This is a genomic window from Enterobacter hormaechei subsp. xiangfangensis, from assembly GCF_001729785.1.
In the GTDB taxonomy this organism is placed as follows: Bacteria; Pseudomonadota; Gammaproteobacteria; order Enterobacterales; family Enterobacteriaceae; genus Enterobacter; species Enterobacter hormaechei_C.
This window is the reverse complement of record NZ_CP017183.1, coordinates 456,578-571,246: the sequence shown is the minus strand read 5'-3', so window position 1 is coordinate 571,246 and position 114,669 is coordinate 456,578. Positions and strand designations below refer to the sequence as shown.

The window sequence follows — 114,669 nt, the reverse complement described above, 5'->3', positions numbered from 1 at the left end:
CGCCTGCGGGGCGATCTTGCGCAGCTGCTGCATCAGGGCGATTTCACGGCGCGAGAACGGAATGCCGTTCTCCTCGAACACGTCGTGGAACCAGAGGCGGCAGTAGTCCGTGGACTCCTTCATCACCACCGGCCACGGCAGCCACGTCTGGGTTTTGCCACGCACCAGCCCCCACTGGTATGGCGCGACCTTCGCCGCGTACATCAGCGGAAGCTGCTCTTCGATGGTGCTGCCCACGTGGCGCGCCAGCCATTCGGTGCAGAACAGCGGGCGACCGAGCTGTTGCAGCTGCTGAATAATCGCCGTCATGCGGCCAGTATGGGTGTAAGCGTGGAAGCTCACCACGTCCGAGAGTGCCAGTGCGGTCTGGTCCAGCGGATGCCGGAAGAACGTCTCGCCCTCCTCTTCCGGTGGCAGACGCCACGCGCAGACGGTGAGCGGCTGGGTTGGGTCTTCTTCACGCACCCACTGGAACGCCAGCTTCATCAACTCGTGCGCGCAGGTCTCCAGCTTCGCGTCGTACTGCACCTCCTGCGTGCCCGTCGCGAAAATGCCGCGGTTGCCCGGCTCGTTGTAGAGATCCCACAGCAGCACGCGCTTATCGTCGCGGAACTGGCGGACGACGTCGCGGATATAGCGCTCAATCTGCGGCCAGCAGTCGGGATCGCACACCTTGCCGCGCCCCGGGCTCGCCGCCGCCTGACTGTTGTGCTTGCCCGGTACCGGCGGCTTTTGCGGGCCGAGGTACGGCTCGTCGCCGGAGAAGCCGCAGTCGTCCATCAGGGTCAGCATGGTGCTGAAGCCGCGACCGTCGGCAATCGTCAAAAAGCTGTCGATGCGCGCCATCAGCCCGTCGCGGTCGTGCTCCCAGACGATAAACGGCAGATTAATGCGCAGGGTGTTATAGCCCGCCTCCGCCGCCCAGCCCAGCTCACGCTCGATGGTTGCGGCATCGAAGGTCTCTTCCTGCCAGATATCGGTCCAGTTCACCGCCGTCGACGGCAGATAGTTAAACCCGCACAGCCAGCCCTTCTGCTGATACCACGCCTGTGCCTGCTCCCTGCTCCACTGCTCTTTCATTACGCGTCCTCTTACTGATAATATTTAGCTAATAAATATTAGTTGCAGGATAAATGCGCAAATCACGGCGTTTAGAAAAGCGATGTCCCTCACAAAGTTCACGCTTCGATGATTGAGAAACGTGATCGACGGCGCGGAAGCGTGCGGTTAGGGTATGATGCGAATTCGCGAAAGGGAGAGGACGGATGAAGCGAAAAACGAAAGTGACGATGAACGATATTGCGCGGGCGGCAGGGGTGTCGCAGGCGACGGTATCGCTGGTGCTTAACCAGTCCCGCAACATCAAGCTCAGCGACGACACCCGCCAGCGGGTCATCGGCGTCGCTACCGAGCTCGGCTACGACCGCCTCCCCGCCGTTCACGCCCCGCGCAACCAGGAAGAGATCGCCCTGCTGGTCAGTTCCATGCAGAGCTTTGACCCGTTTATCGACGCCATCAGCCAGGCGCGGGAAGCGGCGTGGCGCAACGAGACTCTGCTCACCGTCTACGACTACGGCGACGACATCGAGCTGGCGCTGAACATCATCCGCCAGCTGGAGAAGCGCAACTGCATCGGGATTGTCCTCGCCTCACCGGTCACCACGCTGGTCGACATGACGGCCTTCCAGGACTGCACCCGCATCCCGCTGGTGCTGCTCAACCAGCGCGACCCCGGCTCGCCGCTGCTGCCGTCGTTTATCCCGGACGACTACGCCAACGCCTTCCAGGTGACGAAACACCTCATCGCCTGCGGGGCCACGCGCATCGCCCACATCACCGGCGAGAGCTGGATGGAAGCCTCGCGCCAGCGTCTGGCGGGCTACCAGGCCGCGCTGCAGCAGGCCGGACTCGCGTGCGACGACGGTCTGGTGCGCCAGACCAACTGGCAGTTCAGCGAGTCCTTTACCGCCACCACCTCCCTGCTGGAACTGGCCGAGCGCCCGGACGCCATCTTCTGCGCCAGCGACTGGCTGGCGATTGGCTGCTATCAGGCGCTGGCGGTGAACGGCGTGCGCATCCCGCAGGACATGCTGCTGGCGGGCTACGACGACCAGAAGATTTCCGAGCAGCTCACCCCGCCGCTGACCAGTATCCAGCTGCCCTACAGCGAGCTGGGACGGCTGGCGGTGGAGTACCTGTGCAATCAGGAAGATGCCGCCACGCACGTGACGCTGGCGGGCAGGCTGAAGGTACGCGCCTCAAGCCTCGTCTGAGGCAAACACCATGCCCGAATAGGGCTTCTCGCGACACGCCGCCAGCCGCGCGGCGAGGCTGCCCACGTGCAGCTCCAGCTTGTGCCCGTCCGGGTCGAGAAAATAGAACGACGCCCCCTCGCTTTTGTTCTGCTTCCAGACGGTGACGCCCGCCTGCTCCAGCCTGTGCGAGAACGGTTCAAAATCTTCTTCCGCCACGGTAAATGCGTAGTGGGTGTAGTCGCTCTCCTGCGGCGGCACGTACCGGCGCGCCTCGTCGTACGACAGGCAGACCCACAGTTCGCCGCAGGTGAGATAGGCCCCGGTATTCCAGCGGGCGTGCAGCTCTAGCCCCAGCAGTTCGTGCCAGAAGGTGACGCTTTTTTGCAGGTCGCTGACCGCGAGGGTCAGATGGTTGAGTGATTGCAGCATGACGTGCCCTTTTGTTTTTCGCGCCGGACGTGATACGGTAAAGAGATGAACATAAACCACGCCGTGCTCACCGTAAACCGCTGGTGGCTGCCTTCTTAAAGGCGGCACGGAGTAGTTTTCCCCATTTTCAGATAGCCGCCGAAAGGCGGCTTTCACACATCTAAGACCCCTTTCGGCAATTGCACATTAAGGAGTCTTTATGAACGCACCCACCATCCTCACCGGCGATCGTCCAACCGGCCCGCTGCACCTTGGCCATTTCGTCGGATCGCTGCGCCAGCGCGTGGCGCTCCAGCACACGCACAACCAGTTTGTGCTGATTGCCGACCTGCAGGGCCTGACCGACAACGGCAGCAACCCGCAAAAAATTCGCGACAACATCCCCGAAGTGCTGGCCGACTACCTCGCCGCCGGCATCGACCCGAACCTGACTACCATCTGCCTGCAGTCCGCCCTGCCCGCCCTCGCCGAGCTGACGATGCTGTACATGAACATCGTCACCGTCGCCCGCGTGGAGCGTAACCCGACGGTGAAAAACGAGATTGCGCAGAAGGGCTTTGCCCGCTCGCTGCCGGTCGGGTTTATGGCCTACCCCATCAGCCAGGCGGCGGACATCACCGCGTTCAAGGCCGAGTGCGTGCCGGTCGGCGACGACCAGCTGCCTATGATTGAGCAGACCAACGAGATTGTGCACAAGATGAACAACCTGCTGCCCGCCCCGGTACTGCGCCACTGCAAGGCGATGCTGAGCGACACCAGCCGCCTGCCCGGCATCGACGGCAGCGCCAAGATGTCGAAATCGCTGGGCAACACGCTGCACCTTTCGGCCAGCGAAGAGACCATTCATCGCGCGGTAAGCGCCATGTACACCGACCCGAACCACCTGAAGGTGAGCGACCCGGGGGAGATTGAGGGGAACGTGGTGTTTACGTATCTCGATGCGTTTCATCCGGACAAGGCCAAAGTGGCGGCAATGAAGGCGCACTATCAGGCGGGTGGGCTGGGAGACCGGGCGTGTAAGAACGAACTGGAGGGTTGTTTGCAGGAGCTGATTGCGCCGATGCGGGAGCGGAGGGCGATGTATATGCGGGATAAGGGGGAGCTGATGGCGATGCTGAAGCGCGGGACCGAACGGGCGCAAGGGGTGACGCTGGAGACGCTGAGGGAGGTGAAGGTTGGGCTGGGGGTGCCGGTGTTTAGTTAAAGCAGGTTTAGCGGTGGAGTGCGGGGGATTAGCATGAAGCCGCTAACTTGATTATTGCGGAAATAAGCAAGGCGCAAAAATTCTTAAATACATTATTAGCCATTGTTGTTTGTCATTCTGTTAAGAGCGCTATATTCATAGACTTTTTATTTTTTAACCGTCTCGGCAAATGCTATGGGCAAGTTTATTATTTACATGCTGAATATATTATTCTGTGGTTATGTACTGGCTACATGCCTCATTTCTTTGGTTAGTTTTGATAACTGGGAGGACCGTACAATCGCAATAACAATCATATTAGGAAGTGCACAACTTATTGCGACATTACTTAATCGGGCACTGCCTCATAAGTTACATATTTTAGGGAGGATAGCTGAACTGATAGAAGGTCCGCTATTAGTGATTGGCGCAATTGTGTGTCTGGATGTGTTTGAACCCTGGCCTATGAAGATTATTGGCATGTTTGCGTGGGTTATTTTTATGATGTTTCGGCCATCATTTACGAAAAGGAATAAAGAATGATATTCTCTGCCCGCACAAACGAAACGCTGGCGGGCAAGTTCAAGATAGAATCAAGCAGCGGAACCTGATGTTGGACGTTCGTTCCACGCGTCGTGCGCTAACAAGTTACCGTCCTTGTACAAATGGGTAATCTTCTCATAATTAAACGCCACTTCCTCCATATGCCCCGTCCCCGGACAGCCTCGGGTGTCGTACATTACTGGACTCACAGAAATGACCTTAACGTTCTCGAGCGTGATTCGGTAATACTCCTCCTCTTGCCCGGAATAGTTAATATGGTAAAACCTGAATTCTGCCGTTTTAAGGGTCTGACCCGTTGCTGCCGCTTTGAACAGATAGGGCGAAGAGCTATCCAGTTCCTTGGTAAACTGAAACGGCGAATGTTGGCGAGTGCCGGTGACCTTGCCCGTTGCCGAGTCTGTTGGTAGGCTAAGGTTATGTTGTAATCCTCTTAGCTCAATACTTCCTTCCCTTTGTGCAACGTCACAAGAACCACAAATCATTGTGCCGCCGTCATTAGTTAAAAAAAGATGTACAGGTACGGCCATTCTATTGCTCCTTGCATTTTAGTCGTATAACCATTTACCCGCTTTTGCGGATTCGATAAGCATTCCAATAGTGAAATCTGGAACCATCACCACTGGGAATTTTTTGAATGGATTCCATGAAAAAGGCTCATCAGGATAGTAGGTGTTTATGTTAAAATTCCCTCTATCAACATTAAATTCTTTAAAAAACTCGTCCATCAAATCTTCTGCTTCAGTGACATCAAGCTGCATGTCAGTATCCAAATCAGTTTTTGCATTCAGTAATTTTTGCTTCTCTTCGTTATTCATTAGATAAACGCCGTTATAGCGTCTGACTAAGGCGTAGATGCGCTGCTCAATATTCTCTACCATAGTTTGTCGCTGCCCCGCGCAATTCGATTATAATCACGTATTGCAGCATAGGTGATTAGTGATACATCAGCGACTAATATCACTATGCCTATTAACGGTATTGTCCTGCCAACAAACGCACTCACTTTCGATACCATTCGACACTTTACTGTCCACGGAGTGTACCCACCAACCCAGGTAGGCAGCTTAATGCCATAAGGAAATTTCGCCTGTTTGAAATAGTTCCTCATGGCTTTCGAGGCTCGGGACGTTCCTTCCGTAGCTCCCGCGGGTTTCTTTCTAGTCGTTTGATTATTAGCACCACTGTATAACGCAGCAATTCCTGCCACATCGTCAATACCAAAATGATCGGCAATTGATTCACAGTAGATCATAAAAAAAAGTCCTGCCGCGGTAAGATTGGTTCTGCCAGCATAAAAATACGTTTCATTTAGTTCTTCTGTTGTGTCCATAGTTCATTCCATTGAGTTGCTCCAGTAAGAATCATAAATGCTGGACAATAACTAAATTGAGATCTCCAGCATACTTCTGTAAAACCTTCTAATATAATCACAATGATCAAAACACAGCTATAACATTCAGTTCAATTATATTATTGAAAAAATAGACTACGCCTTCCACTAATTTAAACACCCTCGATTTAGGATCAAGGGTGTTCCAATTCGATATTATTTTGCCTGTCCTATATTGCGCTTAACTACCGGGATATCTCCAGTATCATTCAGCGCTCCCGGAAACGTCTTCAACCACTGCGCGACTTTTTGCTTATTTATATTCACCACACTCATACCTTTCAGGCATCCCCATAATTCTCTTGTATGTTGTGGCGTAATCACAATGCAGTCTTTCATGGCGCGGATTTTCACCGGCATGCCGTCGATAAAGCCCGCACGTTTTAACCAGTCGCCGCCCAAAAGAAGGTATTTCATATCGATGCGTGCATAGAGTTCGCAGCAGGCGGCACTGTCCTGCGGCGTTTCCGCGCGGAGATGAATGGGTGCCGCGTTGGGTTGGTTGCCGTGAAGACGGCGGGCGCTGTTTTTGCGTACCAGCTCGCGGTTTTCAATCACGCCGGTGAAAGCGTCTGATTCTGTTTTGCAAATAGTAAACTCTGGCTTAAAATTCGTCGCAGCCATTTTCAACTCCTGTCTAGTTGGTTGTGGTTAGCGGTATGGGGGTGTTGCAGCACCTTCATATCGCGAATTCTTCGTTAAATATTCCTCGATACTACTTTTGCCGTTCGGCGTAATCTCTGGTGCCCATTATACAGGGCTGAATATAAATACAGCGGTTTGGTGTGGGGTAAATTTAGAATTTGCGAGGGGGATTCAGGAAATAAGGTTCTGTGGGGTAAGGTCATGTTTTTGTTGGTTACAGGTTGATTGGTCTGAGTTTTGCGAGCATCATCGCAATTATTTACCCTCTTCCGTAACGCGATGGCTTCCAGCAAAACTCTCGAACAGGCAATTGCCGACATCACCATCTGGCGCAAAGGCGAACAGCGTGCGCCGCATAAGCCTTTATTGCTTCTGTACGTGCTGGCGAGCTATCAGCAGGGGCATGCACGACTGTTTGATTACGGTACTGAGGTCCACGAACAGTTGCTTAGCCTGCTAGAACGCTTTGGCCCACAGAGGAAGGCGCATTACCCAAATATGCCCTTCTGGAGGCTCAAAGGGGACGGCTTTTGGGATCTGAAGAATACTGAGTTTTGTTTGACCACTGGCAGTAAGCAGCCGCCCGTTAAAGAACTTGTGGAACATAACGTCGCAGGCGGGTTTGATGAAGAACACTTTGCGCTGCTGAATAAGAACAAAAACCTGATAGGCTCGCTGGCGCAGCAGATCCTTGAAGCGCATTTTCCCGAAAGCATTCAGGAAGAGATCGCGGATGAGATGGGTTTTGATATTCAGCAGATCCGTAAGGTTCGCGATCCGCTGTTCCGCCAGCAGGTGCTGCGTGCCTATAACTATGAGTGCGCAATCTGCGGGTTTAACATGCGGCATGATAACGCCTCTGTTGGACTTGAAGCCGCGCATATCAAGTGGAAGCAGTTTGGCGGACCGTGTGAGATCCAGAACGGACTGGCACTGTGTGCGATTCATCATAAGGCGTTTGATAAGGGATCGATTGGGCTGGATGAGAGTATGCGGGTGCTGGTTTCCGAGGCGGTGAATGGGGGCGGGATTGTTGGGCGGCTGTTCTGGGATTTTGCCGGGAAGCAGATTGCGTTGCCGATGGTGAAAGGGAACTATCCAAAGGAGGGATATGTAGAGTGGCATCGTAGGGAGGTGTTTAGATGATGAGTGCGAAGGCCGGACTCGAATTTCACACCCAATAGACTGATATCAATGTAGTTTATAATTAGGAATAAGTAATTATACCCGCACTTGTACCCACAAATTAAATCCGTACAAAAAGTAGACATTGAAAGTGGGTATAAAGCCATATCAGTAGACCACCAATATGGCTGTCGAAGCAAGATTCAGGCAGGCAGGAACGTTTTCTTCAGAGGCAACACCTCCCTCAGGGCAAAGTCAGCTGTCGGTGTAAAACGAACACTCACTGTTACTATGCTAGTTCCCATGGCAAATCTCTGCGTCTATTAACAGGTTTCAGAGTGCCCCCGTTTCTCAATTGTTGAGCGGCCCAACGAATGTCATATTGCCACGTATACAATATATCGCCGGAATCCCTAAGCTCAGCCTCGTAGCTGTCCCATACATACTTTGAGACTTCACGTGGCCAAGCACTACCGCCCCGTTTCTGAAGACACTCGATGATCCATTGTTTCATGCTTTCCCTAGTTACCGTCATATACCCTAGCCTTCACTCGTTGTTCGATATATCACAATACTAGCATTGACTGCTTCTGGCACAAGATGGACAGAATCTAGGCGCTTGTTGTCTGCTATGAGCGATGAACGGACATCGAAGCTTCGGTACTGATGATGGATTTTGGTTGCTTAAAGCATTACAGGTGCCAGTGTGGAAGTGACATACATAAAAGTGGATGCAGTCAGAATAGATATTTGCACAGTAGGTTTCTTTGAGGACTAGATCAATCAAAAAGATTTAGATAAAATTGCAGTGTTAAATTAAGAAACCAAGGACGATTAAGCTTTAAATGCGTTAGTTGCGTTGTGTGATTATAGAAAATTAGCGCTTTTTGAATGCTTGGAGAGTGAAATGTTAGAACCACCAAAGAATTATAATGAAATGTTGCCTATGCTCCATAAGGCAACTTTTATTACTACATTTATATTTTATCTATCATTAGTTGTTTATGGCTACATGCCATTAGTTGGCATTAATGCCAAGTACATCCCCCCAATTAAAGACTACGAAGAGTTTATTAAGTGGATATTAACATTTGGTATATTACCAATTGCATTTTCAATTTTCTGGTCAGTTATTAGCGGAGCTTTAGATCTACATAATAACGTGGCAAAAATCATTGGGGTAAGAAAGGCATGGGATAACTTCTTAATTATTAAACCACTAGCGAAAATCGCAGGCGTTACGAGAAAGCTAACCAGTGATGAATCTTACAAGGTAATGAGTAAACTGTATTACCCAGAAGTTAAAGAGTTAAAAGATAAACATTACGTTGAGCTTTTCTGGAACAAGGTTTATTACTTTTGGGTTTTCTTTGAACATACAGTAATTGCATTTATTACTGTTTTAGTAATAAGTTTAGCTAAATTAACTAATCTATTCTCCGTTACTGGTTCTTTAAATAACCTTTGGTTGTGGATTATTTCTCTTGTTGTCTTCAATTTTCTGATTTTTATAGCCTCTGTTAAACCAAGAACTGAAAGTCAAGTAAGACAAATACCTGATGATAAAATAAAGGAATTCTTTAATAATAACAACATTTGTTAAATGGAGTTAGTTTTGAATTACAAGATAAATGGAATAATCATACGTTCAGAAAATGCAGCCAAACCGCATACCATGCCATCTAGCTATCTCTGCGATCATATTAAAAACTCTATTAAAAAAGGTAGCGCACTTGATTTTGGATGTGGAAAGCTTAGATATTCAGGACAATTAGTAAATAAATTTGAAACTGTGACATTTTTAGATTCCAGAAAACAGCTAGAAAGAGTGCAAATTATCAGAGGTGTACAAACCACAATTCCAGATTATGTGGCTAATAACTATAGAAATGCTAATGTTGTTTCTTTTGAAAGTATAGATAAAATAACGAATCTTTATGATTTCATACTTTGCGCAAACGTGCTTTCCGCTATTCCATGTAAATCCACAATTTACAAAATCATTAGTGCGATTAGAGAATTATTAAAGAGTGATGGTGAAGCAATGATTGTCAATCAATACAAAAGCTCTTATTTCAAGAAGTATGAGAGTGGAATTAAGCATTTGCATGGGTATATATACCAAAACTCTCGCAATGCTTCCTATTATGGTTTGCTGGATGAGAATACTGTAAGTGAAATTTGCTTAGATAACAAATTGGCAATAATAAAGTCATGGAGTAAAGCAGGCAGTTCATATGTGGTTGTTGGTAAAAAATAAGCATATTTAGTCTATTTCAAAAAAATCTTAGAAGGTGCTTTTTACTTATTAGTTCGCTGGGGCGAGTCAATATGACCCGCCCCTCAGTTTTGCATATTTACAGATTTTGGTCAAAGCTTTGGCGGAGTTTAGTACGAATTTTTCCTGAGCTTTTCCTATTCTAAATAGTGAGACTCGCTTATGTTAACAGCTCCTTGTACATAGATGCCTTCTCCAACAGGGCTGCTATGAGCGAAGAGATAATGTCGATAAACAATAAAAAGGCTCCAAATAAATATTATTCAATGAAGCCTGCTAATCAATATCTGTAATTACTAAGTCGCCACTTATAAATCAACAATATTTAGTGCTATGTCAATGTTATTTAGACTTGCAATCTCTGATGAATCGTTTGCTATTTTAGCTTTTAATTTATCAATGGCAATCATATCTTCATAGCTGATACAAACCATATCACCTTGGTTAACTTTTGATTTATTCACTATAGCTTGAATGACAGACAGATCATCCATTACACCTCTCAGGAATTTAACCATACTTTGATCATTGAAGTCAGATATCGATTTTGAACGTTGCTTACGTTGGATTGTTCCTTTTGTAATTAATTCATTAATTTCCTTTAAACCGATAAGCATATCAGATATGCTGCCTTCGCAACTCATGCGGTGTTTAATTGCATTGCGATTAATAACATTGAGTATTATTTCGAGTGAATCTTTATCACTCCATGGGTGTAATGACGCATAATCCTGATGACGACGAATGGCATCAAGCATATCATGGATCATATTTTCATCTGCTTTATCGCAAAGTTCATTTACGAAATAGCCGGGATCGATTATTTTACAATAATTTGGAGCTGAATATTTTGAGGTTTTACAAAAACCAAAAATATATAAAAGAGAGTATTTGTCTTTTAGACTCACTCCTAATTCATTTGTCTTTTCAAAGGCTGCGATGGTTTTTTTAATTTTTGCCGGACTTGCATTCGTAGTAACTTGAACCGCTACCATTTTTTGATTGTCAGCTAAATCAATGGCGGGAAAGTTGACTTTAATCTGATTCATATTTTCCAGCTCTCCCATTTTCAGCGCACGAAACATGAAGATGGTCAATGACTCAATCATTCTTTCCATGTCATGAAATCCAGCCTGTTTGCGTTGCGCGATATAAAGCTGAAGTAGTGCAATGTCACTCTGTAAGTTTCTAATAAGTGGGTCAATCATAGCTAATGATCCTTTTCAATTAAGCAGGAGGGTGTTTGAGCTTGTTTATTTGACTGTTAGTTTAATTTCTTGTTTTTATATTAACAAGCTTTACAATTAGATCAAGATTTCTCAAAACCTAATCTCCCCGTGAAAATCCACTAACTATACTGAATGCATTCCGTTGTTAAACATGTCCGCTTCACGTCCTGAGACATTCGACAAGCTTTTTATGACATCAATAAGGGCGAATTTCGCGCTTCCAGTGCCAGCAAATATTTTGCTTCGTCATAACGGGTTCTGGTCTTCCAGCAGCGGTAAATAATCCTTATCCATTTGAATGCCAGAGCCCGGATCGCTGATTGATGAGGTTTTCCTTTTTCTCGCAGCCCTGATAATACAACTTGGCCCAGTATGATGAGTTAACCGTCTTGGCAGCCCATTCGACAAAGGTTTGCCTGACGAACTTGGCACACTGCCATCGCCAGTGAACCCAGGATTTCTGGCCACTTCGTTCAGTCACCGGTGCAATACCTGCGTAGTTTTGAATTTCCTCAGTGCTGTTGAAGCGGTCGCGGTTATCACCCAGTGCGGCAAGCATACGTGGGCCCATACACGGCCTCATGCCCGGCAGTGATTTGAACAGATCTGCATCCGTAAGCGTATCGAATAGCGATTCGATTCGTTCGTCGTAGGTTCTGATAGATTCACCTACAAGTTTGATTTGCGATTCAAGAGCTGTTGCCATTAGCGCATTCGCCTTGATGACACTTTTATCAGTGGTTAGGGGAATAGCGTTCGCAATGCTTGTAACTCGCTGTTCTGTATACGCTACAGCGGGACCACCTATTGCCTTCATAAAATGACGGACGGTATCACTCCTGGCACGTTTGAGCTGTTGCAGGCTTGGCCAGCGGATTATGAGCTCACAGAACAATAAACTGTCCCGATGCGAGAACCATTCCAGGGGTTGAGGATAATACTGCTTAAGCGTGTTAATGAGCCGATTAACAAAGAGGCGTTTGTCTTCTACCAGCAGTCTACGCTGCTCGACTAGTTGAAGAAGTAAACGGATATCAGCATTGTCGGGGTCGATGGGTTTTATCTTTTGGGGATAGCGAAGCATCAGATCTAATGCCAACCCGGCATCCTGCGGATCGTCCTTCGCACCACTTGGCCAGAAGGTCTGCCGATAGCGGGCCAATGATAACGCGTGTACAGGAAAGACAGTAATAAAGGGGGACTTCTGGAGAGCGTACACTAACGGGCTTTTCTTCAGTTCAAGGGCGATAGCGATCCTGCCTTTGACCTTTTGATGCAAGTCATTGAGCTAGGTATCAAGCGCTTCCGGCGTATGGTTAATCACATGGAATGCGCGCTCACCGTTTTTAAACTGAACGCAGACATCGTGCTTTTTATCCGCCCAGTCCAGACCAACATGAGCAGCAAACTGATCTATAGCAGTCATCACCAACTCCTTTTAACCGGGGATTGGTATGCATTCCACGCTCTTCGAAGAAACATAGTCAGCAGTTTATCTGCATGCCCTGAGTATTCGTTAGCGAACGTGGAGCACTTACTGGCTCGAAAGCAAAGCGGCAATCATCAAATCACATGATTCTGGCACAATATTCGTAACCAGTAAGCGCATACCCTGAATCACTTAAAAGTGTAACCCTCAGGGTTCGAATGACTATATCTGGCACAAAGCGGACTCTAAGTCACCGTTTAAATTCATTTTGATAAAGACTATGCCGATAGCAAATGAGTAAGTAACATTTGCCAGATTGCGACAGGTGTCGGGCATGACTTCGCTGCACGCAGAATTGTTGCAGGTAGAAACTTCATTATGGCTCTCTTGAAAGAAATTAAAGTTGAGTGGGATAAACAGCAATGTATATGTAGCTACAACTACCAAGCGTATCGGCTTCGCAGGTGAGTCCGTTGTGATAAAGCGTGACGCACTGCTGATAGCGGGGATTGGGCTTGCCGCTAAAAAGCATCAACTCCAGTTGTTTGAGCATCAACGGAAATGCCTGGTTAAGGCGCAATGCATCGTTGTTACTGAAAGCACCGTTAAACCCGGCCCGGTCAGCGAGAAAATGCAGCCGGTTCCCCTCCTGTACCAGACGGGCACCAAAACAAGGTGTAATAGAGCGTTTAAGTCCCCACTGCGGGCAGACGGGATTCTCCGGCTTGCTACCGGATTCTGAGTGATTGTTCATTATTGTTCCTGATTAAAGGGAAGGATTAATTGAGAGTGACGCTGCGAAGAATGACATAGGGACCATTGCGATCCTGACGGTGCTCAGCAAACACGGCCAAAACGCCGCGTATGTCCTGAACTTCCCGGCCAGCATAATGGCAGATACTGCCAGACCATTTATATTTGCCGGTACAGAAGCGAAACAGTCGGGAGCTCGGATGTTGCCGGTACAGAGCCATGGCCTGGCGCTTACTGATGATTTTCATATCCAGCCTCGTTCTGCAAACGACACAATGTCATCCTGACCGACAACCAGGTGATCGAGCGTTTTTACATCAACCAGTCCCAGCACCTCCTTCAGCTTGTCAGTCATCTGGCGATCTGCTTTGCTAGGCTCCGGATCGCCGGATGGATGGTTATGTGCGAGCACGACAGCTCCGGCATTGAAGCGAAGCGCTGACTTCACTACCTCACGGGGATGGACCTGCACATGATTAACTGAACCGGCAAACAGTATTTCGCTTTCCAGTAAACAGTGTTGGTTATCGAGATACAGCACAATAAACACTTCCCGTTCTTGTCCTGCCAGCTGTAGCCGAAGCCAGTCACGGGCACCAGTGCTTGAAGTAAAGGCTATGCCGGGCTGGCGCAGATATTTATCCAGTAGGTTGATAGCGCGGCGAATAGTCCGTTGGGCGTAGGGTGTCAGTCCGGAAGTCGTAGGGAGTAAACAGCCATGCTGAGCCATGACCGACACAGGAAAGAGTTCAGGCTGCGATAACAGTGGGGGTATTGCGGTACTCATGCTCGGCTTTCCTCAGTCAATGAGATGTATAATGGCTGTGCACTCTGGATGGTTCAGCGCGAAGTCACGTAAGCGATAATAGTGCTCAGTCATCGCGTCACATTCGGTACGGCAAGCGTGGTGGCTGTATGCCATCAGGCAGGTGACTATCCCTGCAGCTTCACCAGTAAGTTCCGCGCCGTTGCCATTCATACTGTTGAACAATGTCCACTTCTCATCCTGCTCTGACTCAGGGGCCATAAAAGCGCCGCCGTTGCTGAGCGTCGAAAAGCGCCAGATACCACCGTGATAATCGGTACACAGGCGGTCCATCCAGGCAAAAATCCTAGGCTCAAGGGTTATCCATTGCGGGATGGAGCCAAAGTGCTGTGGCCAGAAGCCGATGCGTAACTCATCAGGTACCACTGAGGCAGTAATTGCTGTCTGCTCATCGAACTGAAGGTTTTGTGTATCCATTAAACTATCTCCTTATGCTGCTACCGTTGTTTAACGCCCAAAAAACTCAAGCATATTCTCTGCCATTACCCACAGGGCACGATTGAGCTTCACGTCGCCATCAATACCGGTAACGGCACGGGTGCGACTGCTTTTCCCCTGTGCGGTTCGTCCTGACAATCCCCCTTTCATCAGATTCTCCTGCACGCGCTGGTAGACGGTCCACAGGTCATCGCTGCAATCCTCCCGGCGACGTGAGGTCAGCAACTGCGATACCGTGACCGGCTGGTGGTCCTCACCAAAGCGATATTTCAGCGCGGCATTCGCCAGAGCGTGCTGTGCTGGTGGCGGAAGTAAAAGTGACGCCATGGCATCACGCTTTTCATCCACCCGGTCAAATACCCCGAGAACTTCGTAAGCCCCTTCAATTACCTTCTCAACGACATTACCTTTATGTGGTACCCGCACCTCTCCGAATGACTGACCGCAGACCAGACCGTTAGTACAGACGCCACGAAACAGCCCCGGCAGCATATGGTAGCTTGATGAGCCGTCATGGCTGTTGAGTAAAATGATTTCCGGTACCTGATGACCGTTTAGCTGCCCGGCGCGACGCAGGCGAAGCATGTGTTTGGTGTGCTCCCGTTTGCTCTGGTCCCGAACTTTTGTCTGGCAGGCAAAGAACGGCTGAAAACCCTCGCGCTGCAGGCTTTCGAGGATGGTGATGGTCGGAATGTAGGTGTAACGGTCTGAACGCGATTCATGTTTGTCACTCCCGAATACACTGGGAACATGACTCATCAGCTCTTCATGGGTCAGAGGACGGTCACGGCGTATCTGGTTTATACGGCCAAATCGGCTGGCTAATCTCATGAGTAATTCCTTTAAAAGAGGCAAAAGAAAACGCCCTGCTCGTTTGAGCAGGGCGTTCAGATAGAAAAGAAAGGTGGAAAAGCTCGAGGTGTCAGCTGTCAAAATCAAACTGCCATGCGCCTTCGCTTGTCTGGACCACCACTTCCAGTACATTGCAGGGAACCATCAGCCCCTTGCCGGTAAATTCATGGGATACAGCACCGCCAAATCCCAGACGTACCGGTTTCCACGGGCTGGCGAATTCTGCATCTTGGCAGTTTCCCCGGTTGACAATGAGTTGTTTAATCACAATCGAATCGACTTTTGATGTAATCCGAATCGATGAGTAGTGGCTGTAGCTTCCGGGACTAACACTGACGCTGACCGGTGAAGAAGCGGCCAGCGAAGAAAATGACAGCAGACAGAGTGCTGCGACTGTGATGATTTCCTTCATTAAATTTCCTTTAACCTGTAAGAGTGAGGCACAACTACAGTGCAAATCTGGGCACGCAGCCGTTGTCACCGAACGCAGGAAGAACTGCAGCAGCCCCCGCTAAAGTGAAAGTGGCAGGTTTTACCCCGCTACCTGCAACCACAACACGTTTGCCGGTGCGTAATTTGTTCCATGCCCACATCACATTGTCAGATCCCACATGAGACTCGCTTTCGCTGATATTCACTTCTTCAGCGTTATCAATTCTCATGGTAAGCGTCTGACCACTGTCCATCCTGACCCGATGGCCATTCACGTCAGTGAAGATAATGGTCGCTGGCTGTGAGCCGGAACTGTCGCAGGCCAGGTAAAGTTGTGATTGCCCTTTACCGAGGATGGTTTACTCAGAAGTTCCCTGCGCATAGCCACTTACCCAGCTATCACGGTTGCCAAACGCATGCGAGACAGAAGGCGTCAGCACTGAAGCCAGTAAAAATGAAATAATCAGTTTATTTTTCATTGGAGTGTCCTTTCAGAAGCCAGCCATATTGCCCAGGGTGGTGATAATGAACAGCAGGCAGGCCATAAAGATAATGAGGGTGATGTACCAGCGGGTGAACTTACCGAACAGACGCAGAAATGTTTTCATGTGCGGTCCTTTGCAATAAGCCAGTACAGCAGCCCCGCCAGTATCGGGTCGATTATCAGACCGAGAATGAACCAGCCCCAGAACGAGCGTCCGTTAGCGGAAGCCACGATACCCAGCAACAGGGCCAGAGCGCCCCATAACAGAATTAACGGCATATACTTTCCTTAATGCGTGACAATCCCTGCGATACATCGCATTGATTTTGATGGTTAAAATTAACAAATCACATAATGCCCTGTGGATTATGTGGCTACCGGATTAATCATGTACAACGATGAATATCGATCGGCTCGATCGAGAAAATCGATCGTGATGAAACAAAGAAACTTATCGAAAACGGCAAGGCCGCTCATTGAAAGCGAAGTGACTAGCCGAAGAAAAATCCCCACAGGGAGCGTGCCGCGCGGGCGACAGCGTGTGTTGCAGCCTGCAGTGCAATGCGAGCCACCTGTGGTAGCGGGGCCAGGTCAATAACCTTATCGATAACGTCCACCACGGCATCGCCAAAGCTGCTGCTGGCGGTGCTGATGATACTGGTAGTGCGATACCCGTTCTGCAGGTGCGGCACAAGTGGACTGCGGGCCTGCTTTGGGAGCAGGGTAATCATGGCCTCCACCAGACGCGACAGACGATAGCGCCCCCGGACCGAAACCGGCAGAATATCCTGCTCAGCGATACCTAACTGCCGGGCCACCGCCTGCTGTTTCTGCGCAATACGCTCAGCCTGTAACGCCGAGGGCTGGGCAGACGGCCAGTTCCACTGCTCGGCGGGGTCGGTTTTGTCCACCTGGTTGAGCACCCATAACACCGGCGGCTGCGGTCCGCTGTACTGCGCGAATACGTCCTGATAAAACTGCTCTTCCACCGCATAGGCGCGGTCATCGGCCTTGAGTACCCACAGCACCATATCGAGTTGTGGCATGAGGTCACGATACAGTTCACGGTATTCACCATCACGGGTAATACTCTCGCCCACACCGGGTAAATCAACCAGCGTCAGGAAGTGATTACCGAAACGTAGCCGTACGCGCTGTGGCTGGCGGGTACAGGCCTCCACTGCATTGACTGCACAGACTTCACTGCGGAACAGCGCGTTACACAGCGAGGATTTACCGACACCAGTTTTACCCATGATGCCAATCACCGGTTCATAAGTGACCAGACGGTTAAGTTCCTGGATTAGATGCTCGCGCAGCGCGTGCGGATAACGCCGAAGATGGCGGCGGATAAGGGCATAGCCTGAAGGATGTTTCATATCGGCCTCTGAATGAAAAAAAGCCATCCGGTGAGGATGGCCTGCTGGAGTTAAACGGGAGGGAATTCAGTAAGGTGATATATAATTCAAAAACGATTAAACGGGTATTTTGTACATCCTGTCGTTATTTTTTCAGCTGCCCGTAATGCAGTAACACCCAGTGACTGATTAGTTTGTGTACACTGACTCCTCTGATCATGGCAATTTCCTCCAGTCGGGTCCTGATCTCCGGTTCGAGGAGTAACGTGACCGTTTTTTTATGCTGATTTTTACACTGATATTTTTTTATCGCATAAATACGGCGCATTTTATGGAGTACCAGTTCCCGGTTTTCTTTATCAGAAAAATAATACATACAGGGGATTGCCAGCTGGCAGGCGGTAGCGGAATAAACGTTATAATCAAACGATGTACGTAACATATCACCTGCATATTCTGTCACAGCACGAATACCGGCGTCATTGATATCCTGTTCCCTGAACAGAAACCGAAACAGCTGGCGTAACTGTGTTTTTTCCCTCATCCATTCCCGACGCAACTTATTACATAAGCGTATTTTTTGTTTCAGAGAAACGTCGGAGGTGTCAAAAAGATTCTGCAGGGCCAGAAGACGATCTTCAGGTGTGTCCGGAAAAGGTATATTCAGCTCATACACGGAAGTCCACCGGTTAATGTCCGTATCATCATCATGATTATTCTCACCCTCCTCAAGAAAATGAAACCAGACAAACATCCCCGCTAAAGGGTCTTCCGCTATCCAGTTGAAATAGTCGTCATCAATGGCATTACGGGCCCAGGCATCTTTTTGTTGCAGGATAACGGTCTGTATCTCACCAGCAGATAAGGGGCCAGTCTGCCCTTTCATGACCGGACTGTCGTCATCGTGCAGGGCTGACTCGTAGAGGAAGGCATGGATTTTGTCATTAAGCTCAGTCAGCGTGGCACCGGATACAGCAACACGCTGACGGTATCCGTGGAGGTGAAAAAGGGCCTCACGCCGCGAGCGGGCCTGTAGTCGGGGAAGAGAAAACGTATCCATAAAGGGTCCCAGCATCATTTTATCCAGTGAATTTTCCAAGTATTTTTGCAGTATCTTCGGTGAGTTTCTGTGATTACTCTTTGAGTTTTACATGATAAAAATAGTTAAAAACATAATAAATTCAGTTGAATGATGCCTTATTCTGGCGACAATATCCGGCCTGAGCAATGCTCTGATGACATGACTGAATGGATCGACAGGATATCAACGCAGACATGTGCGAAACAGAACGCTGTCACTGTATAAACGTTTTTCTGAGGCCAGCACTGTACACATAAAATGTGACCAGTGTGAAAACCAGCCACCAGGGAGTATGAATGATGAGGGTAACTCTCTGCTGAGGTTAAGATGAGCTCACACAGTGGTGACATCCACTACATAGCGGGAAGATGTTCCTGCCAGAGCGTCTGTACGGCAGCCTACGGGAATGCGAGGCGATTTTAGCCAGATGTATCTGGATTAAAATGAAAAGTCGAAAAATATCGTATATTTTCATAAAAATATTACAACAAAGAAATATGATAATAGGCAGTCTAAAACCTTCGGAGTAAATTCATTTAGGTTATTAGTGTTATTTTATAAAGAAGCTTACGATCCCCCACCCATTAGACACCTCCAACGACACATCTATCTTTAAATTTTATCCGCTATCCGTATACACTCAGCGTGATTTATCTCATCTCCCGCCTGAGCCTGATGCACTCATCCTAAACACAGATCCCGAATATTAGCCTGAGGATGATATGAAAAAATATCCCCTCGCGCTGACAATTCTCGGCTAACGGTACCAGTTACTTTGTTCAGCATTAGCCTGCCCGACTACCCGCTCATAACCATACAGTAAAAAATAACACGCCGCTGTAATCCCATGACCACTATTCATCACGGGATAAAATCATGCTTCACCATACCAACAGAAATCACCAACCAGATAATTCTCTACAAAACGTTTTATTCAGTCATCAGAACCAGCTCTTTGAATGCTACTCAAAACTCTTAATGCTGCGGGTGGATTTTGCCTATCGCCAGAATAGTGATTCATTTAACGCCGCTGACGTGAATCAACTGGTCGCCGATATGACCTGGCTGACGGTACAGAGTTCGGCATTATCAGGGTTGGTGGGATATGCCTGGGTACTGGAATACGGAGAAGACCACCGTTACCACATCCATGCTGCTTTTTATCTCAATGGTCAGCGTCACAGGAAGGTCTGGTGCTTCTGGGAAGCCATTCAGTCGCTGTGGGGGGACATCACGGATGGAGAAGGCTATGCGCACCGCTGTGAGCCTAAAGGACATTACAGGATTCGGGGAGAGCGCGTAGTTAGCTTTTCCGACAGCAGAGGACGGGAGGGCATGCAGTACATCCTGAGCTACCTGGGTAAGCAGTCGCAGCGAACAGTACACCGGATTTACAGAGTTAGTACTGTCCCGGCACCGGCAGTGAGTGGCAGGCGACGTAAGTACAGCTGAACCCGCCGATAAAAAAATACGCCACGGGCACATCGTTTGAAGAAGTCTGCACCATTCGAATCCCTGACTTCTTCTCCCTTACCACCAACGGAGAAAAAACGATGACTACAGATTACAGTGTTCTTAAAGACCAACTGGTAACGATGGCGTTTATCACCCAGCTCACCGGCTTAACCGACAAATGGTTCTATAAGCTCATACAGGACGGTGAATTCCCTAAACCCATTAAGCTGGGCAGAAGCTCCCGCTGGCTTGAAAGCGAAGTGGAAGCCTGGCTACAGCAACGCATCGCGCAGTCGCGTCAGTAATCTATCGAACGCAATCACATCTCCCACCTAATTTAACTCCACCAGTCGTATGGCCTCCGCTGCTGCCCTTCCCGGGACGGCTTAGCCCTGAGCGTCATCCGGCAAAGGACCAATACTATGTACGCAAAATCTTTTATCGCCACTGATGGTAATCAGCGCCTCACGGGCGCGGTCACTGCACAGCTTAACCCTTACAACCGCTACTCCTGCCACCTTTGCGGCAGCGCTCTGATATTCCACCCGGAATGGGGTAATAACCGTCCGTGGTTTGAACACACATGGGAAGACCTGACCGAGAACGGACGTCACCACTGCCCGTATGTGAACCCGGAGCCGAAAGAAGCGCGGCGGATACGCATGCTGCGTCGCTATGTGCCGGATGTCTTACCGCTTGTGCGCGAGGCCGAATGGCACTGTTCTGGCTGCGACTGCGATTATCACGGTGAGCGCTATTGTCTGACCTGCCGTACCGGTGACCACAGTACCGAACGTTACGCAGAATGAGCCTGCGTTATCTGCCACTTGCTATCAGGATCCCATGACAGGATTTACACCATGCAATTTAGAACCATTCGTACCGCCCTTGACCACGAGGGCGAAGTCACTTACATCCGGGACCTGACTCCACGTTCAAGGGGGCTCTGGTTCTGCCGTTCCTGCAACAATCCCCTGCATCTGCACTGGACGCATGACAACGGCGGTTATTTCGAACATGACCTGGAAGACGCTGACGAACGCTGATTAAGGCATTGTGCGTACCGGATCATTGCCCGGGATAAACCGGTATCCGCTTTTGACCAGGCCGTGAATGCACTGATGGAACGTGATGATGTGTCAATAACAGCACCTTCAGACAGAGATTACTTCTGCATACTCTGCCAGCGTGAATATTATGGTATCCGCTGCTGCCCGGCGTGCGGGCAGCATATCTACAGCACGGAAATGAAAGACCTGGATACCCTGACGATACCAGTTAAATTTGCGAAATAAGGGGGGTGTTCTCGCCGTAGGTTATGCTGAGAGAAAGCCTGACATACGGGCATTTCTACAACAGGCGATGGCGCATTATCCACGACTGGCAGAACTCAGCTTTACAATACTGTAATCGCACAGTGTCGCATAACTACACCTTTTATCGATCGGCACCAACGATCAATATCTGAAAACTGATCTATCAAAACGATTATCTTTCATGCCCCCTGCCTGGTTACCCTTGTCTTACATTGCACGCAGAAAAACCTTTTATTACGGTTAGTTATCTAGCCGAGGCTTGCTGCGTCCATTTTCCTGGTAACCCAAATCATGAGGTCACAAAGGCGCGGAAAGATGAAGAAATGTGCACGTTGCAACAAAAAAAGAAGCGTCCTTGAGCGGTGGCTCTCACTCGATAAAGAATTCTGCGACGAGTGCTTATTTGATATCGCCCAAGAAATCAGGGAAAGGCGGATTATCCCAATCAGACAACTCAAAGATAGCAACGAAGAGAAGTCGTAACTCGATATGAAGAATAAAATCGATGTCAGCGTCATCATCCCTGCTTACAACGCCGCAACGACTATTGGTTGTCTGATCAATAAAATCCTCAGTGAAACCCGCGTGGCTATTGAGCTTATCGTTATCGATGATGGTTCTACTGATGAAACAGGCAATGTTCTTCGTCAAATCCACGATGACCGACTCATTCTCATCGAACAGGCCAATCAGGGTGTCTACGCGGCCCGCAATGCGGCACTAGACATTCATCGGGGAGAGTGGGTGATTTTCCTCGATGCAGATGATGATATTGCCGACGGAATCATTGAAAAACGATGGAAAGTAGCTATTACGTCGCAAGCCGACGTCGTGATCTTTAATGGCTGGCATTCTGACGCTGATCAACAACGAAGAGCAGTCCACCGAAAGCAGCCCTATGCGACAACTCTATCAGGCCATGAGTGGATCAGATACTGCGTTACCCGCCGTGAATGGCCGCATTACCTGTGGCTGCAAATGGTAAGATCATCCTATATCAAACAGCATTCACTGCACTTCCAGCCCGGCAAGAGCCATAAAGACATTCTGTGGACGGTACACCTCGCCGCTTGCAACGGTTTTTTCTGCGTGTCGGACATTAAGGATTATATCTACATCAGCAATACAGCCTCTATCACACACCGGTCAGATTATTACGATGTTCGTGTAATGAGCTATATCGACGTGATCGCGGAAATCATCCGGTTAGCGATACAAGAGAAAAACAAAAAAATAAAGGTGTTTTTGCTCAGACATGCGCTGGTGGAAGCACGTCATTTTTTGGGATTATATCGCAATCGCGTCGGAAATAAATCTGGAGTAAAAACTTGCTTCAAAGCTCACATCTCGTTCGCCAGTTTAGTCAGGGGCATCAGTAGTTTTAGCGATGTGTTTTTCTTTATCAAGCTGGTGGGTAAGCTGTTCTGATGGATTGCAACATTGTCACCTAGAACCACTCAAAACGCTATCTCTTCAAGACTGCAGATTTATCCGCAGTCTTGAATAACTTTAAATAGAGACAGAGATATCGACTATATTCTCAACTTCAGTATAGATATTTACAGACTCGTCTGGTACTTCAATGCTAATCAACAATGAGTACTTTACGGTATTTTGCCAGCGATCTTCACCTGAGCGATACTTCCACCACCCACTTACCGGGAATACAGCAATGGTATGCATGTCGAGAAGTTCAGCTACCGAACCATTCCACCGGTCTGAGTGCACGGAACCTCTTGTTCTTAATTGTGGGCCAAGGAACCATCCCTCATTATCACCCTCCGGACCAGTATAATCGTCTGTTATCGCTAATCCATTAACCATAGATCGAAAGTTTTCCAAGGTCTGCCCTGGACGTATGGTGGTAAATCGCAGCCCATGAGATTGGTAGCTGTATCTTGACCGATACCCACGACGGCCTGGATTAGGTTCGATGAAGTATGAAAGCGTAACTCGCATTTTCACCGGAGTTTCCGGTGAAAGTAATTGTAAAGCAGTTACAGGCCATGGCAATTGATGCAGATTCATCATGTTGTTTTTTGGATCAGCCGATGCAGCCGCATTGCTTTCTTTGATGAACGGCTGTAGCTCGCTTTCAGCTATCAATGTCAGAGCGTGATCAGCGCTATATCTTGCCCGATTAATATCAGGAACACCGTGGCCTACAGTACGCAGAAGGCAATCTTTTGCCACACTCGGAGAATGCTGACTGCATAGCTGTCCAAAACGCATCATCATCCGGGGTGTCCATTCTGCTGAATGAACAATCAAGCCTCGAATAGTCTCAGGCCATAGCTCCGGGTATTGTGTGCGCAGAAGAGCTGCATCTCTGGTTATCAGCGCACATGCAGAACTTGTGTCCCCATGACTTTCAAAAGCAGAACCTGCCGTTTTACCCGATGTTGTAAGCAAAGATACATCAGAGCAGTTATCAACCGCAGTCCTGTCGGGAGAAATAACATGATTTCCACCCTCGGCAACGACATCAGGTTTATGAGGAGCCTGTTTTCGCCATGACCAGTTCACAGAAGATCGGCTTGATGGAGAAACATCTCCAGGCATTGCAAATGCTGTCCAGCCATCAAAAGCTGGGTCATCAATTGTAGACAACTCTGTATAAGCACCAACGGTAAGCGCATTCCAGGATTGCGCAGGATCTTCGATGGGCGAAAGGGCAACCTGATCCCAGTAATCTGAGTCATGTCTGACATCACGGTTGTTACCTGCGGAGATAACGAATAACCTACTGATATCTTCGTCAACACCACATGTAAAACGATCGATTTCTGCAGACCAAGAAGATGGCATCCCGCTGACAGAACTTTCAGGTGAAGTAATCGCTAGGCTAAAAACCCGGTTATACTCTGGCCGTTCAGTTTCATGTTTGTAAGCTGTGCTCACAGTAATATCGCCGTAGAGCTCAGGAGGATTTACTCCTGTAGGAGGGATGATTCTCCCTGATTCGATAACGAATGGCGTATGTACAGATGAGCGACTCTGGCTGACATCAAGCAGATTGCCAAAGGCAATCAGACCTGCCTGCATAGAACCATGCTGGACTTCAATGCCGCCTTGAATAGAGTAATGCGGCCACTCAGGGTGCCAGCATTCTGAGTAGCTGCCAGCGGTGACATGCTGCAGAAGCCGATGATGATAATTGATCCCAGTATCAAGTATTGTAACCGCGCAATTAGCATCGGTATTAGGCACGAAACGTTGGGAAATATCATCGACCCACTGAGCTTGATCGAAAGGGGAAGAGTAGACAATAGGGAACGGGGTATCTTTTGCTCTCCTGAGCTCTTCGAGATTCGCTATTAGTTCAGGGGCACGTTCAAGCTGGTTAAGGGAACATTTGATTAATAGAACAACAGATTTAAAGAAATTTAGAGAAGAGCTTCCCAGCTCAGCATCAAGTCTTTCTGCTAACTGTCTGCCAATCAGAAGAGGATCGCTGTTTCGCTCCTTCTTGAGCCAAAGCTCCCACCAAACCTGTCTCTGAGGATCATCAGGGAAAAGGCCAGGTTCATCGGTCCAGAAAGAACGAATCCGTGCAAACCTTACTTCAGCAATACTAGCAATCAAAGCATGATTTGCAGGGTAATATGTATCTTCACTTTCTTTATAGCGGTCTTTGTCAGGGTCCAAATACTGATTTACTTTTCGTAGAAAGGCCCAACGCCTGGCTTCGGGGATAAACAGGGTTGCGACTTCACGGTTCCCCTCTGTCTTAAGAAGGCAAAGTTTGAAATCAGTATTATCCAGCTTTTCCAGGGGAAGCTTGATGCGTTCCTGACCAATGACCTCAATATAAATACCAATGTCATCTGTTACAGGTATCTCCCGATTGGCAGCTATACCATCATACCGGTCTAATATACCCTGATATTGCAGCCTCAGTCCTTCGCCATGAGTCTGTCTGTCCCGGGGAGCGACTTGAGTACTTCTTGCTGTATTTCTTGACCTAAATCTTTCACTCGTAACAAACTGCCTGACATTCAAATGCATCCTGTCATTTGCCATTATGTCCTCTGCTATGTTATTCCCGGTTTGCGCCACCCCCTTTATGTCTTCTGGCGAGGGCTTTGACGATCACCGACGTTTCAAGTTTTCCGTCAAAATATATAACGGCATCTTTTGCAGCATCATCACAGGAACGCGTAATTTCGGCAGAACTCAGGCCCAAAGCCTCCGTTGTGATTGCTTCCCAGTCAAGATGGTTAATATCGAACAAGGAAAGTCGATTTTTCATCAACATGACAATCTGTGCTTCTTGTGGCCTCTCGAACTGGATAATATCGTCGAAACGGCGATAAAGAGCCTGGTCAAGTAGTTCCGGGTGGTTTGTTGCTGCAACGATTACGCTTTCTGAATAATCCTGCTCTACAAATATCAGAAAGGAATTCAATACCCTTCTGATTTCGCCCACATCATTTGATGCACCACGTTGTGTGCCAATCGCGTCAAATTCATCGAACAGATATACCGCCCGGGTCTGTCTTATATGATCAAAGATAAGACGTAATTTTGCCGCAGTTTCTCCCATATAACGTGTAATAAGGCTATCCAGGACTATGGTATAAAGCGGCAAACGAAGTTCAGTAGCCAGCATGAGAGCTGACATTGTTTTACCTGTTCCGGGTGGTCCGGTAAAGAGGAGTTTACGCCGTGGCACTAATCCGAAGCGTTTCAACTTATCTGACTGTCGTTGCTCAGTAACGACTTTCTCCAGTCGCTCTTTGACATCAGAAGATAACACCAGCTCCTCAACATGCACATCGCTGGGCGTCAGTTCCAGCAAGCCCTGAAGTTCGCTTTTTGGCTGATGTACAAATTGAAGTGTTTTTGCTGTCGTCAAGTGACTCGTTTTTTCATCGTTTTTTTGTGACTTTTCAACGATTTGCTTAATGTCATTGGCGAGTTTACTGTGACCCTGACGTGCTTCTTTAGCTGCTACCTGGAGAGCAATAGAGTAAAAGCGCGCTTCATCACCTTCAGCGTGGCTCTTTAAAAGCGCTTTAAACTGTTCTGCAGTTGCCATTATCAACTCTCCTTTGGTGCGTTGATAGTATAAATATTAGTTCTTAAATGCACGATGAAATGTGGTCTAAAGCGCATGTTCTGGAACGATAACCCCAACATATTTGTAGATCGTCGTTCTGGAAACGCCGTACTTTTTTGCAACATCACTCACACTACTTTCAGGGCGGCTTAATAATTCTTTGATTTGAATAATATCTTTCTGACTCAATTTCTTTTTTCGCCCACCAAGGCGGCCTCTTACCCTGCTGGCCGTAAGTCCTTTCTGGTTTTTTTCTCGAACGAAGGCTTGCTGACACCCCATAAGTAAATGGCACATTCTGACCAGCGGTTCCCCTGATTCACTAGATGAGTCAAGGCTTTCACTGAGACTGATCAGGGATGCATCCCGCTCGGTGATGGAAGTTATGGCCTTAAGTACATCGACAAGGTTACGTCCCAACATTTCAAGGCTGGTTACAATCAGCACATCTCCGGGCTTAAGAAGATCCAGGCATAAACTGATGGGCTGAGGTTCGTTTTCTTTATCTTCGACGATCAAATTACAGCCTACGGATTCCAGGTTTTCGCGCTGATTTTCCGTATTAAATTTCCCCGCTAATGTTCTCAGATAGCCGATTTTTTGATTCATGAACAATAAATTAACATTGATTTATTTACGATTAAATTAACAAAAAAAAGAAGAGAAATCTATCCGGTTTGGTGTTTTTGACAAGTTAACTAGGTTGGTGGGAGTGGCGTTGATCCAACACGGCTTAATTTACGCAGTACACCTGAGCTGAATGAATGATGTAGGGTGGAATGACTGGAATGCTTCGTTCTGTACTCAAGCTGAATATCGGGACAGCAGTTTTTTTCACAGTTCGAACTGCTGCTCCCTGCCAACTTGCAGCAAGTAAGGATAAAGATTATGACGGGCGATCTCCTCAACATGCTTGAGTCCAGACAAGTTAACCAGGGAGGGTTAGTTGAGAATGTTAAGCCGCGGTGGCGTATTGCCGCTATTCCGATGCTTTCATCATCATCGTTAAAGGTACTAAATCATAGACGGAGACCATCAGGGAGGATGGTCGTAGCGTACTCGAATACAGCCTGAAACTCAGGCTGTACATGGATAAGACCATAATCACCCATGCTAATGACGGCTTTAACTTTCTGGGCCCTCGAATCATCCGTAAACGTATTCGCTATTGTGACATGCGGGGGATCTGGCCCGGGCAGATATCTTCGATTATATTGAAGTGTTGTACAAATGGGCCCAGCCTCACAGTCATCTCGATGACGTCAGCCCAGATGCCTTTGAACAGGCCACGTCGTGAGGACAGGAAATGTATACGGTTATAGTGACAGTCCACATCATGAATGACCAGTATCTCTCTTCGCCACAATCTTCCCTGTCGTATTGTCCATTCGATATTGCGAAATTGTACCGTCAAGAATGTACTTGATCACAGAGAGCACAGTCGCTAAAGGCGCATGAAACCATTCGCGGGGATGATAAGTTTGTCCATCTAAACCCCGTAATGTGATATTGAGCCGTTGCTTACCTAAAAAACCGTGAATAAGCGTTTCAAATTTGTGAGTGTTGATATTGAAGCATTGTGTAGTCATGACTATACGAACGGGTGCTTCAAGGAATGTTTTATCTTTTCCAGCGTGTTTGATGCGCTCTTCGATAGTTCCTTCAGTAAAGCCAATTTTATACAAATCAGGTTTAAAACGTTGAAGAGCTGGCTGGTCGCTATGCGTGGCGAGGACATAGACATATCCTGTCGGAACCGGAGCTTCATCAGGACGTATTGACTGTCCATTCAAAACAACTTTACGACCTTCTGTATCTCGTACCAGACCATGCGTAAGCGAGAGGAAAAGCATATTCATCTCAGTTCCGTTTTCAAACACCAAATGCAAACGGGCATTCCAAGGTCCATATTCCTCCAATCGCTCACCAACTTTATCTACATAGCCCATAACCCCATTGAGAATAAAAAAATCACCTTCATGAATTTTTAACTCATGGCGGAAGCGAACAAATGAAAACGCCCCCGTTTTCAGACCATTTTGGACTGTCTCAAACAGTGGAGTAAATCGATAAAAATCAGGGCACGGCTGTCGTTTGGCAATTTCGTCCGGCTGTGTTTTCTTTTCAACCGGAACATGTTTTAACGTGAAAATATCGGGCTCAGCAAATGAGAGCAATCCATCATCGTCATCAGCAAAGATATCGTCCAAAGAGGTGACCAACTCCGATCTATCAACCTCGACGGGAGGAACTGAGAATGATACAGATGATTCAAGAGTATTCTCGTTATTTTCACCTGCTAGTAAGCCATGAATATCAAATGGCTGCAACATCTCGCGATATTGCTTGTTATCCTTGAGAGCCCTCAAACGCTGTGCTAGCAACGTTTCCTTAAATTCCTCCGAATCGGGTAGAGGTGGACGCCCATGAACCACATAAAATGCATTAATCTCTTCTAATCTGCTTACAGGCAGATTACCTGTAGGGGAATATATTTTTAGTGGTTCAACTACGAGTAAACCAAGAGCGTCTGGTTCAGAAAAAATATCATCAATTGTCACTTTTTGACGAGCTCGAAGAGGTGAAAGTCTGAGCATAAGTTACGGTTCCTGTCGCACAGTACGCTGTTGTTTCATTTTTCGGATGTAAGCTAACGCCTCTGCATAACGAACCTCTATTGCGTCACTAGCATTCAGCGATGGCTCCCTATTATGCTCACTGGCAAACGCTTTAATTCTTGGCCAGAGCATCACAGCTTCTTCCTCAGATACCTGCGCCTGATTCGCTCTGACTGCTTCCTGAATAGTTTTTAGCATCGTCGCGGTGACAGATTTTGATAAAATCTCGTAAGCACCGTGAAAAGGATTCACCACATCAATCAGGTCGATATTCAAATTCTCAATATTGATGAATTTATCACCCATTTTTATGAACTGATTGTTGATATTTAATGAGTCGTTCGAATTGCCGGTACGCTGACCTGGGGTGTTATCGATAATAGCATCCATCGGTAAATCGGCTTCATCAACTAACCCACCACATTGGCCTACAAAAAGACTCTGCAAAATACCGCTGCGAACCTGTTCTAGTTCGTATTCCGTCAGGTCAGGGTGAAGCGTTTGTATCACCGATGGTAACACTACCTGAGTAATTATCTCAGGCGGTGTTGACTCGGTAATAGCCTCTTTAACCACCTGCTCATTCGCCATTAGCGCCGCCAGGATCTCGTTTTTACCGCCGTTAAGGATTGTTAGAACCTTGTCTGATACCGGTAATGCATGATCATCAACCAGAACCGTATTGGCAGGTAACGGTTCACCAGTCCATTGAGATCGTGGTTTAAATTGAATATTTGGAGCCATGATTTGCTCCATCAACAACGAGGTGGTGATGGCTTTAAGCATGTTGTTTACTGATACTTTAACGTCATCATCTTGAGCATCAGGCTGAGCAATAAGGTTGGTAAATTGTGCGTGAGTTTTGCCTTCACAATCCCGTGTCGCACGCCCAATTATTTGCACAATCTCCGTCATCGAGCTACGATAACCAATGGTCAGTACATGTTCACAGAAAGGCCAGTCAAACCCCTCTTTCGCCATACCTAACGCAATAATGATATCCATATCCTCAGCAGAGTGGATATTCCGCAGATACGCCTGTACTTTCGGTCTTTCCGCCGGGTTATCATCTACCAGATTCGCTACGCGCAACAATTTGCCATCGCTTTTGCGTTTCACTCGATAGATTCCGGTATCTGGCTCTTGCAGTTGCACCTCACCCAACGCATCCAGGATGGCATCAACCTCGGCATGTTTATCTTTCGTTGATTCGCCGGAATTAACATTGGGAATATGGATGATGGTTTTCTTACTGGCATCCAGCACTGAAGGTAGTGCCTTGATGTATGGCCCCTGATAAAAATGGTAGCCAATGCCTAAAGATTTTAAATACTGATATCCATTGAGCTGTTCGTAGTAGGTATAGGTCACTTTCGTGAACTGAGCTTCATCTTCGGGTTGCAGAATGGGTACGGTATCCCCTCGGAAGTAAGAACCTGTCATTGCAACAATATGTGCATTAGAACCTTTCATCAGGGCATCAATCAAATTGCCCAAACGGTTGTTTTCATCCGCTGAGACATGATGGAACTCATCAATTGCAACTAGGCAGTCATTAAACGATTCAACGTTCAGCTTATCGAAAGCAAAACGTAGGGTGGCATGAGTACAGACCAGTATGTCGTCAGGACTCGCCATAAATCGTTTAAAGGCTTCAACCTTTCCAGCCTCTCCACCGCCAATGCACAGATTATTTTCAGGTTTTACTTTCCAGTCAGCAAAGAAACCGTGCTTCGTAAGTTCAGTATCTTTAAAAGAACCTCCAATAGACATTTCAGGGACCGCGACAATGGCTTTGCGTATCCCCTGATTGACGAGTTTATCCAGGGCAAGGAACATTAATGCTCTTGATTTACCAGATGCTGGTGGAGCTTTGATAAGTAGATAAGGGCTGTTGCGCTGCTCAAAGGCTCGAGCCTGCATTTCCCGCATACCAAAATCGTTAAGACGCGCACTTTGCCCAGTCTGCCCGTACTTAACCTGTAAAATATTTTCCACAATGCAATCCTCTGTTGGCTCTGACTGGCAGAGCAAAACCTTATGCTTTAGTCAGCGCTTCATAGCGTTCTAACAGGCAGCTCAAACGCTCAGTGGAGTCCCTGAATGGTTTGTCACGGTAAAGACGATCTACAGCCTTATCCAAAGTTTGATGGGCTTCCAAAAGGTCTGCGGGCATCTTTAACGGATCATACAACTCAGCTAGAGTATTTTCAGGGTAGTTTTCCCGCGTCAGTAATACTGTTTTTGCCAATGCAATTAGCGAATTACGCTGTTCATTAGTCACGCTAGGCCAAGGGAAAGAGTTATAAACGACTGTTGCTGAATAGCGGTAGCGACTTTCAAGACGACCTGCTACCAGTCGCATCCAGTCGTTGTGCATTAGTGAGGTCAGGATAGCAAACTCGTACAAAGTGCCATTCGGGAGAATGTAATTCAGATTAGTTGAAATTACGCTGGCATCATAAAAGCCAATAGGAACATAGGTTCGTCGCTCTGATGAAACACTAGGTATCAGAATATAATCATTTGGGTTATTTAAATCTCTAAATTGATGAGGGCGCTCAGCCATTTTCTGAGCGCCTTTGTCTGGGCTTTTACGCCGTGCTTCCGCTACTTTTTGTACTCGATTTAAGACGAGCGGCATAGACTGAAGCTCTTTATTGGTAATATCTGCCAACCATAAACACCAGCGCTCTTTACCATTGAGAAATTCATCCGCTCCCATAACTCTTTTAATCCAAGGGGCAGCTTGAGGCTCCAGTTTTAGCAACATATCACGTTCACGACGATCCATTAGCAAATGACCACCATCGGTAGGTTTATTTCCAAACAATAGCTGGGGGACATTCTTTACCATCGGTTTTGTTTTCGCCGACACGGCTATGTTGCTGCCTTCAATCAGATAAGGGCTAATGTTGCTCACCAGTTTGCTGTGCCACTGCCCGTCCACTTGCTGGAAAAGTTGACGCGTTTTGCTTCGTCCTGATAGACCAACAATAACCACATGCACCGCTGCTTTATCACGAGCATTATTTGCCCATGCAAAGGTTGGGTAAGCAAAATGAATGCACAGACCCAGCTTGAATACAGAAGGCCATAGTGTTGCTACTTGCTCTCCCTGACACAACGAATTTGTAGCCACCAGTGCCAGCTCAGCACGGCTATTCTGGATATATTGCGCGCCCTTCCAAAACCAACAGGCAACAAAATCCAAACCACCTAATGACTTAAAACCGCTAAATACAGCCTGCATATCAACACGCTGTTCATCAGAGCGACCTAACGTCCCTAAAAACGGCGGGTTGCCAATCACATAAACTTCATCATCAGCCCCTTTTGGACATACTGCCTGCCAATCTTTTTGCAGGCTGTTACCGCTCCAAATTTTACCTGATGATCGCAACGGCAACGCTGGTGGTGCTGAACCAATATGCTCTTCCCACTGTTTATTTAATTGATGTTCTGCAAGCCATAGAGAAAGACGGGCTATCTCACAGGCAAAGTCATCGATCTCAATACCATAAAATTGGTCAAGATGAATCCTGCTCATAAAGAACGATTGCGGATCATTCTGCAATAGAGCCCGGATAACATCCATTTCCAGTAGACGCAATTCTTTATAAGCAACAATCAGAAAATTACCTGAACCACATGCAGGATCGAAAATCTTAATTTCCCCCAAACGGACCAGCAATCGATTAAGACCATTGGTACTTGTGCGCTGCTTTTCCAACTCGCTACGCAGTGGTTCAATGAACAGTGGTTGTATTACCTTCATTATGTTGCTGTAGGAGGTGTAATGCTGGCCTAAACGGCTACGCTGTCCAACATCTATCACAGCCTGAAACATACTCCCAAAAATATCAGGATTAATCGCACTCCAGTCCATTGCACTACATTCAAGTAAGAGACGACGACCTTTCAGACCTAATTCCGGAACTCGTTCATCGCTGGCAAATAAACCGCCATTAACATAGGGGAATGTAGTGAAGTGAATAGGAAGTGACCGCCGTAATGGACTATCAAGTTTGCTATTCATCACAGAAAAGAGGTTCATTAAGAACTGATCTAAATCACTGCCATCCTCAGATGTGTAACTCTTAACTGCGGAAGTAAACTGACCTTTTTCAAAGATGCCAGTATCTTCGGCAAAAAAGCAAAACAACAAACGAGTGAGGAAGACATTAAGCGCGTGGATATCTTCTGCTTTGCTTAAATCATTACGCGCCTTGATAAGATCAAACAATTTTCCCATCTTCTCAGCGGCTTTCACATCTGCCGGATTTTCGCTATTGAGAATGGCCTTCTCCAGCCCGACCAGCGGTAAGAAAAAACCGTAGTTGCGTGGTAATTCTTCAAACTCAATATCGAGACGCTCCTTCGTCAGTGTGTCCCAGGCTAAAAAGCGAACAAAATTTGTAGCAAGAACAAAGCGGATCTTATTTTTTGTAACAGCCACATCTGCAATACGTTGCTCAAAAGCAGATTCGAGATCATCTGTATCTGCCACTGGCTGGTAGTAGAGTTTATTCTTTAATGCAACGTGCCCTGGCTCTTTCGCAACATTACGCGCCCCACCTTGCCGAATCTGACTCAGGGTAGATTTAGGGAACTCAAAAGCAGTTAAAAAGCCGTAGATAAATTCGTCTTGCTCAGGGTTTTCAACCAGTTGTTCGAGATGTTCAAAAATTTTCGCCTGATTAACAGCCATTGTTATTCCTAAAAAATACAGTACCCGTAGAGGATGATGCACTCATTCTAACCGAAGAAAATTTTATCAAGTAGTTCCAATGCGTTACCTAGGTTGTATCAAAAAAATAGAAAACTTAATCCCTATGCCTGCCACCGCAAGGGGGCAGGCTTCGCTCAGAGTACTTAATCCTCAGCGGAAATTTATCCTAAAGACAGCCGTTACTACCGCGTAGACTCTACTTTCCCAAAATCAAACGGACTCATCCCCTTCTCCCGGTTTGCATCCAGATAATCCGCCCACCACTGCAACATCAACCTCCTCTCCCCCAGATGCTCCGCCTTATGGATGTAAGCTGCCCGAACAGAGCTACGCTCCTGATGGCTCATCTGCCGCTCTACGGCATCCCTCGACCATAGACCCGACTCAATCAATGAGCTACATGCCATAGTCCTGAAACCATGCCCACAAACTTCCGTTTTTGTGTCGTAGCCCATCACTCGAAGAGACTTGTTCACCGTATTCTCACTCATCGGCTTACGGGGATCGTGATCGCCTACGAAAATCAGCTCTCGATTCCCATTCATGCTTTTGATCTTTTCCAGAATAGCTAAGGCCTGACGCGATAAGGGAACAAGATGGGGCGTCCGCATCTTCGAACCTCGCTGAGAATGTTTAACACCTTCCAGCGGCTCACGCTCTCCCGGAATCGTCCACATGGCCGTTTCAAAATCCACTTCTGACCAGCGGGCAAAGCGCAGCTCGCTTGAACGAATGAAAACCAACAACGTGAGTTCGACGGCCAGTCGGGTTAATGGCCTGCCGGAATAGTGATCGATTCGATGAAGCAATTCAGGAATACGATTAAGTTCCAAGGCAGCACGATGCTGTCTTTTTGCCGTAGCAACCGCACCGGCAATCTCTTGAGCGGGGTTGTAATCGATTAAGCCGCTCTGAACGGCAAAGCGCATAATTGCGGTAGTACGCTGCTGTAAACGGGCGGCGACTTCGAGTCGCCCGGATGATTCCACAGCTTTGATGGGTACAAGAAGATCCCGAGTCTTCAGTTCCGCAATGTTCCGCTTACCGATAGCAGTAAAGAGATTATCTTCCAGGCTTTTCAATACACGAGCACTGTGCGATGCAGACCATTTCTGATTGCTGGCGTGCCAGTCTCTGGCAACAACTTCAAACGTTATAGCCTCTTGCTCCAGCTCTACCTTCACGGCTTTCTTGTTCTCACTGGGATCTACACCATTAGCTAACAGCTTACGGGCTTCATCCCGACGAGCCCTGGCATCCGCCAGCGAAACTTCGGGGTATTTTCCCAGCGCCAGCATCTTCTCTTTACCACCAAAGCGATAACGCAACCGCCAGTATTTGGAGCCGTTAGGGTGAACCAGCAAAACCATGCCGTCGCCGTCAGTAAGTTTATAGGCTTTTGCTTCAGGCTTAGCCGAACGAACTTTCACATCACTCAGAGCCATGATGAGTATCCTTTCAAGGGTTCTGTGTGGGTACAAACATTATCGAACCGGAATATACCCGCAGTTGTACCCGCATCAGTAAGTTGATGTAGATTGAATCAGGTTGACTTAGGTTGAGTGAAAAAGCGAGGAAAGCCTTGCGGATACTGGATTTCAGGCACAAAAAAAGACGTCCATTGACGTCTATTGATGTTCCGATGGTGCCGAAGGCCGGACTCGAACCGGCACGTATTTCTACGGTTGATTTTGAATCAACTGCGTCTACCGATTTCGCCACTTCGGCACTGAAGGGGATGCGGAAACGTTGTGGATTATACCTGTCGCGCGCCGCCATGCAAGCGACGACGCGCTAAACCCGCGCTAAGTGCCCAAAAAACCAGCGCTACCGTCATTCCAGCTCAGACACCGCAAGCCGAATCACCCTCGCCGCCTTCTGCTCCGGCAGCGCCAGCACCTTGGCCCACATCTCCTGCACCATATCGCAGGAGAGCTTCTCTTTGCCCGCCGCCTTCTCCGGCATCTGCAGCAGCTGGATGTCCTCGCCGTACTTATCGGCAAGTGCCTTCATAATCGGCCGGACATCTTCGACAGCCGCCTCGCGTTCGGCCGGGGTCACGGTGTGGCGGTTTTTGCCGTAGGCCGCGCGCATCATGTCGGCGTCGGCCTGCATGCGCCGCGCCATCAGGTCTTTATCCAGCATGCGCATCGGGTTCACGCCGCCCTTCACCATCGGGTAGAGGAAGCGGAAGCAGGCGTCGTCGCTCACCTTCTGGATGGCGGCAGTCTGCTCCATGTTGATGGTCATGTAGTTCACCACGTTGGCGTCCGGGGCGTTTTGCAGGCGCGACATCTGCAGATGCAGGATCTGCGGCTGGATGGTGTCGATAATCTGCTGCTCCGGCTCGCCCGCTTTTTGCAGGGCGGCCATCTGGTCGAGGATGCGCTGATGCAGCGCGGGCTCCTGCTCCTTAATCACCTGCCAGGCGGGCATCGCGTTAAGGGCGTTATCCATCTGCCGTTCCGGGGCGCGCTGCCTGTCGAAAAACACCCAGAACGCCACGGCGGCAGCCGCAATGACGACAATCACAATACGGGTCCACGTTTTATTCATCTCGCATCCTTATCCTTGAGTTATGCCGGTTTACACCGGCACGCCGCTGTGGAAGCGAAACTCGTTGTCCGGTGTCGAGATAAGTGTGGCTTCAATTTCGCCAAAAAGCTGTATGCGCGGTGAGATATCGTCGTCGCTCACCTGCTGGGCTAGCGTCAGGTAGTCCTGATAATGGCGTGCTTCCGAGCGCAGCAGCGAGAGATAGAACTTCTGCAGGTCGTCGTCGAGGAACGGGGCCAGCGCGGCGAAGCGTTCGCAGGAGCGGGCCTCGATGTAGGCGCCGCAGATAAGCTTGTCGATCAGCGTCAGCGGTTCGTGGGTGCGCACTTCTTTCAGCATCCCTTTGGCGTAGCGGCTGGCGGTGATTTTGACGTACGGAATGTCGCGGGCCAGCATCGCCTCGCGCACCTGCCAGAAGTGGTGCAACTCCTCTTTAATCAGCAGCACCATGCTGTCGATGAGCGCCTGGCCCCACGGGTCGTCGGTTTTGGGCATCACGCTTTTGCCAATCTGCCTGTGCAGGGCGATGAAGTCCGGCTCCGGGCCGTCGCGGAAGGTGAACTGTTCGTAGGGTTTGAGCCAGTCGAGCAGCGCGTCGGCACCGCTTTCGTCGGCGACGTATTTACGCACGAGTAACAGCGCGGTCTGGGCGGCCTTGAGCTCGCACACCATGTGGTCGGTGAGCAGCAGCGGCAGGTTCGCCGGGTCGCGGGCTTTATCAATCCATGCTTGCGGGGTCGGGCACTGGAGGAAGTTGAGTACGGGGGCGAGTATCTGCGGGTAATCCATGGTTCTGCCTTGAAAAAGCGGTGGCGCGCGCCACCGCCTGAAACGCTTAGTGACGCACGCCGTCGTCGTCTTCGTCGACGTAATCTTCGTCGTCGCCTTCTTCGCCGTCTTCACCGTTCGGATCTTCGAAGTAGGTTCCCCAGCCGTCGTATTCCACGTCAAACTTCTCGGCCAGGTTCATCAGCTGTTCTACCTGCGCGTCGATCAGCTCCGCCTTCAGCGCGCCTTCGCTCAGGATGTCGCAGCAGATGACGGTGTCGCCCTCTTCCACTTCCAGCTCTTCCGGCTCGGTCACTTCGTAACCCAGCTTGAAGGCTTCCACGGCCATTTTTTCCAGCGCGTCGAAATCATCCGCAGAGAAATGGTGCTCGATGGTGTACAGCGCGTCCGGATCGCTACCGTCTTCCAGCAGCTCTTCAATAATCAGACGCGTCTCTTCGCGTTGCTCTTCCAGTAATTCCGGGTTTGCCATGGCTCAATCCTCTTTAAAGTGCGGCAGATACTTCTATTTTCACACACGGACGGGTTTGCCTCCACCTTTGTTGGAAAGATTTGTGAAACGGGGTTGCAAATGAATAATTACACATATAAAGTGAATTTTAATTCAATAAGTGGCGTTCGCCATGTGAGGATAAAATGTCTGATCTGTACAAGAAACACTTTCTGAAATTGCTCGACTTTACCCCTGCACAGTTCACTTCACTGCTGACCCTTGCCGCACAGCTCAAAGCCGATAAAAAAAATGGCAAGGAAGTACAAAAGCTTACCGGTAAAAACATCGCGCTCATCTTCGAAAAAGACTCAACCCGTACACGATGCTCTTTCGAAGTTGCCGCATTTGACCAGGGCGCGCGCGTCACGTATTTAGGGCCGAGCGGCAGCCAGATTGGACATAAAGAGTCAATTAAGGACACCGCGCGCGTGCTGGGGCGGATGTATGACGGCATTCAGTATCGCGGCCACGGCCAGGAAGTGGTCGAAACGCTGGCGCAGTATGCGGGCGTGCCGGTGTGGAACGGGCTGACCAACGAGTTCCACCCGACGCAGCTGCTGGCGGACCTGCTGACCATGCAGGAGCACCTGCCGGGCAAGGCGTTTAACGAGATGACGCTGGTCTACGCGGGCGACGCGCGCAACAACATGGGCAACTCGATGCTGGAAGCGGCGGCGCTGACCGGACTGGATCTGCGTCTGGTGGCGCCGAAGGCCTGCTGGCCGGAAGAGAGCCTGGTGGCGGAGTGCAGCGCGCTGGCGGAAAAGCACGGCGGGAAAATCACCCTGACGGAAGACGTGGCGGCGGGCGTGAAGGGCGCGGACTTTATCTATACCGACGTCTGGGTGTCGATGGGCGAAGCCAAAGAGAAGTGGGCGGAGCGTATTGCGCTGCTGCGCGGGTATCAGGTGAACGCGCAGATGATGGCGCTCACCGGCAACCCGAACGTGAAGTTCCTGCACTGTCTGCCGGCGTTCCATGACGACCAGACCACGCTTGGGAAGCAGATGGCGAAGGAGTTCGATCTGCACGGCGGGATGGAGGTGACGGACGAGGTGTTCGAGTCGGCGGCAAGCATCGTGTTCGACCAGGCGGAAAACCGGATGCATACGATTAAGGCGGTGATGGTGGCGACGCTTGGGAGTGATTGACTCCTCTGCGGTCTGGTGCCCTCACCCCGGCCCTCTCCCACGGGGAGAGGGAGAAAACACTAAAAACGACAACAGCGTTATCGTCGGGCAGAAAAATTCATTTTACTGACACTTTCTCAGATAGGCATTAACCATAATAGATATTTATATTTTTATTGACCATTATTTACTGAGTAGATAATGGTTAATATCAGATCATTATCAATTACAAAACACCGTATATTAGCGGCGTAATATTTCCTTATTGCTGCATTTCGTTAATAAGGATTATTCATGTCATGGAATAAGCATGAAGCTGTGTCATACGCCCGTAGCCACGCACTAACCCATACTGGACACGATTGCGCTCGAGCAATCGCCGCCACCATTCGAGCCGGAGGGCTTAAAATCGAAGGGGCAAACCTATCGCCAACTCCAGCCAGCAATAACCTTATACAGGCATTATTAAAATGAATAAACTCATTTTTCTTGTGTTATTCAGCACAGCCGCATTGGGGGCCGAAGATTTTCAGATACCGATGCAGCGCGCCCTTGAATTCAATCGCTGGTACGTCAAACAAGTGAACAACGATCGTTATCCCATCCAACAGGGAAATGAAATCGATGAGTTCGTTACGGCCAGTACCATGAAAAAATTACGTCATGCAGACGATCCCCGTTATGCCGACGCTGAATTTTACGAGGCTGATTTTTTTATGAAATCGCAATATATCGGCGAGGACTGGGCTGAGAATGTGGCTATTGATTCGTATGATTCAGACCCGGTCTGTGTAAACGTGAATATCACGTTTGGCAAAAAGACCCAGCACACAGTCATTGATTGCATGGTTAAAGAAGATGGGGTCTGGAAAATCCAGTCTGTCGCCGCTCGGGATAATAATTGATGTCCCCCGCTAACAATAATGTAGCCGCCTTTGTTGCCGGATGGCGCTGCGGCCTGATGCCCTCACCCCGGCCCTCTCCCACGGGGAGAGGGAGAACACCGGCTCCATTTCATTGATTTTTCACCCCGAAAAAGGTACGTTTTCGCCTTCATTCCAGCGTGGACATGCCAGCATTATGCCGATTATTCAGTCTGTTGAACGTGCGTTGCAGATCCTCGACCTGTTCAACGAGCAGGCCACCGAGCTTAAGATCACCGACATCAGCAAACTGATGGGGCTGAGCAAGAGTACCCTCCACTCGCTGCTGAAAACACTCCAGCTTCACGGCTATATCGATCAGAACCCGGAGAACGGCAAATATCGCCTCGGCATGAAGCTGGTCGAGCGCGGGCATTTTGTCGTGGGCTCCATCGATATTCGCCAGAAGGCGAAAGGCTGGCTGACGGAGCTGTCCCGGCGGACCGGGCAGACTACCCATCTGGGGATCCTGGACGGGCGTGAAGGGGTTTATATCGAGAAGATTGAAGGCAAGCTGGCCGCCATCGCCTATTCGCGCATTGGCCGCCGCCTGCCGGTTCACGCCACCGCCATCGGCAAGGTGTTGATTGCCTGGCTGGGCGAGGCCGAGCTGAACGCCCTGCTGGAGGGCTATCAGTACACCACCTATACCCCTTCCACCCTCGCCTCTCGTGAAGCCTTAATAAGCGCCCTGGCGCAGACCCGCGAGCAAGGTTACGCCCTGGATAGCGAAGAGAACGAGCAGGGCGTGCGCTGCGTGGCGGTGCCGGTGTGGAACCACGAATCCCGCGTGATTGCCGCCCTGAGCCTGTCGACGCTGACCTCCCGCGTGGACGACGCAGAGCTGGCTGATTTCCGCGAGCAGCTTCAGCAGGCCGGGCTCCAGCTCTCACGCGCGCTGGGCTACCCGGCCTGAGCCGTTAAACCGGCTCGTAGGTGAAGTAGTCGAAGTCCGCGTGGCAGCCGTCTCCGCTGATGTCCTCGCAGTGCAGCCCCACAAACGCGCCGGTGAAGAAGCCGCGCCCGCCAATGTAGTCGTCCGATAGCTTCCACGCCTCATACGTGACCGGCACGGCGTGCCACGTCTCGCCGTCGAACGAGTAGCTGTAGCGGTAGACCAGCTTATCCACGTCCACGCGCAGCCAGACGCTCTCCGCACTCTCCGGCACCGGAATCGGCTGCTCGTGCAGCGGCCATGACGGCACGTTGTGGTCGAGCTGGATCACCTTGATGGTTCTGCCCTGCCCCTCCTCGTAGTCCACAAAGCAGTAGCTCCAGTTTTTGCTGTTGTAGTAGCAGGTCAGCCCCGCGCTCTGCTGGAAGTGGACCGGCGAGAACTGCATCCGCGTTTCTGAGCGGAAGGCGAAGTGCTGCCAGCGGCGCGCCACGGTCGACTGGGTAAAGGTGGAGTTGAGCGAGTCGTTGCCGTAGAGCCGTAAGTAGCCCGGCCGCGCAGTGAGCGAGCCGAGGGTGTCGTCGAATGGGATGCGCAGGGTCTGCAGCTCCGGGTCGAGCGAACTGGCGTCGAAATCGTCCCGCCAGCTGCCCTGAACGGCTGCGGGCTGCTCCGCCACCTGCGGGCCTTTCACGGTCAGTTGCGCGTGCTTGCCGCCTTCCACGTACGGCCAGCCGTCGCGCCATTCAATGCGGGCGATACCGGTCTCGCGGCCCAGCGGACAGTAGCCGCGCCCGCTGGTGGCCAGCAGCGGCACGCCGGGCAGGCGGAGCGGGCGGCTGGTGAGGTAGGCCATATACCATTCCCCGGTGTGGGTCTGCAGCAGCGAGCCGTGGCCGCTCTTTTGCAGCGGGTTCTCCGGCAGGTGCCAGCTGGTCATCATCGTTACGTCCGGGTGCAGCTCGTACGGCCCGTCGATATTTTTGGAACGCAGTACCACGACGGCGTGCTCGTAGCTGGTGCCCCCTTCGGCCACCATCAGGTAGTACCATCCCGCGTGCCGATAAAGGTGCGCCCCTTCGGTGTAGCAGAGCGGCGTGCCGGTAAACAGGGTTTTGCGCTCGGGCGAGAGCGTCCCGGTCTGCGGATCAAACTCCTGCATCACGATGGTGTTGTGCGGGTTGCTGTGGTGGCGCGGCCCCCACGGGCGGTAGAGGTAATATTTGCGGCCATTGTCGTCGTGGAACAGGGACGGGTCAAACCCGCCGTTGCCCATCGGGATCGGCTCGCTCCACGGTCCCTCAATGGAGGGCGCAGTGACAAGGAAGTTACGGCCGTTTTTCCACGGCGAGTCGACAATCTTCACGTCGGTGTAGAGCAGCCAGAATTTGCCGTCGGCGTAGCTCAGGCACGGCGCCCAGATGCCGCCGGAGTCCGGGTTGCCCTTCATGTCCAGCATCGACACGCGGTCCAGCGGGGTGCTGACCAGCGACCAGTTTTTCAGGTCGCGGGAGTGGTAGATGCGCACGCCGGGGAACCACTCGAAGGTCGAGGTGGCGATGTAGTAGTCCTCGCCCTGACGGCACAGGGACGGGTCCGGGTTGAAGCCGGTCAGAATAGGGTTAGTGATTTCCATAGTGCCTCCGGTTAATGGGATGCGGCTGTCGCAGCGTCGGGAACGGCCTCGCCCTGCGCCGCGCGGTGCTTGATCAGCTGCTGGCTGATGGCCTCCACGCGGGCATCGGTGAGCTTATAGAACGACAGCATGATGAACATGCCCGCGTAGAGCACCACCGGCACCACGCAGAACAGAATTTTGATGGTGGTCAGCACCTCTACCGGCTGCACGCTGCTGCTGGCGGAGTAGTTCACCCAGGCCAGGATCCAGCCCACCACCGCCCCGCCAATCGCCAGGCCAATCTTCAGGCTGAACAGGTAGGTAGAGAACACCAGCCCGTCGAGGCGACGTCCGCTGCGGCTTTCTTCGTAATCCACCACGTCAGAGGCCATCAGCCACTGTAGCGGCGTGGTGGTGTTAAAGACGAACAGGAAGAGGATGTTGAGGGCGAAAATCAGGGCAATATGCTCCGCCGGCGTGAAGAAGATCAGCAGGCTAATCAGAGAGTAAGCGACGATGATCCACTTAAAGGCGGTGACGCGGTCGAAGCGGCCCAGCAGACGAGACGAGCAGAGCGAGCCGAACATGGTGGCGAGGCTGCCGTAGAGTAAAAACTGCGTCGCCATCTCCGGGTGATCCATCACGTATTTCACGAAGTAGAGCGTCGCCCCGCCGCGCACCACGTTGGAGCAGGTCGCCATCATCTTGAACGCGCACATGATCCGCCATTGTCCGTTGCCCAGCAGCAGCTTAAGGTCTTTCGCCACTGACGAGCCCGGCTGAACCTCAAAGGTGTAACGCTCTTTGGTGGTAAAGAAGCAGACGTAGAGCAGCACCACGCCGGTCAGTCCCAGCACGCACATGGCGCCGAAATAGCCCACCTGCTCATTCCCCTTGCCGATGATGCTCACCAGCGGCAGGGCAATGCCGCTGATGGCGAGCGACCCCGCGGCGGCGAGGAAGAAACGCCAGGACTGAAGGGCGTGGCGCTCTTTCGGGTCGGCGGTGATCACCCCCGGCATGGCGCAGTACGGGACGTTAACGAAGGTGTAAACCAGGGTCAGGAGAATGTAGGTCGCGCAGGCGTAGATGATTTTGCCCTGCGCGGAGAAGTCCGGCGTGTAGAAGGTCAGCATGCATACGATGCCAAACGGGATGGCGCCCCACAGCAGGAACGGGCGGAACTGGCCGTGCCGCGTGCGGGTGCGGTCTACCAGCAGCCCCATCAGCGGGTCGGTCACGGCGTCGAGCACGCGGGAGACTAAAAACAGCGTCCCCATTATGCCCGCGGAGAGACCGAACACGTCGGTGTAGAAATAGGCCAGCAGGAACATCGTGGCCTGCCAGACGAAGCCGCAGGCGGTGTCACCCAGCCCGTAGCCAATTTTGTCTTTCATGGTTAATTGCGTCATCAGAATTACACCCTTATGTAGTGTGCTGAATTACAACATCGTGTTAATGGAGTGTAATGAGCTGTTCAATTAACCAGCAATGGTCATATCTTATTTCCGGATTACGTTATTTTGCTTTTGTGACGCCAACGATATATCACAACTTATTGTTTAAATTAGCAAATTACAGACATGCGAAAACCGTCCGCGGAATATTTCCCGCAGACGGTTTTATCTTAGAAAATAATTAAATGCCGAGCGCTTTTTTACCGGCGTTAATTACCTCGATAATTTTATCGGTGTCATAAATACAGCCTTTCCAGGTGCCGCCGCTCACGGACTGCAATGCCGCCCACAGCCGGGTATCGTCCGGCAAAAAGTCGTGGGCGTGCAGGTCCGGGTGCGTCTGCCGCATTGCCAGCTCGCGTGCCCCCTCCTCCGGCGTCAGCGGGTTGTCCGCGGTGCCGATAAAGTTCACGCTGCCCGTTAATGTCAGTCGGTCGACGGCTATCTCGATGATGTCGTTATCGCGCAGCTTGCCAATCGGCCCGCCCGCTAGCGCCTCCGGCGACACGTGGCCGAAGCAGGCGCCCGTCGACACGCCCGAGAAGCGCGCATCGGTGATGAGCGACACCGTCTTGCCCCACGAGATGTGCTTCAGCGCGGAGGTGAGCTGGTAGGTCTCTTCCATGCCGGTGCCGGACGGTCCACCGCCGATCACCACCATGATATCGCCCTGCTTAATCTCTTCCCGCTTGATGGCCTTAATCGCCTGCGCCTCCGAGACAAACACCCGCACCCGGCCGGTGTGGCGGTAAACGCCATCTTCACCCACCACCGACGGGTCGATCGCCGTGGCCTTGATCACCGATCCTTCCGGCGCGATGTTGCCCGTCGGGAAGCAAACCGTTGAGGTCAGCCCTTTCGCTTTTGCCTTCTCCGGCGGCAGGATCACGTCATCCGGATCCACGCCGTCCTGCTCGCGCAGGCACTGGCGGAAGCGCTCACGGCGCTCGGAGGCCTGCCACCAGTCGAGGTTTTCGCCCACCGTCTGGCCGGTCACGGTCATGGCGTCCAGATGCAGAAGGCCAAGATCGCGCAGGTGAAGCATCACCTCCGGCACGCCGCCTGCCAGGAACGCGCGCACGGTCGGGTGATAGTCCGGGCCGTTGGGCAGCACGCTGACCAGGCGCGGCACCTTACGGTTGACGCGCGTCCAGTGCTCTACGTCTGGGATCGTGCAGCCCGCCGCGTGGGCGATGGCCGGGATGTGCAGCAGTAAATTGGTGGAGCCGCCGAACGCCGCGTGGATCACCATGGCGTTTTCGATGGCTTTATCGGTGAGGATGTCGCGCGTGGTGATGCCCCGGTTATCCAGCTCGCTCACCGCACGCGCCGACTGGCGGGCAATTTCCAGCCACACCGCCTGCCCGGACGGGGCCAGCGCGGAGTGCGGCAGCGCCAGACCCAGCGCTTCCGCCACCACCTGCGAGGTGCCCGCCGTGCCGAGGAACTGACACCCGCCGCCCGGCGAGGCGCAGGCGCGACAGCCCAGCTCGGCGGCCTCCTGCAGGGAGAGTTCGTGGTTGGCAAAGCGCGCGCCGATGGTCTGCACTTTGCCCGCATCTTCCCCCACGGTCGGCGGCAGCGTCGCCCCGCCCGGCACCAGAATGGTCGGCAGGTCGTGCATCGAGGCCAGGGCAATCATGGTGGCGGGCAGCCCTTTATCGCAGGTTGCCACGCCAATCACCGCCCGGCGCGTCGGGAGGGAACGGATCAGGCGGCGAAACACGATCGCCGCGTCGTTGCGGTACGGCAGGGAGTCGAACATGCCGTGCGTGCCCTGAGAGCGCCCGTCGCACGGATCGCTGACGAAGGCCGCAAACGGGATCCCGCCGTTGCGGGTGATCTCCTTCGCCGCCGCCTGCATCTGCATGCCGATCTCCCAGTGGCCGGTGTGGTAGCCCAGCGCAACCGGGCGTCCATCCCCGGCGCGGATGCCGCCCTGGGTGCCGATGATCAGCACCTCTTTGCCGGTCAGCTTGTTGGCATCCCAGCCCATCCCGGCGTTCTGCGTCATGCCGAACAGGTTGCCGCTGGGGGATTCCATCAGCATCTGCGGGGTCAGCGGCAGCGCGCCCTGCGGCCCCGCCGCGTGGGTGATGACGGCATAAAACGCCTCGTCCTGCGGGGTGAAAATCTTCTCGATGGTCATGGTTATCGTCCGGCTCAGCAGAGCTTGAGCTGTTGTAACAGGGTTTTCAGCTGCGCCTTGCGCGGCTCGTCCAGCGGCGAGGCTGGCGGCAGGACGTGCGTAGAAATCGGACGACCGCAGAGCACAATCGCCTCTTTAATCACGTTCACAAACGGCGTATCCAGCTGATACATCTGCGGAATTTGCAGCAGGGTCTGATGATACTCAGCCGCTTTCGCCACGTCTTTATCCCGCCAGGCTTTCAGAAGATTCACCGACACCTGCGGGGCAAAGTTGCCGCTGGCCGAGATCGCCCCGTCGCCGCCGAGCAGCAGGGTATTAAAGAGATGATCGTCGTAGCCGCACAGCACGGTGAAGTGCGGATGGGCGGCTTTGACGGTGTGGATCATGCTGCGCAGGTGGGCAACGGAGTCGATGGTGTCTTTGATGCCGACGATGTTGCTGCGCGAATCGGCCAGGGTTTTCACCAGCGCCGGGGTCAGATCCTGCCCGGTCAGCGCCGGGAAGTTATAGAGCATTACCGGCAGCGTAACGCTGTCCGCCACCTGTTCGAAATAGCGGATCAGGTTCGCTTCCGACACTTTCCAGTAGTAAGGGTTGATCACCACGATGCCGTCCGCCCCTGCCTGCTGCGCGTGCTGGCTCAGCGCAATGGTTTCCCGGGCGTTGGTGCCGCCGGTGCCGATCAGGACCGGTACGCGACGATCGACATGATCGATCGCAAATTGGGCAATGGTTTTACGCTCTTCGGCGCCGAGCTGGGAGAACTCGCCGCCGCTGCCCAGGAAAAACAGGCCGTCGACGCCTGCTTTGATGAGATCGTCGATCAGCGCGGCGGTGCCCTGCTTATCGAACTGGCCATCGGCGGTAAAAATGGTGGAGACAGGGGGAATGATTCCCGTAAACAACGCGGACTGCGGCATGAGATCTCCTTATTGAATCATTTTGTTCTACATTGTAGAACAGTGTTCGTTAAATTAACGATCATACTATGACGCAGGAAAAGCGCAGGTAAATGAGAGATGGAGAGGGAGTGCGGGAAATTTAAGCTGGATCACATTATGCGTGGGTGCGGTCTGGTGCCCTCACCCCGGCCCTCTCCCACGGGGAGAGGGTGTAAAAGTTCCCTCTCCCCGTGGGAGAGGGTTAGGGTGAGGGAAAATTACTCCACCAGCATTTTAACAACCACTTTCCTGACCTTAGCAGGCGCTCCCGCCGCGCACAGCGGCTTATGCACTTCGCCCGGCCAGAACACCACAAAATCCCCTTCGCTCAGCACCACGGTTTTCTCCTGCTCGCCTTCCGGCAGGAACGCGATGTCTTTGTCCGCCAGCCAGTCGGTGTCCGGCGTACCGTGCGGCAGGGTACTGAAGGTCATCCCTTCCTGACCCTTCAGCACAATCTGAATATCCAGATAGCGTGCATGGTATTCAGCACGACGCTCGGCGAACGGCTGGGTCATGTCCTCCGAAACCAGATAAAACAGGCTGTTGCCGTTGATGTCGTGCTTGCCGGTCGGCGTCGCGTCGGTGACGTGGGCCTTAACGTGCTCAATGGCCTGACGCAGCTCTTCTGGCAGCCAGGACTGGAGATGATGAATATTGCCAATAATCATGATACAACCCTCAGATTAAAACATTGTTTCATTTTCATGTTTTATACGAGAAATGCTTCTTCCATACCAGCCCTTTTTTGACAAGATTTGCGTCAGCGCATGTTTATCGGGAAATGTGTTAATCCACTGTTAATTGCACACAGGCATTTATGCAGTGGTTATGCATAACCTCATTTCATGCACTTTGCACATAGGGTCTAACTCACTGAATTTAAAACGTAACTCACAAAACCTGTTGGCATATCACACTTTATCACTTTGGTTATTTCCTTTAAAAATCCATAATTATTTATTGATTTATCTTAAGTGAAAAATAGTTAACTGTCATTATTGCATAGCTATTCCCGAATCAACATTTTATCCATTAAAATCAACCATATAACTAAATATTTCAAAACGTGTAATTCTACAAAATAATAACAAACTCAAATATTGCCACCCGTTCCTGCTTAGCTATTCATCCCGTAATAATATGAAATTAATCATTATCTGATACGAATCATGCAATTGAAAACAAACTCATCAATATCGGTTTTCGCGTGAGCAATGTCACAATAACCATTATTTAAGCGCCTACTATAACTCACGAAATCTATTGAGCTTAGCCGCCATGAAATTAAATACATGACATGGCGCATGCCCTTTTTATTCTGAAAAACAGTTAAAGGAATAATTATGGAAAAGCATTACGTCGGTTCTGAAATTGGTCAATTGCGTAGCGTTATGCTGCACCGCCCAAATTTAAGTCTGAAACGCTTAACGCCATCAAACTGTCAGGAGCTGTTATTTGATGACGTGCTGTCGGTTGAACGGGCGGGTGAAGAGCATGATATCTTCGCAAACACGCTGCGCGAGCAGGGTGTGGAAGTCCTCCTGTTGACCGACCTTCTTACGCAAACGCTTGATATTTCGGAAGCAAAAGCCTGGCTTCTTGAAACACAAATCTCCGACTATCGCCTGGGGCCAACCTTCGCCGCCGACGTACGCGGCTGGCTGGCGGATATGCCGCACCGCGAACTGGCGCGCAGGTTAAGCGGCGGATTAACCTACGGTGAAATTCCGGCGGCCATTAAAAATATGGTGGTCGATACCCACACGGCGAATGATTTTATTATGAAGCCGCTGCCGAACCACTTATTTACCCGCGATACCTCCTGCTGGATATATAACGGCGTCTCCATTAATCCGATGGCGAAACCCGCCCGCCAGCGTGAAACGAATAACCTGCGGGCAATATATCGCTGGCATCCCGCATTTGCCGACGGCGAGTTTATTAAGTATTTCGGCGACGAGAATATTAATTACGACCACGCCACTTTAGAAGGCGGCGACGTATTAGTCATTGGTCGCGGGGCGGTATTGATCGGCATGTCCGAACGCACCACCCCGCAGGGCGTGGAGTTCCTCGCTAACAGCCTGTTTAAACACCGCCAGGCCGAGCGCGTGATTGCCGTTGAGCTGCCAAAACACCGCTCCTGCATGCACCTCGACACCGTCATGACCCACATCGACGTGGATACCTTCTCCGTCTACCCGGAAGTGGTGCGCAAAGACGCCCAGTGCTGGACGCTCACCCCGGACGGCCGCGGCGGCCTGCTGCGCACCCAGGAAACCGACCTGCTGCACGCCATCGAGAAAGCGCTCGGCATTAACCAGGTACGTCTGATCACCACCGGCGGCGATGCCTTTGAAGCCGAACGCGAGCAGTGGAACGACGCTAACAACGTCCTGACCATCCGCCCGGGCGTGGTGATCGGCTACGAGCGCAACGTCTGGACCAACGAGAAGTACGACAAGGCGGGCATCACCGTGCTGCCGATCCCGGGCGACGAGCTGGGACGCGGTCGCGGCGGCGCACGCTGCATGAGCTGCCCACTGGAACGCGACGGAATTTAAAGGAGCCATCATGGAACGAAAACCCACTCTGGTTGTGGCCCTTGGCGGCAACGCGCTGCTCAAGCGCGGCGAACCGCTTGAAGCGGACATCCAGCGCCAGAACATCGAGCAGGCCGCCCGCACCATCGCCGGCTTAACGGAGCAGTGGCGCGTGGTGCTGGTGCACGGCAACGGCCCGCAGGTCGGACTGCTGGCGCTGCAAAACAGCGCCTACGACAAAGTCACGCCCTACCCGCTGGACGTTCTCGGCGCCGAAAGCCAGGGGATGATCGGCTACATGCTCCAGCAGGCGCTGAAAAACAATCTGCCCCAGCGCGAGGTCAGCGTCCTGCTCACGCAGGTGGAAGTGGACGCCGCCGACCCGGCCTTCAGTAACCCGACCAAGTACATCGGCCCGGTCTACAGCGAAGCCCAGGCAAAAACGCTGGCCGCGGAGAAAGGCTGGGTGTTTAAGGCCGACGGCAGCTACTTCCGCCGCGTGGTGCCCTCTCCGCAGCCGAAGCGCATTGTCGAGAGCGACGCCATCACGGCGCTTATCCAGCGCGACCATCTGGTGATCTGCAACGGCGGCGGCGGCGTGCCGGTGGTGGAAAACGCCAACGGCTATCGCGGCATTGAGGCGGTGATCGACAAAGACCTCTCCGCCGCCCTGCTGGCGCGCCAGATCGAGGCCGACGCCCTGCTGATCCTCACCGATGCCGACGCGGTGTACCTCGACTGGGGCAAGCCAACCCAACGTCCGCTGGCGCAGGTGACGCCGGAGCTGCTCAGAGGCATGCAGTTCGACGCCGGATCGATGGGGCCGAAAGTAGCCGCCTGCCGCGAGTTTGTTGAGGCCTGCGGCGGCATTGCCGGGATCGGCGCGCTGAATGACGGCGCGGAGATCCTGGCGGGCGAGAAAGGCACGTTGATTCGTAACTAAACCCCTCCCCTCACCCTAACCCTCTCCCGGAGGAAGAGGGAATGTAAGCCCCCCTCTCCCCGTGGGAGAGGGCCGGGGTGAGGGCATCAGACAGCTAACAATTTAAAAAGGATTTCCCCATGACCATTAACCTGAAAAACCGCAACTTCCTGAAACTACTGGACTACACCCCGGCGGAGATCCAGTACCTGATTGACCTCGCCATCGAGCTCAAGGCCGCCAAAAAAGCCGGGCGCGAGAAGCAAACCCTGGTCGGGAAAAACATCGCCCTGATCTTTGAAAAAACCTCCACCCGCACCCGCTGCGCCTTCGAAGTGGGCGCGTTCGACCAGGGCGCGCAGGTCACCTATCTCGGCCCAAGCGGCTCGCAGATTGGCCATAAAGAGTCGATGAAAGACACCGCCCGCGTGCTGGGCCGCATGTATGACGGCATCGAATATCGCGGCTACGGCCAGGCCATCGTTGAAGAGCTGGGCGAGTACGCGGGGGTGCCGGTGTGGAACGGCCTGACCGACGAGTTCCACCCGACCCAAATTCTCGCCGATCTGATGACTATGCTGGAGCACTCCCCGGGCAAAACCCTGCCGGAGCTGAGCTTTGCCTATCTCGGCGACGCGCGCAACAACATGGGCAACTCGCTGATGGTCGGTGCGGCCAAGATGGGGATGGATATCCGCCTCGTGGCGCCGAAATCCTTCTGGCCGGAGGCAGGCCTGGTTGAGCAGTGCCGCGCCATTGCGAAAGAGACGGGCGCGCGCGTCACCCTCACCGACGACGTGGAAGAAGGCGTGCAGGGGACCGATTTTCTCTACACCGACGTGTGGGTCTCCATGGGCGAGCCGAAGGAAGCCTGGGCCGAGCGCGTCAGCCTGATGAAGCCATATCAGATTAACGCGGACGTGATGAAGGCCACCGGTAACCCGAACGTCAAGTTCATGCACTGCCTGCCGGCATTCCACAACGAGCACACCAAAGTGGGCCGCGAAATCGAGATGGCGTACGGGCTGAAGGGGCTGGAAGTGACGGAGGAGGTCTTTGAATCCCCGAACTCCATCGTTTTCGACGAAGCAGAGAACCGCATGCACACCATTAAAGCGGTCATGGTGGCGACACTCGGCGACTAATCACCGCCCGGCGCGCCGCGGGGTGCGCCGGGTTCAGGAGAACATCATGGGCAAGTTCAAGTTTCCCTCCGCTTACACCATTCTCTTTTTTCTGATTGCCGTGGTTGCCGTGCTGACGTGGATTGTTCCGGCCGGGCAGTACCATATGGCAATGAACGAGGCGCTCGGTAAAGAAGTGCCGGTTGCTGGCACCTACGCGCACGTGGCAGCGCACCCGCAAGGTCTGGTCTCCGTGCTGATGGCGCCGATTGCCGGGCTGTACGATCCGGAATCCGGCCAGGCCGGAGCCATCGACGTGGCGCTGTTTATTCTGATCATCGGCGGATTCCTCGGGATCGTTACCAAAACCGGGGCGATAGACGCCGGGATCGAGCGCGTCACCACCCGGCTGCGCGGCCGCGAAGAGTGGATGATCCCGATCCTGATGGCGCTGTTTGCCGCGGGCGGCACGATTTACGGCATGGCAGAAGAGTCGCTGCCCTTCTATACCTTACTGGTGCCGGTGATGCTGGCGGCGCGGTTCGATCCGGTGGTTGCGGCCTCTACCGTGCTGCTCGGCGCGGGGATCGGCACCCTCGGCTCCACCATCAACCCGTTCGCCACGGTGATCGCCGCCAACGCCGCCGGGATCCCCTTCACCAACGGCATCATGTTGCGCATCGCGCTGCTGGTGATCGGCTGGATCATCTGCGTGGCGTGGGTAATGCGTTACGCCCGTAAGGTGCGCAAGGATCCGTCGCTGTCGATCGTGGCGGATAAGCAGGAAGAGAACCGCGCCCACTTCCTCGGCAACAAGGGCGAGCAGTCGCTGGAGTTTACCCCGGTGCGCAAACTCATCCTGGTGATCTTCGCCCTCGCCTTCGCGGTGATGATCTACGGCGTGGCGGTGCTGGGCTGGTGGATGGCGGAGATCTCGGCGGTGTTCCTCGCCAGCGCGATTATCGTCGGGCTGATCGCCCGCATGAGCGAAGAGGAGCTGACCTCAACCTTTATCAACGGCGCGCGAGATTTGCTGGGCGTCGCGCTGATTATCGGCATCGCGCGCGGTATCGTAGTGATCATGGATAAGGGCATGATTACCCACACCATTTTGCACAGCGCCGAGGGAATGGTCACCGGATTGTCGACGGTGGCGTTCATCAACGTGATGTACTGGCTGGAAGTGGTGCTGTCGTTTCTTGTGCCTTCTTCGTCCGGCCTGGCCGTTCTGACGATGCCGATCATGGCGCCCCTTGCCGATTTCGCTAACGTCAACCGCGACCTGGTGGTTACGGCTTACCAGTCGGCGTCCGGCATCGTTAACCTGATCACTCCCACCTCTGCCGTCGTGATGGGCGGGCTGGCTATCGCCCGCGTGCCCTACGTGCGTTATCTGAAATGGGTCGCGCCGCTGCTGGGGATTTTAACGGTGGTGATTATGGTGGCGTTAAGCCTGGGCGCTTTGTTGTGATTTGCCGGATGGCGCTGCGCTTATCCGGCCTACGGATCGGTGCGGTGCCACCGGTTATTTCGGGAACTGATATGGGAACTATGATGGATTACGAAGAGTACTCTCCCAAAGAGCAACTACAGCTAACGGTCTGCCAGCGTCTGATCGCGGAAAAGAGCTATCTCTCCCAGGAAGAGATCCGCCGCGACTTACAGGAGCGGGGTTTTGAGACCATCAGCCAGTCCACCGTTTCACGTCTGCTCAAGTTGCTTGGTGTCATAAAAATTCGCAATGCCAAAGGACTAAAGATTTATTCGCTGAATCCCCAGCTGCGCCCGGCCCCCGATGCGGCGCGTACCGTCTCTGAAATGGTGGTGAGCGTGGAGCACAACAGCGAATTTATCCTTATCCATACCGTCGCCGGATATGGCCGCGCGGTGGCGCGTATTCTGGATTATCACCAGTTACCGGAAATTTTAGGCGTGGTGGCCGGAAGCAGTATTGTCTGGGTCGCGCCCCGCGTAGTGAAGCGCACCGCGCTGGTGCATAAGCAAATTAATTATTTACTCAGAACGCATTAATATTCACAAAGAACCGTTTGCATTGAGTAAAGCGTGCATTAAATCGCTTGATCCCAAAAGCGAGCTGCGTATAATGCCCGACAATTTGCCGGGAGGAAGCATGGTCAAGCGTGTACGACACAACGTCTTACCGCGTCTGAAATCAGACGCTGGCCTGCCGTTTTTCTTCCCGTTGCTAAACCTATTCCCAGAGCCCCTCATTTGAGGGGCTTTTTTTTGCCCGGCGTCAGGAGATAAACATGAATCCGCTTTATCAAAAACACATCATTTCCATAAACGACCTCAGCCGCGAAGAGCTGGAACTGGTTCTGGAAACCGCGGCAAAACTGAAGGCCAATCCGCAACCGGAGCTGCTGAAGCACAAGGTGATTGCGAGCTGCTTCTTTGAAGCCTCGACCCGCACGCGCCTCTCCTTCGAAACCTCCATGCACCGTCTGGGCGCGAGCGTGGTGGGCTTCTCAGACAGCAGCAACACGTCGCTGGGTAAAAAAGGCGAGACCCTGGCGGATACCATTTCGGTTATCAGCACCTACGTCGACGCGATTGTGATGCGCCACCCGCAGGAGGGCGCGGCGCGTCTGGCGACCGAGTTTTCCGGCGGCATTCCGGTGCTGAACGCCGGTGACGGTGCCAACCAGCACCCGACGCAGACCCTGCTGGATCTGTTCACCATTCAGGAGACGCAGGGCACGCTTGAGAACCTGAACATCGCCATGGTCGGCGACCTGAAGTATGGCCGCACCGTCCACTCCCTGACCCAGGCGCTGGCGAAATTTAACGGCAACCGCTTCTTCTTCATCGCGCCGGACGCGCTGGCGATGCCGCAGTACATTCTCGATATGCTGGACGAAAAAGGCATCGCGTGGAGCCTGCATGCCAGCATCGAAGAGGTGATGGGCAACGTGGATATTCTCTACATGACCCGCGTGCAGAAAGAGCGTCTTGACCCATCCGAGTACGCCAACGTGAAGGCGCAGTTCGTACTGCGCGCCAGCGACCTCGAGGGCGCGCGCGACAACATGAAGGTGCTGCACCCGCTGCCGCGCATCGATGAGATCACCACAGACGTGGATAAAACGCCGCACGCCTGGTACTTCCAGCAGGCCGGGAACGGCATCTTCGCCCGCCAGGCGTTACTGGCACTGGTTCTGAATCGCGAATTAGCTCTGTAAGGGGAGACGACCATGACACACGATAACAAACTCCAGGTTGAAGCCATCAAGCGTGGCACCGTGATTGACCACATCCCTGCGCAGGTGGGCTTTAAGCTGCTGACGCTGTTCAAACTGACCGAAACCGACCAGCGCATCACCATCGGCCTGAACCTGCCGTCCGGCGAGATGGGCCGCAAAGACCTGATCAAGATCGAGAACACTTTCCTGACCGACGAGCAGGTTAACCAGCTGTCGCTGTACGCGCCGGACGCCACGGTTAACCGCATCGACGATTACGACGTGGTGGGCAAATCCCGCCCAAGCCTGCCGGATCGCATCGAAAGCGTGCTGGTCTGCCCGAACAGCAACTGCATCAGTCATGCTGAGCCGGTTTCCTCCAGCTTTGCAGTGAAAAAGCGCGCCAATGACATCGCACTCAAATGCAAATACTGCGAAAAAGAGTTTTCTCATTATGTGGTGCTGGCCAACTAATTGAGGTTGGTAATGAAATCCCGGCTGTTATAATGGCCGGGAACATTCTTAACGCTGTAATTCTGGAGAAAAAATGAGCAAAGTACTCGCGACGGAAAATGCACCAGCGGCTATCGGCCCATACGTTCAGGGCGTTGATCTGGGCAGCATGATCATCACTTCTGGCCAGATCCCGGTGAACCCAAAAACCGGTGAAGTACCTGCCGACGTAGCGGCGCAGGCGCGTCAGTCGCTGGAAAACGTGCAGGCGATCGTCGAATCTGCCGGTCTGAAAGTGGGCGATATCGTCAAAACCACCGTGTTCGTGAAAGATCTGAATGATTTTGCGACCGTTAACGCCACTTACGAAGCGTTCTTCACCGAGCACAACGCCACCTTCCCGGCGCGCTCCTGTGTGGAAGTGGCGCGTCTGCCAAAAGACGTGAAAATTGAAATTGAAGCGATTGCCGTACGTCGCTAATTTATTTCAAGAAAGAGAAGGCAGCTCTGGCTGCCTTTTTTTATTTCGACCATTTTTACTCTCTCCGGGAAATGACGCATCCGCCACTCCATTAATAAACTGACGCTGCCTTGCTCTATTCTAATTAATGGATGATGAATGAAACTCTCTAAAATTGCGCTGGCGGTAACCACATTAACGGTTGCGTCTTCCGCACTTGCACACGGATATATAGAATCCCCTGCCAGCCGCGCTTATATGTGTAAGCTCGGCCAGAATATTGACTGTGGCTCTGTACAATATGAACCGCAGAGCGTAGAAAAGACCTCCGGCTTCCCGACGGGTGCGATGCCGCCTGACGGCCAGCTTGCCAGCGCCGGTATTGCCAGCTACTCCCAGCTTGATAAGCAGAGCCTGAACGCCTGGACCAAAAATCCCATGACGGCAGGCCCGCATGAATTTGTCTGGCACCATACCGCGCCGCATAAAACCACCAACTGGCGTTATTACATTACCAAACAAAACTGGGACCCCAATAAACCGCTGACCCGTGACCAGTTCGAATTAACGCCGTTCTGTACTATTAACGGAAATGGTCAGGCACCGGCGATGACAAAATCCATGACCTGTAATGTCCCGGAACGTACGGGCTACCAGGTTATTTATGGCGTGTGGGAAATTGCGGATACCGCAAACAGTTTCTATCAGGCCATTGACGTTGATTTCGGTAACGGCGGCAACGTCACGCCGGACGACACCCCAGCGGTGATATCCCAGTGGAGTAAAACCCTGAGCGGACAGATTGCCGGGAATAACCTGAACACGGGCGATAAAGTGATTGCACGCTTCTTCGACGCCAACGGGGAAGTTGCCGCCCTGCGTACCGAGCTGACCATCGGCTCCGTTGCCCAGGGGGATGCGAACCAGTGGTCCTACGATCTGGCGCAGAAGATCAACGCCGCGTACAGCGATGTGCGTGTCGGGGTAAAGGATGAAGCGGGCGAAATTAGCCCGGTTCACGGCGCGAACAGCGTCTTCGTCAAAGACGGCAGCGCCCTCCAGTCCGTTGCGATTTCGTACGAAGAGCAGAAGGCGGAAGTGAATGAAACCATCGCGGTATCTAACCTACACTACAGCAAAATCGAGAATGGCAAGGCATCCGTCACCTTCCACGTGAACACCAAAGGCGACGTGAACGTTGAAGCGCACGTGATGAACCACAGCGGTGCGGAAAAGGGCTATCTGAAGCAGGAGATGAATAACGCCAGCCAGGACGTGACCATGACCCTGACTGACGTCACGGCGGGGCACCATATGCTGAAATACTACGCCACCAACAAAGACGGCACCCTGTTCGCGCAGGACGTGCTGGATCTGATGCTGGAAAGCGACGCGGCGGACAGCAACGGCCCGCATGACTTTATCTTCCCGGATAACGTCGCGTCCTACAAAGCGGGCACCGTAGTGCTACAGCCGAAAGACGGTAAGACCTACGAATGCAGGCCTGTCCCGTTCAGCGGCTACTGCGTGCAGTACAGCCCAACCGCAAACCAGTTTGAACCAGGCGTGGGCGCGCACTGGAGAGAGGCGTGGGTGCTGAAGAACTGAGTGATCTGATTCCCTCACCCTAACCCTCTCCCAAAGGGAGAGGGAATTTATACACCCTATCCCTTTGGGAGAGGGCTGGGGTGAGGGTTCTTTACTACTGATTCCGCGTCGCGCGCAGCAGCGTTTCCAGCGGGTACACCGCCGCAATCACCACCTCGTCCTGAACCTTCGCCGCGTTATCCAGTTCGCTCTGGATCGACGCAATCTCTTTATCATCCAGCGTGCCCTGGCGCGCCACCAGATCCGTCAGCCGCAGGCCAATCGACGAAAGCTTGTCGACTTCCTGAATCACCGGCTTGATCGCCTTCAGCTGATAGCTGTTTTCGCTTAGCGCCAGCGCGTCGCTGGTGTTATTCTGCCAGCGGTTAAAGACGTGGCGCAGCGCGTCGGCGCTTTCCGTGTCTTCCGCGTCGCTCACCAGACGGTCCGCCCATTTATTCATCTGACGCACGGTCGCACTTTCCGCGTTTAGCGCATCAGCGAGCCGGTTGAGCGGCTCAAACTGATGATAGTTTCCAGCCTGGAACTTAAGATGCTGGCGGGTGTAATACTGCGCCGGTTCAAGCGCCTGGGCGAGAATTTGCAGCGGCAGGGTATCCGCATTGTTGGCGAGGCGCGTGAACTGCACCTGCTGCTGGGTATGCTGCTGTAGTCCAGCCGACACCGTCGACCAGCTGTCCATCGCCTGGAGCCGGGTATACATGTTGTCGATGTCGTTGACGTCCTTCGCCGACCATAGCCGCTCCGCCACCGCAAAGGCGCGCGGCCACAGACGGATATCCAGCACCGACGCGACCACGTTTTCCGCCCACAGCGCGGCTTCACCGCCGAGCAGATTGGCCTCGTTCGCCGGGTCCGGCACCACCGGCGGTATGCCTTTTGGCACAGCGTCCAGACGCGTGCCGCTAATCGGGTAGCGGGCGTTACCCACCAGGAAATAGCCGCTGAGCTTATCGTTCTCAACAGAAACGACCGGACGCGTTTCACCCATCCAGGTATCAACGGTAAACGTTACCTGATTGTCGTCCCGCCATTGAATGTTATCCACCGCCCGACGCGATTTCCCGGCAAAATCAATAAACCCGCGCCAGCCGGCATCCCCTTTCACTAGGGTGAAGCTCCCCTCCACCGGCTTGCCCTTCAGGCGCGGCATGGAGAAAGCCCAGCTCTGGACGCTGTCGGTGTCCGCTATCACATCCACGCCGTTCAGCCCCTGCGGCACAATTTCATTGCGGTAGTGGTAGGCGGTTGATTGCGGCTGATCGAGGTAGAAACCGGTTGAGAGAATGCCCTTATAACCGTTCTGCGCCACCTGCCCCAGCGCGTCCTGTCCCTGCCAGGACTGGATTAGAATGCTTTTCGGCAGATCGGGATGGTAGATCTCATCCCAGCCAACCATCTGCCGGTGGTGCTTCTCAAGGATCGTCTCCAGCTTGCGGTTGAAATACGCCTGCAACGCGTGGCTGTCCGCCAGTTTATTGTCGCGCATGAATCTCTGGATCGCAGCGTTCGCTTTCCACTGGCTGTCGTCAACCTCATCGCCGCCAATATGCAGATATGGATCCGGGAAGATCGCCGCCAGTTCGCTGACCATCGCGTCGGCAAAGGTATAAGTTGCCTCTTTGGTGGGATCCAGCACTGGCTTCAGCACGCCCCAGTGGCGCTCCATGGCGTACGGCCCCGGCGCGCTCATCAGCTCCGGGTAGGCGACGGCAATCGCCGAGGCGTGGCCCGGCATATCAATTTCCGGCACCACGCGTATGCCGCGCTCGGCAGCGTAACGCACAATCTCGCGCATCTGCTCAGGGGTGTAGAACAGCCCGTCGCTGGCAAGCTGGGTCAGCTTAGGGTAGCGCTTTGAGCTGAAGCGCCAGCCCTGATCGTCGGTCAAATGCCAGTGCAGCACGTTGAGCTTCGCCGCGGCCATGCCGTCGATCTGGCGTTTAATATCCGGAATCGGGAGGAAGTGGCGCGCCGAATCGAGCAGCAGCCCGCGCCACGGGAAGCGCGGCGAATCTTCAATGGTCACCCACGGGATCGAGGTGTTTTCGGCGCCGTTCTGCATCAGCTGAAGCAAGGTTTCCATGGCGCGCAGCGCGCCGAAGCGGGTATTGGCGGAGATATTTACGCCGTTGGCGTCCACCGTGAGTTTATAGCTCTCATCGCTGTCCGGCAGCGGCTGCGGCTTCACCTTTTTGGCGATGGCGATGCGGATGGTCGGCTTGTCAGGTTTTTCGGCCTGCGGCTGTAGCGTCCAGCCGGTTTGAAGGGCGATGCGCTGGCGCAGGCGGTTGACCGCATCCCCCAGATCGTCGCCACTTACGCTCACGGTGAGTTGATTGTTAAGCTCCAGCGCGCCCTGAGTGGTCGGGCGTTCAACCTTCGCAGGCCAGGGCATTAAGGGAAGGTCGCCTGCCGGTGCGGCAAAGGCGGAGGCGCCGAGCATGAGCCCGGCGGTTAAGAGACTGTACCGTAACATGAATGTTCCTTATCTGACGGGCCAAATACAGGCAAAACATTCTGTTAACATGCGCTCAAATTGTCGTCAAGCGAATGCGCCGACGGAGATCACAGGTTGTTGAATTTGGGAGGAAAGCCAGCTGCCGGGTGGCGGCTTCGCCTTACCCGGCCTACGTTCGGATCGTAGGCCCGGTAAGCGCAGCGCCACCGGGCTTGCCGTTACTGCCACCCATACCGACGGCTATAGAACCCCTTCACCATCTGCGTCAGCACCATGTAACCCGCGAGGATCGCCACCAGCCATGGGAAGTAGCTCAGCGGTAGCGCCTGAAGTTGTAGGTAGCTTGCCAGCGGCGAGAACGGCAGCGCGATCCCGAGCGCCATCACAATGCCCGTCATCACAATCAGCGGCCACGCGGCACGGCTCTGAATGAACGGAATGCGGCGGGTGCGGATCATGTGCACAATCAGCGTCTGAGACAGCAGCCCCACCACGAACCAGCCGGACTGGAACAGCGTCTGGTGTTCCGGGGTGTTGGCGTGGAACACAAACCACATCAGGCAGAAGGTCAGAATGTCGAAGATGGAGCTGATCGGCCCAAAGAACAGCATAAAGCGCCCCAGATCGGCGGGGTTCCAGCGCTGCGGCTTCTGGATCTGCTCGTCGTCGACGTTATCAAACGGGATGGCGACCTGAGAGACATCGTACATCAGGTTCTGGATCAGCAGATGCAGCGGCAGCATCGGCAGAAACGGCAGAAACGCGCTCGCCACCAGCACGCTGAAGACGTTGCCGAAGTTCGAGCTGGCGGTCATTTTGATGTATTTGAGCATATTGGCGAAGGTGCGACGCCCTTCGATGACGCCCTCCTCCAGCACCATCAGGCTCTTTTCCAGCAGAATGATATCCGCTGCTTCGCGGGCAATATCCACCGCGCCGTCTACGGAGATACCGATATCCGCCGCACGCAGGGCCGGCGCATCGTTGATGCCGTCGCCCATAAAGCCCACTACATGCCCTTCGCGACGCAGCAGAGTGACGATGCGTTCTTTATGCATCGGCGTCAGGCGGGCAAACAGCGTGGTGCGCTGGGCAAGCTGCGCCAGTTCGTCGTCAGAAAGCGTTTCGATGTCGCTCCCCACCACCACGTCGCCTGCGTCCAGCCCCACTTCGGCGCACACTTTTGCCGCCACCAGCTCGCTGTCGCCGGTGAGAATTTTGACGGTGATACCGCTCGCTTTCAGCGCTTTCAGCGCAGGTGCGGTGGTCTCTTTCGGCGGATCGAGGAATGCGATGTACCCCTCGAGGATCAAATCAGATTCATCGATACGCTGGTAGTCCCCTTCCCGCGCGGGCAGGAACTTGCTGGCTACCGCCACCACGCGCAGCCCCTGGCGGTTCAGGTTATCGGTGACGCGTTTGATGCGGCGCAGCATGGTCTCATCCAGCGGCACGATCTCGCCGTTATGGCGCACCTGCGTGGAAACATTCAGGATCTCCTGCAATGCCCCTTTGCAGATCAGCTGATGCACGTCCGGCTGCTCGCTGACCACCACCGACATGCGGCGTCGTTCAAAGTCGAACGGAATTTCGTCCACCTTCTGCCAGCGCCCGGAGAGCATGCGGGCAGACTCTTCATCCACACCTTCCAGCACCGCCACGTCGAGCAGGTTTTTCAGCCCGGTCTGGTAGTGGCTGTTCAGCCACGCGCTGTACAGCACCCGTTCGCTGGTCTTTCCGGCGATATCGGTGTGGTTCTCCAGCACGATTTTGTCCTGGGTCAGGGTGCCGGTTTTATCGGTGCAAAGAATGTCCATCGCGCCAAAGTTCTGGATGGCGTCGAGGTGTTTAACAATCACCTTTTGTTTAGAGAGTTTAACCGCCCCGCGCGCCAGCGTGGAGGTGACAATCATCGGCAGCATTTCCGGCGTTAAGCCCACAGCCACGGAGAGCGCGAACAGCGCCGCTTCCCACCAGTCGCCTTTGGTGTAGCCGTTGATCAGCAGGACAATCGGCGTCATGACCATCATAAAGCGGATCAGCAGCATGCTGACGCGGCCAATGCCTTTCTGGAACGCATTCGGCTCGCTCTCCTGCTCGCTGACGCGTCCGGCAAGCTGTCCAAACCAGGTATTGCCGCCGGTGGCGGTGACAATCGCCTGCGCGGTGCCACTAACCACCGTGGTGCCCATAAAGCACAGGGTGTCGCACTCCAGCGGGTTCATCTGCTGCGGATCGCGGGTCCGCGCTACCTTCTCTACGGGCAGGGACTCACCGGTGAGTGACGCCTGCGCGACAAACAGATCCCGCGCCTGGATGATACGTAAATCCGCCGGGATCATGTCCCCCGCCGCCAGCTTCACCAGATCGCCCGGCACCAGCTGGTCAATGGGAAGCTCAATCCAGGCGTTTTCGCCGAGGTCGTTAATCACGCGCGACACGGTGGCGGTGTTGCTGACCATCGCTTTCAGCGCATCCGCCGCTTTGGTGGAGCGCGCTTCCTGAATAAAGTTCAGCAGCGTGGAGATCCCTACCATCAGGGCAATCACGCCTGCGGCAAACAGATCTTCAGTGGCGTAAGAGATAATCCCGAGCACCGTCAGCAGCAGGTTGAACGGATTGCGGTAGCAGAGCCACAGGTGGACCCACCAGGGAGAGGGTTTCTGCGCCGGGATCTGGTTATCGCCATGTTCCGCGCGGATTTTTGACACTTCTTGCGCGTTCAGCCCTTCCGGGTGGCCGCCAAAGGCGCGCCAGACTTCGTTTTCATCCATCGCCGCCACGTTCAGGCAGCGCTCGGTCAGGGAGGTGGGGATTGCCGCTCCCGCCATGGTGTTGGCATTTGGCAGCGGATCGCGCGCAATCAGGCGATGTGGCAGGTGACGGCTCAGCAGCGCTTGCAGCTGCCGGGTGATATTTTTCAGCATAGTCATTCCCCCGCATCCGCAAAGGCGGACGCAGTCTTTCCCGCAGGCGTGGCAAAGCCGTACCTGTCAGGCACTTAATTTATCAAGCAGGAACGTATGAACGTTGCTGCCTCACGCCGGTGAGACAGCAAAAAGCTGGCTTACCGGTAAGAAGGTTTTCTCCGGGTCAGGAGAGGTGTGGGATCGGGATCCATGTGGCCTCCGGTAAGTAAAAAGTTGGGTATCGGCGCGCAGTATAGAGATTTATCCATACCGTTTGTGACTAATCGGGCGGTATTATAACGCCCTGCAAATAAACCGAACGTAAACCAGACTTTGCCCATAGCGAATTCGCAGGATAGCATTAGGCTCAATTGATTATTTTATCGTTGTTACAGGGAATACAGCATGCAGAACCGCCTTACGATTAAAGACATCGCGCGTTTAAGCGGCGTGGGGAAATCGACTGTCTCACGCGTGCTGAACAACGAAAGCGGTGTCAGCGAGCGCACACGCGAGCGCGTCGAGGCGGTGATGAATCAGCACGGTTTTTCCCCTTCCCGCTCCGCGCGCGCCATGCGCGGGCAGAGCGATAAAGTGGTCGCCATTATCGTCTCGCGTCTGGATTCCCTCTCCGAAAACCTCGCCGTACAGACGATGCTGCCCGCGTTCTACGAGCAGGGCTACGATCCGATCATGATGGAGAGCAAGTTCTCCGCGCAAATGGTGGAGGAGCATCTCGGTATGCTTCAGCGCCGTAATATTGATGGGGTGGTGCTGTTCGGATTTACCGGCCTAAAAGAGGACGTGCTTAAACCCTGGCAGCCGTCACTGGTGCTGCTGGCGCGCGACGCAAGCGGGTTTGCCTCTGTCTGTTACGATGACGAAGGGGCGATCGTGATCCTGATGCAGCGCCTGTATGAACAGGGCCATCGGCATATTAGCTATCTCGGCGTGCCGCATGCCGACATCACCACCGGCAAGCGTCGCCATGAAGCGTACCTGGCGTTTTGTAAAAAACACAATCTCCCCGCCGTGGCCGCGCTGCCTGGTCTGGGTATGAAACAGGGATATGAACAGGTCGCCAGCGTGCTGACGCCACAAACCACCGCCCTGGTATGCGCCACGGATACCCTTGCATTGGGTGCGAGCAAATATTTGCAGGAGCAGCGCATCGGGGAGCTGCAATTAGCGAGCGTGGGAAGCACGCCGCTGATGAAGTTCTTACACCCGGAGATTATCAGCGTTGATCCGGGTTACGCCGAATCTGGCCGGCAGGCTGCCGCGCAGCTGATAGAGCAGATCAACGGGCGCGCTGAGCCGCGTCAGATCGTTATTCCTGCCCGTCTCTCATAGTCCTTTCGCTTTCATGCGCAACAGCGATCGTTCCATGAATCACGGTACAGGATATTGCCTTCGGTATACTTCCAGGTAATTGCCTCATAGCGCAGCTCCAGCGTTTCCAGGTGGGTACTGGTCATACTGCCGGGGGAGAGATACGGCGCTACCGTTGTGAACTTGACGTTTTCCAGAATAATATTGAAATACTCAGCCTCAATCCCAGACTCAAGAATACGGTACATTTTAATTGTCGCCTTCTTCATGGTTCGCCCTTCGCAAACTGCCCGGTAAAGAAGCGGCGTTGTCTGATCAAATTCTTTGACTATTGTTATAGGCCGATGTACGCGTGTACCAGTGAGTTTTCCCCAGCTTGGGTCAACCGGAATAGTTACGCCATGGGAAAAGGATTTTAATTCAATAGATCCAAGACGCAGTGGCATTGCACAACAACCGACAATCGGCGAGCCATTCTCATCTTCAAGCCATAAATGTGCGGGAGCAGACATAGAAATACCTTATTAGTGGTTATCTGTATTGAAATGTTTGGCCTTTTACCATTTCACATAGCAGCCAAAAACAATCATGACCACAATGAAGAAAAGCCCAATTGGCCAGGCAGGACTGCCGGGGAAGAAATGGGCCTGTATCAGGGCAAACAGGATTGTTAACGCGGCCGGGCCGTAGACCGAAAATATAATTCGCCCCTGCCAACGTAAAAAACGTTTGATGTAATTCATCATTGTTATCTGATCAACCTGGTGATGATATCCGCAATGTCGTCATCAGATGCCCATTGCGCACGTGTCGCGTCCGTCCTGCGAAACACAGGCTCAATGAGAAAATAAAGCATTTCAAGCCCTTGAGCATAAAGTGCCGAGTACCAGGCGGGAAATTCAACGTACAGACGATGCGCGCTATCGGCGGCTTGCTGTACTACCCCATACAGCCCAATAAAAGCAATACCTCGGGAAGCCCATCTTCCGGTAATGGCGCTTAATTCGAGGCTGATATTTAATCCAAGGCGAACGCAGGCGGCAACGGCTAATGTAAACCCGGCACCGGTAAGGCTAACCGCAGCGATGTGGACATTTACAGCCATTAGCCGCTGTTTAATATACTCTAACTGTTTAGGATTTTTGTATTTGAAAACTTCCTCAAAATACAGTCTAAGCATTTCATAGACTACATCCACACCGCTTACTAATTTATAAACGGCATCTCTGAAGCGTAGGTCTTCGCTCTTCTGTCTCAGGCAAACATCATTGTATTCATCAGTGAAACATGAGGCGTAATACAACAGCCGAGTGGCGCCTTTCCCTATCATATTCACCTGTGTTTTGACGTTCTGGCCGACCGCAGTAACAGCATGGTCGAGTTTAAGCGCAAGTATTTTATTGGCCTGTAAATAACTGACGATCTCGTTGTTCCCGTACATTATTGCTCTACGTTTATTTCAGTATATGAAGACAAGCTTATGCCTGAAACCGACTGTAAAGTTCCGGCCAGATCATGTTTAAGATCTTCCCTGTATTTTTAAGATATTGACCTGATATTTTTTAAACACTCTTGAGAAGAAATTCATAAAAACTGCGAGTGAAATGCAATCCAGTGTGCCCTCACACAGCGGATTATTGTGATCTTCGCCCGATTTCGGGAACGTTCCCATTTTCGCCGTCACGTTGAAGGAGTAGGCTTGCGCACAGGTCATAACCCCTATCACCATCTGTCATGAGGTTTCATGATGAGTAAAGTCAAACAAACAGATATCGATCAGCTGATCGTCCTGGTCGGCGGACGCGACAACATCGCCACCGTCAGCCATTGCATTACCCGCCTGCGCTTCGTGCTGAACGATCCGGCCAAAGCCAACCCGAAGGCCATTGAAGAGCTTTCCATGGTTAAAGGCTGCTTCACCAATGCCGGGCAGTTCCAGGTGGTGATTGGTACCGAAGTGGGCGATTACTATCAGGCTCTGCTGGCGACTACCGGGCACTCTTCCGCAGATAAAGAGCAGGCGAAGAAGGCCGCGCGTCAGAATATGAAATGGCATGAGCAGCTGATTTCCCATTTTGCGGAGATCTTCTTCCCGCTGCTGCCAGCGCTGATCAGCGGGGGCTTAATTCTGGGCTTCCGTAACGTCATCGGCGATGTGCCAATGAGCGACGGCAAAACCCTGGCGCAGATGTACCCGGCGCTGCAAAGTATCTATGACTTCCTGTGGCTGATTGGCGAAGCGATCTTCTTCTATCTGCCGGTCGGGATCTGCTGGTCCGCGGTGCGCAAGATGGGCGGAACGCCAATTCTCGGTATCGTGCTCGGCGTGACGCTGGTCTCTCCGCAGTTAATGAACGCTTACTTACTTGGTCAGCAAACGCCAGAGGTGTGGAACTTCGGCCTGTTTACCATCGCCAAAGTGGGCTATCAGGCGCAGGTAATCCCGGCATTGCTGGCGGGTCTGGCGCTGGGCTTTATTGAGACGCGCCTGAAGCGCATCGTGCCGGATTACCTGTATCTGGTGGTGGTCCCGGTCTGCTCGCTGATCCTGGCGGTGTTCCTGGCGCACGCCTTTATCGGTCCGTTTGGCCGCATGATTGGCGACGGCGTGGCCTTCGCGGTCCGTCACCTGATGACCGGCAGCTTCGCGCCAATCGGTGCCGCGCTGTTTGGCTTCCTCTACGCTCCGCTGGTGATCACCGGCGTGCACCAGACCACGCTGGCGATCGATATGCAAATGATCCAGAGCCTCGGCGGTACGCCTGTCTGGCCGATCATCGCCCTGTCTAACATTGCGCAGGCCTCAGCGGTAACCGGCATCATCATCGTCAGCCGTAAGCACAACGAGCGTGAGATCTCCGTTCCGGCTGCTATCTCCGCTTACCTCGGCGTCACTGAACCGGCGATGTACGGTATCAACCTGAAATACCGCTTCCCGATGCTCTGCGCGATGATCGGCTCCGGTCTGGCGGGCTTGCTGTGCGGCCTGAACGGCGTGATGGCAAACGGGATTGGCGTCGGCGGCCTGCCGGGCATCCTCTCCATCCAGCCCGCTTACTGGCAGGTGTTTGCCCTGGCAATGGCCATCGCCATCATCGTCCCAATGGCGCTGACCACCGTGGTTTACCAGCGTAAGTTCCGTCAGGGCTCGCTGCAGATTGTTTAACTTCATCTTTCGGGGCGCAGTTGCGCCACTTCGCATTTGCAGGAACGCACTATGAATACCCTTCCTCACTGGTGGCAGAACGGCGTCATCTATCAGATTTACCCAAAGAGTTTCCAGGATACCACCGGCAGCGGCACGGGCGATCTACGCGGCGTAACGCAGCGCCTGGACTACCTGAAAACCCTCGGCATTGACGCTATCTGGCTGACGCCGTTTTATATCTCGCCGCAGGTGGATAACGGTTACGACGTGGCGAACTACACTGCCATTGACCCGACCTACGGCACGCTGGACGACTTTGACGAACTGGTTGCCCGGGCGCATGAACACGGTATCCGCATCGTGCTGGATATGGTCTTTAACCACACGTCCACGCAGCACGCCTGGTTCCGCGAGTCGCTGGATAAAGCGAGTCCGTACCGCCAGTTCTATATCTGGCGGGACGGTACGCCGGATACGCTTCCCAACAACTGGCGCTCCAAATTTGGCGGCAACGCCTGGCGCTGGCACGCCGAAAGCGAACAGTATTATCTGCACCTGTTCGCACCGGAGCAGGCGGATCTCAACTGGGAAAACCCGGCGGTGCGCGCCGAGCTGAAAAAAGTGTGCGAGTTCTGGGCCGATCGCGGCGTGGACGGCTTGCGTCTGGACGTGATTAACCTGATTTCAAAAGATCAGGATTTCCCGGACGATACCCTCGGCGACGGTCGCCGCTTCTACACTGACGGGCCGCGCATCCACGAATATCTTCAGGAGATGAGCCGGGACGTCTTTACCCCGCGTAACCTGATGACGGTGGGCGAGATGTCCTCCACCTCGCTGGAGAACTGCCAGCAGTACGCGTCTCTTGATGGCCGCGAGCTGTCGATGACCTTTAACTTTCACCACCTCAAGGTGGACTACCCCGGCGGCGAAAAATGGACGAAGGCAAAGCCGGACTTCGTGGCGCTGAAAACCCTTTTCCGCCACTGGCAGCAGGGGATGCACAACAAAGCCTGGAACGCGCTGTTCTGGTGTAACCATGACCAGCCGCGCATCGTGTCGCGCTTTGGTGACGAAGGGGAACACCGCGTGGCGGCGGCGAAAATGCTCGGCATGGTGCTGCACGGGATGCAGGGCACGCCGTATATCTACCAGGGTGAAGAGCTGGGTATGACCAACCCGCATTTCAGCCGTATCACCGACTACCGCGACGTGGAAAGTCTGAACATGTTCGCCGAACAGCGGGCTAACGGACGCGATACCGATGAACTACTGGCGATTCTGGCGAGTAAGTCACGCGATAATGGCCGCACGCCGATGCAGTGGGACGCCTCGCATAATGCGGGCTTTACCGAGGCCGAGCCGTGGATTGGCGTTTGCGACAACTACGAAACCGTGAATGTCCGCGCGGCGCTGGACGACCCCGATTCGGTGTTCTACACCTACCAGTCGCTGATTCGCCTGCGCAAAACCCTGCCGGTACTGACGTGGGGGGATTATGAGGATCTCCTGCCTGACCACCCTTCCCTGTGGTGTTATCGCCGCCAGTGGCAGGGGCAAACGCTGATGGTGGTGGCGAACCTGAGCCATTTGCCTCAGGAATGGCAAGCGGACGCTCTCAGCGGCGAGTCGCAGGTGGTGATAAGCAACTACCCCGCCCCTCACACCTCAATGCTTCGTCCGTTTGAAGCCGTGTGGTGGCTAAAGCAGTAATTCCTCCGCCGGGCACGATGCCGTGTCCGGCTTACTTTGCTGTTTTTGTTGAATAATTAATCAGATTTTTCCTTCGCGTCTTTACAATTGCCCCAGCGCCCGCCGTTTGTACTCTCGTCTTTTTACTTTGTCCTGCATCAAAAAAATCGCAAACATGTTTGATGCAAATCACTATATGTAGCACTTAAAATGCACGCCGACCCAACATCTTGTATTTATCGTCTACTATTCCAACAACAAGACGGCGCTTACGCTGGCCGGAATTGTGGATAACACGGGCTGGGCACGCGGGAAGTCTTTGCCGCGGCGAGGAATACGCCCGGTGAATACTTCTCCACCTCTGTGGATAACCTGTTTTTAAAATGGAGTGATCATGACACCGCATGTGATGAAACGTGATGGCTGTAAAGTGCCGTTTAAATCAGAGCGCATCAAAGAAGCCATTCTGCGTGCAGCTAAAGCAGCGGGAGTCGATGACGCAGATTACTGCGCCACCGTCGCAGAAGTCGTTAGCAGCCAGATGCATGAACGCAGCCAGGTGGATATCAACGAGATCCAGACTGCGGTTGAAAACCAGCTGATGTCTGGTCCGTACAAGCAGCTGGCGCGCGCCTACATTGAGTATCGTCACGACCGTGACGTCCAGCGTGAGAAACGGGGTCGCCTTAACCAGGAGATCCGCGGCCTGGTAGAGCAAACCAACTCGTCGCTGCTCAATGAAAATGCCAATAAAGACAGCAAAGTGATCCCGACCCAGCGCGACCTGCTGGCCGGTATCGTCGCCAAGCACTATGCCCGTCAGCATCTGCTGCCGCGCGATGTAGTCTCGGCGCACGAGCGCGGTGAGATCCACTATCACGATCTCGACTACTCGCCGTTCTTCCCGATGTTTAACTGCATGCTGATCGACCTGAAAGGCATGCTGACCCACGGTTTTAAAATGGGTAACGCCGAGATTGAGCCGCCGAAATCCATCTCCACCGCGACGGCGGTCACGGCGCAGATCATCGCCCAGGTGGCGAGCCACATCTATGGCGGCACCACTATTAACCGCATTGATGAAGTGCTGGCCCCGTTCGTGACCGAGAGCTTCAACAAACACCGTAAAACGGCGGAAGAGTGGCAGATCCCGAATGCTGACGGTTACGCCCGTTCCCGCACCGAGAAAGAGTGCTACGACGCCTTCCAGTCGCTGGAATATGAGGTAAACACGCTGCACACCGCCAACGGCCAGACGCCGTTTGTGACCTTCGGGTTTGGCCTCGGCACCAGCTGGGAATCACGCCTGATCCAGCAGTCTATTCTGCGCAACCGTATCTCCGGCCTCGGTAAAAACCGTAAAACGGCGGTGTTCCCGAAACTGGTGTTCGCCATTCGCGACGGCCTGAACCACAAGTTTGGCGATCCGAACTACGACATCAAACAGCTGGCGCTGGAGTGCGCGAGCAAGCGTATGTACCCGGATATCCTCAACTACGACCAGGTGGTAAAAGTCACGGGTTCGTTTAAAACGCCAATGGGCTGCCGCAGCTTCCTCGGCGTGTACGAAGATGAGAACGGCGAGCAGATCCACGACGGGCGCAACAACCTGGGCGTCATTAGCCTGAACCTGCCGCGCATCGCGCTGGAAGCCAAAGGGAATGAAGCGGCCTTCTGGACGCTGCTGGATGAACGTTTACAGCTGGCACGTAAGACGCTGATGACCCGCATCGCCCGTCTTGAAGGGGTGAAAGCCCGCGTCGCGCCAATTCTCTATATGGAAGGGGCCTGCGGCGTGCGCCTGAAAGCGGACGATGATGTGTCGGAGATCTTCAAAAACGGTCGCGCGTCGATCTCTCTTGGCTATATCGGCATTCACGAAACGATTAACGCGCTGTTTGGCGACAAGCATATCTATGACAACGACGCCCTGCGTGAGAAGGGTATCGCGATTGTGCAGCGCCTGCGCGATGCGGTAGACCAGTGGAAAGAGGAAACTGGTTACGGTTTCAGCCTGTACAGCACGCCGAGTGAAAACCTCTGCGATCGCTTCTGCCGTCTGGACACCGCCGAATTCGGCATCGTGGAAGGCGTGACCGACAAAGGTTACTACACCAACAGCTTCCACCTCGATGTGGAGAAGAAGGTGAACCCGTACGACAAGATCGACTTCGAAGCGGCTTATCCGCCCATCGCGAACGGCGGTTTTATCTGCTATGGCGAGTACCCGAACATTCAGCACAACCTGAAGGCGCTGGAAGACGTGTGGGATTACAGCTATCAGCACGTGCCGTACTACGGAACCAACACGCCAATTGACGAGTGCTACGAGTGCGGCTTTACCGGTGAGTTCGAGTGCACCAGCAAAGGCTTCACCTGTCCGAAATGCGGTAACCACGATGCAGCCCGCGTCTCCGTGACCCGCCGCGTGTGCGGCTACCTCGGCAGCCCGGATGCCCGTCCGTTTAACGCCGGTAAGCAGGAAGAGGTGAAGCGCAGGGTGAAACATCTGGGGAATGGGCAGATCGGGTAAGTTCTGCGCAGGGTGTCCCCCCCACCCTACCCCTCTCCCTCAAGGGAGAGGGAACCGATCGAGCACATTGTTATTCCGGCCACCGGTTTTCTCCCTCTCCCTGTGGGAGAGGGCCGGGGTGAGGGCATCAGGTTAACGCTATGAATTATCACCAGTACTACCCCGTCGACATCGTCAACGGCCCCGGCACCCGCTGTACCCTGTTTGTATCAGGCTGCGTTCACGAGTGCCCCGGCTGCTACAACAAAAGCACCTGGCGCCTGAACTCGGGTATGCCGTTTACCGCTGAGATGGAAGACCGCATCATCAACGACCTGAACGACACGCGCATCAAACGCCAGGGGATCTCGCTCTCCGGCGGCGACCCGCTCCATCCGCAAAACGTGCCGGAGATCCTGAAGCTGGTAAAACGCATCCACCACGAGTGCGCGGGAAAAGACATCTGGGTCTGGACGGGCTATAAGCTGGATGAACTGAATGCGCAGCAGATGGAAGTGGTGGATCTAATTAACGTCCTGGTCGACGGCAAGTTCATGCAGGATCTAAAAGATCCTATGCTTATCTGGCGCGGCAGCAGCAACCAGGTTGTGCATCATCTGCGTTGAATGAAGGCGGATATCCTCTGTCCGCCTGAACGTCAAAACCGACTCAAACTCTCCATCGCCACAGCCTTAAACGCCGCAAAATTCTCGCACTGGCACAGGCGCGCCATCGCGCGTTCACGCAGGAAAGTGACAAAGATGTCGTAAATCGCCATTGCCTCTTCGTACTCGCTTTTGCTGATGGCGAGCAGGAAGATGACATGGGCGGTTTCATCTCCCCACTGAATGCCCTGCGGCGCCAGCACGGTGTAGACCACCGTTTTTTGCGCCAGCAGGCCGAGGGAGTGCGGCAGCGCAATGCCGTCGCCGAGCATGGTGCTGACGATGGCTTCACGCTCGATAACCGAATCCAGAAACTCCGCACCGACAAAGCCCTCTGCTTCAAGCTGTTCACACAGCTCGCGGAACAGCGTTTGCTGGTCGACAGGCTTGTCGATAATGCGGAAATGGGCCGCGTCGAAGTATTTTTCCAGCATCCACGGCCGGGTGCGGTCCACCAGCACCAGCTTGCCGATCTGCTCTAACTGATAATCGGTCGGGAACGGGGCGATCATCACCACCGGTTTGGATTTTTCGCTCACGCGGGCGGTGGAGATCACAAAGTCTTCGCCAATGGCATCGGCAAGCTCGTACTCGCGAAGGGTGAGCGTGCGCGTCACCTCAATCTGCGGGTATTTACGCTGAAGTACCGCCTCGATCATGCGCACCATCGCGTTACCTGCGTCGCATACCAGCAGCACCCGCGGCTGGCGCTGATAGCCGATGTTGTAGTGGCGCTCCAGCCCGACGCCGATATGCAGCACCAGAAAACCAATTTCGTTTTCGCTGATCACATACGGGGTGTATTTGCCCCAGCTAGACACCGCCGCGAGGGTCATATCCCACGCCATCGGGTAGTGCTGCTTGATGTTATCCAGCAACGGATTGGGGATCATGATTTGATACCGCACGCGGGTAATCATGGTTTTGATGTGCGTGAGCAGATCTGCATGCAGTTGCTCGTCGCTCAACAGGTTGTAGTTATAGTGGGTGTTGATGTAGCGCAGAATGTAGTTGACCAGGGCTTCGTCGTCGTCAGCATTAATGGCGCTCGGGGCGATCTCCTGGATCTGCCGCGCCGCAATGTGCACGCACAGCCAGCTCTCTTCTGACGGCGACAGCGCTTTGCCCGCCAGCTCCTGGATAGCCACCGCGATATCTTTCGCCGCCTCATGCACGTTCTCTTCCACGTCTTCCGCGTGGAATTCCGGCAGCGGATACCCTTCGCTGATGCGCCGCACCGACACCGCGCAGTACAGGCGCAGGAACAGCTCGCCTTCGTCGGTCAGGCGAATGTGATGGCGCGTCAGCGCATCGTGCAGCACCGGCACCATCTTTTCCGCCACGCCCGCGTTCAGCGCCACGTCGGTCACCAGCGGGTTCAGGCTGTCCTGCTGCGCCAGCTCCCACAGGAGGTCGGTCAGGCAGGCGCGGATCGCCATCTCGCTGCCAAACAGCTTCATGCCGTGGCGAGGGCGGGTTTCCAGCGTCAGGTTGTAACGGTGAAACCACTCGCGCACTTCCACCATGTCGCTCTGCAACGTGGCCCGGCTGACGAACCACTCATCGGCCAGATCCTCCAGCTTGATGGAAAAGGCTGACGTCAGAAAACGCACCACCAGATAGTGCACGCGCTCAGGTCCGGTTCGCGGAATACGCAGCGCGCGCGGGTGGGACGCCTGCAATTGCTGATAGCGCGCCACATCATTAATTTTGAGCTGATAGCCGTTGCCCCGGCTCAAAATGAACTGCGCGCCGTGGCTGGCCAGCAGCGCGTTCAGGGCGGTGATATCCGCCCGGACGGTTCGCGTGGAAACCGACAGCCGCTGCGCCAGCTCGTCCTGCGGCAGCGTCTCGTTTTGCAACAGATCGAAAAGTTGCGCTAAACGTTGGTTCGGAAATCGCACGTCGTTGTCCTCTTACGACTTAAGGTGAAATGACCATCTGGGATGGGCTGCCGACCGGGGTATAGTCTGGCTCGGCGCTCAGCTTGCCGTCCGGTGCCACGCGGAAACGGGTAATGTTGTCGCTGCGCTGGTTCATGACGTACAGCCAGCGACCCTGCTTATCGAGCGTCAGGGTGCGCGGATAGTCGCCGCGCGTCCAGACATCATCCTGATGCGTCAGCGTACCCTCTGCCGTTACGGTAAAGTGCCCGATGCTGTTATGCAAACGGTTAGCGACATACAGCTGTTTCCCGTCGGCACTTAGCGCCAGCCCGGCAGCAAAACTGGTGCCTTTATAACCGTCCGGCAGGGCTGAAACCGTTTTACCCTCTTTCAGCCTGCCATTACTGTCCAGCGCATAATGGGTGAGCGTAGACGCCTCTTCGTTAATCAGCCACAGGGCATCACCTTTCGGCGTAAAGACGAAGTGGCGCGGCCCGGCCCCTTTTGAGGAGGCGCTGATAAACGGCGGATCGTTCGGAGTCAGCTTCCCGGTTTGATCGTCAAAACGGTACTGATAGATGCGATCCAGCCCCAGATCGGTGGAAAAAACGTATTTCCCGCTCGGATCGGCGGCGATCATGTGCGCATGCGGGCCGTTATGATCGCTGATGGCGAAACTGCCCTCGACGGCAGCTTCCGGCTTCGCCGCGCCCGGTTCGCCTTTGTCCTGATGGGTGTCCGTAGCATCGCTCAGGCTGCCGTCTGCGTTAACGGGCAGCACCGCGACAGTTCCGCTGATGTAGTTTGCCACCAGCAGATGTTTACCGTTCGGCGTCAGGGAAAGATATACCGGCCCCGCGCCGCCGGAGGCCACCTGATTCAGCTCGCTCAGCGTGCCGTTATCGCCGATGCGCAGCGCCTGCACCACGCCCTGCTCCACTTCGCTTGCCAGATAGAGCGTTTTGCCGTCGTGTGAGACGGTTAACTGCGCGGCGTTCGGCAGCTTGCTCACCAGCGTTTTATCGTTCAGCGCACCGGTTTGCGGGTCGACGGTAAAGCGGTACAGCCCTTCGCCGTTGGGGTTGTAGGTGCCCACCCAGGCGTACTGGTTTTGAGCGATAGCAGAGGTAGCAAGTAAAGAGAGTGAAGCAACAAGCAGGGTACGGGTGTGCATGGTGGCTCCTTCGGGTGTGTGCGGTTTGTTTCCCCTCACCCTAACCCTCTCCCCAAAGGGGAGAGGGGACGATTACACCCTCTCCCCTTTGGGGAGAGGGCTGGGGTGAGGGGCAGGTTTTACTTCACCAGCTTCTTCGTCATCGCCAGCAGCGTGCGCACATCTTCTGGGCGCGTATCACCGCTGGCTTTATCGATAATCGAGCTGTAGATATGCGGGATGATTTTGCTCACGCCCGCGTCGAGGGCGATCTGCAAGATCGCCTCGAAGTTCTCCAGATCGATTCCCCCGGTCGGCTCCAGCCAGAAGTCGTGACGGGCGCAGGCTTCCGCCACCGCCTGGTATTCGTCACGGCATTTCAGGCCGCCCATCGGAAAGTACTTGATGGAGCTCCCGCCGAAATCTTTCAGCAGGGCGATGGCGGTTTCAACCGGCACAATGCCATCCGGCGCGTTACTGCTCAGCGGGCCGGTGGAGATTTTCACCATCCCGACGGTACCGGTCGGAGAGACCAGACCGTTGACCACGGAGTCATTTTGCCCCAGCAGCGCGCGGCTGGTGGCCACGCCGGTAAAGACCTGGTTAACGTGCTGCGGCTGCACCTGGCGGGAGATTTCACTCACCATCGCCGACTGGTTCGGATCGCCCGCGCCCAGGCCAACGGAGAGCGCGTTATCAATCAGCTTCGCGTATTCACGCATATCCGCGACCGCGCTCGCCACGTCCGGGTAATTTTTGGAGAGCACGCCCACCAGCACGTGGCCTTCCGCCGCCTCATAGATGGCGCTGGCGTTGGCCTTTGAGCCAGCCAGCACGTTCAGACAGACGCGGTCACGGTAAAAGTTGGGGGTCAGTTTCATGCGTTTTTCTCCTGTCCTAATACTTCACTAATGCGGCGGTACACAATGTTCAGCTGGTCAGCGTTTACGCTGCGCACGTCCGCTTCGATAATCCCTTCGTTGGCTTTATAGCCACGGAAGTAAATGGCGTATTCGCCCTGCTTCAGCTTCGCCACCAGGTCACCCGTGCCGACGCCGGTGGTGGCTTCGTCGAACTTAATTTCGGTGCGGGCGATGTCGCGTCCGGCGCTGTCCCAGACCACGCGCGCGGTCACACCGTTAAGGGTGTTGAGCGCCTCGATAAACGGCGTCATTTTCGCCACCATCTCGGCGCCGCTCTCCTTGGTGGCCGTCAGGTAGTGTTCGATGGCGCAGGTCAGGCCAAGAATGCCCTCTTTGCCCACCTTCATCGCGCGGCCAATGCCCGCCGTCTGGCGCTTCACCCACTCAACGTACTGGGTTTTGCCAATCACCAGGCCGCTGGTTGGGCCTTCGATCGCCTTCGCGCCGCTGTAGATCACCAGATCGGCGCCGGATCGGTAATAGGTATGCAGATCTTCTTCCGCCGCGGCATCAACGATCAGCGGCAAGTCGTGTTTACGCGCGACAACCGCCGCCTGCTCGACGCTGAGCATGCTTTTCTGCACGCAGTGGTGCGATTTAATGTAGAGGATAGCCGCCGTGCGCGGGGTGATCGCCGCCGCCAGCTGATCGGCGGAACATTCGTTGGCGTAGCCCGCTTCCACCAGCTTGCCGCCGCCAAGCGCCACCATGGTGCCCACCGGCGCGCCAAAATTCACGTTGTGGCCTTTCGGCAGGACGATCTCGTTATTTTCAATCGGTGTGACGTGCAGGTTTTCCAGCAGCCAGTCGCTGTCTTTCACCAGCACAGCCGCCACGGACTGGGCAATGCCCGCCGACGCGCAGGAGACCACCGTCGCCCCTTCCACCTCCAGCAGCTTCGCGATGTATTCCCCGGTTTTATTGACCAGATCCTTCATCTCGAAATAGTGATTCATGCCGTCCATCGCCGCCTGCACCACTTCCGGGCGCGGCGTGGAGACGCCCAGCGCCGTCATGCGGCCAGAGGTGTTGATAACCTGCTTTAAGTTGTACTTCTCATAAATCGAAGGCATGTTCCGTGCTCCCTTGTTCGGTCATGTAGCCCTTGCCCGCGCGGATCGCGGCAAGCGGCACCAGAATGTGTTCAGCCTGTAGGCTGTCGTTTTCGGCATCCGTCAGCACCGTCGGCTGGCGCTTGAGGGTAAACAGCGTCAGATCGGCGTCGAGGCCAGGCTGAATGCGGCCTTTGCGCGTCAGGCGCAGGCCGTCGGCGGCGTTGGCGGTGACGCAGTCAATCACCTGCGGCAATGACATGCCGATGGCGAGGAATTTCGACATCACGCTTGCCAGCGAGCCGACCGGACCGTTGATGCGGTTGCGGCAGTAAATATCCGAGCTGATGGTGTGCGGCAAAATGCCCATCGCAATAGCGCGCTTCGCCACTTCAAAGCTGAAGCTCGCCGTACCGTGGCCAACGTCCAGACGCACGCCGCGCTTCAGGGCGGAGGTAATGGAGGCACGCAGCTCGCCGGAGGGCGTCAGGATGCGGTTTGGCTTGCCGTTGTAGCAGTGGGTAATGATGTCGCCGGAGCTCAGCAGCTCGGCGATTTCGTCGAGGTTCGGCGGGTTGTTGCCAATGTGCACCATCAGCGGCAGGTCGCCGTTCTCTTTCTGGATCGCTTTCGCGCGCGCCAGCGGGGTGATGCCGTTTTCACCGACCACGCTGCTGCTCATGCGCGCCTTCAGGCCGACGATAAAATCAGGATGGCGTTTCACCGCCTCTTTCACCGCGTCGGCGTCAATATTGGCCATATTGGCCAGCTCGTTCTGGGCGATCAGCCCCACGCGGGAGATGTTCAGCAGGGCAAACACCTCGGTGGAGGCTTTGCGGGTGATGGCGTAGAAATCGTCCACGTCGTCGGCCCCGGTGCTGCCCGCGTCCACCACGGTGGTGACGCCGGTGGCAATGCCCACGCTGTCCGGCTCGTCGTGGTAAATCGGGGAGTTCGGGTAGCAGTGGACGTGGGAGTCAATCCAGCCCGCGCTGACGAACACATCACCGTTAAGCTCAACCGTTTTGCGGGCGGGAGCGTTAATGTCGCCTGTCGCGGCGATCTTCCCGTCCTGAATGGCGATATCGGTCAGGGTATCGTCGGCGAGGCGCGCACGGCGCAGGAGCAGATCAAACATGGGGTTCTCCTGATAAGGCGGGCACCGAAGCGCCCGCGGGTATTAAAGAGCGACCGGGAACAGCCAGCCCAAAATCATTGCGCCGAGGATGGCGCCACCGGTTATCGGCTTCTGCCAGATGTAGAACAGCAACGCGCCTACCAGGGAACCGACGCCGATTGGAATGGAAGCGGTCATGGCGCTGAGGATAATCAACGGCCCGAGGAAGCGGCCGGAGGCGTTACCCGCGCCCATCATCACGTCTGCGCCGTAGGTGGAGTTGCTCTGGTTGATGGTGAACTTACGCGCAAGGATGATGACGTAGCCAATCGCCAGGCCAATCACCAGGCCGGTAATCAGCGCGGCAATGAAGTTGGTCACCGGGAACATGATGCCCGCGCCCAGCAGCAGCGCCGGAACGCCGAGGCCCACGCCGGTCTGGATCGCGCCGCCGATATCGAGAATACCCACCAGCGAGCCTTCGATAATACGGGCGAACAGGAAGCTAGCACCGAACGCCGCCACCGCGCCGTAGACGCCGGTATCGATTCCCGCTTTCAGCATCGCCACGAAGGCCACTTCGTTAAACGCGCCGATGCCGTAGAGGTAGTACATGTGCGTCCCGGCGAAGACGCCGGAGGAGAGCAGGCCAACGAAGATCGGGAACGACCAGTCGGCATACCAAAAACCTTTATTCTGTTCCATTTAGAGGCTCCTGTTATTTACCGCTGAGCGAGTTGTGGATCATGTCGAGCCAGTTCGGCACGGTCAGATGGAAGGATTCGATCATCTTCATGTCGAAGCCGCGGAAGAAGCCGCTCAGCACGAAGAGCAGAACGATCGCCGCCATCATCACTTTGGTGACGTGGTTCCAGCCACTCTCTTCAACACCTTTACCAATCAGAATACCCAGTACCAGACCCGGTACGGCGTTACCCATGATCAGCTGTGCCGCGCCGCCAAAGATGGTGGCCCAGAAGCCCGATTTTTTACCCGCGTCGATGGCCGCCAGCCAGAAGATCACCGGCATCACGGTGTTGACCAGCAGGTTCGCCGCCGGTACCAGCACCTTCACGGCGGTCACCTGAAGCGCTGCCGGAACGGAGGAGGCGGTCAGGTTAAGGAAGGTCACGACAATCATGCCGATGATGCCGCAGGCAATCGCCATTTTGCGCGGGTCATGCAGCGTTTCACCGACGTTACGGTTTTTAATCATCAGTGCAGCAGCACCCCAGTTCGGGATGATGCGGTGGTCAACGTCCTGTGTGAAGGCACCTGCGGCCACGGAAGAGGCCCAGGCGTTAAAGAAGAAACCTAACCCAAAGGAGAAGTGGGACGCCGGATCCCCTTCGCAGGAGTTCAGTTCCCCCAACGTACGAAACGCGCCCATACCCTGAGTGGTAGGCGCATGAAACATGCGTGCAGCCCCGGCGCCAACACCGACGCCAACCAGGCCGCCAATGATGAGCGATTTTATTAATATAATTAAGAACATCAGTCTGCCCTTTTATGAATAATCAGCGTTGCGTGACGAAATCCACCTGGTCGAGATTGATGGCGGTCACGTTGACGGTCACATCCAGCTCCACGCTGTAGGTGCGTCTTTCCCGGCGCAGAAAGAAGAACAGAAACGCTTCTTTTCGCACCGCTTCTTGCGCCTGAACAACCTGCACATCCTGTGGCTCAATACGCAGTAAGATATGCGGTGAGGCTTTCATCACCGCAGCCTGAACGTGGTTGAGGGCGTCGGCAAAGGCGCGCGCTTTGGCGTCGCCCTTCCCCTTCACTCTCACCGTGGTTGTGAACTGTTCTTTCATGCTTACGCGCCGTATTTCTTCTGCCACGCCTGTACCAGACGCTCGCCCAGCTCTTCTTTATCCATAAAGCCAAAGCCCAGCACGTTGCAGCCTTCGTTTATGGCGGTCACCCCCTCATCCACGGAGCGCATGCCGTATTTGGCCTTGTAGCCATATTTGGTCTGAGCGGTGATGGCGCCCGCGCCGCCGCTGCCGCAGAAGGAGATCCCGAAGGTGGCGTTTTCTGCTTTCATCACGTCACCGAGCTTCATATCCGCTGCCATGCCCGGTACGACAACCGCGCGTCCGCCGGCTTTTTCCACACCCGCAGCCACTTTCTGACCTTTACCCAGGCGATCGCCAATCACGACTGTAATCTGTTCCATGTGTTGCTCCTTAAAGGTTGTCTTTCGCGACTTCGAAGTGAACGGAGAGCAGCCAGGCCTCTTCATCAGGAAGGTTGCCGAACTGCGCTACCACTTCACGGGCGAGTTGCATTGAATCTGGTGAAATTTCGTCGAACAGCTCTGCTTCAACCTCCGGCAGCGGCTCGCCGGTCACGGACCGGTGCGCCATTGCGCGAACGTGGGAGGTCAGCATCTGCTCCTGTACCGCGTTGGGAATGATGTTGTGCCGGGCCAGCAGGGCGTAGACCTGCTGAAGCATGGTGTTCGCGAGCTGTTCTGTTTGCACCGCCTGTTCCCCAACGTCGTTCATTACCGCTCCGTTAATCACTCGTCTTACCCCGTTAATGGCTCTGGAATAAAACTAACGTCGAGGGGGAATTGTTTGTAGCGAGTTGTTTTCCACTTCGAAGTGGAAAGGCGAGCAGCGGCAGTGATCTGTGCCACATAAATGCGGTGAATCTGTATAAATCGCTGGATTTACGTGATGAATATCACGCTATTACGCGGCATTAGACTGGTAAGCGGAGTGGAAAAGATTACGAGCAGGCTCGTAGAAATGTGACGTGGATAAGGTTTTCTTATGGGGATCCGCTAGAGTGGCGGCGGGTGCTTGAGACTGACCGTCTCAGGCATGGGACGGAAAGTGGAAAGCCCCGCCTGATAAAAAATCAGGGCGGGGGCTCGAAACGACACGTCACACCGTGGAGTTCGCTACCTCGCCCGCTTAAAAGCAAGGAGGCATCCATGAAACGCAGAAACCCAAGTATCGGGGTTTTGATGATTATTTCTTTGACAATAATCATCTTAACGCTGGTGACGAGGAAAACACTGTGCGAGATCCGTTTTCGTAACGGCTCGCTTGAAGTGACAGCGCGGATGGATTGTCGCTCCGGCAAGTAGGGAGCAACGATGCGGGGGCGCATCATGCGCCTCCGCATACGGGGAGAGGACGTACAGCTCAGGCACCCAATTAACGATACTTTTTGTGGTACGTGTTGCGGGTCGCGACAAACTGATCGGCTACCGCCTGGGCTTCCTTCACTTTGCCTTCGTTCGCCAGCTTCAACGCGCCGTCAATCTGGCCGAGCAGCACGTCAAAACCGTGGCGGTAGTCTTTCATCTCGGCGCTGTCTGCCGCTTTGCTTTCCAGCTTCGGCGGCGTCGCTTTTTGCGCATCCAGCGCGGCTTCACGCATTTTAGTCAATGCGTCTTTCATGTCCGCCGCATTGTCCGTTTTCTGCACCACCTTCAGGTTTTCACTGAGGATGTCCATGTTGTCTTCGAGATCGGCAGCAAACGCAGACGAGCCAAGAACCAGCGTTGAAGCCGCGACGATCGCTAACAGGTGTTTACGCATTGCTCACTTCCTTTTTTATTATTAATCACGCTTTTAAGGGGATTATTGCCCGGCGATTTTCATCTCCGGCAGTAATACAGAACCACACTGAATATTGCTGCGTGTTTCAATATCGTTACCGACCGTAACAATATTGCGCCACATGTCCTTGAGGTTGCCGGCGATGGTGATTTCGCTCACCGGATACTGAATTTCACCGTTTTCGACCCAGAAGCCCGCTGCACCGCGAGAGTAATCGCCGGTGATACCGCTCACGCCCTGCCCCATCAGCTCGGTGACCACCAGGCCGGTGCCCATCTCTTTCAGCATCTGTTCAAAATTCAGGCCCTGTCCGGCAATGCGCCAGTTGTGGATGCCACCCGCGTGCCCGGTGCTTTTCAGCCCCAGCTTACGCGCAGAGTAGTTGGTCAGCAGCCACTGGGTCAGAATGCCGTCTTTCACGATATCCCGGCGTTCCGTGCGTACGCCTTCGCTGTCGAACGGCGTGGAGGCCAGCCCTTTCAGCAGGTGTGGGTGCTCTTCGATGGTCAGCCATTCCGGCAGGATCTGCTTGCCCAGCGAGTCGAGCAGGAAGGTCGATTTACGGTACACCGAACCGCCCGCGATAGCGCCTACCAGATGGCCAAACAGACCGGTCGCCACTTCGTTGGCAAAAATCACCGGGGCTTTCATGGTGGAGAGCTTGCGCGGCGACAGGCGAGACAGCGTGCGTTCGGCGCACGCTTTACCCACCCACTCCGGAGACTGCAAATCCCCCAGCGCGCGGCCAATGGTATAGGCGTAGTCGCGCTCCATGTCGCCGTTTTCTTCGGCGATGACGCAACTGGAAAGCGAGTGGCGGGTTGAGCAGTACCCCTGCAACATGCCATGGGAGTTACCAAACACTTTGATGCCGTAGTGGCTGTTAAAGCTGCCGCCTTCGGTATTGGTGATGCGTTTGTCAGCCTGCAAAGAAGCCTGCTCGGCTCGCGCGGCCAGCTCAATGGCTTCGTCCGGCGTCACTTCCGCGGGATGGAACAGATCGAGATCCGGCGCGTCAAACGCCAGCAGCTCTTTATCGGCCACGCCAGCGTAAGGATCCGGGGAGGTGTAACGCGCGATATCCAGCGCCGCCTGCACCGTACGGGCGATGGCATCCGGGCTGAGATCGGTAGACGACGCGCTGCCTTTGCGATTCTGGTGATACACGGTGATCCCCAGCGCGCCATCGCTATTAAATTCTACATTCTCCACTTCGCCATAGCGGGTGCTCACGCTAATGCCGGTGGTTTTGCTGACCGCCACTTCGGCGCCATCTGATTTACCTGAAGCGAGCGTCAGCGCGGTGGAGACGGCTTCTTCCAGAATCTTACGCTGCGCTTCAACTTGTGAGGTTACTTTCATCGCAAATGCCATACTGTAAGAGAGAGTTAAGTGAAGTCTAACAGAGAACCGTTTTTCAGTGCGCGTCTTAACTGGTAACATTAGCCTCTTTTTTTAAGGAGCCTGACATGACTAAGCAGCCCGAAGACTGGCTCGACGACGTTCCCGGTGATGACATCGAAGACGAAGATGATGAGATCATCTGGGTCAGTAAAAGTGAAATTAAACGTGACGCCGAAGAGTTAAAACAGCTTGGCGCAGAAATGGTAGAACTGGGTAAAAACGCGCTGGATAAGATCCCGCTCGACCAGGATCTGCGTGATGCCATTGAACTGGCACAGAAAATCAAGAAAGAAGGGCGTCGCCGCCAGCTTCAGCTTATCGGGAAACTGCTGCGTCAGCGCGATGTTGAGCCGATCCGTCAGGCGCTGGATAAACTGAAGAACCGCCACAACCAGCAGGTTGCGCTGTTCCATAAGCTGGAGCAGATCCGCGACCGTCTTATCGAGCAAGGTGATGACGCGGTACCTGAAGTGCTGAACCTGTGGCCGAATGCCGACCGCCAGCAGCTGCGTTCTTTGATCCGTAACGCGAAGAAAGAGAAAGAAGGGAATAAGCCGCCGAAGTCAGCGCGTCTGATTTTCCAGTATCTGCGCGAGCTGTCTGAGAACGAAGAGTAAACCCCTCACCCCAGCCCTCTCTCCAAAGGGGAGAGGGAGAAGAGATAATGTAGGCCCGGTAAGCGCTAGCGCCACCGGGTCTTTTTTTACTCTGCGGCCGCGGCTTTCTTCGCCAGACCGTCCAGCAGCTTCTGATGGATCCCGCCAAACCCGCCGTTGCTCATCACCAGAATGTGATCGCCAGGCTGTGCGGCTTTCACCACCATATCCGCTAAGACATCCACGTCCGCACTCCAGTGCGCTGGCTGAATGCAGGCGTCGGCCACTTCGGCCACCTGCCACGGAATATGCTGCGGTTGCAGCAGGAAGACTTCGTCGGCACGCCCTAAGGACGGCGCGAGATCGTCTTTGCAGATGCCCATTTTCATGGTGTTCGAACGCGGTTCCAGTACGGCCAGAATGCGCGCGGTGCCGCCAACTTTGCCACGCAATGCGGCAAGCGTCGCCAGAATGGCCGTTGGGTGGTGCGCGAAATCGTCATACACCGTCACACCGTGGGCTTCGCCACGCAGCTCCAGACGGCGACGGGCGTTGATAAACGTGCCCAGCGCATTGGCGGCATCCGCAGGCAGTACGCCAACGTGACGCGCCGCGGCGATCGCCATCAGGCCGTTGTGCATGTTGTGCTCGCCCACCAGGCCCCACTTCACCTCGCCCACTTTCTCACCGTCGAGCAGCACTTCCCATTCGGAGGCATCCGCGTTGAGCTTTTTCGCCTGCCAGTGCCCCTGCTCGCCCACCAGCTCCTGCTCGCTCCAGCACCCCATCGCCAGGGTCTGCTTCAGGTTGATGTCGTTCTCCGGCAGGATAATGCGGCCCTGACCCGGAACAATGCGCACCAGATGGTGGAACTGTTTCTGAATCGCTTTCAGGTCGTCAAAGATATCCGCGTGATCGAACTCAAGGTTGTTGAGGATCAGCGTGCGTGGGCAGTAATGCACGAACTTGGAGCGCTTGTCGAAGAACGCGCAGTCGTATTCATCCGCTTCAATCACAAAGAACGGGCTGTCGCCCAGACGCGCGGAGACGTCGAAATTGCCCGGTACGCCGCCGATCACGAAGCCCGGCTTGTAGCCGCAGGCTTCGAGGATCCAGGTCGCCATACCGGCGGTGGTGGTTTTGCCATGCGTCCCGGCAACGGCGACAACCCAGCGGTCGCGCAGGACAAAATCATGCAGCCACTGCGGGCCAGACATGTACGGGATATTGCGTTCCAGCACCGCTTCAACGCATGGATTCCCACGGGTCATGGCGTTACCCACGATCACCAGATCCGGCTGCGGCTCCAGCTGGCTGGCGTCGTATCCCTGAATCAGAGAAATTCCCTGCTTCTCGAGCAGCGTGCTCATCGGCGGATACACATTGGCGTCCGAACCTGTCACTTCATGGCCCAGCGAGCGCGCCAGCATTGCCAGTCCGCCCATGAAAGTGCCACAAATCCCCAATATATGAATGCGCATACGTCACTATCCTTCTTCAATGTGGCGCACATTTTACTCACATGTCAGCGGCTGTGAAACGCATTTCAGGTAAATCCGTATTTTGCTGGCGCGATTCACCTCTGCGCTAATATTTGAATGTTTGTTAAGATTGTTGGACATCAACCGCTTTACTCAACATAAGATGCAGGGAAAGTGTTATGAAAACGTTAGGTGAATTTATTGTCGAGAAGCAGCACGAGTTCTCTCATGCTACGGGTGAGCTCACTGCTTTGCTGTCGGCAATAAAGCTGGGCGCTAAGATCATCCACCGCGATATCAACAAGGCCGGTCTGGTCGATATCCTGGGTGCCAGCGGTGCCGAGAACGTTCAGGGTGAGGTTCAGCAGAAACTCGACCTGTTCGCCAATGAAAAACTGAAAGCTGCACTGCGCGCGCGCGACATCGTTGCGGGTATCGCCTCTGAAGAAGAAGATGAGATCGTCGTATTCGAAGGGTGTGAACACGCGAAATACGTTGTTCTGATGGATCCGCTGGACGGCTCCTCCAACATCGACGTTAACGTTTCTGTCGGTACCATTTTCTCCATCTACCGTCGCGTCACGCCGGTTGGCACGCCGGTGACGGAAGAAGACTTCCTGCAACCGGGCAGTAAACAGGTTGCTGCCGGTTATGTGGTGTATGGCTCGTCCACCATGCTGGTGTACACCACCGGCTGCGGCGTACACGCCTTTACCTACGATCCGTCCCTGGGCGTGTTCTGCCTGTGCCAGGAGCGTATGCGCTTCCCGGAGAAGGGCAACACCTACTCCATCAACGAAGGCAACTACATCAAATTCCCGAACGGCGTGAAGAAGTACATCAAATTCTGCCAGGAAGAGGATAAAGCCACCCAGCGCCCGTACACCTCACGCTATATCGGCTCGCTGGTGGCGGATTTCCACCGTAACCTGCTGAAGGGCGGTATTTACCTCTACCCAAGCACCGCCAGCCACCCGGACGGAAAACTGCGTCTGCTGTACGAGTGCAACCCAATGGCGTTCCTGGCCGAACAGGCAGGCGGCAAGGCGAGCGACGGTAAAGAGCGTATTCTGGATATCGTGCCAGAAAGCCTGCACCAGCGCCGTTCCTTCTTCGTCGGCAACCGCCATATGGTGGATGACGTTGAACGCATGATCCGCGAATTCCCGGACGCGTAACGCACGAAAAGGGGAGCCCGTCAGGCTCCCCTTTTTTTCGTCATGCCGTTTGCGTCGTCAATTTGAAGGAGGCCATCGCTTCCATCAGCTCGCGAGACTGCTCCTCCAGGGAACGTGTTGCCGCAGATGATTGCTGGACCAGCGCCGCATTTTGCTGCGCCGTTTCATCCATCTGATTGACAGCGATATTCACCTGCTCAATACCGCGGCTTTGCTCCTGAGAGGCCGTCGCAATTTCACGCATCAGTTTGGTCATACGCAGTACTTCGGTGGCGATCTCGTCCATCGTCTCACCGGCCTGCTGCGCCAGCTCGCTGCCCTCGTTCACGTGGGTTTGCGAATCGCTGATAAGCGAGCGGATCTCTTTCGCCGCATCAGCACTGCGGCTGGCGAGATTACGCACCTCACCCGCCACGACCGCAAAACCTCGCCCCTGCTCACCCGCACGCGCCGCTTCAACGGAGGCGTTCAGCGCCAGAATATTGGTCTGGAAGGCAATGCCGTCGATGACGCTCAGGATATCGGCGATGCGTGCCGAGCTGCCGGAGATGTCGCGCATCTTCTCAATGACATAGCAGACCATTTCGCTGCCGTGATCGGCGGTATCGGAGACCGACTTCGCCAGTTGGTGCGCCTGCTCGGCGTTATCGGCGTTAAGTTTCACCGTGGCGGTGATCTCTTCCATGCTGGCGGCCGTCTGCTCCAGCGAGGTGGCGGTGGATTCCGTGCGCTGAGCCAGGTTCATATTCCCGGCCGTCAGCTCGCGGCTGCCGGTATCAATCTGCGAGCTGGCGTCACGCACCCGCAGAACGGAGTCCATCAGCGACTGGCGCATCCCTTCGATCGCCGCGTTAAGGCGATTAAATTCCTGGCTCGCCGGCGCGTTCAGGGTATGGGTTAAATCCCCGGCCGCCACATGTTCCAGCTGGGCAATCGAGGCTGAAAGCGGCTTGAGCAGCATATGGCGCAGAACCAGCCAGGCCAGCACGATAATGCCAGCCGTCAGCAGCGCCGCGACGATAATCAGGATCAGCACGCGGGTTTTACTCGCCTGCACGGCGCTCACCTCCGCTTTGCCGCGCGCCTCGCTCCATGCCTGGAACGCCTGCATATCGTTATCAAACTGCTTCGCCACCGGGACCAGCTTGTTTTCCAGCAGATCGTAATAGCTGTCCGCGCTTTGCTCGTTCAGGGCTTTCAGCATCGGGCTGATACCCTGCTGGTTGTACACCGCCAGGCTCGCGGCGACGTTATCCAGCAGCTTTTGCCCCTGCTCATCCGCCACGCCGCTGCCGATCACGTCCTTCAGCATTTTCTGTGCCAGCGCCACTTCCTGGTTAATGGTTTTGACCGCCCTGGCCGCATCGTCCAGCAGGCCGACCTCCATCATGCGGACGGCCTGCCCCGCTTCGTTACGCGCGCGCAGGATCAGCGTATAGCCGGCATTCAGTTGCACCATCTGTTCACCCTGAAGATGATTGATGCGCTGGAGAGAAGCGGAACTTTGTGTAAGGGCATAAATGCCGATGCCGCTGACAATCAGCAGCAGAAGGGTCATAACGGCCAGTAAAGAGAGCAAGCCGGTACGAATCGATAGCGTTTTAAGCATGATGTTATTTCCGGTAGCGAGATATTTCTGGGCATAAAAAAAGAGTATCGGCCGCTACCGGAAAATGTTTAGAGTTTAAGCAATTTCAGCATGTTATCGCCCTGTTACAGAGGTATTCACCCGGGTAACAGGCGAGCTCTGGCGGTTCTCCCACAGCACCGTCAGGCCGCGCTGGAGCGCGATGAAAATAAACAACAGAATGCCGATGGCAATTTTGGTCCACCAGGAGCTGAGCGTGCCGTCGAAGTTGATATAGGTCTGAATCAACCCCTGGATCGCCACGCCAAACAGCGTGCCGAGCACCGTCCCCACCCCGCCGCTGAGCAGCGTACCGCCAATCACCACCGAGGCAATGGCGTCCAGCTCAACGCCCACCCCCGCCAGGGCATAGCCTGCCTGGGTATAAACCGAGAATACAATCCCCGCGAGCGTGGCCAGCCCGGTCGAAAGCATGTAGATGCGGATAGTCGTGCTGCGCGTGGAAATTCCCATCAGGTTCGCGGACGTGGCGCTGCCGCCAATGGCATAAACCTGGTTACCAAACCGGGTACGGTGGGCGAGGAAGATCCCGATCACCACCACGCCCAGCATCAGCAGCCCCATTGCGCTCAGGCGCCCCCCGCCGGGGATTTTCCACGCCAGGCTGGAGAGCGTGTCGTAGATCGGGTGGTTTATCGGAATTGACTCCTCCGACACCAGATAGCTCACGCCGCGCAGGAAGAACATCCCGGCGAGGGTGATAATAAAGGCCGGGATTTTCAGCGCATCGATCAAAAGCCCCATAAAGGCGCCGAACGCGCAGCCCATGACCAGCACCAGCGGAAAAGCCAGCAGCGGCGAAATGCCCCAAAAGCCAATCGCCTTGGCAAGGAACACGCCGGTAAAGGCGATCACCGACCCAACGGAGAGATCGATCCCGCCGGAGAGGATCACAAACGTCATGCCGACGGCGATAATGCCTAAAAAGGCATTGTCGGTCAGGATGTTGCAAATCACCCGCGTGGAGGCGAAGCCCGGGAACTGGGTCAGGCAGTAAAGGTATCCCAGCACGAACACGCCCAGCGTGATCATTAACGGCAAATTACGTTTTATCATGACCGCGGAACCTCTTAATGAGAGTGATAAAGCGCGGCGACTGCACGATAAGCACGATAAGCACCACGACCGCTTTGACGACCTGATTCAGCTCCGGCTGGAACCCGGAGAGCAAAATACCGGTATTCATACCCTGAATAATCAACGCCCCCACCACCGAGAGCAGCAGATTAAAACGTCCGCCCATCAGCGATCCACCGCCGATAACCACCGCAAGGATCGCATCCAGCTCGAGCCAGAGTCCGGCGTTATTGGCATCCGCTCCGCGAATATCGGCGGCCACGATCACCCCGGCAATCGCAGCACAGACGCCGCTCAGCACGTAAGTCAGCATCACCATCAGCCGCGTATTTACCCCGGCGTTTTTCGCGGCCCGAATGTTAATCCCCACCGCTTCGATGAACATCCCGAGCGCCGTTTTGCGGGTGAAAAGCCAGAACACCACCAGCGTCACCAACGCGACGATCACCGGCGTCGGGAAGAACAGAAAATTACCGCTGCCGATCCACGCCAGGCTCGGGGAGTTAAAGGTGACGATTTGACCGGAGGTGATAAGCTGCGCCACACCGCGCCCGGCCACCATCAAAATCAACGTCGCGACAAACGGCTGGATCTTGAGCACCGCGACCAGAATGCCGTTCCATAGCCCGGCTAGCACGCCGGAGCCCAGCGCGGCCAGCAGAACCACCGGCAGGCTGTGCCCGGCGACGGTCATCGAGGCGGCGGTGGCGCCCGCAATCGCCATTACCGCACCGACGGAGAGGTCGATCCCGCCAGTGGCAATGACCAGCGTCATACCAATCGCCAGCAGCGCCACGGGCGCGGCACGATTTAAGATGTCGATCGGGCTACCAAACAGCCGGCCATCCTGCACGACGATCTGGAAAAAATGCGGAGCCACCAGGCTATCCACCAGCAGCACCAGCAGCAGCGCCACGATTTGCGGCGTGCCGGTCGGCCAGCTGAAGCGGCGCTTCGCTTCGCCAGTTTGCGAAAGAGAACGGGACATCACATTTGACTCCTTACGCCGCGATGGCATTCATGATCGCCGGAACCGACAGTTTATCCAGCGGGATCTCTGCCACCTGCCTGCGATCGCGCATGATGATGACGCGATCGGCATAGCCGACCAGCTCCTCCAGCTCAGACGAGATCACCAGCAGCGCCAGACCGTCGGCGCAGAGCGTTTCGATAAGCCGGATGATTTCGGCGTGCGCGCCCACGTCGATACCGCGCGTGGGCTCGTCGAGGATCAGGAATTGCGGCTTGGTGAGCAGCCAGCGCGAGAGCAACACCTTCTGCTGATTACCGCCCGAGAGGAACTCGATGGGCTGTTCCGCGCTCGGGGTACGTATACCGAGCTGGCGGATGAAGCGCTCGGCAATCGCGTTCTGCTCGCGCTTAGGGATCGGACGCAGCCAGCCGCGCTGGGCCTGTAGCGCCAGAATGATGTTTTCCCGCACCGAGGCGGCGGCAATAATACCGTCCGTTTTCCTGTCCTCCGGGCAGAAGCCCACGCCGAGGCACGACGCCTGATGCGGTGAACGTAGCGTTTGTGGTTTGCCTTTGATCAGCGCCGTTCCGCTGTCGGCAGGTTTGATCCCGAAGATGACTTCGGCGGTTTCGGTGCGCCCGGAGCCTAACAGACCCGCCAGTCCCACAATTTCACCGGGGCGTACCTCGAGGTTAAACGGCGCGATGGTCCCTTTTCTGCCGTAATCGTGAAACGCGGCGATCGGTTTTTCGCTCAGCAGCGTACGGCCCGCGCGCTGAAGCGCGTTGGTCTCCAGCTCGCGGCCCAGCATCATTTTGACCAGCTCTATCTGCGGCAGCTCGCGGGTTTCCCGGCAGCCGACAAAGCTGCCGTTGCGCAGCACCGTAATACGGTCGCTCACCTCGTAAACCTGATCGAGGAAATGCGTCACGAAAATCAGGCTAACGCCCTGATTACGCAGCTGGCGCATCAGGGTAAAAAGCATCTCCACTTCCTGGGTATCGAGGCTGGCGGTGGGTTCATCGAGGATCAGCACTTTCGCCGAGAGATCGATAGCGCGACAGATCGCCACGATCTGCTGCATCGCCACGGAGAAACGGTTCAGCGGTTCGCGCACGTCGAGAGAGAAGCCATACGATTCCATCAGCTTCGCGGCGCGCGCTTCCATCTCTTTGCGGCGCAGCAGGCCAAAACGTCTGGGCTCGCGGCCAATAAACAGGTTGTCCGCTACCGACATGTTTGGCAGCAGGTTCACTTCCTGGTAGACCGTGCCGATCCCCAGTTGCTGCGCATGCGCGGTGTTTTTGGGCGAAATGGCGTTACCTTCCAGCCAGATAGCGCCGCGATCGGCGTGATAGACCCCGGTCAGGGTTTTAATCAGCGTCGACTTCCCCGCCCCGTTTTCGCCGAGCAACGCCATGATCTCCCCCCGCCGCAGGCTGAAATCAACGTTATCCAGCGCCTTAACGCCAGGGAAAAATTTACTCAGGCCCTCTGTGCGAAGGATTTCCTGGTGTTGTTCGGTGGTCATGGTTTCCCCCTCACCCTGACCCTCTCCCCGGAGGGGAGAGGGGACTATGTCGTGCCCATCTTTAATTTTCTGCCCAACCCGCCCTTTTCCCTCTCCCCTCCGGGGAGAGGGCTAGGGTGAGGGGGCGAGGGCTTAGTAGCCCATATTTTTCTTCTTCTCTAACTCTTCTTTCGCCGTGTCCGGCAGGTAGAGCGTGGATTTGGTGATGGTCAACTTCTCAGGCTGGGTGCCGTCTTTCTTGAATTTCTCCAGCGCATCGAATGCCGGGCCCGCCATATTTGGCGTCAGCTCCACGCTGGCGTTCGCTTCGCCGTCAATCATTGCTTTGTAGATGTCCGGTACGCCGTCGATCGAGCCGGTGAGGATATCTTTGCCCGGCTTCAGGCCCGCTTCTTTGATGGCCTGGATGGCGCCGATCACCATGTCGTCGTTGTGGGCGTAAACCATGCAAATATTTTTGCCGTTATTTTCTGCCTTGATGAAGCTTTCCATGACCTCTTTACCCTTGCTGCGGGTGAAGTCGCCGGACTGAGAACGGATGATTTTGATGTTTGGTGCTTTGGCGATGGCCTCCGCGAAACCTTTCTTACGGTCGATAGCCACGCTCGCTCCGACGGTGCCCTGCAACTCAACCACGTTACACGGCTTGCCATCCACCTGCTTCACCAGCCAGTCACCAATCAGTTTGCCTTCCAGCACGTTATCGGCGGTGACGGTGGTCATATAGAGAGATTTGTCTTTTACGTCGATGGAACGGTCGAGCAGGAAGACCGGAATTTCAGCATCTTTGGCTTCCTTCAGCACCGGCTCCCAGCCCGTAGCGACAACCGGGGCAATAAAGATGGCATCCACGCCCTGAGCGATAAACGAGCGCACCGCTTTAATCTGGTTCTCTTGCTTTTGCTGACCATCGGCGATTTTCAGCGTAATACCGCGCTTTTCGGCCTCACTTTTCGCCACATTCGTTTCAGCGGCGCGCCAGCCGGATTCAGATCCGACCTGCGAAAATCCCACGGTTAAAGGTGCGGCCATCGCCATAGACGACATGGCTGCCGAAACTGCTGTAACAAGAAGTAAGCGCTTCCACATATGAACGTCCTCGTAGGGTAGGTTATTGTTGGTTAAAAGATGTTCCGCGGATGAACTATAGCCAATGGAATATGTTACGGATTGCGTTACATCACACTTCAGAAAAGTGAATAAAACGTTAATCACAAGTTTGTAATCGCTTTCATTTCAACATTTAAAATGCGGCTGAGTTTATGGATTATCCTGTCATGGAAACGGTCTGAAAAGTGAAGGCGCGAGGGAGAGAAGTCGAAAACAGGCGGAGACTTTCAGCGCCAGTTGGCTATAATACCTGCCACTTGTTTACCATCCATTTTAAAGGACACCGACATGAGCTTACTCAACGTCCCTGCGGGTAAAGAACTGCCAGAAGACATCTACGTTGTGATCGAAATCCCGGCCAACGCAGATCCAATCAAATACGAAATCGACAAAGACACCGGTGCGCTGTTCGTTGACCGTTTCATGTCTACCGCCATGTTCTATCCGTGCAACTACGGCTACATCAACCACACTCTGTCTCTGGACGGTGACCCGGTTGACGTACTGGTCCCGACGCCATACCCATTGCAGCCAGGCTCCGTCATTCGCTGCCGTCCTGTTGGCGTGCTGAAAATGACTGACGAAGCGGGTGAAGATGCGAAACTGGTTGCTGTACCGCACACCAAGCTGAGCAAAGAGTACGATCACATTAAAGATGTGAACGACCTGCCAGAGCTGCTGAAAGCGCAGATCGCCCACTTCTTCGAGCACTACAAAGATCTCGAAAAAGGCAAATGGGTTAAAGTTGAAGGCTGGGATAACGCAGAAGCGGCGAAAGCAGAAATCATCGCCTCTTTCGAGCGTGCTGCTAAGAAGTAATTCTTACTGCTGATACTAAGCCCCGCGCGTCGGGGCTTTTTTGTGCCTTTCGCTCCCGGTAACCCGTGCGAATGGGCGCAAAAAAACAACGCCACCTTACGGTGGCGTTGTCGTTTTTCAGAACTGGTCTCTGTCTAACCAGTTACCGCTTTCAATCAGCGTTAACCCGTCGACCGAACGTTGGTACACGTACATCCATGCACTGCCGTAAGGCGTCTGGATCAACTGGCGAGCGTATTCACCGCCCCTGGTGCGCAAGGCATCAAGTTCGGCCAGCGTGGCATTATCAATACGATAAACCTCACCCTGTACCGTTCCGTTCCCCGGAACTGCGCCTGGATAGTGGCCCAGACTGTACAACTGGTAGTTTTCGATTGTGTAATTTCCCAGCAACTGGGCGTTGGTCATCCAGTGGCTGTTGCCTTGCCTGGTTCGTAAACTGCCGTAAACAAATATTCGCATTGCTAAAACTCAAACTGATAGAGCAGATCAAGTGCCTGGTCTACGCCGGACACTGCTTCCAGATATAGCTTAGGCATCAGGCGATAACGTAACGTGAGTGTAGCCAGTGAGTCAAAGATCCCCACGCCATATTTTACCTGTAGACCCGGCAGTACATAGCCGCTGACCACTACCTGCGAAGAGTCACCCACGCCCTGAGTGTCCAGCGCCAGATTGCTTACGCCAAACGTCTCGCCGATTTTACCCACAACCTGACCACTTTGTGCAACCCCCAGACCGACTAACATTGATGTCATTGCCGCACCATCGCCCTGTTGGCTATCCAGACCCTGGCCGCGCAGCAGGTAAGAGAGCGCTTCCTGTTGCGACATGGCCGGGTCAGAGAAGATCTCTGCCTTAGGTTCATCGGCGGAGCCCGTCACGCGCACGCCCGCAATCACATCATCTTCGGTGGCTTCCGGGTTACGTATCGCTTCGATATTGAGTACCGGCTGATCCGGTGGACCGGAGAACAGCAGCTCGCCTTTACGCACAATCAAATCCTGACCGTAGGCATGGAAGCGCCCTTCAGGAATATTGATTTGTCCATTGAGGCCAAGCCCCTGTTGATCCTGCGCCACTTTCAGGTCACCTGTGAGTCTCGCCTTCAGCCCAAACGCGTCCAAACGCACGTTATTCCCCACGTGCACGATAAGATTACTATTGATCGGTATGCCCGCGCTCTTCTGTTCAACAGGTTTCAGATTTTCATTGAGCATAACTTCATCACTGGAGACGCCAACCGCGCTTTCCGGCACTTCGTGAACCACGATGCGCGCCCACGGTACGTCAACACGGCCGTCCAGGGTGAAGAGACTCGGCGTTGCCTCAAAGACCACGTCTGGCGACACGTCCAGGCGCACCATCGGCGGTACCGTGATACGCACCCTGCTGCCCTTGGCCGCAATACGGGCGCGCCAGTTGTCGAGCTGGCTCCAGTCTGCGTCACCGCTCAGGTTGATTTGTCCCTGCTGCGTCAGCACTGAGCCACTGAGGGTTGAGCTTTGGCCGTTAAAGTTCATCGTCAGCTGGCTTGGCTGCATATCGAACGGCATAAAGTTACCGTCAATGTCCACGCCGTTTAACCGCATCTGGCCAAACAGCTGCGGGCTTTGCGCATCCCCCGCCAGACGCAGGTTGGCGCTGAGCATCCCCGCCGCCTTTTCTCCCCGCGAGAAGATCGGATTCACCATCGCCAGGTTGAAGTTGCGAATATTGACGTTGCCGCCGAGATTGCGCCGCCCTTGCGGATCGGTAATTTGCACCTGTCCGTCAAACTGACCGTTGTTGGTCAGGCGGATCAGCCATCCCAGTTCAGCACGATTGTTACGCAGGTCAGCGTTCACATTCAGGGTGTCGAACGCTACCGGCAGCGGCGCGTCATTGACCTCCTGCGTCACCTTCACGTTACGCCCGGAGAGCGTAACGCTGCCCTGCGGCAGCCCCTCTTTGGTGGTGTCCCACGCGACGTCCGCTTTACCGCTGAAGACCCCGCTGGCCTGGGTGGTTTCCGGCATAAACGGTTTCAGCATCGCCAGGTCGAAACGGTTGAGGTTGATCTGCGCGCGTCCTTCCGCGCCCGCATCAATGGTCTGCGGCACGCACAGCTCAGCATTCGGGTTGGTCCAGCAGTGTGGCCCAATGCTTAACTTTTGCTCCGCATTGCGGTAGTCCAGCGCGATGGATCGGGACAGCACCAGCGGGCCGACCGGCGTGCTGAAGCGGGTGTTATCCAGTACGCCCTTCCAGCGCGTTGCCTGGCGATCAAAACTGCCCGTCAGGTGCAGCTGCCCGGAGACCGGCTCGCCCTGCACGCGCAGCTGGAGATCGTGCTGCTTTTCGTTACCTTTTGCCGCCAGCGTGACCAGACTGATGTTCACGTCCGGCTGGGAGATACGCTCCACGCGCAGGTCCAGGTTTCCGCCGATCTGATCGGTGGATTTCACGTCCCCTTCGACGCGCACGCGGGCAATGGAAAGTTCCTGCCAGCGCAGGTTATTAGCGGTGATGTCCGCCAGCAGCTGCGGCGCCTCCACCGTACCGCGAACCTTCACTAACCCCTTCGCCGTGCCGCCAAGACCCGGCAGGGCGTTATCGAGATTTGGCGCGTCGATGGTGGCATCCAGATCGAGATCTTTCACCCCCAGCTCGCCTTTGATATCTGCCGTGTTGCGGCCCAGCGCCACGTGCAGGCCCGGGATCACCCACTGGAGATAGCTGTTGCCCTTAAGCGAGCCCTCTACGTTGACTTTGTTCTGCTTCACGTTGCCGGTGAGCTTGAGTTCCGGCACGTCCATCTGCCAGGTGCCACCGTACAGGCTACCGCGGGTTTTGATCAGGCCATCCAGTTTTGACGGCCAGTCCGGGACCTCTTTAGCGGTGTTGATCCCGGTCAGCTTCAGCTCGCCGCGCCAGCTGATCGCCTGCTGCCAGTCGAGCAGCGCGGTCAGCTCGGTTTTTCCTTCCAGCGCCGCCACGGTCAGCTTGTCGAGGTTAACCTGCAACTCGTTACCCTTCGCATCCAGGGTGATATCGGCGGGCGGTACCCCCTGCCCCTTCACTGCCGTGCGGAACGACAGCGTGTAGTCGGTCATTTTGCCACTCAGCTTCAGCTTCAGATCGTCAGCCTGGAACTGTTTTTCGCCGGTGAACGGCCAGTAAAGCTGCTTGCTGACAACCTCAAGGTTGAGCGGTAAACCGGCCTCTGCCAGCTGGGTTTGCCCGCGCAGCACCATATCCACCGGTCCGGAAAGGTTCACGCCGAACTCCAGCTTCTCACGCAGCGCGCCGCCGACCTTCACCTTCACCTTTTCGCCCTTCAGCGGATCGATGTTCAGGGCGCTGTTCAGCGTAATATCAACCGGCCAGTTGTCGCGCAGCAGCGCATTGCCTGAGGCGTTCACCGAGCCCTGACTGGAGTCGATATCCAGCGCGTCGAGCTTCATGTTGCCGTCGATACTGCTGACTTTAAGCAGCATGTTGTAGACCGTCAGATCGGTATCGCCGGTCAGACGCAACTGCTCGCCCTTAAACTCTTCGATATTGAGGTTCAGCGGCAGATGCACGTCGGTCATCTCCGGCAGAACCGGTTTCGAGAAGAGATCTTTCAGCGTTTCACCCAGCGGTTTTTCTTCCGGCTGCGGGTTCTGGATCTTCGGCTCGACGATCTCTTCCTGCGCCACGTCGGCCACCTTCGGCAGCGCAATCAGCAGCCCTTGCAGGGAGGTTGGGGTCAGGGTGAGGTTTTTCTCCTGCCAGCGCAGACCGGAGGTGAAATCCATCACGGATACCGTCGTATCGTCGATTTTGATATTGACGTTATCCAGCGCAACCCGGTAGAGCGCAATCGGGTACGGCGTGGAGAGATTCAGCGGGCCGCTGTCCTCTTCTTCGACAGGCTCAGACTTCGGCATTTTTTTGGAATCTATCGCCACGTTAACGTCTTTTAGCGACAGATCGTTTACGCACAGCTGGCTGTCACGCAGGCAGCCGAGCTTGACCGCCAGATGAAACTCGCCCGCGTTCACCGCCACGCCGGGCTGTTCGTAACGGATATTTTTCAGGCGCAGATCGCGCCAGCCGCCCGTCACCTGGCCGATTTCCAGCCCCGGCACCCAGCGGTTCGCGGCGTTAAACAGCAGATGCAGGCCCGTGGTGGTGCCCACCAGAAACGCCACCGTACCGAGCAGTAATACGATAAAAATCAGCACCCCGAGGCTTATCTTCTTCCATAAACTCATAATTCAGGCCCCAGACCGATGTAAAACTGTAAACCGTGTTCGTCTTTGTCGCCCACCGGAACGGCGAAATCGAGCTTGATGGGCCCGACCGGTGACTGCCAGCGCACGCCTACGCCCGCGCCGGTTTTGAAATCGCTGCGGCGGATATCGTTCACCGCTTCACCGCCGTCAACGAACATCGCCCCCCACCACTTGCCGCTGACGTTGTACTGGTACTCCAGCGAGCCGGTCGCCAGTTTTGACGCCCCGGTCAACTGGCCTTTGTCGTTTTCAGGTGAGATCGATTTGTACTTATACCCGCGAATGCTGCGGTCGCCCCCGGCGAAGAAGCGCAGATCCGGCGGGACGCGTTCGAAATCACCGGTTTCGATCCAGCCGAGATTACCGCGCATCACAAAGCGGTGTTTGTCGTACAGCGTGCGGATCCAGACGTTTTGCGCCTGAAAGACGGAGAAGTCTACGTCGGAGCCCCACGCAGTGTTGGAGTAATCGATGGAGTAGCGCTGAGAGTCGCCCCAGGTCGGCATCAGGCCACCGCGCGAGCGGGTACGGCTGATCATCACGCCCGGATAAAGCAGCATGGTGGTGTTGGTAACGTTTGCCTGGGTAAAGTGGTCGAGGCTCCAGCGCAGGTTAATGGCGCGCTGCCAGCCGCTGGAGAGATCCCAGAAGCGTGATACCGCAAGCGTCGTCGAGTCCTGCTCGGTATCGTTCAAATCGGTACGTTTAAAGCCGCCCTGCACGAGGTAGTATTGCTCAAGCGGATTTTTCAGCAGCGGCATTTTATAGCTGAAGTCCAGCTGCTGTTCAGGCGCAGACAGGCTGACGCTGGTGGTCAGGCTGTGGCCGTAGGAGTTCATCCACGGTTTTTTCCACGAGGCTTTCACGCGCGGGCCGACGTCCGTGGAGTAGCCGACGCCGGTCTCAATGGTGTTCTCGGTGCGCGGAGAGACCACGCCATGCAGCGGTAACACTTTCGTTTTACGGGATTTATCAAATTCCGGCGCCACCACCACGGAGTTAAACCAGCCCGTCGCGGACAAACGACGGTTCAGCTCGCCCAGGTCGCTGGACTGGTAGTAGTCGCCCTTTTTAAACGGCACCAGATTTTGCAGATACTCGTCACGGATTTGCGATCCTTCGAAGGTCACATCGCCAAACCGGTAGCGCTCGCCGCTGTCGTAATCGATATCCCAGAATGCCTGACGTCGCTCAAGCGCAACGCCTAGCTGGCTTTTGTTGAACTGGCTGTCGAAGTAGCCTTTGCGCAGCGAAACGCTGGTTAATGATTTTTTAAAACGATCGTAATCCCCGTGATTGAGCACAGTGCCCACTTTCGGACGGGTGCTGAGCAGATCCAGGTAGTCACGATCCGTGCGCGCGCCGCCGCGCAGCACCACGTTCGTGCCGCCAATCAGGACGGGTTCGCCCGGCGAGACGCGGGCAATCAACACCTGACGTCCTTTTGCCGGCGGCGGGCGTAAATCGAAATCGATGGTGGGTTCGTAGTACCCCAACGCCTTTAAGCCTTCGCGGATGGCATCATCCACGCGCGCGCGAAAACGCCGATCCGGCGTGACCTCATCGCTCTGGATAGTAGAAAGCTGCGCACGCACGTTTTTTTCCAGCGCCCCGGATAACCCCTCAACCTGCAAACGGACATTCGCCGCGCTGGCAATCCCGCTGGTCAGCAGTAAGCTGACTAAACATAACTGGCGGATCTTTGTCACGTTTTCTCCTGAATATCCCTGTTTCCACCCTGGAAGCAAATGCAGTGCCGCTCCGCGGCAAAATACGGCCTGAAAGCCAAAAACCCAAATTACGGGTTGAAAAAGGGTGTAACACCCAAATATTTCTTATGATTAAATCTAGACTCATTCATCGCATTTATTGTGTTCAATTAAACGCTTCGTGACAACCTTAACCGAAACAACGCTACCCCGGAGGCCCCACCGTGAGTTTATTTGATAAAAAGCATCTGGTATCACAAGCCGATGCGTTACCGGGACGCAACACCCCTATGCCAGTGGCGACATTACACGCCGTAAACAACCATTCAATGACAAACGTTCCTGATGGAATGGAGATCGCCCTGTTTGCCATGGGCTGCTTCTGGGGCGTAGAACGCCTGTTCTGGCAACTGCCGGGCGTGTACAGCACCGCTGCGGGCTACACCGGAGGATATACGCCTAACCCAACCTACCGCGAAGTCTGTTCCGGTGAGACCGGTCATGCTGAAGCGGTGCGTGTGGTGTATGACCCGAGCGTCATTAGCTATGAACAACTGCTCCAGGTGTTCTGGGAAAACCATGACCCGGCGCAGGGCATGCGTCAGGGTAACGATCACGGCACCCAATACCGTTCGGCCATCTACCCGCTCACCCCAGAGCAGGAGGCCGCGGCCCACGCCAGCCTGACGCGTTTCCAGGAAGCGATGCAGGCGGCCGGTGATAAACGTCAGGTCACGACGGAAATCGCTACCGCGAAACCGTTCTACTATGCCGAAGACGACCACCAGCAGTACCTGCATAAAAATCCGTACGGCTACTGCGGCATTGGCGGCATCGGCGTCTGTCTGCCTCCACAACAGGACTGATTACGGCTTCAGCGCCACGCGAGCCGCGTGGCGCACAGCCTCTCCCTCCGGCCACTTTTTGCCGAAAACGTGACCTCTGGCAGGTTTACACGTCTTTACGCTATACTACCGCTGAAATAATCGGCTCAACGCTACGAGCTGACTTCAATGTGTCTTCACACGAATGGTATCAACTCCCCTTCTGAGGATCTGGCGAGAAGCCGGATAAACTATGTTAAACAGTATTTTAGTAATACTTTGTCTTATTGCCGTCAGTGCATTTTTCTCGATATCGGAGATCTCGCTGGCTGCCTCCCGTAAAATCAAACTGAAGCTGCTTGCCGACGAGGGCAACATCAACGCATCACGCATTCTGAAAATGCAGGAAAATCCCGGCATGTTCTTTACCGTGGTGCAGATTGGCCTGAACGCGGTCGCCATTCTTGGCGGTATCGTGGGTGATGCAGCGTTTTCTCCGGCGTTTTATGGCCTCTTTGTTAAGTACATGTCCGTAGAGCTGGCCGAGCAGTTGAGCTTCATCCTCTCCTTCTCCCTGGTGACCGGCTTGTTCATTTTATTCGCGGACCTGACCCCGAAACGCATCGGTATGATTGCGCCAGAAGCTGTGGCTTTGCGTATCATCAACCCGATGCGCTTCTGCCTTTATGTCTTCCGTCCGCTGGTGTGGTTCTTTAACGGCCTGGCGAACGTCATTTTCCGCATCTTCAAGCTGCCGATGGTGCGTAAAGACGACATCACCTCCGATGATATTTATGCCGTGGTGGAAGCCGGGGCGCTGGCAGGCGTGCTGCGCAAGCAGGAGCACGAGCTGATTGAGAACGTTTTCGAACTGGAATCCCGTACCGTGCCGTCCTCCATGACCGGCCGTGAAAACATCATCTGGTTCGATCTGCATGAAGACGAGCAGAGCCTGAAGACCAAAGTGGCGCAGCATCCACATTCCAAGTTCCTGGTCTGTAACGAAGATATCGACCATATCATCGGCTATGTGGACTCCAAAGACCTGCTGAACCGCGTGCTGGCAAACCAGAGCCTGGCGCTGAACAGCGGCGTGCAGATCCGCAACACCCTGATTGTGCCGGACACCCTGACGCTCTCCGAAGCGCTGGAAAGTTTCAAAACCGCCGGGGAAGACTTCGCGGTGATCATGAACGAATACGCGCTGGTGGTGGGCATTATCACCCTCAACGACGTTATGACGACCCTGATGGGCGACCTGGTCGGCCAGGGGCTGGAAGAGCAGATTGTTCAGCGTGACGAAAATTCATGGCTCATCGATGGCGGTACGCCGATTGAAGACGTCATGCGCGTGCTCGACATCGACGAGTTCCCGCAGTCCGGAAACTACGAGACCATCGGCGGCTTTATGATGTTTATGCTGCGTAAAATCCCGAAACGTACCGACTCGGTGAAGTTCTCCGGCTTCAAGTTTGAAGTGGTGGATATCGATAACTACCGCATCGATCAGCTGCTGGTAACGCGTATTGATAGCAAACCGACCGTGCTGGTGCCGAAACTGCCGGATGCGGAAGAGAAGGTGTCGGCGTAATCCTTTGTATGCCCCACAAACATCAACGGCTCCCGTCGGGAGCCGTCTTTTTAACAACTACTGCATAGCACGTTGGTTAAGCCATCTCTGTTTGCAGACGCATAACCTGACGGTTGACTTCGGACATCACAGACAAGTGCTGTTTGTCCTTCACTTTCGGAATAAGGATTTTTCCCTTATCGAACTCAAAAGCGCCAACATCCTTGATGTACAACCGTCCACGGAACAGGATCTTCACGTACTTCGCCACCTGAAGCGGGTTGTAGCGTTGGAAAATTTTCATTCTTGTATCTCCTGCGAATCATACGCTCTTGCGGTGCCACAATCGGCCCGACTGTCCTGAGCGCAAATTTTGATGCCCAATGACTATAGACCAGAACCTCGTACTTACCCAGTGTGCATAAGTTTATTTACCGTTTGATTACAATTATTCAGAATAATCTTTGCAAAGCGTGATACAGCGCAGTATATGCCGTCGTTTTTGCATAGATATGTGCGTTCGCCCGCAAACTGGCATCGGGATTGCGGGAAAAGCCTATTGATCGCACTTATGATTAAAAGCGCATGACCAAGTGGTCGGATCACCTGCTAACAATAAGGAAACACCATGACCCTACGTAACCTCCTGGCAGCAGCTTGCCTGTTGCTGCCGCTGATGGCTTCCGCACACAACATTGAAAAAGGACAACGTGTCCCGCCGGTCGGGATTGCTGACCGGGGAGAATTGATTCTCGACAATGATAAGTTTAGCTATAAAGCCTGGAATAGCGCGCAGCTTGCGGGCAAAGTGAGAGTTGTACAACATATTGCCGGACGTACATCCGCTAAAGAGAAAAACGCTACCCTCGTGGAGGCGATCAAGGCCGCAAAACTCCCGCACGATCGCTACCAGACCACCACCATCGTGAACACCGACGACGCCATTCCCGGCTCCGGCATGTTTGTGCGCTCAAGCCTTGAGAGCAATAAGAAGCTCTATCCCTGGTCGCAGTTTATTGTCGACAGCAACGGCGTGACGCGTAAGGCGTGGCAGCTGGAAGAGGAGAGTTCAGCGATTGTCGTGCTGGACAAAAACGGTCGCGTAGAGTGGGTTAAAGACGGCGCGCTGACGCAGGATGAGGTGCAGCAGGTGGTTGCCCTGCTGCATAAGCTGCTGACTCAGTAAAGTGACACCCGGAAGCCCGGATTCAGGAATGACTCGCGCGGGGTGTAGTCCAGTGGCTTACCCTGCCAGTCATGCACATGCGCGCCAGCGGCCGCCGCCACCGCATGCCCTGCCGCCGTATCCCAGACGTTCGTCGGCCCGAAACGGGGGTACAGCTGCGCCTGCCCTTCCGCCACCAGACAGAACTTCAGCGACGAGCCAATCGACGTCGTCTGGTGTTCACCCAGCTGTTGCAGATACTCCTCCAGCTCGCTGTCACTGTGCGAGCGGCTGATCACCACCAGCGGAGGACGGGCATCACGCACCTGGATCTGCTTACGCACGCCGCACTCTTCCTTCCAGGCTTTACCTTCCGCCGCGCTGTACATCACCTTCATCACCGGGGCATAAACCACGCCCAGTACCGCTTTCCCGTTTTCAATCAGAGCGATGTTGACGGTGAATTCACCGTTACGCTTGATAAACTCTTTCGTGCCGTCCAGCGGGTCGACAAGCCAGTAACGCTGCCAGTGCTGACGTTCATCCCAGCTCTGGGGCGCTTCTTCAGAAAGGACCGGAATATCCGGCGTCAGGGCCTGCAAACCTTTCAAGATCACCGCATGCGCCGCGATATCCGCCGCCGTCACCGGGGAGTCATCCGCTTTGCTGACAACATCCATCGGTTTCGCACCGTCGTACACCTGCATAATGGCATCACCCGCATCCCGTGCGAGCTGACAAATTTTATCTAACATTCTCCACCTCTTCGTTAACGCAGTGGGCATAACTTATTGTTTTAGTTATATCGTAATGTGAACAATTCCGCTATCTGTGAAGCAATTCTGGTTTCAGCGCCCTTTTTTCTGGCAGCATTCACACTTCTGTAAGCAACAAATACTACATACATATTCTTTTGTGGCTTGGATCGAAAAAAGGACTCCTCAGATGATTAAGTTTAGCGCAACGCTCCTGGCAACGCTGATTGCGGCAAGCGTTCAGGCAGCGACGGTGGATCTCCGTATTCTGGAAACCACCGATCTGCACAGCAATATGATGGACTTCGATTACTACAAAGATACCCCTACGGAAAAATTCGGACTGGTACGCACGGCAAGTTTGATCAACGCCGCCCGCGGTGAAGTGAAAAACAGCGTGCTGGTCGATAACGGGGACTTAATTCAGGGCAGCCCGCTCGGCGACTACATGGCGGCGAAGGGGCTGAAAAAAGGCGAGATCCACCCTGTCTATAAAGCGATGAACACCCTGGATTATGCGGTTGGCAACCTGGGCAACCACGAATTTAACTACGGTCTGAAATACCTGCACGACGCGCTGGCAGGGGCAAAATTCCCGTACGTTAACGCCAATATCATCGACGTTAAGACGAAGAAGCCGCTCTTCACCCCTTATCTGATTAAAGAGACCGAGGTTGTCGACCAGGACGGTAAAAAACAGACGCTGAAAATCGGCTATATCGGTTTTGTACCGCCGCAGATCATGACGTGGGATAAAGCCAACCTCGACGGGAAAGTAACCGTCAACGACATTACCGAAACCGCGCGCAAATACGTGCCGGAGATGCGGGCGAAAGGGGCGGATGTGGTGGTCGTCGTGGCCCACTCCGGCCTCTCGGCCGACCCGTATCAGGTGATGGCTGAGAACTCCGTGTACTATCTCAGCCAGGTGCCGGGCGTGGATGCGATCCTGTTTGGTCACGCCCATGCCGTCTTCCCGGGCAAAGATTTCGCTGATATCAAAGGCGCGGACATCGAAAAAGGGACGCTCAACGGTGTGCCATCGGTGATGCCGGGCATGTGGGGTGACCACCTTGGCGTGGTGGATCTGGTGCTGAATAACGACAGCGGAAGCTGGAAAGTCACGCAGTCGAAAGCGGAAGCGCGTCCGATCTACGACGCTGCGGCCAAAAAATCTCTGGCAGGGGAAGATAAAAAGCTGGTCGACGTCCTGAAGCATGACCACGACGCGACGCGTGAATTTGTCAGCAAGCCGATCGGTAAATCGGCTGATAACATGTACAGCTTCCTCGCGCTGGTACAGGATGACCCGACCGTGCAGGTAGTCAACATGGCGCAGAAAGCCTATGCGGAGCACTATATTCAGGGCGATCCGGATCTGGCAAATCTGCCGGTACTGTCTGCCGCGGCGCCATTCAAAGTGGGCGGACGTAAGAACGATCCGGCCAGCTACGTTGAGGTGGAAAAAGGCCAGCTGACCTTCCGTAATGCCGCCGATCTCTACCTCTATCCCAACACACTCGTGGTGGTGAAAGCCACCGGGAAAGAGGTGAAGGAGTGGCTGGAGTGCTCTGCCGGACAGTTCAACCAGATCGATCCGCACAGCAGCAAACCGCAGTCGCTGATTAACTGGGACGGTTTCCGCACCTACAACTTCGACGTGATCGACGGCGTGGATTATCAGATTGACGTTACCCAGCCCGCGAAATATGACGGCGAATGTCAGGCCATTAATCCGCAGGCAGAACGCATCAAAAACCTGACCTTCAACGGCAAAGCGATTGATCCGAATGCCACTTTCCTGGTGGTGACCAACAACTACCGCGCCTATGGCGGTAAGTTTGCCGGTACGGGTGACAGCCATATCGCCTTTGCCTCACCGGATGAGAACCGTTCGGTGCTGGCGGCGTGGATCAGCGCGGAGTCGAAAAAGGCGGGTGAAATTCATCCGGCGGTGGATAACAACTGGCGACTTGCGCCGATCCACAGCGACACTAAGCTGGATATTCGCTTTGAGACATCTCCGTCCGATAAAGCAGCCGCGTTTATCAAGGATAAGGCGCAGTATCCGATGCAAAAGGTCGCGACGGATGATATTGGGTTCGCGATTTATCAGGTGGATTTGAGCAGGTAGCGATGATTGTGCCGGGTGGCGGCTTCGCCTTACCCGGCCTACCCGCAATCCTCGATCCCGTAGGCCGGGTAAGCGCAAGCGCCACCCGGCATTTCATGCCGCACGCTCGTCCCTATTCGCCATCACCTGCGGCGTATTGACCTCAATCCAGTCGGCCAGCGCGGCCACCTTCTCGCTTACCTCCCGCCCCAGCGGCGTCAGGCTATACTCCACATGCGGCGGCACGACCGGATACGACACGCGATCGACAAACCCGTCATGTTCCAGCGCCTGTAAAGACTGAGCCAGCATCTTCTCGCTGACGCCGCCCATCTTGCGGCGCAGATCGCTGAAGCGATGCGTCCCCTGACGTAACGCCACCAGGATCAGCACGCCCCAGCGGCTGGTTACGTGTTTGAGCACCTCCCGTGACGGGCACTGTTCCGCAAAGAGGTTGCCATCGCGCATTTGCTCGCTGAGCGTTGGTATTGTTGTTTTCATACTTACCTTTTTGTACGTACTTACTAAAAGTTAGTTAAGGTGATAGTGTGCCACAACACCAGACAAACACGAAGGAGATTCATCATGATCGCGATTACCGGCGCAACCGGCCAGCTTGGCCAACACGTTATTGAAGAACTACTGAAAACCGTTCCGGCCAGCCAGATCGTGGCTATTGTGCGTAACCTGGCGAAAGCCGAAGCGTTGCGTCAGCAAGGGGTCGTTGTGCGTCAGGCGGATTACACCGATGAAGCCGCATTTACCACCGCGCTGAACGGCGTGGATAAACTGCTGCTCATCTCCTCCAGCGAAGTGGGCCAGCGCGCCGTACAGCACCAGAACGTGATAAACGCCGCCAAAGCCGCCGGGGTGAAATTCATCGCCTATACCAGCCTGCTGCATGCTGACAAATCCCCGCTGGGTCTGCACGTTGAGCACGTCGAAACCGAAAATGCCCTGGCGGCCTCCGGCGTGCCTTACGCCCTGCTGCGCAACGGCTGGTACACCGAAAACTACCTGGCAAGCGCGCCGCCAGCGCTGGAACACGGCGTGTTTATGGGGGCCGCAGGCGAAGGCAAAATTGCCTCTGCGACCCGTGCGGATTACGCGGCGGCGGCAGCGAAAGTGATTTCTGAAGAGGGTCATGCCGGCAAGGTGTATGAACTGGCGGGTGATAATGCCTGGACGCTGAGCGAACTGGCTGCGGAACTGAGCAAGCAGAGCGGTAAGCCGGTAACGTATCAGAACCTCAGCGAAGCCGATTTCGCCGCTGCGCTGAAGGGCGTTGGTCTGCCTGCCGGGCTGGCGGAAATGCTGGCGGACTCCGACACCGGCGCGTCCAAAGGCGGCCTGTTCGACGACAGCCATACCCTGAGCAAGCTCATTGGCCGCCCAACCACACCGCTGGCGGAAAGCGTCAAAGCCATCCTGTAGTTGTTAAAAATTGGTTATTTTTTGTGGCGTCCCCTCGGGTCATCTCTGATAATGAAGCGATGACCCACAAGGAGGCTCACCGTGCAAGGCGTACCGGAACAGTTCACTGATGAGAGAGACAGCGCGCGCTTTCGCCATCTGGCGCAGCTGCCGGGCCTGGAGCTTTATCACGCCCATATCTCTGACTACGCCTTCGAGCCGCACACTCATGAAGCCTTCGGTATCGGCACCATCGAAACCGGTGCCGAACGCTTCCGCTATCGCGGTACCCAGCATCTTGCCGCGGAAAAATCCGTCGTGACCATGAACCCGGACGAGATCCACACCGGGGAATCCGCCACTGAAGGCGGCTGGCGCTACCGGATGGTCTACATCGAACCCGACCTGCTGGAAGAGGTCACTGGCCTGCGTCACTGGTGGTTTAGCGACGTCACGCGTCACGATCCGCTGCGCTCGCAACAGATAGGCCAGTTGATTTATGGCCTGTGGCACACGGACGATCCGCTGGCGCAGAAGGGGCTGCTACTGGATTTGATTCAGACTTTTCAGCCGCTGGCCCACCATGCGCCGGTGGTGCAGGAGGCCACGCACCGCTTCGAACGCGTTCGCGACTACCTGCACGACAACTATATGCGCTCGCTGACCCTGGACGAGCTGGCTAACGTTGTCTCGCTCAGCCCGTACCATTTTCAGCGCCAGTTCAAAGCCCATTTCCACGTTACGCCCCACCAGATGCTGATGGCCATCCGGCTGTGGCGCGCCAAAGCATTCCTCACCCATGGCATGCCTGCCGCCGAGGTGGCCGCCGCGACCGGGCTGACCGATCAGTCGCACCTGACCCGCGCCTTCACCCGTCGCTACGGCATCACACCCGTGCGCTACCAGAAACAGGTTATGCCGCGCTAATGCGCAACCTCATACAATACGCGCCCGTTTTGCCCTTCTACACTGAGCGCAAAGTGAATCAAGATGGATGGAAAAATGATTAGCGGCGTGTTGTATGCCCTGCTTGCGGGTTTGATGTGGGGGCTGATTTTTGTCGGCCCGCTGATTGTGCCGGAGTACCCGGCAATATTGCAGTCGACCGGACGTTACCTGGCGCTGGGGCTGATTGCCGTGCCGCTGGCGTGGCTGGGGCGCACGCGTCTGCGTCAGCTGGGCCGCCAGGACTGGCTCACCGCGCTGGCGCTGACCATGATGGGTAATCTGATCTACTACGTCTGTCTGGCGAGCGCCATTCAGCGCACCGGTGCGCCGGTGTCGACCATGATTATCGGCACGCTGCCGGTGGTCATCCCGGTTTTCGCGAACCTGCTTTACAGCCAGCGTGACGGCAAACTGGCGTGGTCAAAAATGGCGCCGGCGCTGGTCTGCATTGCCGTGGGGCTGGTGTGCGTGAATATTGCCGAGCTTCGCCACGGCCTCGAAAACTTCAGCTTGTGGCGTTACGGTTCAGGGATCTTTCTGGCGTTTATTTCGGTTGTCTGTTGGGCCTGGTATGCCCTGCGCAACGCACGCTGGCTGCGGGAAAACCCGGATAAGCATCCGATGATGTGGGCCACGGCGCAGGCGCTGGTCACCCTCCCTGTCTCGTTGCTGGGCTATGTGGGCGCGTGTGTCTGGCTGGGTAGCCAGCAACCGGCATTTACCCTGCCCCTCGGACCGCGCCCGTGGGTATTCGTCGGGCTAATGGTCGCCATTGCCGTGCTCTGTTCGTGGGTGGGCGCGCTGTGCTGGAACATTGCCAGCCAGAAGCTGCCGACGGTGATATTAGGGCCGCTGATTGTCTTTGAGACACTGGCCGGGCTGCTCTATACCTTCCTGATGCGCCAGAGCGTGCCGCCGTTACTAACGGCCTGCGGGATCGCGCTGCTGGTCGTTGGGGTGGTGATTGCGGTGAGAGCGAAGCCGGAAAAACCGATGGTCGTTCCGGCGTCGGAGGGGTGAGCTTTTCGCCCGGCGGCGCTTCGCTTGCAGGGCCTACAAAACCGTAGGCCGGGTAAGCGTCAGCGCCACCCGGCACAGTATCAGAACGTTTCCCAGTTCGCTTCAGACGCCGCCGCGACGGGCTGCGCTTTAGGTGCATAGGTCTTTACCGGCGCGGCTTTCACCGCCCGGTTGCGGGTGATCTTAAACACCGCCACCGCGTCGTTCAGGCGTGCAGCCTGATCTTCCAGTGCCGCCGCTGCCGCCGCAGACTCTTCCACCAGCGAGGCATTCTGCTGGGTGACGCGATCCATCTCCGCCACCGCCTGACCCACCTGGTCGATACCGCGGCTCTGTTCGTCGGAGGCCGACGCAATCTCACCCATGATGTCCGTCACGCGCGTAACCGCATTGACGATCTCCGCCATCGTCGCGCCCGCCTCATTCACCAGCTGAGAACCCGCGTTGACGCGTTCGCCGGAATCATCGATCAGCGCTTTGATCTCTTTCGCCGCCTGCGCACTGCGCTGGGCAAGGGTACGCACCTCGCCCGCGACAACCGCGAAGCCACGTCCCTGCTCGCCCGCGCGCGCCGCTTCTACCGCCGCGTTCAGCGCCAGAATATTGGTCTGGAAAGCAATGCCGTCGATCACGTTAGTAATTTGCGCGATTTTGCTGGAACTGGTGGCGATTTCGTCCATCGTCCGCACCACGCCTTCCACCACGTTACCGCCCTTCTTCGCGGTGGAGGAGGCGTCCAGCGCCAGGCGTGACGCCTGACGCGCGTTATCGGCGTTTTGCTTCACGGTAGCGGTTAACTGTTCCATGCTGGCTGCCGTCTCTTCCAGAGAAGCGGCCTGCTGTTCGGTACGGGAGGAGAGATCGTTGCTGCCCGCCGAGATTTCACCCGCGCCAGTGTAGATGGTATCTGCGCCTTCACGCACCACGCCCACCGTGTTGGCCAGCGCAGTCTGCATCTCCTGAACGTTGCGCGCCAGGATCGCCATTTCATTTTTACCCTCAGCCTGAATCGGCTGGGTTAAATCCCCTGCGGCAATGGCGCGGATATGGTTGATCACCTCTTCCAGCGGCAGCAGCAGCACGCGGCGCATCGCAATCCAGCTGGAAATAATCACCGCGATCACCAGCAGCATCACCGCAGAAAGGATCCACAGAATGCGTTTGTAGTCGCTTTCATTGTCCTGGATACCTTTGGCGGTCAGCGCGGCCTGCGCCTCACGCCACTCGCGATAAACCTTTTGCATCGCGGTCTGTTTCTGTTCGGCATTTTGTTTGAACATATCTTCCAGATTGCCCTGCCCCAGCAGAACGTTCATTTGCGTCAGCGTGGCGGAGTAGACGCGGTACTGCTCTTCCAGGCGATCGGCCAGGTGCTCGTCCATACCCGGCGTTTCCGGCAGCGCATAGTATTTATCGTAATGGGTCTGGGCATCGGCCAGCAGGTTTTTCGCGGTATTGACCAGTTCGTTCAGCTGCCCGCCGTTAATCTGCGACGCCATGCTGCTTTGCAGGCGCAGCATGCCGCGGTTGAGGGTGACGCGCGCCTGGTTCAGGCTGATCCAGGCGTCGGTAAACTCCGCGACGTTCTGGCTGGAAAGCTGAGAAACGGTGAAGTTCTCTTTATCGTTATTGAGCGCGTTAATGAAAATGCCAGCGGAGATCAGCTGCATGATGCCGAGCACAAGCAGCACCGAAATCAAAAGAGTAATGACTTTTATACGTTTAAACATGCGTTGCCTTATTTATATACAGGTATTGTCTGACCTGTATCTATCGGCACGCGCGGCAGGTTGTTTACTGTTTCTCCACCTTTAAAAACTTTCGAAAGCCCTTTTCTGCATTCAATCAGCAAGTTAAAAGCATGCTTTTTTTGTGATCCCTTTCTCGTTTTCACCCTTGCCTCTAAAGGGTTATAGTATCCACTTAAAGATGCATTTAAAATGCATCTTATATTTCTGATGATGAGGTAACTGCTATGGCCTTCCGCGACCAACCCTTAGGCGAGCTGGCGCTCTCCATCCCTCGCGCTTCTACGCTGTTCCGTAAATATGATATGGATTACTGCTGCGGTGGTAAGCAAACGCTGGCGCGCGCAGCGTCGCGTAAAGAGCTGGATGTAGAGGCTATCGAAGCGGAGCTGGCTCAGCTGGCTGAACAGCCCGTCGACAAAGACTGGCGCACTGCGCCGCTGGCTGAAATCATCGACCATATCATTGTGCGTTACCACGATCGTCACCGCGAGCAGCTGCCGGAGCTGATTTTACAGGCGACCAAAGTTGAACGCGTTCATGCCGATAAACCTTCCGTACCGCGCGGCCTGGCGAAATACCTGACCATGCTGCACGAAGAACTTTCCAGCCACATGATGAAAGAGGAGCAGATCCTCTTCCCGATGATCAAACAGGGCATGGGCAGCCAGGCCATGGGGCCCATCAGCGTGATGGAAAGCGAACATGATGACGCCGGCGAACTGCTGGAAGTGATTAAACACACCACCGACAACGTCACACCGCCGCCAGAGGCGTGCACCACCTGGAAAGCCATGTACAACGGCATTAACGAGATGATCGACGATCTGATGGAACACATCAGTCTTGAGAATAACGTTCTGTTCCCGCGTGCATTAGCGGGGGAATAAAAAAGCCCGGCGGCGCTAGCGCTTACCGGGCCTACAACGTCCGCGAACGTAGGCCGGGTAAGCGTCAGCGCCACCCGGCAACATGCTTAACGCATGCTCGCCATACGTTTCTTACCGATAAACAGCCAGCCCAGCCCCAGCGCAATAAACCACAGCGGCGTGACGATCAGCGCCTGGCGGGTATCTTCTTCCAGCGTCAGCAGCACCAGCACGAAGACGAAGAACGCCATGCACACCCAGCACATCAGCTTGCCCAGCGGCATCTTGTAGATCGACTTCTCATGCAGGTGTGGACGCTGTTTGCGGTACACCAGGTATGAGCAGAGGATAATGGTCCAGACGAACATGAACAGGATCGCCGACACCGTAGTGATCATGGTGAACGCGCCGATTACGCTCGGGTTGACGTAGAGCATCACCACACCGCCCAGCAGACAGATGCAGGAGAAGGTCAGCCCTTTCGCCGGTACCGCGCGTTTAGACAGTTTGGCAAACGCGCTCGGAGCAACGCCCTCCTGCGCCAGACCGAACAGCATACGGCTGGTGGAGAAGACGCCGCTGTTCGCGGAAGAGGCCGCAGAGGTCAGCACCACGAAGTTAATCAGGCTCGCGGCAGCAGGCAGTCCCACCAGCACGAACAGCTCGACGAACGGGCTCTTGGTTGGCACCACCGAACTCCATGGCGTCACGGACATAATGACGATCAGCGCGAATACGTAGAACATGATGATACGCAGCGGAATGGAGTTGATCGCGCGCGGCAGGGATTTCTCCGGATCTTTGGTTTCCGCCGCCGTGGTACCGACCAGCTCAATCCCGACAAACGCGAACACCGCAATCTGGAAGCCGGCAAAGAAGCCGCTGATCCCTTTCGGGAACCAGCCGCCGTCATTCCACAGATGGGCAAACGACGCCTGTACGCCGGTTGGCGACTGGAAGTGCGTCAGCACCATCACCAGCCCGACGACAATCAGCGCGATGATGGCGACGATTTTGATCATCGCGAACCAGAACTCCATCTCACCGAACATTTTAACGGTGGCGAGGTTCAGGCTCAGCAGCAGGACAATCACCGCCAGCGAAGCCACCCAGTCCGATAGCCCTGGGAACCAGAATTGCGCGTACGCCGTGATGGCCACAACGTCAGCCATGCCGGTGACCACCCAGCAGAACCAGTAGGTCCAGCCGGTAAAATAGCCCGCCCACGGGCCGAGCAGGTCTGACGCGAAGTCGCTGAAGGATTTGTATTCAAGATTCGAGAGCAGCAATTCACCCATTGCACGCATCACGAAAAAGAGCATAAAACCGATGATCATATAAACGAAGATGATCGACGGGCCGGCAAGACTGATGGTTTTGCCCGAGCCCATAAACAGCCCTGTGCCGATGGCTCCGCCAATGGCAATAAGCTGAATGTGACGGTTCGTGAGATTTCGCCGTAGCGACTGTTCAGACGTCGCCTCTTCTGCGGCGGCGACTTTGACCTGATCTACCATGTGATATTTTCCTGTTTATGCCTGTCTGTGTTGTTAAGGCTCTTCTGGCCTTTATTTACGCCAAATAAATGACGGCCCCTGTGTAAGGACTAATCGATAGTAGGTAAGAATCGGCGGGATGAATACTATGATTTGAATATTATGTTAATAATATGTTGAAAGTGAGTGTCATATCACTCATACAGCGCGAAACAGCTCACAAAAATACACGTAACAGTTTCGTTTGCAATACAAAATGTTGATTCCGTCGTAACTCCGGGTTTTATCGCTATTTTCCTCTCCCCGATCGGAGAGAGGAAAATAAGAAAAACCGATTACAGGATTTCCAGCAGCTCGACTTCAAACACCAGGGTGCTGAATGGCGGAATGGACGCGCCAGCGCCACGCTCGCCGTAAGCCAGGTTGTGCGGGATAGTCAGTTCCCATTTGGAACCTACTGGCATCAGGGTCAGGGCTTCGATCCAGCCTGCGATAACGCCGTTGACCGGGAACTCAGCCGGTTCGCCACGCGCGACGGAGCTGTCGAACACGGTACCGTCGATCAGCTTACCGGTGTAGTGTACGCGAACGTGGTCGGTACGCGCCGGGATTGCGCCATCACCCTGATTGATTACGCGGAACTGCAAGCCGGACTCGGTGCTGTTCACGCCTTCACGCTCACGGTTCTCTTCCAGATATTTCACGCCTTCTGCCGCCATCTCTTCGAAACGCGCGCGACGTACGGCGTCAGCACGTTCGTGGATTTCACGCAGCGCACGGTGCACAACGTCAACCGGCACAGCGGGCTGCTTGCCTTCCAGCGCGTCAGCGATACCCGCCACCAGCGCTTCCGGTAACAGACCTTCCAGGCCGGATTCGCTCAGCTGCTGTCCTACCTGCAAGCCGATGCCGTAGCTTGCCTGCGCTTCGATAGTGTCAAAAGTCGGGGTGGTCATGGGTTTTCCTTCCATCACATTTAAAGTAGCGGGCAGCATATCAGCCATGCCCTTATGGGTAAAACTTTGTCTTAAGTAAAGGTGACAAACTCCGACGAAACGGAAACAATAGTAGCCGTCAGGATTTTCCCTAATATATGTCACGAAAGCTGGCTTTGTTACGCCCATCAGGCAGTTAGCAAACTACACTTCTCAGGACAGGATAAAAAGACGCGGAGCAGGAGGAGAGCCATGCCCGGGCGATTTGAACTGAAACCTACCCTGGCGAAAATCTGGCATGCGCCGGATAACTTTCGCATCATGGACCCGCTGCCGCCTTTGCATCGCAGAGGCATTATCATCGGCGCGTTGCTGATCGTCATCGGCTTC

At 54.4% G+C, this 114,669-nt stretch carries 106 protein-coding genes, 1 tRNA gene and 5 pseudogenes (2 of these 112 only partly in view); 44 read left to right on the top strand and 68 right to left on the bottom strand.

Going from position 1 to position 114,669, the window contains the following annotated elements:
* On the bottom strand, positions 1 to 1,080 hold the 5' portion of the coding sequence (locus BFV63_RS02765) for a cellulase family glycosylhydrolase (protein ID WP_048241454.1). It extends 9 nt beyond the left edge of the window; the window shows 1,080 of its 1,089 coding nt (coding positions 1–1,080); its start codon is at positions 1,078 to 1,080; its stop codon lies off the left edge, out of view.
* Between the two features lie 185 nt (positions 1,081 to 1,265).
* Here BFV63_RS02765 and BFV63_RS02760 point away from each other — a divergent pair, with 185 nt between their 5' ends.
* The gene (locus BFV63_RS02760; protein ID WP_048241456.1) at positions 1,266 to 2,273 is read left to right on the top strand and encodes a LacI family DNA-binding transcriptional regulator; all 1,008 of its coding nucleotides are present in this window, start codon (positions 1,266 to 1,268) and stop codon (positions 2,271 to 2,273) included.
* Here BFV63_RS02760 and fosA read toward each other — a convergent pair.
* On the bottom strand, positions 2,259 to 2,684 hold the full coding sequence (gene fosA / locus BFV63_RS02755) for a FosA/FosA2 family fosfomycin resistance glutathione transferase (RefSeq protein ID WP_048241458.1): 426 nt from the start codon (positions 2,682 to 2,684) through the stop codon (positions 2,259 to 2,261). The genes BFV63_RS02760 and fosA overlap by 15 nt on opposite strands.
* 199 nt (positions 2,685 to 2,883) lie before the next feature.
* On the opposite strand from fosA, the gene trpS reads away from it, so the two are divergent.
* The gene (gene trpS, locus BFV63_RS02750) at positions 2,884 to 3,888 is read left to right on the top strand and encodes a tryptophan--tRNA ligase (RefSeq protein ID WP_048241460.1); all 1,005 of its coding nucleotides are present in this window, start codon (positions 2,884 to 2,886) and stop codon (positions 3,886 to 3,888) included.
* A 572-nt stretch (positions 3,889 to 4,460) separates the two neighbouring features.
* Here the strand turns inward: trpS and BFV63_RS02740 are convergent.
* From BFV63_RS02740 to BFV63_RS22325, 4 genes are all read right to left on the bottom strand, one after another.
* A complete protein-coding gene (locus BFV63_RS02740; RefSeq protein WP_023315311.1) occupies positions 4,461 to 4,958 on the bottom strand; it encodes an Hcp family type VI secretion system effector in 498 nt (165 codons plus the stop codon).
* 18 nt (positions 4,959 to 4,976) lie between these two features.
* On the bottom strand, positions 4,977 to 5,309 hold the full coding sequence (locus BFV63_RS02735) for a DUF1493 family protein (RefSeq protein WP_045345957.1): 333 nt from the start codon (positions 5,307 to 5,309) through the stop codon (positions 4,977 to 4,979).
* Positions 5,303 to 5,761 carry an STM2901 family protein gene (locus BFV63_RS02730; protein ID WP_045345955.1) on the bottom strand — a complete coding sequence of 153 codons (459 nt, stop codon included), beginning with the start codon at positions 5,759 to 5,761 and terminating at the stop codon, positions 5,303 to 5,305. Before BFV63_RS02730 ends, BFV63_RS02735 begins: the two co-directional genes overlap by 7 nt.
* Before the next feature lie 216 nt (positions 5,762 to 5,977).
* Positions 5,978 to 6,445: a SymE family type I addiction module toxin gene (locus tag BFV63_RS22325; protein WP_072203119.1), complete on the bottom strand. Its 468-nt coding sequence runs from the start codon at positions 6,443 to 6,445 to the stop codon at positions 5,978 to 5,980.
* A gap of 300 nt (positions 6,446 to 6,745) precedes the next feature.
* Here BFV63_RS22325 and BFV63_RS02720 point away from each other — a divergent pair, with 300 nt between their 5' ends.
* The 3 genes from BFV63_RS02720 (at position 6,746) to BFV63_RS02705 (ending at position 9,851) form a co-directional block, all read left to right on the top strand.
* The gene (locus BFV63_RS02720; RefSeq protein WP_045339567.1) at positions 6,746 to 7,612 is read left to right on the top strand and encodes a phosphorothioated DNA-binding restriction endonuclease; all 867 of its coding nucleotides are present in this window, start codon (positions 6,746 to 6,748) and stop codon (positions 7,610 to 7,612) included.
* A gap of 886 nt (positions 7,613 to 8,498) precedes the next feature.
* Positions 8,499 to 9,194 carry a hypothetical protein gene (locus BFV63_RS02710; RefSeq protein WP_069597449.1) on the top strand — a complete coding sequence of 232 codons (696 nt, stop codon included), beginning with the start codon at positions 8,499 to 8,501 and terminating at the stop codon, positions 9,192 to 9,194.
* Positions 9,195 to 9,851: a class I SAM-dependent methyltransferase gene (locus BFV63_RS02705; protein WP_069597448.1), complete on the top strand. Its 657-nt coding sequence runs from the start codon at positions 9,195 to 9,197 to the stop codon at positions 9,849 to 9,851.
* A 326-nt stretch (positions 9,852 to 10,177) separates the two neighbouring features.
* Here the strand turns inward: BFV63_RS02705 and BFV63_RS02700 are convergent, their stop codons facing one another.
* From BFV63_RS02700 to BFV63_RS02645, 13 genes and pseudogenes are all read right to left on the bottom strand, one after another.
* Positions 10,178 to 11,077 carry an SMEK domain-containing protein gene (locus BFV63_RS02700; RefSeq protein WP_069597447.1) on the bottom strand — a complete coding sequence of 300 codons (900 nt, stop codon included), beginning with the start codon at positions 11,075 to 11,077 and terminating at the stop codon, positions 10,178 to 10,180.
* Positions 11,078 to 11,286: 209 nt separating this feature from the next.
* Positions 11,287 to 12,524, bottom strand: a pseudogene (locus BFV63_RS02695) (IS110 family RNA-guided transposase).
* Between the two features lie 290 nt (positions 12,525 to 12,814).
* Positions 12,815 to 12,904 (bottom strand): annotated as a pseudogene (locus tag BFV63_RS22320) (TA system toxin CbtA family protein); the annotation flags it as partial.
* Between the two features lie 20 nt (positions 12,905 to 12,924).
* A complete protein-coding gene (locus BFV63_RS02685) occupies positions 12,925 to 13,281 on the bottom strand; it encodes a type IV toxin-antitoxin system YeeU family antitoxin (protein ID WP_069597444.1) in 357 nt (118 codons plus the stop codon).
* A gap of 25 nt (positions 13,282 to 13,306) precedes the next feature.
* Positions 13,307 to 13,528, bottom strand: a complete 222-nt coding sequence (locus tag BFV63_RS02680) for a DUF987 domain-containing protein (RefSeq protein ID WP_069597443.1) — start codon at positions 13,526 to 13,528, stop codon at positions 13,307 to 13,309.
* Positions 13,525 to 14,067 carry a RadC family protein gene (gene radC / locus BFV63_RS02675; RefSeq protein WP_081329660.1) on the bottom strand — a complete coding sequence of 181 codons (543 nt, stop codon included), beginning with the start codon at positions 14,065 to 14,067 and terminating at the stop codon, positions 13,525 to 13,527. Before radC ends, BFV63_RS02680 begins: the two co-directional genes overlap by 4 nt.
* A 12-nt stretch (positions 14,068 to 14,079) precedes the next feature.
* Positions 14,080 to 14,523 carry an antirestriction protein gene (locus tag BFV63_RS02670; RefSeq protein WP_069597442.1) on the bottom strand — a complete coding sequence of 148 codons (444 nt, stop codon included), beginning with the start codon at positions 14,521 to 14,523 and terminating at the stop codon, positions 14,080 to 14,082.
* A gap of 30 nt (positions 14,524 to 14,553) precedes the next feature.
* Complete coding sequence (locus tag BFV63_RS02665; RefSeq protein WP_069597441.1) at positions 14,554 to 15,375, bottom strand: DUF932 domain-containing protein; 822 nt, start codon at positions 15,373 to 15,375, stop codon at positions 14,554 to 14,556.
* Between the two features lie 91 nt (positions 15,376 to 15,466).
* A complete protein-coding gene (locus BFV63_RS02660) occupies positions 15,467 to 15,808 on the bottom strand; it encodes a hypothetical protein (RefSeq protein ID WP_069597440.1) in 342 nt (113 codons plus the stop codon).
* Positions 15,809 to 15,842: 34 nt separating this feature from the next.
* Positions 15,843 to 16,307: pseudogene (locus BFV63_RS02655) on the bottom strand (hypothetical protein).
* Between the two features lie 125 nt (positions 16,308 to 16,432).
* A complete protein-coding gene (locus BFV63_RS23205) occupies positions 16,433 to 16,591 on the bottom strand; it encodes a hypothetical protein (RefSeq protein WP_086550786.1) in 159 nt (52 codons plus the stop codon).
* Between the two features lie 212 nt (positions 16,592 to 16,803).
* Positions 16,804 to 17,691: a GTPase family protein gene (locus BFV63_RS02650; protein ID WP_069597597.1), complete on the bottom strand. Its 888-nt coding sequence runs from the start codon at positions 17,689 to 17,691 to the stop codon at positions 16,804 to 16,806.
* A gap of 124 nt (positions 17,692 to 17,815) precedes the next feature.
* Positions 17,816 to 18,730, bottom strand: coding sequence for a hypothetical protein (locus BFV63_RS02645; protein ID WP_157888057.1), 915 nt, complete (start codon positions 18,728 to 18,730; stop codon positions 17,816 to 17,818).
* 897 nt (positions 18,731 to 19,627) lie between these two features.
* Between BFV63_RS02645 and BFV63_RS02640 the strand changes: the two genes are divergently transcribed.
* The 6 genes from BFV63_RS02640 to BFV63_RS02620 all read left to right on the top strand — a co-directional run bounded on the left by BFV63_RS02640 (position 19,628) and on the right by BFV63_RS02620 (position 22,950).
* Positions 19,628 to 20,203, top strand: coding sequence for a rolling circle replication-associated protein (locus tag BFV63_RS02640; protein WP_069597438.1), 576 nt, complete (start codon positions 19,628 to 19,630; stop codon positions 20,201 to 20,203).
* Positions 20,204 to 20,304: 101 nt separating this feature from the next.
* Positions 20,305 to 20,511, top strand: coding sequence for a helix-turn-helix transcriptional regulator (locus BFV63_RS02635; RefSeq protein ID WP_057055960.1), 207 nt, complete (start codon positions 20,305 to 20,307; stop codon positions 20,509 to 20,511).
* 117 nt (positions 20,512 to 20,628) lie between these two features.
* Complete coding sequence (locus BFV63_RS02630) at positions 20,629 to 21,015, top strand: putative zinc ribbon protein (RefSeq protein WP_069597437.1); 387 nt, start codon at positions 20,629 to 20,631, stop codon at positions 21,013 to 21,015.
* Between the two features lie 51 nt (positions 21,016 to 21,066).
* On the top strand, positions 21,067 to 21,252 hold the full coding sequence (locus BFV63_RS23320) for a DUF7828 domain-containing protein (protein ID WP_234794290.1): 186 nt from the start codon (positions 21,067 to 21,069) through the stop codon (positions 21,250 to 21,252).
* A gap of 75 nt (positions 21,253 to 21,327) precedes the next feature.
* Positions 21,328 to 21,501, top strand: coding sequence for a putative zinc ribbon protein (locus BFV63_RS23315; RefSeq protein WP_234794288.1), 174 nt, complete (start codon positions 21,328 to 21,330; stop codon positions 21,499 to 21,501).
* A gap of 510 nt (positions 21,502 to 22,011) precedes the next feature.
* Positions 22,012 to 22,950, top strand: a complete 939-nt coding sequence (locus BFV63_RS02620) for a glycosyltransferase (protein WP_069597436.1) — start codon at positions 22,012 to 22,014, stop codon at positions 22,948 to 22,950.
* An 81-nt stretch (positions 22,951 to 23,031) separates the two neighbouring features.
* Here the strand turns inward: BFV63_RS02620 and BFV63_RS02615 are convergent, their stop codons facing one another.
* The 3 genes from BFV63_RS02615 to BFV63_RS02605 all read right to left on the bottom strand — a co-directional run bounded on the left by BFV63_RS02615 (position 23,032) and on the right by BFV63_RS02605 (position 27,193).
* A complete protein-coding gene (locus tag BFV63_RS02615; RefSeq protein WP_069597596.1) occupies positions 23,032 to 25,545 on the bottom strand; it encodes a S8 family peptidase in 2,514 nt (837 codons plus the stop codon).
* A gap of 16 nt (positions 25,546 to 25,561) precedes the next feature.
* A complete protein-coding gene (locus BFV63_RS02610) occupies positions 25,562 to 26,563 on the bottom strand; it encodes an AAA family ATPase (RefSeq protein WP_069597435.1) in 1,002 nt (333 codons plus the stop codon).
* Positions 26,564 to 26,629: 66 nt separating this feature from the next.
* Positions 26,630 to 27,193: a recombinase family protein gene (locus tag BFV63_RS02605; RefSeq protein ID WP_069597434.1), complete on the bottom strand. Its 564-nt coding sequence runs from the start codon at positions 27,191 to 27,193 to the stop codon at positions 26,630 to 26,632.
* A gap of 353 nt (positions 27,194 to 27,546) precedes the next feature.
* Between BFV63_RS02605 and BFV63_RS23310 the strand changes: the two are divergent.
* Positions 27,547 to 27,765: pseudogene (locus tag BFV63_RS23310) on the top strand (group II intron reverse transcriptase/maturase); the annotation flags it as partial.
* Between the two features lie 153 nt (positions 27,766 to 27,918).
* On the opposite strand, the gene BFV63_RS02600 reads toward BFV63_RS23310, so the two are convergent.
* The 8 genes from BFV63_RS02600 to rraB form a co-directional block, all read right to left on the bottom strand.
* Positions 27,919 to 29,181 (bottom strand): GIY-YIG nuclease family protein, encoded by a 1,263-nt coding sequence (locus BFV63_RS02600; RefSeq protein ID WP_069597433.1) that lies wholly within the window; start codon positions 29,179 to 29,181, stop codon positions 27,919 to 27,921.
* A gap of 3 nt (positions 29,182 to 29,184) precedes the next feature.
* A complete protein-coding gene (locus BFV63_RS02595) occupies positions 29,185 to 31,200 on the bottom strand; it encodes a DEAD/DEAH box helicase (RefSeq protein ID WP_069597432.1) in 2,016 nt (671 codons plus the stop codon).
* Positions 31,201 to 31,240: 40 nt separating this feature from the next.
* Positions 31,241 to 33,913, bottom strand: coding sequence for a DNA methyltransferase (locus tag BFV63_RS02590; RefSeq protein ID WP_069597431.1), 2,673 nt, complete (start codon positions 33,911 to 33,913; stop codon positions 31,241 to 31,243).
* Between the two features lie 203 nt (positions 33,914 to 34,116).
* Entirely contained in the window at positions 34,117 to 35,379 is a 1,263-nt protein-coding gene (locus BFV63_RS02585; RefSeq protein ID WP_069597430.1) for a tyrosine-type recombinase/integrase, read from the bottom strand.
* 198 nt (positions 35,380 to 35,577) lie between these two features.
* Positions 35,578 to 35,662: transfer RNA gene (locus tag BFV63_RS02580), tRNA-Leu, on the bottom strand.
* Between the two features lie 105 nt (positions 35,663 to 35,767).
* Positions 35,768 to 36,490 carry a hypothetical protein gene (locus tag BFV63_RS02575; RefSeq protein ID WP_048241467.1) on the bottom strand — a complete coding sequence of 241 codons (723 nt, stop codon included), beginning with the start codon at positions 36,488 to 36,490 and terminating at the stop codon, positions 35,768 to 35,770.
* A gap of 30 nt (positions 36,491 to 36,520) precedes the next feature.
* Positions 36,521 to 37,279, bottom strand: coding sequence for a tRNA isopentenyl-2-thiomethyl-A-37 hydroxylase MiaE (gene miaE / locus BFV63_RS02570; RefSeq protein ID WP_023324078.1), 759 nt, complete (start codon positions 37,277 to 37,279; stop codon positions 36,521 to 36,523).
* A gap of 46 nt (positions 37,280 to 37,325) precedes the next feature.
* Complete coding sequence (gene rraB, locus BFV63_RS02565) at positions 37,326 to 37,751, bottom strand: ribonuclease E inhibitor RraB (RefSeq protein WP_008501374.1); 426 nt, start codon at positions 37,749 to 37,751, stop codon at positions 37,326 to 37,328.
* Positions 37,752 to 37,850: 99 nt separating this feature from the next.
* Here rraB and argL point away from each other — a divergent pair, with 99 nt between their 5' ends.
* From argL to xynR, 4 genes are all read left to right on the top strand, one after another.
* Positions 37,851 to 37,946 carry a putative translational regulatory protein ArgL gene (argL, locus tag BFV63_RS23305; RefSeq protein WP_213014347.1) on the top strand — a complete coding sequence of 32 codons (96 nt, stop codon included), beginning with the start codon at positions 37,851 to 37,853 and terminating at the stop codon, positions 37,944 to 37,946.
* Positions 37,916 to 38,923 (top strand): ornithine carbamoyltransferase, encoded by a 1,008-nt coding sequence (gene argF / locus BFV63_RS02560; protein WP_048241469.1) that lies wholly within the window; start codon positions 37,916 to 37,918, stop codon positions 38,921 to 38,923. The genes argL and argF (BFV63_RS02560) overlap by 31 nt, the downstream gene beginning before the upstream one ends.
* A 449-nt stretch (positions 38,924 to 39,372) precedes the next feature.
* The gene (locus BFV63_RS02555) at positions 39,373 to 39,807 is read left to right on the top strand and encodes a DUF3828 domain-containing protein (RefSeq protein ID WP_048241470.1); all 435 of its coding nucleotides are present in this window, start codon (positions 39,373 to 39,375) and stop codon (positions 39,805 to 39,807) included.
* Between the two features lie 175 nt (positions 39,808 to 39,982).
* Positions 39,983 to 40,741 carry a DNA-binding transcriptional repressor XynR gene (gene xynR / locus BFV63_RS02550; protein WP_048241472.1) on the top strand — a complete coding sequence of 253 codons (759 nt, stop codon included), beginning with the start codon at positions 39,983 to 39,985 and terminating at the stop codon, positions 40,739 to 40,741.
* A gap of 4 nt (positions 40,742 to 40,745) precedes the next feature.
* Here xynR and BFV63_RS02545 read toward each other — a convergent pair whose 3' ends face one another.
* From BFV63_RS02545 to BFV63_RS02525, 5 genes are all read right to left on the bottom strand, one after another.
* Complete coding sequence (locus tag BFV63_RS02545; RefSeq protein WP_048241473.1) at positions 40,746 to 42,356, bottom strand: glycoside hydrolase family 43 protein; 1,611 nt, start codon at positions 42,354 to 42,356, stop codon at positions 40,746 to 40,748.
* An 11-nt stretch (positions 42,357 to 42,367) separates the two neighbouring features.
* Positions 42,368 to 43,750 carry an MFS transporter gene (locus BFV63_RS02540; RefSeq protein WP_048241475.1) on the bottom strand — a complete coding sequence of 461 codons (1,383 nt, stop codon included), beginning with the start codon at positions 43,748 to 43,750 and terminating at the stop codon, positions 42,368 to 42,370.
* 226 nt (positions 43,751 to 43,976) lie between these two features.
* Complete coding sequence (yagF, locus tag BFV63_RS02535) at positions 43,977 to 45,944, bottom strand: xylonate dehydratase YagF (RefSeq protein WP_048241477.1); 1,968 nt, start codon at positions 45,942 to 45,944, stop codon at positions 43,977 to 43,979.
* A gap of 14 nt (positions 45,945 to 45,958) precedes the next feature.
* Positions 45,959 to 46,867, bottom strand: coding sequence for a 2-keto-3-deoxygluconate aldolase (yagE, locus tag BFV63_RS02530; protein ID WP_048241479.1), 909 nt, complete (start codon positions 46,865 to 46,867; stop codon positions 45,959 to 45,961).
* A 239-nt stretch (positions 46,868 to 47,106) separates the two neighbouring features.
* On the bottom strand, positions 47,107 to 47,559 hold the full coding sequence (locus BFV63_RS02525) for a YhcH/YjgK/YiaL family protein (RefSeq protein ID WP_003862921.1): 453 nt from the start codon (positions 47,557 to 47,559) through the stop codon (positions 47,107 to 47,109).
* A 675-nt stretch (positions 47,560 to 48,234) separates the two neighbouring features.
* On the opposite strand from BFV63_RS02525, the gene arcA reads away from it, so the two are divergent.
* The 5 genes from arcA (at position 48,235) to BFV63_RS02500 (ending at position 53,511) form a co-directional block, all read left to right on the top strand.
* A complete protein-coding gene (gene arcA, locus BFV63_RS02520) occupies positions 48,235 to 49,455 on the top strand; it encodes an arginine deiminase (protein WP_003862920.1) in 1,221 nt (406 codons plus the stop codon).
* Positions 49,456 to 49,465: 10 nt separating this feature from the next.
* Positions 49,466 to 50,377, top strand: coding sequence for a carbamate kinase (locus BFV63_RS02515; protein WP_003862918.1), 912 nt, complete (start codon positions 49,466 to 49,468; stop codon positions 50,375 to 50,377).
* Between the two features lie 119 nt (positions 50,378 to 50,496).
* Complete coding sequence (gene argF, locus BFV63_RS02510; protein WP_048241481.1) at positions 50,497 to 51,501, top strand: ornithine carbamoyltransferase; 1,005 nt, start codon at positions 50,497 to 50,499, stop codon at positions 51,499 to 51,501.
* A gap of 46 nt (positions 51,502 to 51,547) precedes the next feature.
* Positions 51,548 to 52,951 carry a YfcC family protein gene (locus BFV63_RS02505; protein WP_003863365.1) on the top strand — a complete coding sequence of 468 codons (1,404 nt, stop codon included), beginning with the start codon at positions 51,548 to 51,550 and terminating at the stop codon, positions 52,949 to 52,951.
* Positions 52,952 to 53,031: 80 nt separating this feature from the next.
* Positions 53,032 to 53,511, top strand: coding sequence for an arginine repressor (locus tag BFV63_RS02500; protein ID WP_003863366.1), 480 nt, complete (start codon positions 53,032 to 53,034; stop codon positions 53,509 to 53,511).
* Positions 53,512 to 53,514: 3 nt separating this feature from the next.
* Here BFV63_RS02500 and BFV63_RS22935 read toward each other — a convergent pair.
* A pseudogene (locus BFV63_RS22935) lies at positions 53,515 to 53,632 on the bottom strand (hypothetical protein).
* Between BFV63_RS22935 and BFV63_RS22315 the strand changes: the two are divergent.
* From BFV63_RS22315 to gbpA, 5 genes are all read left to right on the top strand, one after another.
* Positions 53,612 to 53,716 (top strand): pyrBI operon leader peptide, encoded by a 105-nt coding sequence (locus tag BFV63_RS22315; RefSeq protein ID WP_022646880.1) that lies wholly within the window; start codon positions 53,612 to 53,614, stop codon positions 53,714 to 53,716. The pseudogene BFV63_RS22935 and the gene BFV63_RS22315 overlap by 21 nt on opposite strands.
* Positions 53,717 to 53,750: 34 nt before the next feature.
* Positions 53,751 to 54,683: an aspartate carbamoyltransferase gene (gene pyrB, locus BFV63_RS02495; RefSeq protein WP_003863368.1), complete on the top strand. Its 933-nt coding sequence runs from the start codon at positions 53,751 to 53,753 to the stop codon at positions 54,681 to 54,683.
* Positions 54,684 to 54,695: 12 nt separating this feature from the next.
* The gene (pyrI, locus tag BFV63_RS02490; protein WP_003863370.1) at positions 54,696 to 55,157 is read left to right on the top strand and encodes an aspartate carbamoyltransferase regulatory subunit; all 462 of its coding nucleotides are present in this window, start codon (positions 54,696 to 54,698) and stop codon (positions 55,155 to 55,157) included.
* A 73-nt stretch (positions 55,158 to 55,230) separates the two neighbouring features.
* Positions 55,231 to 55,617: a 2-iminobutanoate/2-iminopropanoate deaminase gene (ridA, locus tag BFV63_RS02485; protein ID WP_003863373.1), complete on the top strand. Its 387-nt coding sequence runs from the start codon at positions 55,231 to 55,233 to the stop codon at positions 55,615 to 55,617.
* Between the two features lie 138 nt (positions 55,618 to 55,755).
* The gene (gbpA, locus tag BFV63_RS02480; RefSeq protein WP_045336790.1) at positions 55,756 to 57,204 is read left to right on the top strand and encodes an N-acetylglucosamine-binding protein GbpA; all 1,449 of its coding nucleotides are present in this window, start codon (positions 55,756 to 55,758) and stop codon (positions 57,202 to 57,204) included.
* 94 nt (positions 57,205 to 57,298) lie between these two features.
* Here the strand turns inward: gbpA and BFV63_RS02475 are convergent, their stop codons facing one another.
* Both BFV63_RS02475 and mgtA read right to left on the bottom strand, forming a co-directional pair.
* Positions 57,299 to 59,683, bottom strand: coding sequence for a beta-N-acetylhexosaminidase (locus BFV63_RS02475; RefSeq protein WP_048241482.1), 2,385 nt, complete (start codon positions 59,681 to 59,683; stop codon positions 57,299 to 57,301).
* 200 nt (positions 59,684 to 59,883) lie between these two features.
* Positions 59,884 to 62,592, bottom strand: coding sequence for a magnesium-translocating P-type ATPase (mgtA, locus tag BFV63_RS02470; protein WP_048241910.1), 2,709 nt, complete (start codon positions 62,590 to 62,592; stop codon positions 59,884 to 59,886).
* 387 nt (positions 62,593 to 62,979) lie between these two features.
* Here mgtA and treR point away from each other — a divergent pair, with 387 nt between their 5' ends.
* Positions 62,980 to 63,927 (top strand): trehalose operon repressor TreR, encoded by a 948-nt coding sequence (treR, locus tag BFV63_RS02465; protein ID WP_032608379.1) that lies wholly within the window; start codon positions 62,980 to 62,982, stop codon positions 63,925 to 63,927.
* Positions 63,928 to 63,938: 11 nt separating this feature from the next.
* Here treR and BFV63_RS02460 read toward each other — a convergent pair whose 3' ends face one another.
* The 3 genes from BFV63_RS02460 to BFV63_RS02450 are packed head-to-tail and all read right to left on the bottom strand — an operon-like array spanning position 63,939 to position 65,347.
* Entirely contained in the window at positions 63,939 to 64,418 is a 480-nt protein-coding gene (locus BFV63_RS02460; protein ID WP_003863398.1) for an Hcp family type VI secretion system effector, read from the bottom strand.
* A gap of 45 nt (positions 64,419 to 64,463) precedes the next feature.
* Complete coding sequence (locus BFV63_RS02455; RefSeq protein WP_048241484.1) at positions 64,464 to 64,652, bottom strand: hypothetical protein; 189 nt, start codon at positions 64,650 to 64,652, stop codon at positions 64,464 to 64,466.
* A 2-nt stretch (positions 64,653 to 64,654) separates the two neighbouring features.
* Complete coding sequence (locus BFV63_RS02450; protein ID WP_003863400.1) at positions 64,655 to 65,347, bottom strand: hypothetical protein; 693 nt, start codon at positions 65,345 to 65,347, stop codon at positions 64,655 to 64,657.
* Between the two features lie 306 nt (positions 65,348 to 65,653).
* Here BFV63_RS02450 and treB point away from each other — a divergent pair, with 306 nt between their 5' ends.
* From treB to nrdG, 4 genes are all read left to right on the top strand, one after another.
* Positions 65,654 to 67,072 (top strand): PTS trehalose transporter subunit IIBC, encoded by a 1,419-nt coding sequence (gene treB / locus BFV63_RS02440; protein WP_048241487.1) that lies wholly within the window; start codon positions 65,654 to 65,656, stop codon positions 67,070 to 67,072.
* A gap of 51 nt (positions 67,073 to 67,123) precedes the next feature.
* Positions 67,124 to 68,767 carry an alpha,alpha-phosphotrehalase gene (treC, locus tag BFV63_RS02435; RefSeq protein WP_048241489.1) on the top strand — a complete coding sequence of 548 codons (1,644 nt, stop codon included), beginning with the start codon at positions 67,124 to 67,126 and terminating at the stop codon, positions 68,765 to 68,767.
* A 373-nt stretch (positions 68,768 to 69,140) separates the two neighbouring features.
* Entirely contained in the window at positions 69,141 to 71,279 is a 2,139-nt protein-coding gene (nrdD, locus tag BFV63_RS02430; RefSeq protein WP_069597429.1) for an anaerobic ribonucleoside-triphosphate reductase, read from the top strand.
* A gap of 140 nt (positions 71,280 to 71,419) precedes the next feature.
* Positions 71,420 to 71,884 (top strand): anaerobic ribonucleoside-triphosphate reductase-activating protein, encoded by a 465-nt coding sequence (nrdG, locus tag BFV63_RS02425; RefSeq protein ID WP_003856093.1) that lies wholly within the window; start codon positions 71,420 to 71,422, stop codon positions 71,882 to 71,884.
* A gap of 32 nt (positions 71,885 to 71,916) precedes the next feature.
* Here nrdG and BFV63_RS02420 read toward each other — a convergent pair whose 3' ends face one another.
* The 10 genes from BFV63_RS02420 to BFV63_RS02375 all read right to left on the bottom strand — a co-directional run bounded on the left by BFV63_RS02420 (position 71,917) and on the right by BFV63_RS02375 (position 80,585).
* Positions 71,917 to 73,827, bottom strand: coding sequence for a BglG family transcription antiterminator (locus BFV63_RS02420; protein ID WP_032608374.1), 1,911 nt, complete (start codon positions 73,825 to 73,827; stop codon positions 71,917 to 71,919).
* Between the two features lie 19 nt (positions 73,828 to 73,846).
* Entirely contained in the window at positions 73,847 to 74,983 is a 1,137-nt protein-coding gene (locus tag BFV63_RS02415; protein WP_023324063.1) for a lactonase family protein, read from the bottom strand.
* A gap of 119 nt (positions 74,984 to 75,102) precedes the next feature.
* Positions 75,103 to 75,843, bottom strand: coding sequence for a 2-dehydro-3-deoxy-phosphogluconate aldolase (gene dagF, locus BFV63_RS02410; RefSeq protein ID WP_023315284.1), 741 nt, complete (start codon positions 75,841 to 75,843; stop codon positions 75,103 to 75,105).
* Positions 75,840 to 76,958, bottom strand: coding sequence for a DgaE family pyridoxal phosphate-dependent ammonia lyase (locus tag BFV63_RS02405; protein WP_045336786.1), 1,119 nt, complete (start codon positions 76,956 to 76,958; stop codon positions 75,840 to 75,842). Before BFV63_RS02405 ends, dagF begins: the two co-directional genes overlap by 4 nt.
* Positions 76,942 to 78,075, bottom strand: a complete 1,134-nt coding sequence (locus tag BFV63_RS02400; protein WP_022650282.1) for an amidohydrolase/deacetylase family metallohydrolase — start codon at positions 78,073 to 78,075, stop codon at positions 76,942 to 76,944. Before BFV63_RS02400 ends, BFV63_RS02405 begins: the two co-directional genes overlap by 17 nt.
* Before the next feature lie 42 nt (positions 78,076 to 78,117).
* Entirely contained in the window at positions 78,118 to 78,759 is a 642-nt protein-coding gene (locus BFV63_RS02395; RefSeq protein WP_015572508.1) for a DUF4310 family protein, read from the bottom strand.
* A gap of 13 nt (positions 78,760 to 78,772) precedes the next feature.
* Positions 78,773 to 79,549: a DUF4311 domain-containing protein gene (locus tag BFV63_RS02390; RefSeq protein WP_006810337.1), complete on the bottom strand. Its 777-nt coding sequence runs from the start codon at positions 79,547 to 79,549 to the stop codon at positions 78,773 to 78,775.
* A gap of 22 nt (positions 79,550 to 79,571) precedes the next feature.
* Entirely contained in the window at positions 79,572 to 79,871 is a 300-nt protein-coding gene (locus BFV63_RS02385) for a DUF4312 family protein (protein WP_006810338.1), read from the bottom strand.
* Between the two features lie 2 nt (positions 79,872 to 79,873).
* Positions 79,874 to 80,236, bottom strand: a complete 363-nt coding sequence (locus tag BFV63_RS02380) for an SFCGS family glycine-rich protein (RefSeq protein ID WP_006810339.1) — start codon at positions 80,234 to 80,236, stop codon at positions 79,874 to 79,876.
* A 10-nt stretch (positions 80,237 to 80,246) separates the two neighbouring features.
* Positions 80,247 to 80,585, bottom strand: a complete 339-nt coding sequence (locus BFV63_RS02375) for a PRD domain-containing protein (RefSeq protein WP_026080657.1) — start codon at positions 80,583 to 80,585, stop codon at positions 80,247 to 80,249.
* Between the two features lie 416 nt (positions 80,586 to 81,001).
* Here BFV63_RS02375 and BFV63_RS22305 point away from each other — a divergent pair, with 416 nt between their 5' ends.
* Entirely contained in the window at positions 81,002 to 81,157 is a 156-nt protein-coding gene (locus BFV63_RS22305; RefSeq protein ID WP_017383916.1) for a Hok/Gef family protein, read from the top strand.
* 70 nt (positions 81,158 to 81,227) lie between these two features.
* Here BFV63_RS22305 and cybC read toward each other — a convergent pair whose 3' ends face one another.
* Positions 81,228 to 81,614 carry a cytochrome b562 gene (cybC, locus tag BFV63_RS02365; RefSeq protein WP_048241493.1) on the bottom strand — a complete coding sequence of 129 codons (387 nt, stop codon included), beginning with the start codon at positions 81,612 to 81,614 and terminating at the stop codon, positions 81,228 to 81,230.
* 42 nt (positions 81,615 to 81,656) lie between these two features.
* Positions 81,657 to 83,009 carry a metalloprotease PmbA gene (pmbA, locus tag BFV63_RS02360; RefSeq protein WP_015572506.1) on the bottom strand — a complete coding sequence of 451 codons (1,353 nt, stop codon included), beginning with the start codon at positions 83,007 to 83,009 and terminating at the stop codon, positions 81,657 to 81,659.
* Positions 83,010 to 83,104: 95 nt separating this feature from the next.
* Here pmbA and yjgA point away from each other — a divergent pair, with 95 nt between their 5' ends.
* Positions 83,105 to 83,656 carry a ribosome biogenesis factor YjgA gene (gene yjgA / locus BFV63_RS02355; RefSeq protein WP_003856072.1) on the top strand — a complete coding sequence of 184 codons (552 nt, stop codon included), beginning with the start codon at positions 83,105 to 83,107 and terminating at the stop codon, positions 83,654 to 83,656.
* Between the two features lie 86 nt (positions 83,657 to 83,742).
* Here yjgA and mpl read toward each other — a convergent pair whose 3' ends face one another.
* Entirely contained in the window at positions 83,743 to 85,116 is a 1,374-nt protein-coding gene (gene mpl / locus BFV63_RS02350; protein ID WP_023315280.1) for a UDP-N-acetylmuramate:L-alanyl-gamma-D-glutamyl-meso-diaminopimelate ligase, read from the bottom strand.
* A gap of 179 nt (positions 85,117 to 85,295) precedes the next feature.
* Between mpl and fbp the strand changes: the two genes are divergently transcribed.
* Positions 85,296 to 86,294: a class 1 fructose-bisphosphatase gene (fbp, locus tag BFV63_RS02345; protein ID WP_003856070.1), complete on the top strand. Its 999-nt coding sequence runs from the start codon at positions 85,296 to 85,298 to the stop codon at positions 86,292 to 86,294.
* 40 nt (positions 86,295 to 86,334) lie between these two features.
* Here fbp and BFV63_RS02340 read toward each other — a convergent pair whose 3' ends face one another.
* The 5 genes from BFV63_RS02340 to ytfQ form a co-directional block, all read right to left on the bottom strand.
* Positions 86,335 to 87,903 carry a methyl-accepting chemotaxis protein gene (locus BFV63_RS02340; protein ID WP_048241497.1) on the bottom strand — a complete coding sequence of 523 codons (1,569 nt, stop codon included), beginning with the start codon at positions 87,901 to 87,903 and terminating at the stop codon, positions 86,335 to 86,337.
* Between the two features lie 93 nt (positions 87,904 to 87,996).
* Complete coding sequence (gene yjfF, locus BFV63_RS02335; protein ID WP_023302976.1) at positions 87,997 to 88,998, bottom strand: galactofuranose ABC transporter, permease protein YjfF; 1,002 nt, start codon at positions 88,996 to 88,998, stop codon at positions 87,997 to 87,999.
* Positions 88,985 to 90,010 carry a galactofuranose ABC transporter, ATP-binding protein YtfT gene (gene ytfT / locus BFV63_RS02330; protein ID WP_161353898.1) on the bottom strand — a complete coding sequence of 342 codons (1,026 nt, stop codon included), beginning with the start codon at positions 90,008 to 90,010 and terminating at the stop codon, positions 88,985 to 88,987. Before ytfT ends, yjfF begins: the two co-directional genes overlap by 14 nt.
* A 10-nt stretch (positions 90,011 to 90,020) precedes the next feature.
* Positions 90,021 to 91,523, bottom strand: a complete 1,503-nt coding sequence (gene ytfR, locus BFV63_RS02325; RefSeq protein ID WP_017383923.1) for a galactofuranose ABC transporter, ATP-binding protein YtfR — start codon at positions 91,521 to 91,523, stop codon at positions 90,021 to 90,023.
* Between the two features lie 132 nt (positions 91,524 to 91,655).
* The gene (gene ytfQ / locus BFV63_RS02320; RefSeq protein ID WP_017383924.1) at positions 91,656 to 92,612 is read right to left on the bottom strand and encodes a galactofuranose ABC transporter substrate-binding protein YtfQ; all 957 of its coding nucleotides are present in this window, start codon (positions 92,610 to 92,612) and stop codon (positions 91,656 to 91,658) included.
* A 309-nt stretch (positions 92,613 to 92,921) separates the two neighbouring features.
* Between ytfQ and ppa the strand changes: the two genes are divergently transcribed.
* Positions 92,922 to 93,452, top strand: coding sequence for an inorganic diphosphatase (gene ppa, locus BFV63_RS02315; protein ID WP_006810347.1), 531 nt, complete (start codon positions 92,922 to 92,924; stop codon positions 93,450 to 93,452).
* A 117-nt stretch (positions 93,453 to 93,569) separates the two neighbouring features.
* Here ppa and BFV63_RS02310 read toward each other — a convergent pair whose 3' ends face one another.
* The 3 genes from BFV63_RS02310 to tamA are packed head-to-tail and all read right to left on the bottom strand — an operon-like array spanning position 93,570 to position 99,423.
* Positions 93,570 to 93,914, bottom strand: coding sequence for a gamma-glutamylcyclotransferase family protein (locus BFV63_RS02310; protein ID WP_017383925.1), 345 nt, complete (start codon positions 93,912 to 93,914; stop codon positions 93,570 to 93,572).
* A 2-nt stretch (positions 93,915 to 93,916) separates the two neighbouring features.
* On the bottom strand, positions 93,917 to 97,693 hold the full coding sequence (gene tamB, locus BFV63_RS02305; RefSeq protein WP_045336783.1) for an autotransporter assembly complex protein TamB: 3,777 nt from the start codon (positions 97,691 to 97,693) through the stop codon (positions 93,917 to 93,919).
* Positions 97,690 to 99,423 carry an autotransporter assembly complex protein TamA gene (gene tamA, locus BFV63_RS02300; RefSeq protein WP_022650273.1) on the bottom strand — a complete coding sequence of 578 codons (1,734 nt, stop codon included), beginning with the start codon at positions 99,421 to 99,423 and terminating at the stop codon, positions 97,690 to 97,692. Before tamA ends, tamB begins: the two co-directional genes overlap by 4 nt.
* A gap of 224 nt (positions 99,424 to 99,647) precedes the next feature.
* On the opposite strand from tamA, the gene msrA reads away from it, so the two are divergent.
* Positions 99,648 to 100,289, top strand: a complete 642-nt coding sequence (gene msrA / locus BFV63_RS02295; RefSeq protein WP_003856057.1) for a peptide-methionine (S)-S-oxide reductase MsrA — start codon at positions 99,648 to 99,650, stop codon at positions 100,287 to 100,289.
* A 211-nt stretch (positions 100,290 to 100,500) separates the two neighbouring features.
* Complete coding sequence (paeA, locus tag BFV63_RS02290; protein WP_022650272.1) at positions 100,501 to 101,838, top strand: polyamine export protein PaeA; 1,338 nt, start codon at positions 100,501 to 100,503, stop codon at positions 101,836 to 101,838.
* Between the two features lie 76 nt (positions 101,839 to 101,914).
* Here paeA and BFV63_RS02285 read toward each other — a convergent pair whose 3' ends face one another.
* Positions 101,915 to 102,121 carry a DUF1107 domain-containing protein gene (locus tag BFV63_RS02285; RefSeq protein WP_003856054.1) on the bottom strand — a complete coding sequence of 69 codons (207 nt, stop codon included), beginning with the start codon at positions 102,119 to 102,121 and terminating at the stop codon, positions 101,915 to 101,917.
* 324 nt (positions 102,122 to 102,445) lie between these two features.
* Between BFV63_RS02285 and BFV63_RS02280 the strand changes: the two genes are divergently transcribed.
* Positions 102,446 to 103,003 (top strand): YtfJ family protein, encoded by a 558-nt coding sequence (locus BFV63_RS02280; RefSeq protein WP_022650270.1) that lies wholly within the window; start codon positions 102,446 to 102,448, stop codon positions 103,001 to 103,003.
* On the opposite strand, the gene cysQ is transcribed toward BFV63_RS02280, so the two are convergent.
* Positions 102,997 to 103,737: a 3'(2'),5'-bisphosphate nucleotidase CysQ gene (gene cysQ, locus BFV63_RS02275; protein ID WP_003856050.1), complete on the bottom strand. Its 741-nt coding sequence runs from the start codon at positions 103,735 to 103,737 to the stop codon at positions 102,997 to 102,999. The genes BFV63_RS02280 and cysQ overlap by 7 nt on opposite strands.
* Positions 103,738 to 103,927: 190 nt before the next feature.
* On the opposite strand from cysQ, the gene BFV63_RS02270 reads away from it, so the two are divergent.
* A complete protein-coding gene (locus BFV63_RS02270) occupies positions 103,928 to 105,871 on the top strand; it encodes a bifunctional 2',3'-cyclic-nucleotide 2'-phosphodiesterase/3'-nucleotidase (protein WP_032608365.1) in 1,944 nt (647 codons plus the stop codon).
* Between the two features lie 93 nt (positions 105,872 to 105,964).
* Here the strand turns inward: BFV63_RS02270 and BFV63_RS02265 are convergent, their stop codons facing one another.
* Positions 105,965 to 106,351 carry a winged helix-turn-helix transcriptional regulator gene (locus BFV63_RS02265; protein WP_022650268.1) on the bottom strand — a complete coding sequence of 129 codons (387 nt, stop codon included), beginning with the start codon at positions 106,349 to 106,351 and terminating at the stop codon, positions 105,965 to 105,967.
* Positions 106,352 to 106,435: 84 nt separating this feature from the next.
* Here BFV63_RS02265 and BFV63_RS02260 point away from each other — a divergent pair, with 84 nt between their 5' ends.
* The 3 genes from BFV63_RS02260 to BFV63_RS02250 all read left to right on the top strand — a co-directional run bounded on the left by BFV63_RS02260 (position 106,436) and on the right by BFV63_RS02250 (position 109,231).
* Positions 106,436 to 107,284 carry an SDR family oxidoreductase gene (locus BFV63_RS02260; RefSeq protein ID WP_022650267.1) on the top strand — a complete coding sequence of 283 codons (849 nt, stop codon included), beginning with the start codon at positions 106,436 to 106,438 and terminating at the stop codon, positions 107,282 to 107,284.
* Positions 107,285 to 107,365: 81 nt separating this feature from the next.
* A complete protein-coding gene (locus BFV63_RS02255) occupies positions 107,366 to 108,190 on the top strand; it encodes an AraC family transcriptional regulator (protein WP_023315272.1) in 825 nt (274 codons plus the stop codon).
* A gap of 75 nt (positions 108,191 to 108,265) precedes the next feature.
* A complete protein-coding gene (locus BFV63_RS02250) occupies positions 108,266 to 109,231 on the top strand; it encodes a DMT family transporter (RefSeq protein ID WP_047054035.1) in 966 nt (321 codons plus the stop codon).
* An 80-nt stretch (positions 109,232 to 109,311) separates the two neighbouring features.
* Here BFV63_RS02250 and BFV63_RS02245 read toward each other — a convergent pair whose 3' ends face one another.
* Positions 109,312 to 110,961, bottom strand: a complete 1,650-nt coding sequence (locus BFV63_RS02245) for a methyl-accepting chemotaxis protein (RefSeq protein ID WP_048241504.1) — start codon at positions 110,959 to 110,961, stop codon at positions 109,312 to 109,314.
* 245 nt (positions 110,962 to 111,206) lie between these two features.
* Here BFV63_RS02245 and ytfE point away from each other — a divergent pair, with 245 nt between their 5' ends.
* The gene (ytfE, locus tag BFV63_RS02240) at positions 111,207 to 111,869 is read left to right on the top strand and encodes an iron-sulfur cluster repair protein YtfE (protein WP_069597428.1); all 663 of its coding nucleotides are present in this window, start codon (positions 111,207 to 111,209) and stop codon (positions 111,867 to 111,869) included.
* An 86-nt stretch (positions 111,870 to 111,955) separates the two neighbouring features.
* Here ytfE and cycA read toward each other — a convergent pair whose 3' ends face one another.
* Together cycA and fklB are read right to left on the bottom strand one after the other, a co-directional pair.
* Complete coding sequence (gene cycA / locus BFV63_RS02235; protein WP_003856045.1) at positions 111,956 to 113,365, bottom strand: D-serine/D-alanine/glycine transporter; 1,410 nt, start codon at positions 113,363 to 113,365, stop codon at positions 111,956 to 111,958.
* A 314-nt stretch (positions 113,366 to 113,679) separates the two neighbouring features.
* Positions 113,680 to 114,300, bottom strand: a complete 621-nt coding sequence (gene fklB / locus BFV63_RS02230) for a BamJ family beta-barrel-assembly machinery protein (protein ID WP_008502892.1) — start codon at positions 114,298 to 114,300, stop codon at positions 113,680 to 113,682.
* Positions 114,301 to 114,531: 231 nt separating this feature from the next.
* On the opposite strand from fklB, the gene BFV63_RS02225 reads away from it, so the two are divergent.
* Positions 114,532 to 114,669, top strand: partial view of an OapA family protein gene (locus BFV63_RS02225; RefSeq protein ID WP_023315270.1) — the 5' end (the start) only. 501 nt of this gene lie beyond the right edge of the window; only the first 138 of its 639 coding nucleotides appear in the window; its start codon is at positions 114,532 to 114,534; its stop codon lies off the right edge, out of view.

Coding starts and splice junctions, on each gene's coding strand:
- BFV63_RS02385 (WP_006810338.1), bottom strand. CDS start 79,871: ATGAAAGAACAGTTCACAACCACGGTGAGAGTGAAGGGGAAGGGCGAC.
- BFV63_RS02310 (WP_017383925.1), bottom strand. CDS start 93,914: ATGCGAATATTTGTTTACGGCAGTTTACGAACCAGGCAAGGCAACAGC.
- BFV63_RS02390 (WP_006810337.1), bottom strand. CDS start 79,549: ATGTTCTTAATTATATTAATAAAATCGCTCATCATTGGCGGCCTGGTT.
- cybC (WP_048241493.1), bottom strand. CDS start 81,614: ATGCGTAAACACCTGTTAGCGATCGTCGCGGCTTCAACGCTGGTTCTT.
- dagF (WP_023315284.1), bottom strand. CDS start 75,843: ATGAAACTGACCCCCAACTTTTACCGTGACCGCGTCTGTCTGAACGTG.
- nrdG (WP_003856093.1), top strand. CDS start 71,420: ATGAATTATCACCAGTACTACCCCGTCGACATCGTCAACGGCCCCGGC.
- pyrI (WP_003863370.1), top strand. CDS start 54,696: ATGACACACGATAACAAACTCCAGGTTGAAGCCATCAAGCGTGGCACC.
- BFV63_RS22325 (WP_072203119.1), bottom strand. CDS start 6,445: ATGGCTGCGACGAATTTTAAGCCAGAGTTTACTATTTGCAAAACAGAA.
- BFV63_RS02610 (WP_069597435.1), bottom strand. CDS start 26,563: ATGGCAACTGCAGAACAGTTTAAAGCGCTTTTAAAGAGCCACGCTGAA.
- BFV63_RS02730 (WP_045345955.1), bottom strand. CDS start 5,761: ATGGACACAACAGAAGAACTAAATGAAACGTATTTTTATGCTGGCAGA.
- pyrB (WP_003863368.1), top strand. CDS start 53,751: ATGAATCCGCTTTATCAAAAACACATCATTTCCATAAACGACCTCAGC.
- BFV63_RS02670 (WP_069597442.1), bottom strand. CDS start 14,523: ATGGATACACAAAACCTTCAGTTCGATGAGCAGACAGCAATTACTGCC.
- fklB (WP_008502892.1), bottom strand. CDS start 114,300: ATGACCACCCCGACTTTTGACACTATCGAAGCGCAGGCAAGCTACGGC.
- xynR (WP_048241472.1), top strand. CDS start 39,983: ATGCCGATTATTCAGTCTGTTGAACGTGCGTTGCAGATCCTCGACCTG.
- BFV63_RS02635 (WP_057055960.1), top strand. CDS start 20,305: ATGACTACAGATTACAGTGTTCTTAAAGACCAACTGGTAACGATGGCG.
- treR (WP_032608379.1), top strand. CDS start 62,980: ATGCAGAACCGCCTTACGATTAAAGACATCGCGCGTTTAAGCGGCGTG.
- BFV63_RS02555 (WP_048241470.1), top strand. CDS start 39,373: ATGAATAAACTCATTTTTCTTGTGTTATTCAGCACAGCCGCATTGGGG.
- BFV63_RS02500 (WP_003863366.1), top strand. CDS start 53,032: ATGATGGATTACGAAGAGTACTCTCCCAAAGAGCAACTACAGCTAACG.
- BFV63_RS22305 (WP_017383916.1), top strand. CDS start 81,002: ATGAAACGCAGAAACCCAAGTATCGGGGTTTTGATGATTATTTCTTTG.
- yjfF (WP_023302976.1), bottom strand. CDS start 88,998: ATGATAAAACGTAATTTGCCGTTAATGATCACGCTGGGCGTGTTCGTG.
- BFV63_RS02700 (WP_069597447.1), bottom strand. CDS start 11,077: ATGATTGACCCACTTATTAGAAACTTACAGAGTGACATTGCACTACTT.
- ytfQ (WP_017383924.1), bottom strand. CDS start 92,612: ATGTGGAAGCGCTTACTTCTTGTTACAGCAGTTTCGGCAGCCATGTCG.
- arcA (WP_003862920.1), top strand. CDS start 48,235: ATGGAAAAGCATTACGTCGGTTCTGAAATTGGTCAATTGCGTAGCGTT.
- BFV63_RS02585 (WP_069597430.1), bottom strand. CDS start 35,379: ATGGCTCTGAGTGATGTGAAAGTTCGTTCGGCTAAGCCTGAAGCAAAA.
- BFV63_RS02620 (WP_069597436.1), top strand. CDS start 22,012: ATGAAGAATAAAATCGATGTCAGCGTCATCATCCCTGCTTACAACGCC.
- BFV63_RS02265 (WP_022650268.1), bottom strand. CDS start 106,351: ATGAAAACAACAATACCAACGCTCAGCGAGCAAATGCGCGATGGCAAC.
- BFV63_RS02545 (WP_048241473.1), bottom strand. CDS start 42,356: ATGGAAATCACTAACCCTATTCTGACCGGCTTCAACCCGGACCCGTCC.
- BFV63_RS02740 (WP_023315311.1), bottom strand. CDS start 4,958: ATGGCCGTACCTGTACATCTTTTTTTAACTAATGACGGCGGCACAATG.
- BFV63_RS02415 (WP_023324063.1), bottom strand. CDS start 74,983: ATGCACACCCGTACCCTGCTTGTTGCTTCACTCTCTTTACTTGCTACC.
- BFV63_RS02575 (WP_048241467.1), bottom strand. CDS start 36,490: ATGAATAAAACGTGGACCCGTATTGTGATTGTCGTCATTGCGGCTGCC.
- BFV63_RS02260 (WP_022650267.1), top strand. CDS start 106,436: ATGATCGCGATTACCGGCGCAACCGGCCAGCTTGGCCAACACGTTATT.
- BFV63_RS02525 (WP_003862921.1), bottom strand. CDS start 47,559: ATGATTATTGGCAATATTCATCATCTCCAGTCCTGGCTGCCAGAAGAG.
- rraB (WP_008501374.1), bottom strand. CDS start 37,751: ATGGCAAACCCGGAATTACTGGAAGAGCAACGCGAAGAGACGCGTCTG.
- ytfE (WP_069597428.1), top strand. CDS start 111,207: ATGGCCTTCCGCGACCAACCCTTAGGCGAGCTGGCGCTCTCCATCCCT.
- BFV63_RS02680 (WP_069597443.1), bottom strand. CDS start 13,528: ATGAAAATCATCAGTAAGCGCCAGGCCATGGCTCTGTACCGGCAACAT.
- BFV63_RS02710 (WP_069597449.1), top strand. CDS start 8,499: ATGTTAGAACCACCAAAGAATTATAATGAAATGTTGCCTATGCTCCAT.
- BFV63_RS02660 (WP_069597440.1), bottom strand. CDS start 15,808: ATGAAGGAAATCATCACAGTCGCAGCACTCTGTCTGCTGTCATTTTCT.
- BFV63_RS02245 (WP_048241504.1), bottom strand. CDS start 110,961: ATGTTTAAACGTATAAAAGTCATTACTCTTTTGATTTCGGTGCTGCTT.
- BFV63_RS02760 (WP_048241456.1), top strand. CDS start 1,266: ATGAAGCGAAAAACGAAAGTGACGATGAACGATATTGCGCGGGCGGCA.
- BFV63_RS02720 (WP_045339567.1), top strand. CDS start 6,746: ATGGCTTCCAGCAAAACTCTCGAACAGGCAATTGCCGACATCACCATC.
- BFV63_RS02475 (WP_048241482.1), bottom strand. CDS start 59,683: ATGTTACGGTACAGTCTCTTAACCGCCGGGCTCATGCTCGGCGCCTCC.
- BFV63_RS02400 (WP_022650282.1), bottom strand. CDS start 78,075: ATGTTTGATCTGCTCCTGCGCCGTGCGCGCCTCGCCGACGATACCCTG.
- BFV63_RS02515 (WP_003862918.1), top strand. CDS start 49,466: ATGGAACGAAAACCCACTCTGGTTGTGGCCCTTGGCGGCAACGCGCTG.
- BFV63_RS02605 (WP_069597434.1), bottom strand. CDS start 27,193: ATGAATCAAAAAATCGGCTATCTGAGAACATTAGCGGGGAAATTTAAT.
- BFV63_RS02650 (WP_069597597.1), bottom strand. CDS start 17,691: ATGAAACATCCTTCAGGCTATGCCCTTATCCGCCGCCATCTTCGGCGT.
- BFV63_RS02250 (WP_047054035.1), top strand. CDS start 108,266: ATGATTAGCGGCGTGTTGTATGCCCTGCTTGCGGGTTTGATGTGGGGG.
- pmbA (WP_015572506.1), bottom strand. CDS start 83,009: ATGGCATTTGCGATGAAAGTAACCTCACAAGTTGAAGCGCAGCGTAAG.
- BFV63_RS02615 (WP_069597596.1), bottom strand. CDS start 25,545: ATGGCAAATGACAGGATGCATTTGAATGTCAGGCAGTTTGTTACGAGT.
- BFV63_RS02630 (WP_069597437.1), top strand. CDS start 20,629: ATGTACGCAAAATCTTTTATCGCCACTGATGGTAATCAGCGCCTCACG.
- gbpA (WP_045336790.1), top strand. CDS start 55,756: ATGAAACTCTCTAAAATTGCGCTGGCGGTAACCACATTAACGGTTGCG.
- BFV63_RS02460 (WP_003863398.1), bottom strand. CDS start 64,418: ATGTCTGCTCCCGCACATTTATGGCTTGAAGATGAGAATGGCTCGCCG.
- fbp (WP_003856070.1), top strand. CDS start 85,296: ATGAAAACGTTAGGTGAATTTATTGTCGAGAAGCAGCACGAGTTCTCT.
- tamB (WP_045336783.1), bottom strand. CDS start 97,693: ATGAGTTTATGGAAGAAGATAAGCCTCGGGGTGCTGATTTTTATCGTA.
- BFV63_RS02455 (WP_048241484.1), bottom strand. CDS start 64,652: ATGATGAATTACATCAAACGTTTTTTACGTTGGCAGGGGCGAATTATA.
- fosA (WP_048241458.1), bottom strand. CDS start 2,684: ATGCTGCAATCACTCAACCATCTGACCCTCGCGGTCAGCGACCTGCAA.
- argF (WP_048241469.1), top strand. CDS start 37,916: ATGTCTGATCTGTACAAGAAACACTTTCTGAAATTGCTCGACTTTACC.
- cycA (WP_003856045.1), bottom strand. CDS start 113,365: ATGGTAGATCAGGTCAAAGTCGCCGCCGCAGAAGAGGCGACGTCTGAA.
- BFV63_RS02405 (WP_045336786.1), bottom strand. CDS start 76,958: ATGCCTTCGATTTATGAGAAGTACAACTTAAAGCAGGTTATCAACACC.
- BFV63_RS02640 (WP_069597438.1), top strand. CDS start 19,628: ATGCTTCACCATACCAACAGAAATCACCAACCAGATAATTCTCTACAA.
- BFV63_RS02735 (WP_045345957.1), bottom strand. CDS start 5,309: ATGGTAGAGAATATTGAGCAGCGCATCTACGCCTTAGTCAGACGCTAT.
- miaE (WP_023324078.1), bottom strand. CDS start 37,279: ATGGATTACCCGCAGATACTCGCCCCCGTACTCAACTTCCTCCAGTGC.
- BFV63_RS02665 (WP_069597441.1), bottom strand. CDS start 15,375: ATGAGATTAGCCAGCCGATTTGGCCGTATAAACCAGATACGCCGTGAC.
- BFV63_RS02645 (WP_157888057.1), bottom strand. CDS start 18,730: ATGGATACGTTTTCTCTTCCCCGACTACAGGCCCGCTCGCGGCGTGAG.
- ppa (WP_006810347.1), top strand. CDS start 92,922: ATGAGCTTACTCAACGTCCCTGCGGGTAAAGAACTGCCAGAAGACATC.
- ridA (WP_003863373.1), top strand. CDS start 55,231: ATGAGCAAAGTACTCGCGACGGAAAATGCACCAGCGGCTATCGGCCCA.
- radC (WP_081329660.1), bottom strand. CDS start 14,067: ATGAGTACCGCAATACCCCCACTGTTATCGCAGCCTGAACTCTTTCCT.
- argL (WP_213014347.1), top strand. CDS start 37,851: ATGAATAATTACACATATAAAGTGAATTTTAATTCAATAAGTGGCGTT.
- BFV63_RS02540 (WP_048241475.1), bottom strand. CDS start 43,750: ATGACGCAATTAACCATGAAAGACAAAATTGGCTACGGGCTGGGTGAC.
- BFV63_RS02280 (WP_022650270.1), top strand. CDS start 102,446: ATGACCCTACGTAACCTCCTGGCAGCAGCTTGCCTGTTGCTGCCGCTG.
- nrdD (WP_069597429.1), top strand. CDS start 69,141: ATGACACCGCATGTGATGAAACGTGATGGCTGTAAAGTGCCGTTTAAA.
- BFV63_RS02590 (WP_069597431.1), bottom strand. CDS start 33,913: ATGGCTGTTAATCAGGCGAAAATTTTTGAACATCTCGAACAACTGGTT.
- BFV63_RS23205 (WP_086550786.1), bottom strand. CDS start 16,591: ATGCCGTTAATTCTGTTATGGGGCGCTCTGGCCCTGTTGCTGGGTATC.
- treB (WP_048241487.1), top strand. CDS start 65,654: ATGAGTAAAGTCAAACAAACAGATATCGATCAGCTGATCGTCCTGGTC.
- BFV63_RS02505 (WP_003863365.1), top strand. CDS start 51,548: ATGGGCAAGTTCAAGTTTCCCTCCGCTTACACCATTCTCTTTTTTCTG.
- BFV63_RS02450 (WP_003863400.1), bottom strand. CDS start 65,347: ATGTACGGGAACAACGAGATCGTCAGTTATTTACAGGCCAATAAAATA.
- BFV63_RS22315 (WP_022646880.1), top strand. CDS start 53,612: ATGGTCAAGCGTGTACGACACAACGTCTTACCGCGTCTGAAATCAGAC.
- trpS (WP_048241460.1), top strand. CDS start 2,884: ATGAACGCACCCACCATCCTCACCGGCGATCGTCCAACCGGCCCGCTG.
- BFV63_RS02340 (WP_048241497.1), bottom strand. CDS start 87,903: ATGCTTAAAACGCTATCGATTCGTACCGGCTTGCTCTCTTTACTGGCC.
- paeA (WP_022650272.1), top strand. CDS start 100,501: ATGTTAAACAGTATTTTAGTAATACTTTGTCTTATTGCCGTCAGTGCA.
- BFV63_RS23320 (WP_234794290.1), top strand. CDS start 21,067: ATGCAATTTAGAACCATTCGTACCGCCCTTGACCACGAGGGCGAAGTC.
- BFV63_RS02395 (WP_015572508.1), bottom strand. CDS start 78,759: ATGGAACAGAATAAAGGTTTTTGGTATGCCGACTGGTCGTTCCCGATC.
- yagE (WP_048241479.1), bottom strand. CDS start 46,867: ATGCCGCAGTCCGCGTTGTTTACGGGAATCATTCCCCCTGTCTCCACC.
- yjgA (WP_003856072.1), top strand. CDS start 83,105: ATGACTAAGCAGCCCGAAGACTGGCTCGACGACGTTCCCGGTGATGAC.
- BFV63_RS02705 (WP_069597448.1), top strand. CDS start 9,195: ATGGAGTTAGTTTTGAATTACAAGATAAATGGAATAATCATACGTTCA.
- BFV63_RS02600 (WP_069597433.1), bottom strand. CDS start 29,181: ATGCTCAGACTTTCACCTCTTCGAGCTCGTCAAAAAGTGACAATTGAT.
- cysQ (WP_003856050.1), bottom strand. CDS start 103,737: ATGTTAGATAAAATTTGTCAGCTCGCACGGGATGCGGGTGATGCCATT.
- BFV63_RS02270 (WP_032608365.1), top strand. CDS start 103,928: ATGATTAAGTTTAGCGCAACGCTCCTGGCAACGCTGATTGCGGCAAGC.
- yagF (WP_048241477.1), bottom strand. CDS start 45,944: ATGACCATCGAGAAGATTTTCACCCCGCAGGACGAGGCGTTTTATGCC.
- BFV63_RS02380 (WP_006810339.1), bottom strand. CDS start 80,236: ATGGAACAGATTACAGTCGTGATTGGCGATCGCCTGGGTAAAGGTCAG.
- BFV63_RS02685 (WP_069597444.1), bottom strand. CDS start 13,281: ATGAACAATCACTCAGAATCCGGTAGCAAGCCGGAGAATCCCGTCTGC.
- treC (WP_048241489.1), top strand. CDS start 67,124: ATGAATACCCTTCCTCACTGGTGGCAGAACGGCGTCATCTATCAGATT.
- BFV63_RS23315 (WP_234794288.1), top strand. CDS start 21,328: ATGGAACGTGATGATGTGTCAATAACAGCACCTTCAGACAGAGATTAC.
- argF (WP_048241481.1), top strand. CDS start 50,497: ATGACCATTAACCTGAAAAACCGCAACTTCCTGAAACTACTGGACTAC.
- ytfR (WP_017383923.1), bottom strand. CDS start 91,523: ATGACCACCGAACAACACCAGGAAATCCTTCGCACAGAGGGCCTGAGT.
- BFV63_RS02285 (WP_003856054.1), bottom strand. CDS start 102,121: ATGAAAATTTTCCAACGCTACAACCCGCTTCAGGTGGCGAAGTACGTG.
- mpl (WP_023315280.1), bottom strand. CDS start 85,116: ATGCGCATTCATATATTGGGGATTTGTGGCACTTTCATGGGCGGACTG.
- mgtA (WP_048241910.1), bottom strand. CDS start 62,592: ATGCTGAAAAATATCACCCGGCAGCTGCAAGCGCTGCTGAGCCGTCAC.